Here is a 97,914-nt window from a genome sequence, read left to right on the forward strand (position 1 = left end):
AGCTTGCGTCCATCGCCGGTCTCCTTCCCGGCCAACAGAATCCCGCTTGGTTACCAGAGCGTTAACGATTCATGATTCCGCCCTGCTGTCTCTGACCCACGACGTCAAATAGGCGTGGCCCAGGTCATTTCAACGGAAAGCGACCCATCGATCGGTAGCAGGACCCTATTCCTCCGGTCCAGGCGCGGCGCTCGAGCCTTGACCCGCAAGCATCACGGCAATACGCTGCCAACGCTGCTGTAGGGCGCATCGGCTTCCGGCCGGAGGGGCATTGCCCGCCTACGCCACCTCAACCCGCAATGCGCCCATGCCAACCCTCGAACACCACAAGAAACAGGCCAAGCTCTATCTCAAATGGCACCGCGAACGGTACTATCCCGTCGCCGCTGTGATTGGATGGATCTTGCCGCGTTTCCGCAATCTGACCGATAATCAGATCCTCGATCACGGTTTCAAGCTTGCCGATGCCCAGGAACTGGTCGCCAGGAAATCAGGTTTCGATAGCTGGCAGGCGCTGAAGAAAGGCCTTCAAACCGTGACCGACCGCATAGCAACAGATGCCGAAAAGCCGTTCCTGGCCTTTGCCGAACCTCAGCTCTTTGTCTCCGATATTGAAGCGGCCTGTGGTTTCTACCGGCAAAAGCTCGGCTTCGAGACGCGCTTCACCTATGGCGAACCGCCCTTCTACGCCCAAATCATCCGCGATGGTGCGCGGCTCAACCTGCGCCATGTCGACAAGCCGCCTTTCACCACCAGTCACGGCGACGATCTCCTGGCGGCGACGATTGCGGTCGACAACATCAAGGCGCTGTTCCTGGAATATCAGGCGGCCATGGCCCCTTTCCACCAGACATTGCGAACCGAACCGTGGGGCGCCCGCACGTTCATCATCAAGGATCCCGACGGAAACCTTGTCTGCTTCGCGACCAGCGCGAATTGACCTCACAAAAAGAAACGGCGCCACGAAGGCGCCGTTTCTTTTGGTAATCGGTATGGAGAATTATTGCGCGCCGCGCGCCACGCGCTCGATCTCCTCGCGCACCAGCCTTTCGACCAGCGTCGGCAGATTGTTGTCGAGCCAATCCTGCAGCATCGGGCGCAGCATCTCTTCGGCCATCTCGTCGAATGTCTTTTTGCTTCGGCTGGCAAACGCGTCGGAAAGTTCGCCAAAGGCGGCGGCAACCTGACGGCCGGTGTGCTCGGAAACGATGGCCGGACGCGGCGCATCACTGGCCGTGACCGGCCGCACCACGTCTGGACGAGGCGGCTCGGAGGCTGCTTTCGCGTTCGCTTCGTCCCTTGAATTGTCCATTGGCGGCTGGACAACCGGCTTGCGTGCCTCGGCCCTGTCCGACACCATTTTGGCCTGCTCACCAACCGCGGCGATCTCGCGCCGCCAATCGGCAACGGGAGCGTCGGGGGCAGTGACGGGACGCGGTGCCGGCGCGTTGGCCGGCTCGGCGGCAACCCGGGCGCTGACCTCGGCAAGTGTCATCGATGACTTTGTAGGGGCTGGTTCGGGGCGCACCCGCGTTTCCGTACGCGCGATCACCGGCTCGACCGCCGGCAGCTGCGCCTGGACTTCCGCCAGCGTGACCGGCTTCCTGATCTCGGGATCGGCATGCAGGTCGGCACGGAATGCGTCGACGTCGGGGGCGGCATCGACGCTCGGCGCCGGCTCCAGATCCTGGCGAAACTCATCGGCGTCGCCCGGCTGCTTGCGGCCGCCGTCGCTGTCCTCGATGATTCGCCTGATGGAAGCCAGGATCTCTTCCATGGAAGGTTCGCGCTGTGCGCTGCTTGCCGTTGCCATCGTCACATCCGCCGCCTTTGTGACCTCTGTGGATTTCCGCTCCGGCAAGGCCGGATCGAATCATGGCAACAGCGTAGCCGACGGATCGCCGCACGAGAATCCCCAATCTGGGGACTTGTGGGATTTCAACAGATTAGCGTGATCTTAAACCCACGAGCAGCGGAGCAAGCAATCCTGCTCAAACGGCGAGACGGAAAAGTCCGGACCGGGCGCCCTCAGCGGCCGTCCGGCGTGCGCAGGCCGATCCACTTGTCCTTGACGGCGTTGTAGTGCTCTTCAGGCTTGTATTTCGTCACCTGCAGGCCAAGGCGGTCGACGGACAGGCGGCCGGTCGCCTGCAGGATGGCGTAGCTCGCCACCACCACATCATGCTCATAACTCGCCTGGTTGATCTCGGCAGTGATGACCGTAGCCTGTGCGTTGAGGACATCGAGCGTGGTGCGCTGGCCGACATTGCGTTCTTCGATGACGCCATTCAACGCCAGCTTTGCCGCCTCGATCACTTGCCTGTTGGCCGTCAGCTGCTGCTGCGCGGCGGTGTACTCGGTCCAGGCGGCGGTGACGGCCTGGCGCACCTGATCACGGCTCACGTCGACCTCGATGCGGGCCCGGCTGAGCGATTCCTTATCCTGGCGCACAATCGCCGAAGTGCGGCCACCGGAATAGATCGGGATGGTCAGCGTTGCCCCGACGCTGGCCGAGTTTGTAGTGCCGTCCTGCGTCGTGAGCCCGCCCGGCACAGTGTTGCGATAGGCGCTCGAAACGCCGGCGGAAGCAGACAACTGCGGCAGCAGCGCGCCTTCGGCCGACTTCACCGAAAACGAAGCAGCGTCGACCAGATGCTGGGTGGCAAGGATAGCCGGGTGCTCGTTCGAGGCCACTCCGATGGCGGCGGCCAGGCTTGACGGCAACAGCTTTGCCACCGGCGAAGCGCCTTTAAGCTTCCCTGGTTCGTCGCCGACGATCTGGCGATAGCTCGCGGCACTCGCCAGTGCCTGCGCCCGGGCGGCGCTCAGCGATGCCACGGCGGCGGCCCGCGAAGCATCGGCCTGCGCGACGTCGGTACGCGTGCCTTCACCAACTTCGAAACGCGAACGCGCCGCGCGCGCCGTTTCGGTGAGGAATTGCAGGTTCTGCTCGGTCAGCACTGCAATCTGGCGGTCGCGAATCACGTTCATATACGCCTGGGCGGCGCTGAACAGGGTGTTCTCTTCGGTGTTGCGCAGGCTTTCGACCGAAGCGCGAACCTGTGATTCGGCGGCAGCGACATTGTTCCTGGTCTGAAAGCCGTCGAACAGCGTCTGATTGATCTGGACACCAAAATTGCCGGTGGTCAGCCGTACACTACGATCCGCACCGGTGAGATGGCTGCTGGAATAGTCGATTGTCGCCGAGCCGTTGATGGTCGGACGCCAGCCCGACTTGGCGATGGCGACGCTCTCATCGGTAATACGAACGCCGGCGCGGGCGGAATTCAGCGAAGAATTGTACTGATAGGCCTTTGCAAGCGCGCCTGAGATGGTTTCCGCCGAAGCGGTCAGTGGGGACAGCATGGTCGCCGAAACGAGGACGGCGGTGAAAAGTGACTTTCGTACAGACGGCACGGTTAAACCCTCATTCGTTTTCCATGGGAACTGCGCCGCACCGGCTTCTCGTCGTGATCAGCCGCCGCCGCGTGTTCGATGTTCCCTGCTGCTCAGCCCCAAAGTGCCCCCAGTTTGCGGATCAGCAACAATTGTTCAAATGCAAGCGACCATGACAATGCCTCTGCTGCAAGGCAAAATCACTCAAAACTCGAAAGCATGAATACGTTCGAATCCCGGTAGTGGCTTAATTGCCGCATTAAACGCGCGTCTTCCGGTTACAACCCCTCCCGCCTTAAAAAAAAGTCGGGCCAGGCCGGAATTGCCTTGCCCTTCAACGGCGACGAGTCGGCCGCCTTCGGCAAGCTGGTCGAGCAGCGGCACTGGGACTTCCGTGACGCTGCCGCCGACGAAGATGACGTCATAAGGCGCCTGGGCGGCATGCCCTTGTGGCAACGCCCCCTGCACAACGGTCACATTGCTGCAGCCAAGCGACGATAGCGTCGATCTGGCGGTTTCCGCCAGCGCCGAATCGCTTTCGAGCGCCACCACGGACCTGGCCAGCCGCGACAGGATAGCCGAAGCATAACCCGTGCCGCAGCCGACATCGAGCGCCGAGTCGGTCGACTTGATCTCAGCCAGTTGGATGAGCTTGGCCAGCGGCGAGGGTTCCATCAGGTAGCGCGCGCCGTCCGCGCCGGTGGCAATGCGGATGTCCTCGTCGATGTAAGCGAGATCGCGCTGGGCGGCGCCGACAAAAGCCTCTCGTGGCACGACGAGCATGGCCTCGAGCAGCGGCGCGCTGGTCACATCGGTGGTGCGAACCTGGCCATCGACCATCTTGACGCGAAGCTCGGAGAAATCAGCGCTCATGTTCCAACCAATCCGCTTGCCGCGCCAGAACCGCGGTTCATTACGTCAGGAACTTCAGGCCCCCTACGCTTGCTGCGCGGGGGCCCGGGCATTGGAGGCCTCGCCCGGAATCGAACCGGGGTGCAAGGATTTGCAGTCCTCTGCGTAACCACTCCGCCACGAGGCCTCGTTGCTCCCGGCGTTCCACCCGGTTCCAATAGGTTGCGGCGAAAATGCCGTCAAGCGGCCACCGTGCATTCCGAACGGTTTCCCTGTGCGCCGATCCGGGCAGACCCTGTCAAATCGTCAGGCCCCAAGCCCACAGCTACATTAGATGCTTCTTAAGCATAGCCTGCCGCAGGAAAAACCCCTTCGGGGTTCACGCGTTGAGCACGGCAGGAGACAAAGCCATGCGCCAGGCAATGGAGATGATAGACAAGAATGCGCCGCCAGGCCTGTCCTGAGCGCGGTGCGGAGAGTTTTTGCACTACGCCACCGACCCGCCTGTCCATTGAAGGCGCGGGCAAAGGGCAAAGCTTGCCTCAGCCGCGGCGATTCTCATGCAGATCCGTGAAGCAAGGGCCCGCTGAGGTGTGCCCACGCCATGTCAATCCGGCCGACGCCGCCGTTCCCACCAGACGACAAAGCGTCGGCGGTGGCGCCGCACCATGGCGAACTCATAGGAAAGCACCAGCAATCCGAGCGGGACCATCCAGAAACCGAGGATCGGCAGGAACCCGAGGATGCCGCCGATGGTCAGCAGGACACCGATGGTGATTCTGAGCCCGCGCGAGCGCGGCATTTTGAACTCGCGCCCGAAAACTGAGATTTTGCGCGCCGGCATGTGGTTATCTTGTGCTGTCATCGTCTCGAAAGATTGACCCGTTTTGATCGTTCAGAAGCATCAGCGAACCCAAGCGCGGCCGCGCTTTCGGTTCGGTGTCCCTGCCAAGACTGCTAATATGAGGGCATCTCTCGACGATTGCGAGAAACGCCTGTGCGAAAAAGCCTCGGAAAAATGCGAATTGCTTCTTTGCAAAGCCGAAAAGGGCAGCTATACGCTGCGCAACTCGCATAAGAGCCTCCGTTCCCCGGTAGCTCAGTGGTAGAGCAACCGGCTGTTAACCGGTTGGTCGCTGGTTCGAATCCGGCCCGGGGAGCCAATCTTTTTAAGCACTTAACCAAATTTCTTAGGTCGGCAAATTTGCCGATGTTCTGTGCTGGGCTGCGTTTCGGGCTACATCTGCAGGGGGAGCAAATGAAAACGTCAACACTCGTGTTTTTGTTGGCAGTCGTTTGTGCTGGGATTTCGATGTGGACGGATCAGCCAATCATGGGGGTCTTCATTGTTGGACAGGTCCTCTACTGGCGGACTCACATCCTAGAAGTGAAAATCAACCGTCTGCTCGATGAGCGAGGGGCTTTTCGTAGCGGACTACGAGCTGAATAAAAAGGCCCGCCACCGTGAGGCAGCGGGGCTAGTTCGGGAGGAGTGTCGGGCATCCCCTTTGCCCGCGAAACAACGGTACGCCTCACTTAGCTGGATAATAAGCTCGCGCCGGTTGAAGCTCAGTATATTCCAGCTGCGTGACTTTTCTGCCACAAGATAAAGAAAGCCCGCCACCATCGGCAGCCATTCCTGCAAGTTTGCAGGTTTGACCAGTTCGCCTTCTGGCGGATCATCTCGGAAAAATAGGACCGGAACTCCGCGCCCAGCTCTGGCGACAAGCGAAACGAAAGTCCGCCGCTGGAGTCTTCGGTCCGATGGACCAGATCATATCGCCGTTCGCGGGATCGACCGTCGGGACGATGGACTCGAGGCGCTCGGCTCTCTCCATGTAGACGGCGATGTTTCCCTTCATAGCCGCATCAGTACGGTCTGATCAGTCGGATCGTCGCGCCACCTGATTTGTTCGCGGTCGTTGTCCGGCTCGGAGTCGCCGCCTTCCTCGTCGTCGCAGTCGTCTTGCTCGCGGTCGTCGCACTGCCCAAGGGCACCCGTCACAGACCGCCAGCTCCGCCACCAGCCCAAATGACTATCTGGGAAAGATCGGCGATGTCGCCATAGATCTTCGAACCTTTGACGAGAAAACACTTGTCCCCCAGGACTTCGGCGAGTGAGCTTGACGCGGTGCAAACCGGCAGGTTCACCTTATGGCCCTTGGCATCGGCATAGCTGATGCTGATCGCGAGGATAGCGAGTACGAGAGTCGTCTTGCTCATATTTAGCCCCTAGAGCCAGCAGGCCCATTGGGCGGCAAAACCGGGTTGCCGCCCTTTGCCTTGCCATTAGGTGGAGCGGGGGTTTAAGTCGCGCCATCCCTCGATTGGATGACGAGGGCTCATCTATATTAGCTATCACTTAACGAAGCCGCCGCCTGCTGGTAAGTAAATGCAACGTCGGCTCCGTTCTCCGCCAGTGCCAATGCGATCGCGGCCCCGATGCCCCGCGATCCTCCGGTAACCAATGCACGCTTCCCGTTCAGATCGATCATGTGGCCGCTTCGAATAGTGCCCGAATAAGTCAAGCTGTGTCGCAGCAAGTGGAACGTGCGGGCCATGTCGCCGAAGGAGTGCCACCTCGAACACAGGTCCTCGAGAGGCTTCGCAGCGTTCGTGTCCTAGCTGTCGAGACCCCAAAGTTCCGGGTTGCGTTTGAAATACTCAGTTAGCATTTCGGTGAGCACCCTGACTTTCCGCGTGGGATGCTGACCCGGCGGGCGGACGACATACGCGGCCGCCGGAGGTACCGGATAGCGTGTCATGATCGGGACCAGCGTGCCGGAGGCCACGTATTCATGTGTGATGCAATCGGCGAGCCAGGCGATGCCGAGACCTGCCGCCGCCGCGGCGGCAAGCGCCGTAGCGCTATCGGCCTTGAACCTGCCCTGCGGCTGAACCGTGACAACCTTGCCATTATCCATGAACTGCCAGGTTTCTGTTCCCTGCATGAGGGCCTGATGGGTGACGAGTTCGTCCAGGGTCTCAGGTGAACCGTGCGCTTCGATATAGTCCGGGCTGGCGACAAGCTTGCCATGGAACGGCCCGACGCGCTTCGCGATCAGGTTGGAGTCCTGAAGGTAGCCAACCCGGATCGCGCAATCGAAACCCTCGGCGATGAGATCGACGAAGCGATCGCTGTAGGAGGTATGAATGTGAAGCTGCGGGTGCTGGCGCGCCATCTCCGCGAGCACCGGGGCGAAGTGGGTTGGGCCGAAAGTAAGCGGCATGGCAACCCTCAGGCGGCCGCGCAGCTCACCGGTGGGGAGGATCGTTTCCCTTGCGGTGTCGATCTCGGCGCTGGCCCGGGCCGCATGGTCCCTGAACGTGATCCCCGCTTCCGTAAGCGCCGCGCCGCGGGTCGTTCGTGCAAGAAGCTGGACGCCAAGTTCCGCTTCAACCCGAAAGAGCCGCCGACTGACGATTGACTTGGAGACGCCGAGCCGGCGCGCGGCGGCCGACACGCCCCCTGCATCGGCCACTGCGACGAATGTCCGTAGATCTTCTATGTCCAATTCAGCGTTCCTCGTTTCGCGACACAGCTTGCCTGATTATGGCACTACCGCATCACCAAAAGGAACGGCAAATTGCGTCCAGGCAACGTCGCCCGCTGGCGCATGTCTCCCGTGAACCCATTGCCGTCCATGGCGGCAGAGAAAGGAAGTCTTGATGACCCCTCGTAACGGCCTTGATTCGCTTCTTCGTCCTGAAGACTCGGTCCTCGTTCTGATCGATCACCAGCCTTACCAGCTCGCAAACCTGAACAGCCACGATCCGCACATGGTGGTCAACAACACGACCGCGCTGGCGAAGCTAGCAAAAGCTTTCAATGTTCCGACCATTCTCACCAGCGTGATCGCGGCGCGCGGTGGACTTCTCTTCAAGCAGATCACCGATGTATTTCCGGACCAGGAGGTCATCGATCGCACCTGGGTGAACACCTGGCAGGACGAGAATGTGGTGAACGTCGTCAAGGCGACCGGCCGCAAGCAGCTGATCATCGCCGGTCTGTGGACCGAGGTCTGCGTCGCAATGCCTGTGATCCAGGCCGCCGGCGAAGGTTGGGATGTGACCGTTATCACCGATGCGTCGGGCGGGATTTCGAAGGAGTCTCACGAAGTTGCCATCCAGCGAATGATCGCGGCCGGCGCGAACGTGATGACCGTGATGGCGCTCGCTGGCGAATGGCAACGCGATTGGGCGCGCACCGAGCATGTCGAGGAGCTGACCGAGATTCTCATCCAGCACTTCGGCGGCAGCGGCATCGCGTATCTTTGGGAGCAGCAGCTTCTCAACACGCCAGTAGCCGGCTGATCCCGGCCGGCATGGCGAGCGAAGCAGACGGTTAACACACGGCCCCAGACGCGACAGGTCAAGCGGCCTTCGGTAGGACGGCACGATAGCGGCCGTAACCCGCCTTCACGAACAGTTCCACGTCGCACATCCTGGATAGATAGCATCGGGGGATCCCGGTGGCCGTGAGTTCAGCTGTGCACACCTCGCCCCGCTCTCGCGGCAGAGCGACGGGCCGCTCCCTGAGCGTCAATGTCGGCCCGCCGGCGAGGCGCATTCTGGCGCAGGGTGATAGCGAATTCGCATTTCTCAGCTTCATCGACTCCGGGGAGCCATTTCAATCAAAACTGCGAGCGCCGCCTGCTCGCAGTTGGACTTCAGCCCTCTCCTTCCAGTGCAAGCGTCTTCAGGAGTTTAATCTTGGCGACATTTTTCCCGTCAAGATAGTCGGCTCTGGAATTTCAATCGAAAAAAGAGCTATGATGACCTTGGCATTCGCCGGGACCAGCTTCGCGTCCTCCAGAATGCCGGGGAGGAACGGGACATGGCCGTAGCGCTTGTACTCGTTTTGATTGTAGTGGGCTCGGTGCTGTTTCACCTGCTGAGCCCATGGTGGTGGACGCCGATTGCCTCGAACTGGGGCTATATCGACAACACCATCATCATCACCTTCTGGATTACCGGCGTCGTCTTCGCCGCCGTGGTCCTATTCATGGCCTATTGCGTCTTCCGCTTCCGTCATCGGGAAGGGAACCGGGCCGCCTACGAGCCGGAGAATAAGCGGCTCGAATCCTGGTTGACGATCGTCACAGCGGTCGGGGTCACGGCGTTGCTGGTTCCCGGCCTGTTCGTCTGGAGCCGGTTCGTCAACGTCCCGAGCGACGCAACGGAGGTCGAAGTCGTCGGCCAGCAGTGGCAGTGGAGTTTCCGTCTGCCCGGCAAGGACGGCAAGCTTGGCACATCCGACACCCGCGACGTCACCACCGACAATCCGCTGGGCGTGATCGCCAGCGATCCCAATGGTCAGGACGATGTCCTGGTCGAAGCGGCTGATCTGCATTTGCCGGTCGGCAAACCGGTCAAGATGCTGCTCCGATCGATCGATGTGCTGCATGATTTCTATGTGCCGGAATTCCGCGCCAAGATGGACATGATCCCCGGCTCGGTCACCTATTTCTGGTTCACCCCGACCAAGACCGGAACCTTTCAGGTCCTGTGCGCCGAACTTTGCGGCCAGGGGCATCCCTTGATGCATGGTGTGGTCGTGGTCGACACGCAGCAGGACTACCTGGCCTGGTTTGGCCAGCAGCAGACTTTCGCGCAGTTGTCGGCACCCCAGCAAACGGGCGCGGCAGACAACGCTCCGGGGAAGACTATGGCGCCGGGCAAGACGATAGCGCCAGGTTTGAAAATTGCAGCAAAGCTCGAAACGGTCGGGTCTCGCTGAAAAGGACGCGGAGGTGTTCCTATGGTCGACATCACACCTGCAGATGGCATCCCCCCGGCCGAAGTCGCGGAAGTGGAGCTTTACCATCCGCACAGTTGGTGGACGAGATACGTCTTCGCGCAGGACGCCAAGGTCATAGCCATCCAGTATTCGGCGACGGCAACGGGAATCGGCCTGGTCGCCCTGGTGCTATCCTGGCTAATGCGGCTGCAACTCGGCTTCCCCGGCACGTTCGACTTCATCACCCCGGAAGCCTACTACCAGTTCATCACCATGCACGGCATGATCATGGTGATCTACCTGCTCACCGCCCTCTTCCTCGGCGGCTTCGGCAACTATCTGATCCCGCTGATGGTCGGCGCGCGCGACATGGTTTTCCCCTATGTCAACATGCTGAGCTACTGGATCTACCTGCTCGCCGTGCTGGTCCTGGTGTCGAGCTTCTTTGCACCGGGCGGACCGACAGGCGCCGGCTGGACGCTCTACCCGCCACAAGCCATCATGAGCGGCACGCCGGGCGGCCAGGACTGGGGCATCATCCTGATGCTCTCCTCACTGATCCTGTTCATCATCGGTTTCACGATGGGCGGCCTGAACTATGTGGTGACGGTGCTGCAGGGCCGCACGCGCGGCATGACGATGATGCGCCTGCCGCTGACCGTCTGGGGCATCTTCACAGCAACCGTCATGGCCCTGCTTGCCTTTCCGGCGCTGTTCGTCGCCTGCGTCATGATGCTGCTCGACCGCGTCCTCGGCACCAGCTTCTTCATGCCGGCGATCTCCGAGATGGGCGAGCAACTGCAGCACAATGGCGGCAGCCCGATCCTGTTCCAGCACCTGTTCTGGTTCTTCGGCCATCCCGAGGTCTACATCGTGGCGTTGCCGGCCTTCGGTATCGTCTCCGACCTGATCAGCACCCATGCACGCAAGAACATTTTCGGCTATCGGATGATGGTTTGGGCCATCGTCGGCATTGGCGCGCTGAGCTTCGTGGTCTGGGCGCACCACATGTATGTCAGCGGCATGCACCCCTATTTCGGCTTCTTCTTCGCCACCACGACGCTGATCATCGCCATTCCGACTGCCATCAAGGTCTACAACTGGGTGCTGACCTTATGGCGCGGCGACATCCATCTCACCATACCTATGCTCTTTGCCCTGGCCTTCATCGTCACCTTCGTCAATGGTGGGCTGACCGGGTTGTTTCTTGGCAATGTCGTCGTCGATGTTCCGCTGTCCGACACGATGTTCGTCGTCGCCCACTTCCATATGGTCATGGGTGTCGCCCCGATCCTCGTGGTTTTTGGCGCGATCTATCATTGGTACCCGAAGGTCACTGGCCGGATGCTCAACGAAATGCTGGGCCGGTTCCATTTCTGGGTCACCTTCCTCGGCGCCTACCTGATTTTCTTCCCCATGCACTACCTCGGCCTGATGGGCGTGCCGCGGCGCTATGCTGAACTGACCGACATGACTGTCATGACCGAGTCAGCCCACCACCTGAACTCGTTCATCAGCATCATGGCGTTCATCGTCGGCTTCGCTCAGATGGTGTTCCTGTTCAATCTCATCTGGAGCATCCGCCATGGCCGCGAGGCTGGCGGCAATCCGTGGCGGGCCACGACCCTCGAATGGCAGACGCCGCAAACACCGCCGGCCCACGGCAATTTCGGCAAGGAGCTACCGATCGTCTATCGCTGGGCCTATGATTACAGCGTGCCAGGCGCCAAGGAGGATTTCATTCCGCAGAACATGCCGGGCTCCTTTGGCCCCTCAAGGGAGCCGGCATGAGCGTTATCATAGTCTTCCTGTTCGTCATCGCCGGCTTTGCCGGATGGTGGCTTTCACATCAGGGGCTGATGTCGAAGCCATGGCTCGAGCAAGGTCTGGCCGGGGATTTTGTCGCCCTCGACCGGTCGGCGCTACCCACCGCCAAGATCGGCCTCGGTGTCTTCCTCGCCGTCGTCGGCTGCCTGTTCGCGCTCTTCACCAGCGCCTATTTCATGCGGATGGCGGTATCGGACTGGCAGCCGCTGCCGCTGCCGCGGCTGCTCTGGCTCAACACCGGGGTGCTGGTCCTGAGCAGCATTGCCCTGCAATGCGCCTCGGTCGCGGCGCGCAGGGGCCAGGTCGACATGGTCAGGCTCGGCCTCGCCACGGCCGGGCTCACGGCGCTTGCCTTCCTGATCGGACAGCTCATGGCATGGCGGCAGCTGACCGCCGACGGCTATTTTCTGACCTCCAATCCGGCCAACAGCTTTTTCTACCTGATCACCGGCATGCATGGCCTGCACATACTGGGCGGGCTGGTGGGCCTCGGCAGAACAACCGCCAGCGCCTGGAACGCAGCGCGGCCCGAACGGCTTCGCCTCAGTGTCGAGTTGTGCGCCATGTACTGGCATTTCCTGCTCTTCGTCTGGCTCGCCGTCTTTGCCCTACTGGCCGGCTGGGCCGCGACGTTCATCGACATTTGCCGACAGTTGCTGACCTAAGGGATCAAACGAATGGCAGAGACACTCACGCATACCCAGACGGAGCCACGGCCCTCAGGCTGGCAAGGCATTGCCGCCGACTGGTCCTCGGATCAGCGGGCGTTCAAGAACGTGTCCTGGGGCAAGGCCATGATGTGGATCTTCCTGCTCAGCGACACCTTCATCTTCGGCTGCTTCCTGCTCTCCTACATGACCGCTCGCATTTCGACACGCGTGCCGTGGCCCAATCCGAGCGAGGTCTTTGCGCTTCGTATCGGCGGCTCGGATATCCCGCTGATCCTTATTGCGATCATGACCTTCGTGCTGATCTCGAGCAGCGGAACAATGGCCATGGCGGTCAATTTCGGCTATCGCCGCGACCGCCGCAAGACAGCGATCCTGATGCTTCTGACCGCGGCACTCGGCGCGACCTTTGTCGGCATGCAAGCCTTCGAATGGACCAAGCTGATCACCGAAGGGGTACGGCCCTGGGGCAACCCCTGGGGCGCCGCACAATTCGGTTCGACTTTCTTCATGATCACCGGTTTCCACGGCACCCATGTGACGATCGGGGTGATCTTCCTGATCATCGTGGCGCGCAAGGTATGGCGCGGAGATTTCGACACCGGGCGACGCGGCTTCTTCACCAGCCGCACGGGGCGCTACGAGAATGTCGAGATCATGGGGCTGTACTGGCACTTCGTCGATCTGGTCTGGGTATTCATCTTCGCATTCTTTTATCTTTGGTGAGAGGCAGGCTTTGGTGAGAGGAAAAAATGGCTGAAGCAACCGCAAACGGCCTCGGGCAACACGCACTTCAGGCTGCGCATGAAGCGCCGGCCGCTGTCGCCCATGCCGACGCGCATCAGGAACATCCGATCAAGCTCTATCTGGTGGTCTGGGCATGGCTGTTCATCCTCAGCACGTGCTCCTACCTGGTCGATTATTTCGGCCTTCACGGCTATCTCAGATGGTCGCTGATCCTGATCTTTATGATCCTCAAGGCAGGGCTGATAGTCGCCGTCTTCATGCACATGGCTTGGGAACGGCTGGCGCTGGCCTATGCGATCATCCTGCCGCCGATACTGGTGCTGGTGTTCGTGACAATGATGGTCCTCGAATCGGATTATACACTTTCCACCCGGCTGACGTTTTTCGGGTCCGGGCCCTGAGGCCCAATCCGGAGTGCCATGGCATTCTGGTCAGGCCCCACGCATCCGGCGTGTGTCCAGTGCGGTGGCCGGCGCCTTGAAACAATCGGCAACTGGCCCATTTTGTTAGAGCATGATCCCGAAAAGTGGATCCGGTTTTTGCTCCACCGATCTTCGTTTCGAAAAAGATCTTGCTCGAACAACAAGAGAGCCGATCCCGACTTTCGGAACAGAACAGGCTCTGACATCGGAAACGACATAAGTGGGATGATTGCCGTCGTTTCCCGATGCGTCGCAAACTCCGGCAAGGGAGGCCAAGATGACGATCGCGAACAGACTGAAGGACTTCATCGACGGCAAGGGAATTCCCTACGACACCGTCGCTCATCATCGCACTTCGACAAGCAGGCAGGCGGCAATAGCCGCGCATGTGCCCGGCAGCATCATGGCGAAATCCGTGGTCGTTCACCACGAGCTTGGCTATGCAGTGGCCGTGGTTCCGAGCACCCACAGGATCGAGCTCGGCACATTGCAAGACGTCATGGACAAACGTCTCGGACTCGCCTCCGAAGACGAGATGGCTTCGCTCTTCGGCGATTGCGACACCGGCGCGATCCCGCCGATCGGCGCGGCCTACAATGTGCCAGTGATCGTCGACGAAAGCCTTGGCGACGCCACCGACGTCTACTTCGAAGGCGGCGACCATAAAACGCTAGTGCATGTCAGCGGCAAGGATTTCCGCAACCTGACGATGGGTGCCTACCAGGCCCGCTTCAGCCACGCGGCTTACTGACGGCTTCGATCATCCCGCACCGCACTCTCGCCGGCGCGGGATGGGGCAGAACGTTCTCAACTCGCCGATCTGGAGGGCGGCTCCACGACCTTGCGGTAGACATGCCAGGTGGCGTGACCGAGAATCGGCAACACGACGGCCAGCCCGGCGAACACCGGCAGCGAGCCGATGATCAGGGCGACGGCGACAATCAGCCCCCAGACAGCCATGGTGATTGGGTTCGCCAGCACCGCGCGCACCGAGGTGTGGATGGCCTCGTAAGCGCCGACGTCGCGGTCGAGCAACAATGGGAAGGCGATGACCGTTGTGCACAACACGACCGCAGCGAAGACGAAGCCGATGGCGTGACCCAGGATGATCAGCGTCCAGCCACGTCCGGTGGCGAATATTTCGTTGATGAAGCCGGATATCGATGCCGGCGGCGCCGGGCCGAAAAGATACTGGTAAAATAGCTGGGCGGTCAAAAGCCATGTGATGAAGATTGCCAACAGCATGATCCCGACCGCCGCGATGGCCGGGAGTGCCGGAGAATTCCTGACCTCGAAAGCGTGCCTCCAGGAGGTGTCGAGTCTGGCTTCCCGTCTGCGGCTGATTTCATAGAGACCTATCGCCGCAAAAGGGCCAATCAGCGCAAAACCGGAAACGAGCGGAAACAACAACGGCAACGCATTGGCGCCCGACGTCCAGACGGCGAGCACGACTCCCACCAGCGGATAGATCAGGCAGAGAAAGACGATGTGCGACGGCTTGACCATGAAATCGTCGACGCCACGCTTGAGCGCGTCGAAAAGGTCGGAAACACCGATTTTTCGAATTTTGGTATGCTCCAGCGTATCGCTGGCGCCTGCTATCACATGAAAACTTGCCATGACCGTTCCTCCAGAGCGGGTCCGGTGAGGTCGCGGTTTCACGGTGCTGCCGTTCTGCATGACTGGCCACGCAAAACCGCGACCTGCACCGCAACCAACATACTCTTTTGCCAGGGACTTGTCGCCCTTTGTCGGAAGAGCTCCGCCGGCTGGCTCTGAAGGTTCTTTTCCGATATTCTCACACAGCGCCGTGCGTCCTTTTTTTGGGCGCGCAAAGGACGCTGTACTGCGTTGGCTGGCGCATGATCCTTGCGGAAAATCGATTCCGATTTTCAAGGGTCATGCGACGAGTCAAAGGTGAATGCCATGGACGGAAGGACGCGTCTCATACTCGGCCTTGGCATAGTCGCCCTGCTGATCCTGGGATTCTGTGCAATACCATCGTGATCGCCGAGCCGGTCCTGGCAATTGCCGACCTCTCGTCAAGGATTCCAAGAACGGCAGTCAGGCCGTCAACCTGGCATGAATGCCCGCATTGCGATGGTGTCGGCAAGCAGCATGGCAAAGATCGCGAAAAGATAGAAAATCGAGAAGGCGAACAGCGCCTTTGCAGTCTTCATCTCCGCGTCTGGAGCGGCCAGGACCTTCCAGGCGTGCCAGATGAAACCCGCGCCCAATGCAGCCGAAACAAGTCCATAAAACACGCTCGCGAATCCAACCGCCCAGGGCAGCACGCCGATTGGCGCCAAGAGCAGCGAATAGGCGAGTATCTGTTTTCTGGTCGACGCCTGGCCGGCCACGTTTGGCATCATCGGGATGCCGGCAGCTGCGTAGTCGCCGACCTTGAACAGCGCGAGCGCCCAAAAATGCGGCGGCGTCCACAGAAAGATGATCAGGAACAGGATGACGCTTTCGATGCCGATCGCGCCAGTGGCGGCCGCCCAGCCAATGACAGGAGGAAGGGCACCCGCCGCGCCGCCGATGACGATGTTCTGCGGCGTCGAGCGCTTCAGCCACATCGTATAGATGACGACGTAGAAAAAGATGGTGAAGGCCAGCAGCGATGCGGCAAGCCAGCCAACCAGAACGCCGAGCGTCATGACCGAAAGCGCGGAAAGCACCAGGCCGAAGCCGAGCGCTTCACCCGGCGTGACGCGGCCCGACGGAACCGGCCGTTTTGATGTGCGCGACATCAGCGCGTCGATATCGGCGTCGTACCACATGTTGAGGGCCCCGGCCGCTCCTGCTCCGATCGCAATCGCACCGATTGCAATCACGGCGATGACCGGATTCATCGCGCCAGGCGCCGCCATCAGGCCAACGAAAGCAGTAAATACTGCAAGCGCCATGACCCGCGGCTTCATAAGCGTGAAGAAATCACCCGCCGTCGCTTCCGAAAGGCGGATGCCGGTATCCTTGAGGCGGCTTTCCCTGGTCGACATCTCAGACCGATGGAAGCAGGCAACCCAATGCAAGTCGCTCAAAAGTGGACGCGACGCGCATTAGGCCACGATCCCGAACTGAAGGCGCGCGCGTGCAAAAACTGGAACACGGTTTTTGCTCACGTTGCCCTCCGGTCCGGATAGACCACGACAGGACAAGCGGTTAGCCATATTGCGGAGGAGCCACGTCACTTGGAGAACGTTTTCAGATAGGCAATGACGTTGGCCACGTCTGCATCGTTCTTGAGGCCGGGAAACGCCATCTTGGTTCCTTTGACCATGGCTTTGGGATCGTGAAGATAGGTGGTCAGTGTTGGCTCGTCCCATTTAACGCCTGATTTGCCGGCCGCAATCATGGCATCAGAATATTTGAAATCCGGATGCGTACCGGCGGTCCGGCCGATGACGCCGTGCAGCGATGGTCCGATCTTGTTCTTATCCTCGTCTGCGATGTGGCAGACCTTGCATTTGGTGAAGACCTTCTCGCCAGCCGCAGCGTCCTGAGCCTGCGACGGATTGGCGGCGAAGGTTGCAACGAACACGACGGCGAAAAATGCGACCAAGCGCATGACTTTTCCTCCCTATCGTCAAATGTGCCTGAGACGATCCGCGCATGCCGGTACCAACAGAAATGCGCCTTTCACGGCAGAACAGATTGTCCGCTTCTCCCATATGGATTGCGACACCTATATAACACGGAATCTGGCCGGCAGGTAGAAGAGGCTTACCGTCCAAAGGTTTAGGCGGTCTGCAGCATGGCGAGCGAAACCGCGCGTTCCTCGATTTCGGTTTCGGAGTGCGCTCGTCGATGATGTCGCGACGCCGGGCCTCCGCGCTTTCGCCAGAGCAGGCATATGCCCTGTCTTGGCTTCTGCGATCTCGTCAGGATTTCTTCTCGCCGTTTGGATTGGGCACCGGTGCCTCTCGCACGTCTCGCGGTGGCGGTTCGACATGTTCAAGTTCTGACGGTGCTTTTTTGTCGCGATGGACAGGTAGCTCCTTCGGTTCGGGGCTCGGTGGCGGTTCCTTGATCGTGTTGGACATGATCCAGTTAACCGGATCGCCGGTCTCTTGTTCCCGTCAGGAGCTTAAAAACTGGAAGCCGGAGGAACCGGGGGCGTTGAAGAGCGTTCTGTCGCATGCTCAAGAAAATCGCCCTCGCCGCCGTGTTGGTCCAGGTTGCCGCCTTTTCGGCTCTCATAACCCAAACGATCCTTTTTGCGTCCGCGGCCACCCAAGCTGCCAGTACGCAGCCCAGCGATCCTGTTGCTGTCACCGGGGAAGGATGCGCCAAGGCGACGCCCCAAGATTCCCGATCTGAAATATTTCCAATCCCAAACACGCCCGATCATTGCCTTAAGCGAATTGAGCCGAGGAAGCTTATCACGACGACCTTGATTATCGCCGGGCGACAATAGCCCCAGACTTGGATCGATCTTCCAAGGCTCAGGCAGCCCACCACCAGCCCTTCACCCGTCCGCGCTGGCCATCTCCCCTCATCGCCAATCCACCCAATTTAAGTCAGGGCGCTATGCTTGAAAGCGCAACGATCTCTGCTACTTGCGGCGCGGGGCTTGTGCATTTGAGTTCGACAAAATTGGCAATGACTTCAGTGAATATGGAATGCCCGCGCTGTCACAGCAGCGCCAGGATATTCGACTGTTCCAAATGGTATGCGTCAAACGGCCATTGCTGCCCGCAAGGCACCCATCGGATCGGTTGCCCCGGAAAGACGATCGCATGCTCGGGATGTGCCGGCCTGGGGACGCTGGCAGAATCTGTGCTGAGTGCCGTCGCGTAGCCCTCGATCGGATCGCATGACGAGCGCGGCTCCGACGCGTCCGGACTATCTTACTCCGGTGGTGGTTCTTCAGGTGGTGGCGTCAAAACTGTGATGTCCATTCTGGCGATCTTGGATGCTGCGCGACCTTGCGCACCAGAATCCACGTCGCCGCTTGCGGCAACCATGATTTTGGCGAGATGTCCGACGGCGTCTGCGCTGCGGCCTGGCGAAAATTCTTCGCTCGTTTCCGGCTTTCCCACCCCCGTCTGTTTTTCGGGTACTTGCCGAGGTTGATTTGCAATTGCGGCAATCATTCGAACCTCCTGTTGCAACACCCGAATCTTATATTAGCGTTGGCTGTTGTGAGGCTGACCTGGCAAGTCCGCCGGCAGCCGCAGTCAGGAGGCGTGAAAAACCTGGGAAATGGGGAGTCTTGCGACCGAGCCGCAAGGCGGCTCGGCGACGGGCAATTCCCGTCCGGTTCAGTTGGGGACGGCTAACAACCTTCGGTGGTCTTTTTCACATGGCCTGGAGCAGCCGTCTTGGCATCGGTGTCCTGCTGACCAGGAGCGGACTGTTTCGCACTGCCGGTTTGTTGGCCCGGCGCACAATCCTTGGCAGAGTTCGGATTGATGCCGCTCGTGGTCGTCTTGTCGGTGCCCTGGTCGGTGGTGCTTGGCATAGTTGTCGTCGTCGTCGACGACCCGCTGGTTGATGTGCCGGACTGAGCAAATGCAAATCCGGCGGACATGACAAGGAAGGCCGAGGTCAGAAGAATGTTTTTCATGATCAACTCCTGATTTAGAGAGCGATAAAGCGCCTCGACACCAACCGAGAGCTGAACGAACGGTTCCCTGAAAACGGCGATTGTTCCAAAAACGTGCAGAGGCGACCCGGCAGGCAACCCGGAGCCTGTCTGTGTCACCGACCTACTCTTGGCCGCTAGCCCAACTCTGCCGCACGAGGCCCACTAGACCCGGCGCCCAGCGCAACCTTGCATGCCAGTGGCCGCCGCGCGATGCTGTCGCCAGGGTTGGAACGAATCATGCGAAAAATTCTGGTGTCGGGGCTGCTGCTCGCGGCGGTTTTTTCCGTAAATCCGGCTCGGGCGCTGGACAGCAGCGGAGCGCCCGTCGTGGTGACGCCACTGGCATCGCGCACGACGACCGCGTCCGGTCAGCCGATCATGCTGCCGCAGAAGAACGTGCAGGTGCTGGTGTCGACCTATGACATCGCGCCAGGCGCGACTTTACCGGTTCACAGACATCCCTTCCCGCGCTACGCCTATGTCCAGGCCGGAACGCTGAAGGTCACCAATGTCGAGACCGGCAACAGCAACACCTACAAATCAGGCGATTTCATTATCGAAATGATCGGTCAGTGGCATCAGGCCACCAATATCGGCGATGGCCCGGTCAAGCTACTGGTCATCGATCAGGTCGAGGAAGGCGCCAAGAATACGGAACTGCGCCAGTAGCGGCCAAGGCGATATCCGCGCCCAGATGTCAGGAGGTGTGCCGCGCGTCACAGTGCACCGCCCCACCCCCGTGCAAGGCTAGCCCCAACTACCGACCATCTGCCTCGTGGTGGCGTTCAGCCGGTTGAAGGCGTTGATGAGCGCAATCTGGATGACCAACGCGGCCAGCGCCTTTTCATCATAATGCCGGGCGGCCTCGTCCCAGACATCGTCCGGTACCGCGTCCGACCGGTCGGCGAGCCGTGTGCCGGCCTCGGTAAGCGCCAGCGCCGCGCGCTCCGCCTCGGTGAAGTAGGGTGTCTCCCGCCATGCCGCGAGTGCAAAGATGCGCTCGTCCTTTTCACCGGCCTTCTTCAGTTCGCGGGCATGCATGTCGACGCAGACGGCGCAGTTGTTGATCTGGCTGGCGCGCAGATGGATGAGCTTGCGGGTGACATAGGGCAATTCGGCTGACTCGGTCGACTTGTCCAGCGCCAGCAGCGCCTGCACGGAACCGGGAATGAGCATCACCGGGTTCTTGATTCTTGCTTGCATGGTCTTTCTCCTTTGAGGTGTTCGTCGGGACGCGTTTTGCCGACCCGGATGCAAGGCATCCGAGGTTGTGAATTTGAAAGGATTGTCGGCCGCAACGCCGCGCTGCCACAGGAAACCAATAACCACATGGCTATGGGTTTACCCATAACTCAACAGTTATGAGAGTCAAGCAGGAAATGTCCGCTGGCCCAAATGGCGGCGCTGTTCGCGCTTTCACACCAACCGGCCCAATGCTAGGGCTGGCGGCGACATCATGGATTGGATAGCCCTTGACCAGAGAAACTCGCCTGCCGCTGATCGAAATCTGTGTCGAAGGTATCGACGGCCTTCTGGCAGCACAGGCTGCCGGCGCCGACCGGGTCGAACTGTGCGCCAGCCTCATTGAAGGCGGCATCACGCCGAGCCTCGGCACCGTGCGCGCCGCCCTCGACCAGGCGACCGTGCCATTCCACGTCATGGTGCGGCCGCGCGGCGGGGATTTTCTCTACAGTGAGAACGAGTACGCATCGATGCTCGCCGATGTCTCGGCGCTGCGCGACCTCGGCGTACCCGGCGTGGTGTTCGGCTGCCTGAACGGCGACGGCACCATTGACGAGGCGCGCATGAGCGAACTGACGCAGGCTGCCGGGGCCTTGAACGTCACGTGCCACCGCGCTTTCGACATGACGCGTGACCCGGCCGAGGCGCTCGAAGCGCTGATCCGCAGCAAGGTCGGCCGCGTGCTGACCAGCGGCCAGCGTGACACCGCCATCGAAGGCTTGCCGCTGTTGGCGGATCTGGTGCGGCAGGCCGGCGATCGCATCGTCATCCTCGGCTGCGGCGGGCTCGATCTCGGCAACATTGCCGAAGTGCGCAGAAAAACCGGTCTGTCCGAAATGCATTTCGCCGCCCTCAGGGAGGTGCCGAGCGCCATGGATTATCGCAACCCCCAGGTCGGCATGGGCGGCTCCGACCTCGACCGCGAGTATCGCAACACACTGACCGACACCGACCTGGTGGCAGCCACCATCAAGGCAGCCAAGGCATGATCACAATCCCTGCCCCGATGACCCGCGTATCCGCCGAAGACGAAGCGCAGATCCTGGCGCTCAACAACGAGCATGCCGCAGAACTGTCTTGGCTCGAGCCCGAACGGCTCTCCTTCCTGCTTGGGGAAGCATTTTACGCGCGCCGCATCGGCGATCTCGAAGCGTTCATCATGACTTTTGATCAGGACGCCCGTTACGACAGTCCGAATTTCTTATGGTTCCGCGAACGCTACGAGCGCTTCATCTATGTCGACCGCGTCGTCGTCGCGGCGCAAGCGCGTGGCCGCGGTCATGCCCGCCGGCTCTATCAGGACCTGTTCGGCCATGTTGAGCGCGCCGGCCACACGCTGGTCACCTGCGAAGTCAACATCGACCCGCCGAACCCCGCCTCGGATGCCTTTCACGCCGCCCTCGGCTTTGCCGAAGCCGGCGACGCCGTGATCTATGGCGGCAAGAAAGCGGTGCGCTATTACGTCAGGTCGCTGCAGGCATAGACAGGCCGAGCGCACCGCAAAACGCCTGAACGGCTCGATTGCCTCACCAATTGCGGTTGAGCCATTCACGAGCGGGGCGCTCGATGACGTAGTAGCTGCAGAGCGCGCAGGCAAAGACGCCGGCGAGCATCAGGACCGGCGCACTGCCTTGCTCGTAGACGAATTTGTAGAACGGCTGCTGCCACAGATACAGCGAGTACGACCACAGGCCCAGCGTCGCCATCGGCCAGGAGGACAGCAATCCGGAAAAATAGCGCGGGCTGAAATCGAGCACATTGACGGCCAGAGCCAGCAGCGGGACGGCGAGGAGATAATGGATCGGCGTCGGCACCGGATCGAGGAACAGCAGAACGGCACAGATCGATGCAGCGAGCGCCACATGCTTGCCTGTCATGATCGACGGCAGCCTGCCATCGGCCTTGAGCAGGCAGATCGAAGCCGACAGCAGGATCGACGCGATGTGCACGTCGGTGCGCCAATAAGTGGTTTCGTAATCCATCCCGAGGACCCAGTACGAAACCGCGCCGTTGGCCATGGCAAGCGAGGCCAGCGCCAGGAGCAGTACGACGACGCGGGAGCGCGTTGAGACGATCACGCTGATCAGCGCCAGGATGACATAGGCATGCTCCTCGATGCAAAGCGACCAGATATGGTCGAGCGCCCCTGCCCGCGTCACCAGAATGCCGGCATAATTATACGTGAATGTCAGTGCCGTCAGCGCCGCCTTCCACTTGAAGGAGATGAACGTGCTGACGAGCGCAATCATCGCGACGATCACAAAAACCAGGAGAGCCGGGTAGATGCGGGAGAACCGGCGCTTGAAGAATTTCTTCAGCGGATAACGTTCGATGAACAGGATCTCGCCCATCAGCCGGCCGCTGAGCACGAAGAAGAATTCGACGCCCAGTACGCCGAGATTGATTCCGGGGACAGGGAAAAAATGGCCGATCAGGACCAGCCCGATTGAAAGACCACGCCAGCCGTCGAGATAGGCCAGTCTTGTTCGGGCCGGTCTGTCGGCGGCGGATCGAGACGGAACGACATGCGTCGAGGAGATGTCGGTCATGCCGATCCTTTCGCATTTAGGCATGCGAAAGGGCACGGCGGTGAACCGCGCCGACCCGGCTCGCATTCCCGCCCCAGTCCATATTGCAGTGCAAGATAAACTTGTGCAAGTGCGAGATTGCTGCGGATCAGTACCGGCCGAAGGGTCGACCGCAATTGTCTCAAGCAAAGGGTTGGTGCGCGAACTGGACAACGACAGTTGCAACTCACAAAAGGGGCCAACGAGGCCCCTTTCGTTGTTCGCAGCTGATCGTATCAGGCGTTGGCGGCAGCCACCGCGCGCTTGGCCATCACCGCGATCAGATTGGCGCGATAGTCGGCCGAGGCATGGATGTCGGTCATCAAATTCTTCGCCGAAACCTTCACGCCATCGAGCGCCGCGACCGCGAAATTCTTGGCGAGTGCGGCCTCGATCTCCTTCGAGCGGAAGACGCCGTCGTCACCAGCACCGGTAACGGCAACGCTGACGCCATCCTTGCCCTTGGCCACGAACACGCCAACGATGGCGTAGCGCGATGCCGGATTGCGGAATTTTTCATAGGCCGCCTTGGCCGGCGCGGTGAAGGTGACGGCGGTAATGATTTCGCCATCCTTCAACGACGTCTCGAACAGGCCCTTGAAGAACTTGTCGGCCGCGATCTGGCGCTTGTTGGTGACGATGGTGGCGCCCAACGCCAACAGCGCCGCCGGATAATCGGCCGCCGGATCGTTGTTGGCGACCGAGCCGCCGATCGTCCCCTTGTGGCGCACCGCCGGATCGCCGATCAGTGATGCCATATGGGCAAGCGCCGGACAGGCCTTCTTCAGCTTCTCGTCGTTGGCGACAGCGTGATGCGTGGTGGCAGCACCGATGGTGACCGTCTTGCCCGACACTGTAACACCCTGCAGCTCCTTGATCCGCGACAGGTCGACAAGGTCGGACGGTGCGGCGAGCCGGGTCTTCATTGCCGGGATCAATGTCATGCCGCCCGAAAGCAGCTTGGCGTCGCCCGTCTTGACCAGCTTGGCGGCATCGGCGACCGAGGCGGCACGGTGATAATTGACTGAGTACATTTGTATTTCTCCCTGGGTGAAAGAGCGAATAGGGAGGAACGATTAGCGAATAGGATTTGTCCCGTCGCACCGCCTTCTCTTCCCGATTCGCTGCTCCCTATTCGCTATTCGCATTCAATGTTTCGTCGCGCGGATCGCTGCCCACACGGCGGACGGCGTTGCCGGCATGGCGAGATCGTTGCTGCCGATGGCGTCGGTGATGGCATTGATCACCGCCGGCGGCGAGCCGATGGCGCCGGCTTCGCCGCAGCCTTTGATGCCGAGAGGATTGCCCGGGCATGGCGTGTTCGAGGTCGAGACCTTGAACGACGGCAGGTCGCCGGCGCGCGGCATGGTGTAGTCCATGTAGCTCGCGGTCAAAAGCTGACCGCTATTGTCATAGTGGGCGCCTTCGAGTAGCGCCTGGCCGATGCCTTGCGCCAGTCCGCCATGCACCTGGCCCTCGACGATCATCGGGTTGATGATGTTGCCGAAATCGTCGGCGGCGACGAACTGGATGATCTCGGTCATGCCGGTTTCCGGGTCGACCTCGACCTCGCAGATGTAGCAGCCGGCCGGGAAGGTGAAATTCGACGGATCATAGAACGCCGTCTCCTTCAGCCCTGGCTCCATGCCGCCCGGCAGGTTGTGGGCGGTGTAGGCGGCGAGCGCCATCTGGAACCACGGAACGTTCTTGTCGGTGCCGGCGACCTTCAGCGCGCCGTTCTCGATGATGATGTCGCCTTCGTCGGCCTCGAGCAGGTGGGCGGCAATCTTCTTGGCCTTGGCCTCGACCTTGTCGAGCGCCTTCGCGACGGCCGACATGCCGACCGCACCCGAGCGCGAGCCATAGGTACCCATGCCCATCTGCACCTTGTCGGTGTCGCCATGGACGATCGAGACGGAATCGAGCGGCACGCCGAAGCGCTCGTTGACCAATTGCGCGAAGGTCGTCTCATGCCCCTGGCCATGGCTTTGCGAGCCGGTCAGTACTTCGATCGTGCCGACGGCATTGACGCGCACCTCGGCACTTTCCCAAAGGCCGACACCGGCGCCCAGCGAACCGACCGCCGCCGACGGCGCGAGGCCGCATGCCTCGATGTAGCAGCTCATGCCGATGCCGCGCAGCTTGCCTTTCCTTGCAGCCGCCGCTTTGCGCTTGGCAAAGCCGGCATAGTCGGAAGCCTTCATCGCCGCGTCCAGCGAAGCGGCGTAGTCGCCGGCGTCATAGTTCATGATAACCGGAGTCTGATGCGGGAACGATGTGATGAAGTTCGTTCGGCGAAGATCCGCCGGAGACACGCCCAACTCACGAGCGGCGGTCTCGATGGCGCGTTCGAGCAGATAGGTAGCTTCCGGTCGACCTGCCCCGCGATAGGCATCGACCGGCGCGGTATTGGTGTAGACGGTGCGCACATTGGCATGGATCGCGGGAATATTGTACTGGCCCGACAACAGGGTCGCGTAGAGATAGGTCGGTACACAGGACGAGAACAGTGACATGTAGGCGCCAAGATTGGCCACGGTGTCGACTTTCAGGCCGGTAATCCTGTTGTTCTTGTCGAAAGCCATCTCCACCGTGGAGATATGGTCACGGCCGTGGGCGTCGGTAAGAAAACTTTCGGTGCGGTCGGCCACCCATTTGACCGGCACGCCGGTTTTCTTCGAGGCCCACAGGCAGACGATCTCTTCCGGGTAGATATAGATTTTCGAGCCGAAGGCGCCGCCGACATCCGGCGCGATGACGCGCAGCTTGTTTTCCGGCGCGACATTGTAGAAGGCGCTCATCACCAGCCGCGCCAGATGCGGGTTCTGCGAGGTCGTCCAGCAGGTGTAGTGGTCCTCGGCCTTGTCGTAGTAGCCAAGCGCGGCACGCGGCTCTATGGCGTTGGGCACCAGCCGATTGTTGACGATCTTCATGCGGGTGACGTGGGCAGCGGCCTTGATCGCCGCGTCGGTCGCCTTGCCATCGCCAAGCTCCCAATCGAAGATCAGATTGTTGTCAGCTTCCGGGTGGATCTGCGGTGCGCCCTTCTCGAGCGCCTTAGACGCATCGACGACGGCCTTCAATTCCTTGTAGGTGATCTCGACCGCTTCGGCGGCATCGCGTGCCTGCCCCTTGGTCTCAGCGACGACGATGACGACGGCATCGCCGACGTAACGGACCCGGTCGAAAGCGAGTGGCGACCACGCCCCCATCTTCATCGGCGAGCCATCCTTGGAATGGATCATCCAGCCGCAGATGAGGTTGCCGATGCCGTCGGCCTTGAGTTCCTTGCCGGTCAGCACGCCGATGACGCCGGGCATGCCTTGAGCCTTCTTGACGTCGATCTTCTTGATCTGCGCATGCGCGTGCGGGCTGCGCACGAAGGCTGCATGCTTCATGCCTGGAACCACCATGTCGTCGACGTAGCGGCCGGCGCCGGTGATGAACCGTTTGTCTTCCTTGCGCGCGACCCGAGCGCCAACACCTTCAATGCCCATCAGAAATTCCTCCCGGTGAATAGTGGATGGTGAATTGGTGAATGGTCGAAATGGAGGAGGAGCCCGCGGCCGCTCTACTCACTATTCACCATTCACTATTCACCCTAGGCAGCCTGTTTCGCCTTGCCCTTGGACGCCTTGGACATCGTCTTCGATGCAGCGAGGATCGCCTTGACGATGTTGTGGTAGCCGGTGCAGCGGCAGATGTTGCCTTCGAGCTCGGCGCGCACAGTCGCCTCGTCGAGGCCTTCGGGATGGCGATTGATCATATCGGTCGCCGTCATGATCATGCCCGGCGTGCAGAAGCCGCATTGCAGCCCATGATGTTCCTTGAAGGCGGCCTGCACCGGATGCAGGTCGGCGCCGTTGGCCAGGCCTTCGATCGTCACGACGGTCGAGCCGGAGGCCTGCACGGCAAGCATCGTACAGGATTTGACTGCCTTGCCGTCGACATGAACGACGCAGGCGCCGCATTGCGAGGTGTCGCAACCGACATGCGTTCCGGTAAGGCCGAGATTTTCCCGCAGGAAGTGAACCAGAAGTGTTCGGTCTTCGGCAGCACCGCTGACCCGTTTTCCGTTCACCATCAACGAAACGTCCGACATGGTCCCTCCCTGGGTATCAACCTTGGTCTTCACGCTGCCGACGCGGTGTTTGCGCGTCAACCCCATGCATTATTCGTACACCGCACAACGGACAAAAAACAGCACGTCGCAAACGCGGCACATTATACTTTCGGTCATGGCCACGCCCCACCCTGCAATCCCGGCCTGCCCATTGCCAAAACACAGATTGAAGGCAACAATGTTTGTCGACGCGGGCGCCAAAGCACACAAAAAACAGGGCGCGCACAAAAACGCGTCGGAGGAAACGCGGAGAACATCGCTGGCCAATTCACGGACGCGCTATGCATGCGGCCTGTCGGCGCTCACCACGGACGAGCCCGACATGGAGGCGTTCGCCAGGGCGATCGCGCTGGAGGCAGCCGTGATCGACGCCGGCTTTGCACTGCTGTTCTTTTCCCAGAGCCTGGTCGAGGCTAGCGCGCTTTCCCAGGCGCTCATGACCCACGCACCGGCCCTCCATCACGCTGGCTGCTCGACCGCCGGCGAGATCACGCCGCAAGGCCTCGAGGATGGCCACGTGCTCGCCATGCTGCTTCCGTCCGCCGTGTTCACCGCCGTCAGCGTGATGGTCGACAATTTGTCGTCGTCGGGCATGGACAGGATCACCAGTGAGGTCGAGGCCTTGCGGCGGTCGCTGCGCGCGCGCCTGGGTTGCGATCGCACCCAGGGAACGTTCGCGCTCTGCTTCATCGACGGACTTTCCTATGCCGAGGAAGCGGTGAGTTCGGCCATCCATTGGGGCCTAGACGACATACCGCTGCTTGGCGGCTCGGCCGGCGACGATCTGAAATTCGAGACGACGCGCCTGATCTCGAACGGCAAGGTCACCTCCGACAGCGCCATCATCGTACTGGTAGCAACCGAAATTCCTTTCCATGTCTTCAAGACCGACAATTTCGTTCCAACAGACGAAAAGCTGGTGGTGACGTCGTCAGATCCCGATCACCGCATCGTGCGCGAGTTCAACGCCACCAATGCCGCAGAGGAATATGCCGCTTCCGTCGGCATCGTCGCGCAGATGCTGACGCCGCTGAGCTTTGCTTCGCATCCGGTGGTGGTGAAGGTCGGCGGTGAATATTACTGCCGTTCGATCCAGAAGATGCATCCCGACGGCTCGCTGTCGTTCTTCTGCGCCATCGACGATGGCGTCGTGCTGTCGATCGCCCAGCCCAAGGACATGATCGAAGCGACGCGCGCGGCACTGCGCGATGTCGAGGAGAGGCTTGGCGGCATCGACATGATCCTGGGCTTCGACTGCGTGCTGCGCCGGCTGGATGCGCGCAACCGGCAAGTGTTTCGCGACATCTCGGAACTCTACCGGGTCAACAATGTCATCGGCTTCGGCACCTATGGCGAACAGTACCGGTCGATGCATCTGAACCAGACTTTTACCGGCATCGCCTTCGGCGAGCGCCAGGCGGCGGAATAAGGCGGCGGAATACGATGCCGCTGAGGGACATAAACGATCTTGAAAAGCTGAAGAAGATCAACGCGGCACTGGTCAGCCGCGTCGAACGGTCGATGGACCAGCAAGGCAACGCCTTCTCGCTGTTCCAGACAGCGATTTCGCTGGAAAACCGGGTGCGCACGCGAACCGAGGAACTGCACTCGACCTTGCGCCGGCTGGAGCAATCGAACATCGACCTCAGCGCCGCCAAGGAAAACGCCGAACTGGCGAACTTGTCCAAGACAAGGTTTCTCGCCGCCGCCAGCCACGACGTGCTGCAGCCGTTGAACGCGGCACACCTCTCGGTTTCGGCGCTCGCCGAAGTGCAGACCAGCGACGAGGGCAAGAAGCTGGTGCGGCAGGTCGAGCGCTCGCTGGAGACGATGGAGGACCTGCTGCGCACGCTGCTCGACATCTCCAAGCTCGATGCCGGCGTGGTGCAGCCCGACATAAGCGACGTCAGCCTGGAGGCGCTGTTCTCGTCGCTGCGCTCGGATTTCCAACCGGTGGCGGAACTGAAGGGCCTGTCGCTGAAGTTCCGGCCGGTCAATGCCGTGGTCCGCTCCGACCGCACGCTGCTGCGCCGCATCCTGCAGAACATCCTTTCCAACGCGCTGGGCTATACTGGCTCAGGCGGCGTGCTGGTCGGCACCAGGCATCGCGGCGACATCATCCGCATCGATGTCGCCGACACCGGCTGCGGCATCCCCGACGACCAACGCGAGGCGGTGTTCGAGGAATTCCATCGCGGCACCTCGTCCGCCAATGCCGAACTGGACGGTGGCGGTCTCGGCCTCGGACTTGCCATCGTGCGCCGCATGGCCAGCGCGCTCGGCCATCCCGTGACATTTTCATCGAAGGTCGGGCGCGGCACCATCTTCCACATCGATGTTCCCGTCGGGATCGGCGCCCCGGCCGACGCCATCGCCAGCCTTGCCGACATGGAACGGCCGCGCGGCTATGGCCTGTTCGGCACCAAGGTGCTGCTGGTTGAGAACGATGTCGAAGTGCTGCAGGCCATGATCTTCCTGCTCGAGCGCTGGCAATGCCTGGTGCGGGCCGCGACCTCGACCGACGATGCCCTCGACATGCTCGGCGACACCGACTGGGTGCCCGACATCGTCATTGCCGACCAGCATCTCGACGGCGGCGATCTCGGCACCGCCACCATCGCCGAAGTCCGTGACTATCTCGGCCGCGCCGTGCCGGCGCTGATCGTCACCGCCGACAGTTCCGAAGCGGTCGCCAAGGCCGCCCGCGCCGGCGGCATCGAACTGATGCGCAAGCCGCTGAAGCCGGCACAGTTAAGGGCGCTGCTGGCGCATTTGCTGGCTTAGGGCGGAACTACGGTGACAAGTGCGCATTTGCCTGGCAACCGAAACCCGATGGCGACTGTCGGCGTTTGTGGGCAATGAGCTTTAGAGTCGAACCGCTTGCTCGACAGAATTGGCCGGCGTTCGTGGATCTGTTTTCGGTGAGCGGACCGGTCGGTCGTTGCTGGTGCATGTACGGAAAGATTGGCCCGGCTTACCGCCAGCGGCTACCCGATGAAAATCGGCGTGCATTTCAGCAATCGGCGTTATCTGGCGATGTGCCCCAGGGCCTTTTGGCCTTCGACGGAGAAATGACCGTGGGATGGTGCCAAATCACGCCCGTCGAAGCAGTGCCTTACCTCAAGACAAGGTGGACCGGCGCCGAAGACCGTCGGGAAAAGACATGGTTCATCTCCTGCTTCTACGTCCGCAAGGGCCATCGTCGACGCGGGATAACTCGAGTACTGATCAAGGCGAGCATCGCTCACGCAAGACGACATGGCGCCGAGGCGATCGAGGCGATGCCACTCGATGGCAGCAAGTCGCCGAGCGCAACGGGTAGCGGGTACGTGTCGACCTTCGAGAGCGCAGGGTTCCAAGCCATAGCACACCGCGATGCGGCCCACCCGCTGATGAGACTTTCATTGTCATAAGCCACGACGCGCACGCCCGCCGTTGGCCCTCAAAACCCAGCCTGGTCCCGAAACAGCTCCGCATTGTCGAGCTTCGACACCTCGATCACCGCCTGCGTGCGGCTGTAGACATTGAGCTTGCGCAGGATTTCCGACACATGCGCCTTCACCGTGGTTTCGCCGACCTGCAGCTCATAGGCGATCTGCTTGTTGAGCAGGCCCTGGCGTAGCATCTGCAGCACCCGCAGCTGTTGCGGCGTCAGCGTCGACAGGCGCTGCACCATGTCGGCGCGGTCGACGCTTTCGGCGTCGGTCGTGCGGCCTTCATAGGTTTCCGGCACATAGATCGCGCCTTCCATCACCGAACGTATGGCGGCGGCCAGATCGCTCTTGCGCGCCGATTTCGGAATGAAACCGGCGGCGCCATAGGACAGCGCCTCGGAAATGATCTTCGGCTCCTCATGGCCCGAGACGACCACCACCGGCAGGCGCGGATACCGGGTTCGGAGCTGCAGCAGGCCATCGAAGCCGTGCACGTCAGGCATGCTGAGATCGAGAAGCGCAAGGTCGAACGACTTGGCGCCGGCCAGAAGGTCGAGCGCCTCGGTGATCGAGCGCGCTTCCACCGTGTCGACTTCGGGATAGGCCATCTGCACTGCGCTGTGCAGCGCCTCGCGAAACAGCGGATGGTCGTCGATGATGAGGAACCGGGCGCGATCGTGGATTGCGGTCATGGGGGTTCGTTTCAGTTCAAGGGCGATTAGGATAACCCCGACACCATGGCCAGATTATTGCCAAATAGTATATCGCCATCTCCGGCGGAAAGTGCCGTCGGCATGGTCTCGACCAAATTGCCTTGCCCGGGCGCCCAAATCGGTCGAATGTTACCCGCCAAGCAGAGACCCGCATGACAGAATTCGTCCTTCCCTCGCCCGCAATCCCATCGGTGGCCGTTGCAGGCTCACTCGAGCGCTTTGCGGTGCGCCGCATCTTCTGCGTCGGCCGCAACTACGCCGCGCATGCCCGCGAATTCGGCAATGACGAGCGCGATCCGCCTTTCTTCTTCACCAAGCCAGCCGACGCGGTGGTCGATTCCGGCGCTGATATCCCCTACCCGCCGCTGACGGCCAATCTGCACCACGAGATCGAGCTGGTTGCCGCGATCGGCAAAGCCGGCTTCCGCATTCCCCGTGACAAGGCGCTGGATCATATCTGGGGCTATGGCGTCGGTATCGACCTTACCCGGCGCGATCTCCAGGACGAGGCCAAGAAGGCCGCCCGTCCGTGGGACTGGGCGAAGGCGTTCGACCGCTCCGCGCCTTGCGGTCCACTGGTCCCCGCGGCGAGATCCGGACACCCGCAAAAGGGCCGCATCTGGCTCGCCGTCAACGGCCAGGTCAGGCAGGATGCCGACCTCGCCGAGCTGATCTGGCCGATATCGGATATCGTGTCGATCTGCAGCGAGGCGATGGAGTTGCAGCCCGGCGACCTGATCTTCACCGGCACGCCGGCCGGCGTCGGCGCGGTTCGTGCCGGTGACACGATGACTGGTGGCGTCGAGGGCGTCGGCACGATCGAAGCGACCATCGGCCAACCGAAGTGAGCGCATGAGCGACCTCGTCCTGCACAACTACTATCGCTCCTCCACCTCCTACCGGGTGCGGATCGCGCTGGAGATGAAAGGGCTGAGTTATGCCTACGTGCCGCATCATCTGCGCCATGGCGAGCATCTGGAACCGGCCTATCTCGCAGTCAATCCGCAAGGGCTGGTGCCGGCGCTGGTCCTCGGCGACGGCACACTGCTGACGCAATCGCTGGCGATCATCGAATTCCTCGACGAGACCAGCCCGGAACCACCGCTGCTGCCAAGCGATCGGGCCGGTCGGGCACGCGTGAGAATGCTGGCGCAGATGATCGCCTGCGACATCCACCCGGTGAACAATCTGCGCGTGCTGACCTCGTTGCGCACCCTGTTCGGCGCCGGCGATCAGGACATCACCAACTGGTTCCGCCATTGGGTGAACGAAGGCTTTCAACCGCTTGAGAAGATCCTGGCTTCGTCGCCCGAGACCGGCACATTCTGCCATGGCGAGACGCCGGGGCTGGCTGACATCTGCCTGGCCGCGCAAGTCACCAGCAACGCCCGCTTCGGCGTCGACCTGAGCCCCTATCCGACGATCGCTCGCATCAACGCCGCGTGCATGGCGCTGCCGGCTTTCCAGAAGGCGGCGCCCCAGAACCAGATCGATGCTGAATAGGGCTTCATCGGCCGACGCGTAACGTCGGCGCCCGGTTCTGGCGGAATCGATTTCCGCTTGACCCAACTGGGAATCGGCTATCGTTTTCCTGCAACGTAGCAGGGTGGGAGTGTGACCTATGAGAGCCGTCGTCTTCGAGAAATTCGGCGAAGCGCCGACGATCCAGACTGTTCCCGATCCGAAGCCGGCTGCCGATGGCGTCGTCATCAAGGTCGAGGCGACAGGGCTTTGCCGCAGCGACTGGCATGGTTGGATGGGGCATGACGACGGCATTACGCTGCCGCATGTGCCGGGGCACGAACTGGCCGGCATCGTGGTCGCGGCCGGCAAGCAGGTCACCCGCTGGAAAGCAGGCGAACGGGTCACCGTGCCGTTCGCCGTCGGCTGCGGCCGCTGCTTCGAGTGCAATTCGGGCAATCACCAAGTCTGCGAACACCAGACGCAGCCTGGCTTCACCGGCTGGGGCTCGTTTGCCGAATATGTCGCCATCGAGCACGCTGACACCAATCTGGTACGCTTGCCCGACGAGATGGAATTCGCCACCGCCGCCAGCCTTGGCTGCCGCTTCGTCACCTCGTTTCGCGCCATTGTCGACCAAGGTCGGGTGACGCCGGGCGAATGGGTGGCGGTGCATGGCTGCGGCGGCGTCGGCCTGTCGGCGATCATGATCGCCAGCGCCATGGGCGCCAATGTCATCGCCATCGACCTCACCGACGAGAAGCTGGATTTCGCCAAAAAGATCGGCGCCGTCGCAACCATCAATGCGGCAAAGACGCCGAATGTCGTCAAGGCGGTCAAGCAGATCACCAATGGCGGCGCGCATATGTCGATGGACGCGCTCGGCCACCCCACCACCTCGTTCAATTCGATCGCCAATCTGCGCCGGCGCGGCCGCCATGTGCAGGTCGGCCTGATGCTGGGCGAGCATGCGCGGCCGCAGGTGCCGATGGACAAGGTGATCGCCTTCGAACTCGAAATCCTCGGCAGCCACGGCATGCAGGCCTACCGCTACCAGGCGATGATGGACATGATCCGCAACGGCAAGCTCAGGCCCGAACTGCTCGTCGGCAAGAAGATCAGCCTCGACGAAGCACCCGCGGCCCTGATGGCGATGGGCGGCTTCGAGGGCATCGGCATCGGCGTGGTGGCGAAGTTTTAGCCGGCCCGGTCGCCCGAGTCGGCCCTACCTTGCAAACTTCTTCGCGCCGAACACGCACAACACCACGCCGAGCGTGACGACGACCATCAGCGGGCTGACCTGCTCGTGCAGCAGCGTCGCCGCCAGGGCGAGGCCGAAGAAGGGCTGCAGCAACTGCAACTGCCCAACGGCGGCGATGCCGCCTTGCGCCAGGCCGCGATACCAGAAGACGAAGCCGATCAGCATGCTGAACAGCGAGACGTAGCCCAGTCCGATCCAGGCGTTGGATCCGACGCCGGCAAAGGACGGCGGCAGCGTCGCGAAAGTCAGCACCAACATGATCGGCAGCGACAGCACCAGCGCCCAACAGATCACTTGCCAACCGCCGAGCTTGCGCGACAGCGCTGCCCCCTCGGCATAGCCCAGGCCGCAGGCGACGATGGCGGCGAGCATCAGGCCATCACCGATCGGCGAAGCCGTCACGCCTTGCGTCAGGGCAAAGCCTGCGACCAGCGCACTTCCAACGCACGAAAACAGCCAAAACGCCGGGCGCGGACGGTCACCACCGCGCAGTACGCCGAAGATCGCGGTCGCCAGCGGCAGCAGGCCGACGAAGATGATGGAATGGGCCGTGGTGACGTGCTTCAGCGCCAGGGCGGTCAGCAAGGGAAAACCGACGACCACGCCAAGTGCAACGATCGCCAGCGACAGCAGATCGCCACGCTCCGGGCGTTTCTGCCGGAACAGGAGCAGCAGCGCCAGGCCGAGCATTCCGGCAATCGCCGCCCGGGCCGACGTCAGGAATGTCGGATCGAAATCTTTCACCGCCACGCGCGTTGCCGGGAGCGAGCCGCTGAAGATCAACACGCCAATGAACCCGTTCACCCAGCCGCTCGCGATCTTGTCCATCATATGCTCCGTTTTGTCGGCTCTGTATCGAGCGGAGCCCGTGGCATTGCCAGAGACAATGCGGTACAGTTATACAAAACTGTCATGGGCAATTGAGCAGTACGGATGGACAGACAGACCACAGGCGAAAGCAGCGGAACGCTGGTCGAAGGCGTCATGACGACGATCCGTCAGCGGATCGCGGCGCGCAGCCTGACGCCGGGAGCGAGATTGCCGTCGATCCGCGCCTTCGCCAAATCCATGCAAGTGTCCAAATCCACCGTGGTCGAAGCCTATGAGCGGCTCGCCGCCGAAGGCGCGATCCGGTCCCGGCCGGGCTCGGGCTTCTATGCCGCCGGCTCGCTGGCGCCACTGTCGCTGGCCGAGATCGGTCCCCGCCTCGACCGCGCCGTCGATCCGCTCTGGATCTCGCGCCAGTCGCTGGAAGCCGGCGACGACATGCTGAAGCCCGGCTGCGGCTGGCTGCCGGCCTCCTGGATGCCGCAGGCCGGATTGCGCCGGGCATTGCGCACGGTGGCGCGTGCGGCCGATATTTCGCTGGCCGACTACGGCACGCCACTCGGTCTGCCGCCGCTGCGGCAATTGCTGGCGCGGCGCATGGCCGGGTATGGAATCGAAGCCTCGCCCGACCAGATCATACTGACGGAATCGGGCACGCAGGCCATCGATCTCCTGTGCCGGTTCCTGATCGAACCCGGCGACACCGTGCTGATGGACGACCCCTGCTATTTCAACTTCCACGCCCTGCTGCGCGCTCACCGGGCCAAGGTCGTCAGCGTCCCCTATACGCCGTCGGGACCGGATATCGACCTGTTCGCGCAGGCGCTGGCCGAGCACCACCCGCGCCTCTACATCACCAACTCCGCCATCCACAACCCGACCGGTGCGGTCCTGTCGCCGGTCACCGCGCACCGCCTTCTCAAGCTCGCCGACCAATCGGATCTGACCATCGTCGAGGACGACATCTTCGCCGATTTCGAACATGCCCCTGCCCCCAGGCTGGCAGCGTTCGATGGCCTGAACCGCGTCGTCCACATCGGCAGCTTCTCCAAGACACTTTCAGCGTCGGTTCGCTGCGGCTTCATCGCGGCACCCCGCGACTGGATCGAGGGCCTGACCGACCTCAAGATCGCTACGACCTTCGGCGGCGGGCGGCTTGCGGCCGAACTCGTGCTGACCTTGCTGAAGGACGGCAGCTACCGCAAGCACATGGATTTGCTGCGCGCGAAGCTTGCGCGCGCCATGGGCGAGACGAACGCCCGCCTGAAGGCGATCGGCGTCACGCCCTGGATCGACCAGCCGGCCGGCCTGTTCTTGTGGTGCAGGTTGCCGGATGGGGTGGATGCGGCCGAAGTGGCCCGCCGCGCCTTGGCCGACAACATCGTGCTGGCGCCCGGAAACGCATTCAGTCTGTCCGGAACGGCCAGCCGTTTCCTGCGCTTCAACGTTGCCCAATGCGCGGACGAGCGGATTTTCAAAGTGCTCGAGGCAGCAATGGAGCGTTGACGCGCACGGTTGTCGGTCAGCGCGACGCCGCACAGACCTCTCGCACGCAATCACGCAACCAACGTTGCGCCGGATCGGCATCGAGGCGCGGGTGCCACAGCATGGAGATGGTGACCCCAGCGGTGGCAACCGGCAGGGGGAAACTGTGCATGCCGGCGCGTGCGCCCTCGGTATGCCGCTCCGGAACGCTGGCGATCAGGTCTGACGTGCGCGCCATGGCAAGTGCTGCCGAGAAACCGGAAACCATGCACACGACCGTCCGCTGCAGCCCGAGCAGGCTCAAAGCCTCGTCGATCGGCCCTTTCTCGCGGCCACGCCGTGAAACGCTGATGTGCCGGCCCGCCGCATAGCGCTCGGGCGTCACCGCGCCCTCACTCAAGGGATGACCCGTTCGCACGGCGCCGATGAAGCGGTCGCGAAGCAATGCCTGAATGCGCACCTCCGGTCCGGTCTCGCCAGCGACGCCTATGTCCAGATCGATCGCCGCGTCGCGCAACGACATGACGTCCTTGTCGGATTTCGGTGCAAAGCGCAGCCGCACGCCGGGCGCATCGTTCTGGATACGCGCGACGAGACGAGGCGCGAACTCTTCGACGAAACTCTCATTGGTGCGCAACGTGAAGACCCTGTCGAGGCGCCGGAGATCAAGCAGTATGGCAGGACGCAGCAGTGCCTCCGCATCCTGGACGACACGGCCGACCTGCTGTCGCAGTTCTTCGGCACGCGGCGTCGCCACTAGGCCGCGACCGGCCCGAACCAGCAGCGGATCGCCCGTCGCCTCCCGCAGCCGCGCCAGCGTGCGGCTCATCGCCGAAGGGCTGAGACGCAGACGGCTGGCGGCGCGCGCCACGCTGCCTTCGGACAGCAGGACGTCGAGAGCAAACAGCAAATTGAGATCGGGCGATGCCATTGGCGAATCATAGCATATGATATGGCGTTTGACGCATGAATACGATGCAAATGCTGCGCCTTCCGCCATATCAATCAAGAGACTAAATCTCCGCTGGCTCCGGCACTGGAGCTGATGGAAAGGAGATCGCCGTGGCAATCGCTGAGCAAAATCGGGACGGGCGCGCATCGGCGCTGCCACAGATGCAATCCGCCCGCTGGGCGCTGGCAAGCCTGTCGCTCGCCACGCTGCTGTCGTCGATGGGAACCAGCATTGCCAGCGTCGGGCTGCCATCGCTGATGCAGAATTTCGGCTCATCGTTCCAGTCCGTGCAATGGGTTGTTCTGGCCTATCTCCTCGCCATCACCACACTGATCGTCAGCGCCGGACGGCTGGCCGACATGTTCGGGCGCCGGCCGTTGCTGCTTGGCGGCATCGCGCTGTTCACATCGGCATCGGTGCTCTGCGGCCTGGCGCCGACACTCGGGCTGCTGATCGCCGCGCGCGCCGTGCAAGGGTTTGGCGCGGCGCTGATGATGGCGCTGACGCTGGCTTTTGTCGCGGAAACGGTGAGCAAGGAGCGGACCGGCAGCGCCATGGGCCTGCTCGGCGCCATGTCCGCGATCGGCACGACGCTTGGCCCTTCGCTCGGCGGCCTCTTGATCGCCGGCTTCAGCTGGCGAGCAATCTTCCTCGTCAATGTCCCGTTGGGTGTGCTGACCTTCGCCCTCGCCTGGCGTGCCTTGCCGGCGCGCAGTAAAACCGTGCAGGCCGATCGCGGCACGTTCGACGTCATGGGCACGGTCCTGCTGGCGCTGACATTGGCCGCCTATGGGATGGCCATGACGCTTGGCAGAGGCAATTTCGGCGCGCTCAACATCAGCCTGCTGATAGCTGCCGGCATCGGCGGTTTTCTTTTCGCCGCCGTGCAAGCGAGAGTGAAAAACCCCTTGATCCAGCTTGCCGGCTTCCGTGATCTCCAGCTGAGCGCCAGTCTCGCCATGAGCCTCGTTGTCGCCACGGTGATGATGGCGACCCTGGTGGTGGCTCCGTTCTACCTGTCGCGCGGGCTTGGGCTGGATGCCGCAATGGTTGGCCTCGCACTGTCGGCCGGACCGCTTGTCTCGACCCTGTCGGCATTGGCGGCCGGACGCCTGACCGACCGCTTCGGCGCTCACAGGATGATGGTCGCCGGCCTGCTCAGCCTTGCAACGGGCACGTTCCTGCTGTCGCTCGCCATGACCAAACTCGGCATTGCCGGCTATGTCGTTCCGATCACCGTCACCTGCGTCGGCTACGCGCTGTTCCAGACATCCAACAATGCAGCGGTCATGACCGGTGTCGGTGCCGGCGAGCGCGGCGTCGTTTCCGGCCTGCTCAATCTTTCACGCAATCTCGGGCTCATCACCGGCGCATCGTTGATGGGCGCCATATTCGCCGTCGCATCGGCTAGAGGACACGAAGGTATTGGTCCTCTGAGTTCCGATGCCGCCGCACGGGGAATGCAGGTCACCTTTCAGACAGCAACGGTGCTGGCGCTGGTCGCGCTGGTCCTCGCGCTGCTCTCGGCCCGCATCGAGTTCAGGCGGCAGAGACTGGTGGAAGTGTCGCAAAACCTCTGATCTGCGCGAACCGGCGCTCAGGCCCCTGCCCGCTTGCGGCGCTCATAGAGCATGACCAGCGTTTCAGCCGTCAGAGCGGGCTTTTCCTCGCCTTCGATCTCGACCGTATTGGCCGCCTTCATCAGATACTGGCCGGGGCCTTTGTCCTCCATGGACAGCAGCGTGATGCGCAGCCTGATGCGTGCGCCGACCTTGACCGGCGCCAGGAAACGCACCCTGTCGAAGCCATAGTTGAAGGCGGCCTGGGTATTCTCCGGAACGATGCCCATGCCGAGCGCCAGCGCGCCGATGATCGACAATGTCAGGTAGCCATGCGCGATCGTCGTGCGGAACGGGCTTTGCCGCCGCGCCCGCTCGGGATCGACATGGATCCATTGATGGTCGCCGGTGCATTCGGCGAACTGGTCGATCCGGTTCTGGTCGACCGTCGTCCATTCCGACACGCCAAGCTCCTGCCCGGCCATCGTCCTCAACTGCTCGTAGGTCGGCGGCGTTTTAGGCCGTATTTCGGTCATTCCTGGTTTCCCGATCGCTTGCCAAGCCTCCGGACCACGAACTGACGGCCTCTGTCAATTCGCCCTGCGCGAATCCGTTCCGCCGAACCAGGCCACAATCGCGCCATGGCTCCCAGCGCAAGGGGCAGGTCAATCGGTATTTCCCCGCCTTCAGAGCGGCCGGCAGCAATGAGCCCGCCTGGGCCACAGCTGCTACTTCTTCTCGTAGCCGGAGCGAATTTCCTCCATCGCCTCCTTGATGCGCGTGCGCAGAATATCGACCGATTCGATACCGGATTTCTTTACCAGTTCAGCGACTTCGCCGGCATTCTTCAACGCCGCCTCGAAGGACTTTCTGGCAAATTCCGTTTGTTTGGCCATCAATTCCTGCGGATTGCCAGGCGCCCTGTAGCTCTGCGCCATATCGGTGACTTCGCGCAGCGTGTCCTGCAACATCTCGCGCTGCCTGGACAACAGCGAGGACGCGCCGGCGGCACCGGCTCGTGCCGATTTCTCCAGCGCTTCGAGGTTCTTGCGATGATGGGCGAGGATCGCCTCGACATCGACATTGGGCAGCTTCAGGTCGCGGCCGAATCTGCCGAACATGTCCATGAAGGAATCGGATTCCGGTTGTTTTGCCATGCTCGTTTTCTCCCCTTTGCCGCGGATGCGGGCGCCCTCAGCGGGAGAATAGCACTCGCATGCCGTGTGTCCATTTCGAACGCGATTGAAATCAACGCCAACTGGGCGTGCATCAATGCACGAGGAACAGCCGCTCTGCCAGATATAGCACGACACCCGCAAGCCCGCCGATGATCATGCCGTTGAAGCGGATATATTGCAGGTCCCTGCCGATGTTCATCTCGATCAATCGCGTCAGCTGCGCAAGATCCCACCGCTTGACCTGGTCGGCGATAAATGTCGACACGCCGCTTTTCTGGCTCTCCACGAACGACGCAAGCGCCACCACGAATCCCGTGTTCATGTCGGCCCTGATCTGCGCATCGCTTGCAAGATGCCGCCCGACCTCGACGAACATGTTGGCAAGATGCGCGCGGATAACCGAATTCGGCGCCTTGGCGTCCTGCTCAATGAACTGGCCGAGGCTTGCCCACATGTCGCCGGCCAATGCCTTGACCTCCGGCCGGGCCAGGAAATCGCGCTTCAGCTTCTCTGCGCGTTTGGCATATTGCTTCGATGTCCTCAGCCTTTCGACGAAGCCTAGAGCGAAATGGTCGAATTCGGCGCGCATCGGGTGATCCGGATCGGCCCTCACCTCGTCGAGCAGCGAGCCGGCCGAGGCGACGATCTTCTTCAGGAGATAGGCGTCGGCGCGAAACAGGTTGAACAGCGACGGCAATTCCTCGCGGATTTTCTCGCGCATCGTCGCCAGCGCCTGTTCGTCGTTGAGAAAACGGCCGATCACCTTGGTGAATTCATCGAACAGTTTCTGGTGGCGGCGATCGTCGGTGAGCGCCGACAACAGCTCGGCCGCCAGCGGCGCCAGTGGCACCTTCTCGATCTGCTCGAGCATGCGGCTGGTGACGAAGCCGCGCAGGCCGGACTGCTCCATCGCCACAAGCGTTTGCGGCACCAGTCGCACGACGAAGCGCGACAGGCCCGCAGCGCGTTCGGCATCGGCCAGCCAATCGGCGACGAGCGCCGAAAAATCGACCTCGGCAAGCTTTTCGCGCACCGGTTCGGGCGCCAGGAAATTGACCTCGATGAAGCGGCCGAGATTGTCGGCTATGCGGCTCTGGTTCTCGGGGATGATGGCAGTGTGCGGGATCGGCAGCCCCAACGGCCGCCTGAACAGCGCCACCACCGCGTACCAGTCGGCCAGGCCGCCGATGGTCGCGGCCTCGGCAAAGGCGGCGACGAGCCCGAGCCACGGATAGCTATGCTCGAACGACTTGGCCATGGCGAAGACGAGAACGCACAGCGCCAGTGCGGCTGTTGCCGCGAATTTCGTGCGCCGCAGCGCCGAAAGCTTGGCGTCCGCGTCGCTACCGATTCGCAAAGGGGTCATGGCCTGGGCCGATTGTGCCATGGTCGAGCTACTCCTCGTCGGTTGCGAGCTAATCTAGTGTCTCGCTTGTCCGAATGCCCGCCCTATCCTTCGCGGTCACGGTTTTCCCCGGCCTTGCACATAAGTTGACGCGAATATTCACCTATTATGCCACGCTAGTCTGGAATTATTCCAAGGTATGGGCCATATTCAATTCAACCTATTGCTTTGCGAGGACAAAATGCGGTTAACGCGCCAGACCAATTATGCCATGCGCATCCTGATGTATTGCGCGGCAAACGATGACCGGCTGAGCCGCATCCCCGAGATCGCCGCCGCTTATTCGGTGTCGGAACTGTTCCTGTTCAAGATCCTGCAGCCGCTGGTCGAACACGGCCTTGTCCAGACCGTGCGGGGCAGGAATGGCGGCGTCAAGCTTGGCCGTGGCGCCGAAGCGATCAGCCTGTTCGATGTGGTGCGCGTGACGGAAGAGAGCTTCGCCATGGCCGAATGCTTCGAGAACGATGCCGCCGAATGCCCGCTGGTCGATAGCTGTGCGCTGAATTCGGCGCTACGCGAGGCGCTGAACGCGTTCTTCGCGGTGCTGGAGCGCTACACTATCGCCGATCTGGTGGCGGCGCGCCCGAATGTGCGCAACCTGCTCGGCATCGACATGCTGTTGGAGCGCCGCGCCCCGGCTGCCTGAACTTGGCGACGTCATGGTCTGGCTCGACCAGCTGCAATAAATTAGGCCGCTGACTGGGGCAGCACGAACGGCATGTTTCCGGCCGGCAGCACGCCGACCCTCAGCCGGCAGTCGAACACTTTTTCGATCAGGTCATCGCTCAGCACGTCCTGCGGCGACCCTGTGGCGGCCAGCCTGCCATAATGCATGACGGAAATCCGGTCGACATACATGGCCGTCAGATTGAGGTCATGCAGGATGGCAACCACGCCGCCGCCTCTTCTGGCAAAGTCGCGCGCAATGTTCATGATGATCAGCTGGTGCTTGATGTCGAGGCTGGAAACTGGTTCATCAAGGAAGAGATAGCGCGGCTTGCCGTCGAGCACTGGCGCCCAGACCTGGCACAGCACGCGCGCAAGCTGGACACGCTGCTGCTCGCCGCCCGAAAGTTCCTGGTAGAAACGTCCGGCAAAACCGTCAAGATCGACGCGCGCCAGCGCCCGTTCCGGCAGCCGCGCATCCTCGCCCGGCAGGACGCCCGAGCGGCCGCCGACAAGGCCAAGCTTGACCACTTCTCGCACCGTGAACGGGAACGACAGCGTCGTCGCCTGCGGCAGCACCGCGCGCTGGACGGCGGTCTCAACCGGCTTCATCGCGCAGAGATCGCGGCCGTTGAGGGCGACGCGCCCGGTATAGGCGAGGTCGCCGGAGAGCGCCTTGAGGAAGGTCGTCTTGCCCGAACCATTGGGGCCCACGATGGCGGCGATCTCGCCGGGCCGCGCGTCGAAATCGACACCGCTGACGATACGCTTGCCGGCGATATCAACCGAAACGTCCCTTGCCTCGATCATCCCAACCCTCGCAAATAAACGACTCTCACAGGTCGACTACGCCGCGCTTGCGCAGCAGGATCCAAAGGAAGAACGGCGCGCCCGCGATCGCGGTGACGATGCCTATCGGCAGTTCGGCCGGTGCCACGACGGTGCGAGCGACCGCATCGGCCAACACCAGCAGCGAGGCGCCGAGCAGCGCCGACGCCGGCAGCAGATAGCGATTGTCCGGGCCGATAGCCAAGCGCAGCAGATGCGGCACCACGATGCCGACGAAGCCGATGCCGCCGCTGACGGCGACGGACGCGCCGACAGCGGCCGAGACCCCGATGATGGCCGTGTATTTTAGCCGCTGCACCGGAATGCCGAGATGGCCGGCGGTCGCCTCGCCCAGCGCCAGCGCATTAAGGCCCCGTGCCAGGAACGGCATCGCCGCCAGCGCCAAGACGATGATCGGCCCGACCGAAGCAATCTTCGCCCAGGTCGCGCCGCCGAGCGATCCGAGCTGCCAGAAGGTCAGGTCGCGCAACTGGCGATCGTCGGCCATGAAGATGAGGATGCCGGTCAGCGCCATGGCGAGTGCTGCCAGCGCGATGCCGGCGAGCAGCATGGTGGCGACCGAGGTCTGCCCTCGCCGAGTCGCGACCTGATAGAGCACCAGCGTCGCGGCGAGCCCGCCACAGAAGGCCGCCAACGGCAGTGCAAGCGTGCCGAGCAAGGCCGTCACCGGAGCCAATATCGTAGCGCCGAGCACGATGACGGCAACCGCGCCCAGGCTGGAGCCGGCCGAAACGCCGATCAGGCCGGGGTCGGCCAGCGGATTGCGGAACAGCCCCTGCATGACCGCGCCGGAGACCGCGAGCGCCGCTCCAACCAGCATGCCGAGGATAATACGCGGCAGGCGGATGTCGTAGACGATCAGGCTGTCGCGGGCGCTCAGCGCGGCGTCGCCGGGCACGGCGCCGAACAGCCAGTCGCCGATGACGTTGACGGCCGATGCGTCCGACGCCCCCGATGTCAGCGACAGAAAACCGACAGCCACGAGCCCCAAGCACAGCAGAAGAATGACGATGCGGGCGCGGCCCGACCGGTCGCCTTCAGATGCGCTCGCCATCATCTCCACCGGACCGGCGATCGATTGATCGACCATGATCTGCCTGCTCAGTCCGTGACGTGCCCGCCATAAAGCGAGACAGCGAGGTCGTGGATGGCGTCGGCCGTGCGCGGCCCAAAGCCGAGTAGGTAGCCGCCATCGATGCGGATCAGCTTGCGCGCGGTTCCGGCAGGCGTCGAGGCGATCGACGGGTTGCCGAACAGTTCGTCGTCCGACACCGGAGGCCCGGCATTGCTCATCATCAGGATCACGTCCGGCCTGGCGGTGATAACAGCCTCGTCGGACATTTGCTTGTAGCCGGAAAAGCCTTCGACCGCGTTGACGCCGCCAGCCAGCCTGACCATTCCGTCGGCGGCGGTCTCGCTGCCGGCCGCCAGGATCTTGCCGCCCTGTATCGACAGAACGAACAGGATGCGCTTGCGCTGCATGATCGAGGCCGTCTGCTTTTCGGCGGCCGTGAGCCTGGCATCAAGCTCCTTGGCGAGCGCCTCGGCCTTGGCGTCGACGCCGAGTGCCTTGCCGACGATGCGGACCTTCTCGAGGATACCCTCGTGGCTATAATGCTCGGGCACTTCGATGAACGGGACGCTCGTCTTCCTCAAGACATCGACGGCTTCCTTGGGACCGCTGCCGTGCAGCGCCAGGATGCCGGTCGGGTTGACCGACAGGACGCCTTCCGGCGACAGCGCGCGCATGTAGCCGACATCAGGCAGCTCAAGCGCCGCTTTAGGATACCGACTGGTGGAATCGCGCGCCACCAGATGCTTCTCCTCGCCGAGCGCAAAGACAATCTCGGTGATCGAGCCGCCAATGGCCGCAATCCTCGAGGGATCGGCAAATACGGCCGTGCCTTCCGTGGCGTTGACAGGTTGCAGCGCGACGAAAGCAAGGGACAGACCGATCGCCGGTCCGGCGATGATCTTGGAAATGCAACCCATTGTCGTTCTCCTCAGGCTGCCGTCGGGCTTGGGATGCGCGGCAGGTTCTCCGCCAGGAAGCGCCAGTCGTCACGCTCGCTTTCGCCTTCATGGCGCTTGCCAAAGAACTGGATGATCATCTTGCCGTCGGCGTCATAGACCTCGAGCGAGGTGACATGGCCGTCCTTGGTCGGCTTGCGCACGGCCCAGACCTCGTGGATGTGGTCGGTTCGCAGGTGCAGGTGGAAGGTTTCATCCAGCACGTTGATCCATGGTCCCATCGGCTTGATGGATTTGATAAGTCCGGAATGGATCTGGATGCAGCCGCGGTTTCCGACAAAGCACATGATCGGTATCTCGCCCTCCGCGGCATGATGGAACATGGCACGGACAGCGTCATTGTCGAGCAGCCAGGCATAGTCCTGGCCGACCATGCGCACCGCCTGCCGGCGGCTGAGCTTCAGCGTCTTCAGCATGCCGAAGAACTGGTGCACGTCGGTCAGCCGGCTCCAGCGGTCGCGCAGATCATCGAGATTGGCGGTCGCTTCGTCGCCATGGCTCTCGTCGTCGGGGAGAGGCCCGGAAATGTCGACCGTCGGCTCCTGGTTGGACGATTCGAGCGCGGCGACCAATTTTTGATACGCATAGAGGCTGGAGACCGGCCGCAGATGCACCTTGTGCACGGCCTCGCCGGCCGCGTCGAAGAACTGCAGGCTGCGGCGGATCTCGTCGCCATCGCGCTTCTCCACGGCAAAGCCATGCACCCACGCTTTCGGGAAGATGCGCAGATCGATGTTTTCGCCAAGCACCATGGCGTTGTGGTTGCCGGTGACGACCTTGTCATAGACGCCGATCTTTTCGTGCACCGCACTTTCATTGCGGGTCAGCGCCATGACTTCGCCGACGGCTTCGAGGCCAGTCAGCAAATCGTTGACGTGCGGCTGGATGCGAACGACGCCGTCGCCGCAATGCGCGGCTGCCAGCTCGGCCTCCGAAATGCCGAGTCGGGCAGCCAGATCACGCTCGCGCGCCTTCGGATTGTCTGTCCGTGCCCGCCGGATTTCATGCGGGGCGGGTTTTACGCGCTGGTCCATGTCTCGGTCCCTATTGCCTTGCCTTACTTGTTGAGAATGAGCTTGCCCTGCCGGGTAATCTTCAGCCGGTAGAGCGCGCCATGATGCTCGATGCCGATCTCGTGCTCGCCCTGGAACAGGGTGTTGCTGGACAGGGTTCGCACCGCCAGCGGAACCCGGTCGAAACGTGCGGAGGCATCATCGGAACGGCGGACGCGGTAGCGAAAATCGTTGGGATTGTGGGTGTTCATCTGGATCGATCCCTTTCCTGTGCCGGGCGTCTGGCTAGGCGTTGCGTAATCCGATTCATATCTTGACTCGAATAATCATGTTTACTAGTCAGTGCAATACCGGATTAAATGAGTCAAGATTTAAGACGCCGGATACGATCAAAAATGCCAGCCAGCCCCGGGCCAGCCAGCATGAAACCTGGACTTTGGAGTTGGGGCATGGGGTTGGTGACTTGGGAATGGCGCGGGCGATTGGCGGCGAACGGAGCTGCGGCTTTGCTGGCAAGCGTGGCGGCGATCGCCTTGTCGGCGCAACTGGCCAACGCCCAGCAGGCGGCGGACCAAAAGACAGATCAGACGAAGAAGGCTGACGAGGAACAGGCGGCACCGGCGGGAGCAACGCTGCTCGACCAGATCCTCGTCATCAGCCGCACCGGCGAGACGGCAATCGAATCGCTGGCGTCGGCCAGCCATATCGATCAGGAACAGCTCGACCGCCGCATGGCAACGACGCCCAACGAGATGCTGCTCGGCGTGCCCGGTATCGCCGCACAGGCCGACGCCAGGCGCGTCAGCACCAGCATCAACATCCGCGGCTTGCAGGATTTCGGCCGCGTCGCGGTCATCGTCGATGGCGCGCGGCAGATTTTCCAACGCTCCGACCACGGCACGCAGTCGACCTTCTACATCGATCCTGAACTCGTCAAATCCGTCGATGTGATCCGTGGTCCTGTCGCCAACACCTACGGTTCGGGCGCCATCGGCGGCGTCGTCTTCTTCGACACCAAGGACGCGGCGGACTTTCTCAAGCCGGACGAGACATGGGCCGGCTCCGTCACGGGACGATACGAGAGCAACGGCAAGGGCTGGACCACCAGCGCATCCGGCGCCTACCGCCTCAACGAAAACTGGGACGCGCTCGGCAACATCGTCTACCGCAACTACGACGACTACAAGGACGGCGGCGGCGACACCGTCAAGGGCACCGGCTTCGATGTGCTCAGCGGCCTGCTCAAGACCACTGTCCGGCCGACCGACAACAGTGAACTGAAGCTCGGCTGGGTCGGTTCAAGCGATGGCTGGAGCGAGATCAGCGGCGGCGTGCCGGTCAATGACGTCGACCTGAAGTCGAACACCTTCACGGCTCGCTACAACATCACTGATGAGGACAAGAGCTGGCTCGATCTCCACATCAACACCTCCTACAACAAGACCAACCTCGATCTGATCAGCCTTGTCCCGCAAAACCGCTTTGATCCGGTGACCGGCCTTCCCGTTGTCTTGCCGGCAGGATCGCAGTCGACATTCGACGTTGGCACGACAGGCATCGACATCTGGAACACATCCCGGTTCGAAACGGGCGGCATCGCGCATGAACTGACCTATGGCGGCGACTGGGTCGGCGACAACGTCAAGACGGGCGGTACAGCTGGCGGCGACAGCTTCTACACGCCTTCGGGCAAGCGCAACGTCTCCGGCGCCTATGTCCAGGACAAGCTCACCTGGGATTGGCTCGAAGTCATCGCCGGTCTTCGCTACGACAGCTACAGCCTCAGGGATGACACCCACGATATATCTGGCGACAGGGTATCGCCCCGGATCACCGTCGGTGTCTCACCATTCGAAACGGCAGGCCTAGCAGGCCTTCAGTTTTACAGCACCTACGCCGAGGGCTATCGCTCGCCGTCGATCACCGAGACGCTGATCAGCGGCAATCACCCGGCAGGCGTGAGCTTCCCGTTCCTGCCCAATCCAAATTTGCGGCCCGAAACTGGCAAGACGACCGAGTTCGGCATCAACTACAAGCAGAACGACATTATCGAGGCTGGCGACGCGTTCCGTCTCAAGGCCGCCTACTTCAACAACGATGTCGACGATTATATCGATGGCGTGACACTGTCGCCGTTCGATCCGACCAGCGGCTGCCCGTTCGGTCCCGGCATCCCGATCTGCTTCCAGTATCAGAACTTCGCCAAAGCCAAGATCAATGGCTTCGAGATGGAAGGCGTTTACGACGCTGCATGGGGCTATGCCGGACTTTCGGCCTCCATCATCAACGGTCACACGATCTCGTATGAAGGCGACCGGGCAGATCTCGCCACCATCCCCTCCTCCCAGGTCACCGCGCAACTCGGCTTGCGCTTCCTCGAGGACAAGCTGACTGTCGGTGGCGAAGTGCAGTACAATGGCAAGCCGAAGGGCAATGCAGTGGCCAAGAACTATACGCTGGTCAATGCCTTCGCCAGCTATCAGGCGACGAACAATCTGAAGGTCGATTTCCGCGCCGACAATTTGTTCGATGTCAAATACGCCAACCCGCTCAACGGAAGCACGACCGTCGCGGTCTATGAGCCGGGCATCACGCTGAAGCTGGCGGCAACGATACGATTTGGAGGCTGATGACGATGACGAGCTTGACGACATCCCTTTGTCTGCTGACCTCGATGCTGGCGATGTCGCTTGCGATGGTTCCGGCGTGGGCACAAGAGTCCGCGCCGGTCCCTGCGCTCACTCTCGAGCTCAACGCTGCACAACCTTCCGACAAGGGGTGCCGCCTGACGTTCGTGGTCAACAACAATCTCGGCGCCGACCTGTCCAAGGCGGCGTTCGAGATCGCCTTGTTCAACGAGGCCGGCGTCGTCGACCGGCTGACCGTGCTCGACTTCAAGGAATTGCCGGCAGGCAAGACCAAGGTGACACGTTTCGATCTGGCCGGCACCGAGTGTTCGAGAATCAGCCGCGTGCTGATCAACAGCGCGACCGAATGCACCGGTACCGGCGTCGAACCGAACGCCTGCATACGAAAGCTGAAGACGGGCACCAAGACCGGGATCGCTTTCGGAATCTGAGGTGGGACTGCATCCCGCATTCACGCGAACCACAGTGGCATGGCCTCTGGCCGGCTTCCGCTCGCTGTCCTCTGAACCAAGCGATCTTGATTTGACAATTCTGCTCGGGTCGCTGCAGGTCTCGACGCGAGACATGCAGGATATCAGCCCCCTCACAGACGCCAGCGCCGAGCTAGCGATAAAACCGACCGGGCCGCTGCTGCGACCATCGGCTTGGACCCGCAAATGGACGGCAGCGATCGTCGTCTCCTGCCTGCTCCATGCCGCTGTGGCAGCGGCTCTTCTGATCTCCCCTTCAGGGATATCCAGTTTCCAGGACGCAATTCAGTCAGAAGGCAGTGATCAATCGGGCGCCAACGTGGTCGGCAGCGCGCAGGACAAGGACCCGGCGGCGATAAATGTTGCGCTGGTGCCGAACCCGCAACCGACTAAGCCACAGCCAGCAAGGTCGCCCAAGCCGTCGGCGCCAATGGAGCCTTCTCGACCAGCCCAGGAAGCGGCGAAGCCGCCGCTCGCGCCTTTGCCGCAACCTGTCAAACAGCCAGCGGTGACACCGAACATATTGGTGGCCGGCGCCCCACGGTCCGATGACCAGAGTGTGGCTCCCAAGACCGAAACGCCGGCGCAGCCGACCGTTCAGGCCGAGAGCATCGAAATGCCTGACGCCGTTCCAGAACAGGCGCCGATTCCAAGCGCCAGGCCAACTCCGGCAGTTGTCCCAGCAACTGCTAGCGAACCATACGAGAAGCGCGGCACAGCGGACGGCCGCGAAATAAAAGCGGCCATTGCCAGCAAAGGCAAAAAACAAACCGATGCCGGCAACGCGGCAACGTCTCTCTATAGCGGCGAGGTGGCCAACAAATTGGCTCGCGCCAATCGCCGCGTTTCGAAAGCAGCGCAATCGACCGCCCGCAACAATGCTATGGTGGCATTTGTGGTGCTGGCCAATGGAAACATCAGCGACTTGCAACTTGCCAAAAGCTCAGGCTCTCCGGAACTCGATCAATTCGCGTTGGAGCTGGTGCGAAAACAGGCACCCTTCCCTCCCATTCCGCCGGAGACCGGAAAGTTAAGCTGGCGGTTCAAAGCACCAATCGGCCCATTCTGAGTCTCCGTGGCCCGTTACGCCAGCCATCGATCGTCAAGCATGAAAGGAATCACGATGTACATCGCCATGAACCGCTTCAAGGTGCAGGCCGGCTCGGAGGCCGATTTCGAGGCCGTATGGAAGAACCGCGACTCCAGCCTCGCGGAGATGAAGGGGTTTAGGGAATTCCACCTGCTGCGTGGCCCGGTCAACGAGGCCGAAGGCTACACGCTGTTTGCGTCGCATACGGTGTGGGCGAGCCATGATGATTTTATCGCCTGGACCAAATCGGAGAATTTCCGTGCCGCCCACCGCAATGTCGGCGCGACAAAAGTGCACTATCTCGGCCACCCCCAGTTCGAGGGCTTTTCGGTCGTCGAAGGCGCGTAACGACAGGCCGGGGTCAAGCTCCGGCCAGCAGGCTCGCATTGCCCCCGGCAGCCGTCGTATCGACGCAGACAGCCCGTTCATGTGCATAGGCCGCCGGGTTCAACACCTCGCTGACCAGCGGCACGATCGGACCGGAGCGGTCGGCAATGACCTTGCGCACGACACGCGCGGCCTCGGGCGTGCCCGAGAAAGCGACGACATCGACGCGCAGCGATCGCGCTTCGACCGGATCCGGCCGGCCGTCCAAGGCGGCCAGCGGCAGGCCCTTGCCGGTCAGCGCCGAGAGCGCCGCCGGTGCGCCGGGCGCGACCGCCAGCACCGCATTGCCGGCAGCGAGCGCCTGGATCGTCTGCGCGAGCAGCGTATCGCCATCGGGACCAAGGCATAGCACCCGTCCGCGTGGCGACAGCGAGAGCGTGTTGGCTTCGCCGGTCGGTCCCGGCAGATCGACCTGGCCGAAGTCGATGCCGGCGGCAGCGCCAATGGCTGCGGCACCCTTGCCGCGCAGATGCTTCCTCAGAATGGCGATCCGGTCCGGGCGCGTCGACCAGCCGCCAAGTGTGGGATCGGGCAGATTGTCGGCAAGTTCGGTCGCCGTGACCTTATGGCCATCCTGCAAATGGGTGCCGGCCTCCGGCCCCTTGCGAAAGCGGCGGAGATAGTGCGGACCGCCAGCCTTCGGACCGGTGCCTGAAAGCCCCTCGCCGCCAAACGGCTGCGAACCGACGACGGCACCGATCTGGTTGCGGTTGACGTAGATGTTACCGGCATGGATGCGGTCGACGAAATGCTGAACGCGGCCCTCGATGCGGGTGTGCAGGCCGAAGGTGAGGCCATAGCCCTTGCGATTGATGGCGGCGATGACCGCGTCGATCTCGTCGGCGTCGAACGTGGCGACGTGCAGCACCGGCCCGAACACCTCGCGCTCCATGTCCTCGATGCCCTTGACCCGGAAGATATGCGGCGCGACGAAGCGGCCCACTTTGGGCGCCTCGAGCTTGGCGATCAGCCGGCCCTGCAGGCCCATCTTCGTGCAGTACTCGCGGATCGAACTCTGCGCCTCGTCGTCGATGACAGGGCCGACATCGGTCGAAATCCGCCAGGGATCGCCAACGCTGAGCGCCTCCATGGCGCCCTTCAGCATCTCCAGCATCTTCTTCTCGACGTCCTTCTGCACATAGAGCACGCGCAGCGCCGAGCAGCGCTGGCCGGCACTCTGGAAGGCCGAGGCCAGGATGTCGCGTACGGCTTGCTCGGGCAGCGTGGTGGAATCGACGATCATCGCGTTGAGACCGCCGGTCTCGGCGATCAGCATTGCGTCGGGCGCGGCCGTCTCTGCCAGCTGTTTCTCGATCAGCTTCGCGACCTCGGTCGAGCCGGTGAAGCAGACGCCGGCAATGCGCGGATCGGCGGTGAGCGGCCCGCCGACCGATGGGCCGTCGCCGGGCAGAAGCTGGATGACATCTTCCGGCACGCCGGCCTCGCGCAGCAATTCGACGGCGCGGAAAGCGATCAGCGGCGTCTGCTCGGCCGGCTTGGCGATAACCGAATTGCCGGTGACGAGTGCGGCGGCGATCTGGCCGGTAAAGATGGCGAGCGGAAAGTTCCACGGCGAAATGCAGGCGATGGCGCCGCGCGCTTGCGTGCCCGCCTCCGCATTGGCCGCCTCAGTGGCGTAGTAGCGTAGGAAGTCGACGGCCTCGCGCACCTCGGCGACGCCGTCGGCCAGCGATTTGCCGGCCTCCCGAGTGGCGAGTGCAAAGAACTCGACGGCATTCGCCTCGTAGAGATCGGCAGCGCGGTTCAGGATGGCCGCGCGCTCGCCCACGGGACGCTTCGCCCAGGCCGGTTGCGCTTCCACTGCAAAGCGAACGGCGGTCGCCACCTGCTTGGCAGCGGCTTCACTGACCGTGCCGACCACCTCGGAAGGCTTTGCCGGGTTTACAATTGGACGCTGCTTGCCGTAGCCGGCCGCCCGGGTGATCGGCTTGGCATGCCAGCGATCCGGCCCGACGAAGGCCGCCCTGGCCTTGTCGATCGCCGCCAGCGTCATTGTGTCGGTGATATCGAAACCCTTCGAGTTGCGGCGACCGGCCCCAAAAATCTGCGAAGGCCGGGCAATCGCCGGATTGGCGGCCGGACCCTGGCTCTCCACGGTTTCGAGTGGATCGCGGGCAATGTCCTCCGGCTCGACGTCCTCGTCGGTGAGCTGGTGCACGAATGAGGAGTTGGCGCCGTTCTCCAGCAGCCGGCGGACCAGATAGGCAAGCAGATCGGAATGCGCACCGACTGGTGCATAGATGCGGCAGCGCGTGCCCTCGGCCCGGCGCACCGTTTCGTGCAGGGCCTCACCCATGCCATGCAGGCGCTGGAACTCGAAGGTATCGCGATTGTCAGCCATCGACAGTATGGCGGCGACGGTGTGGGCATTGTGGGTGGCGAATTGCGGATAGATGCGGTCGGTCATGCCAAGCAGTTTTTTCGCGCAAGCGATGTAGGAGACATCAGTGTTGACCTTGCGGGTGAAGACGGGATAACCGGCGAGCCCGAGCGTCTGCGCCCGCTTGATCTCGGTGTCCCAATAGGCGCCCTTGACCAGCCGCACCATGATGTTGCGGCCGTACTTCTTGGCCAGTGCATAGAGCCAGTCGATGGCGAAGGCCGCGCGTGGTCCATACGCTTGCACCACCACACCAAAACCGTTCCAGCCGGCGAGCTCCGGCTCAGCCAGCACCCGCTCGATGACATCGAGAGACAGATCGAGGCGGTCGGCCTCCTCGGCATCGATGTTGAGACCCATGCGCGAATGGCGCGCGGCCAGCGCCAACGACAGCAGTCGCTCGGCCATGACCGGCAGCATCCCGTCCTTCTGCGCCACCTCATAGCGCGGATGCAGCGCCGACAGCTTGACCGAGATTCCGTGGTTCTGGCGGATATCAGGGCCATTGGAACCGGCGTCGAGCGAGGAAATCGCGTCGGCATAGGCCTTGTGGTAACGCAAGGCATCGGCCTCGGTGCGGGCTGCCTCGCCCAGCATATCGAAGGAATAGAGATAGCCCTTCTGCGTCATTGGCCGGCCGCGCTTGACGGCTTCAGTGATGGTGCGGCCGAGCACGAACTGCTCGCCCATTTCGCGCATGGCGGCGGCCACTGCCTTGCGGATGACCGGCTCGCCCAACCGCCGCACCATCGAGCGCAGCGTGCCTTCGATGCCGCCCTCGCCTTCATCGAGGACACGGCCGGTCAGCATCAGCGCCCAGGTCGAGGCGTTGACGAAAATGGAACTCGAGCCGCCCGAATGCGCCGACCAGTCGTGCGGCGCGATCTTGTCGGCGATGAGGTCGTCCATCGTCTCGGTGTCGGGCACGCGCAACAACGCCTCGGCCAGGCACATCAGCGCCACGCCTTCCTTGGTGGAAAGACCGTAGGCGGAGAGGAAGACTTCCATCAGCCTTGGATCGGACGATCCACGCACCGCCCGCACCAGATCCGCGGCGCGGGCAGAGATTGCCTTGCGGTCTTTCGCTGAAAGCCCCGTCGCCTCGGCCAGTCGCTTCACGGCCTCGTCTTCGTCGGGCAGATAGTTGGCGCGGATCTGCTGGCGGATGGCATCAAGCGCTGGCATGGCGGTCCCATGGATCGAGCAAAGGGGATCGGGCCGGCGGTCACCGAACCGAATGGCGCAAGCTAGCACAAATGCGAAATTTCGGCCGGTCCAAAGAAATCGACACTGCAGCTCATTTGCCCTATCTTGGGCGTCCAGAAATTGACATATGGCCTGAAACTTCGATGACAGAAGACCAATTGGACCGCATCGACAGGAATATCCTGGCGGCGCTGGCAAGCGATGGCCGGCTGTCCATGTCAGAACTGGCGGCAAAGGTCGGCCTGTCGAAGACGCCCGTCCAGGCGCGGGTGAAGCGGCTGGAAAAGGAAGGCTACATCAGGGGCTACCAGGCGATCATCGACCGCGAGCGCATGGACGAAGGCCATGTTGCCTTCGTCCAGGTGAAGTTGTCCGACACCCGATCCGCCGCGCTCGACGCCTTCAACCGATCCGTGCAGGCCGTGCCGGAGATCGAACAATGCCACATGATGGCGTCGAGCTTCGACTATCTGCTGAAGGTTCGCACCCGGGATATCGCCGCCTACCGCCGCGTCTTGGGCGAGCGTATTTCAGCCCTGCCCCACGTCGCCCAGACCTCGACCTTCGTGGCAATGGAGACGGTGAAGGATCGGTAACTCACTCCGAAAGCGTCTTCAGGAACGCCACCAGCGCCGCACGTTCATGATCCGACAGCTCCAGCGGATGAATTTCGGACGTACCCTCCACGCTAGGGGCCGCCTTGGCGTAGTGCGCCACCACTTCGTCGAGCGACGAAAACTGCCCGGCATGCATGTAGGGCGGCCGCGTTGCGGCTCCGCGCAGCGACGGTGTCTTGTAGGCGCGGATGAGTTGCGGCGCATCCTTGACCATGAAGCGCAGTTCGCCACAGGCGGTGGCGTCGCCATCGCGATAGGCGCCGAAGCAGTTGAACGGGTCGGCTTCGACTTGGCGCACGGCATCGATGCGGCCGCGATCTGGCGGCAGGCCCGCAACGGGCGGCACGCCGGTGTTGTGAAAACCGTTGTCGGTGAAGCGCGGGCCGTTGTGGCAGGTCACGCAATTGGCCTTGCCGATGAACAGTTTTAGCCCAAGGATCTCCTCCTTCGAAAAAACAGCGTCGCCTTTCGGCTCGGCGCCGGTGACGAGGTCCATCGCAAAGCGGTCGAAGCGCGTCGGCGCTGGCTCGATCGATCGTTCGAAAGCGGCGATCGCCTTGCCGATATTGGCAAAGACGCCGTTGATGGCGTCACGCTGCACGCCGCTCATCGCGTCCCAAGCAGCCTTCTCAGCATCGTTTCCAAGCGGGCTGGCATTCGACGGCATGTCGGAAAAATCGGGCAGCGGCCCGAAGATGCGCTCGTAGCGTTCGCCGAAGCGCGCCTTGATGTAATGGGCGTAGGCAGCGCGGTTTCCTGCCTGCTCCAGTGGATTTTCGAGCGGTGTTAGCGCTTGCGCCCACAGGCTATCGCGGCGGCCGTCCCAGAAGAACCAGGGATCGCGCGCCACTCCGGCCAGCGGCATGGTGCGCCGGTTGGTGTGGCCGACGCCGACGGCTTGTGGCAGGTCGTCCTGGAATTGCCGGTCGATCTTATGGCAGGTCGAACAGGATACCGTGCCATCACGGCTCATGCCCTGATCGAAAAACAGCGTCGAACCGAGTGCGGCGGCGGCCGGCACGTCGGCAAAGCGGTTGGTGGTGTCGGGCTTGGGCGGCGGCAGTGAGGACAGCGCCAGCGAGGCGATGGTCTTCTTCTCGGCGTCGGAAAAGTCAGGCTCGCCGCAACCGGCAAGCATAACGGCAACCATCATTGCCAGAAAACGTGAAAGCCACCTCATTTCTTGCTCACAGCACCACATTGAAGAGCACGGTGTCGGAGCCGGCATTGGCCGAAATGGCGAAATGCAGCTGCCACCAGCCGCTCATGGTGAACTTCACCCCCTCTATGCGATAGCGTCCGTCGCCGAGATAGTCGGTCGCCTGCGGGCTGGTTGGCAGGCCATGGCTGTGCAGCGGCATGCCGCCAGAGATCGTGATCGCGGCCCCCTCGACCGGAGCTCCGGCCCTTGTCTTCAGCGTCAGCAGCCAGGATTGCAACTGGCCTTGCCGCACAACGCCCCGCTCCGGCAAGAAACTAGCCACGAATAGCCCGTTGTCGGTGTTCTTCGTGCGCGAAACATCCGGGCCGGCAGGCAGCGACGACCGCGGCGCCGTCAGATAGACCACCGCGAGAACCCCGACCAGCAAGGCAGCCAGACCAAAACCTGCGAGAAGATAGCGCCATATCGATGCCAAACCGTTTCCTCTTCTGCAGACAACGCTCTGCCGGACGGATCGCATCCCGCCAGCTGTGGGAAAACGCCATGGCGGAAAAAACCCTGCTTGCCAAGCATGGCGCTGCCGGTGGCAAAAAGCTACAGCAGCGAGATCACTGGAGGATTGCAGATGGCGGGAAACGGCGTCGCCTCGATCGGCGAATGCATGCTCGAACTGTCGGGTCAGACGGGACCAAACTGGCGCATGGGCTTTGCCGGTGATACGTTCAACACGCTTTGGGCACTGCACGCGTTGAGCACTGGGCGGCCCGCAACCTATGTCTCGGCCTTCGGCGACGATCCGTTTTCCCAAGGCCAGATCGGCTTCTTCGCGGAAAACGGCATCGGCATCGGCTCCAGCCCCATCATAGCGGGGGCGCGACCGGGTCTCTATGCCATCACGCTCACCGGCGCCGAGCGTTCCTTCACGTACTGGCGTTCCGACGCCGCTGCCCGGCAGCTTGCCTCGGATCCTGCAGCACTATCGAAAAACCTGGAAAATCAGGCCTTTGTCTATTTCAGCGGCATCACTTTGGCAATTCTGAGCGAGGCCGCGCGCACCACATTGCTGGCGGCTGTCGCCAAGGCGCGGGCAGCCGGCTCGACTGTCGCGTTCGATCCCAATTACCGGCCGCGGCTTTGGCGCAATCGCGAGGAGGCGCAGGCCGCGATCGCCGAAGCCCTTGTCGTCACCGACATCGCACTGCCGACCTTCCCCGACGAGCAGATGCTGTTTGGTGATAAAACACCGCGGGCGACGGCCGAGCGGCTCGGGCAACTCGTCGGTGAGGTCGTCGTCAAGAATGGCGAAGCGCCGGCACTGATTGCCCAAGGAGAAACGCTGTGCGAGGTCCCGGCGATCCATGTCGCCGACCCCGTCGATACGACCGGCGCAGGCGACTCGTTCAACGGCGGTTATCTTGCAGCTCGTCTTGCCGGCCATGAGGCGCTGGAAGCCGCACGCCGTGCCCATCGCGTCGCCGCCGCCGTGGTGCAGGTGCGCGGCGCGCTGGCGCCGTTCGAGACGCTGCGAAACGCTTTCGAAGGCTAAGGTCCGGTGAAGATTCAGGTCAGGCCGAGCCGAAAACAGCAGGTTCCGAGAACCGGAGCGGAGCGTACTTTTGGGTATGTGAGCACCGGAAGCGCAGGAAACTGCTGTCTGCAGGCCGGTCTCACCTGAATATCGGCGGACCTTAAGGCAGGCGGAAGCGATACTCCGTCACATGATGGTAGATCGCGCCCGGCCACAAGGTTGCCTGCGGGAAATAGGGCCGGTTCGGCGCATCCGGCCATACCTGCGGCTCCAGGCAGAAACCGCAAAAGGCCTTGTAGTTGCGGCCTTCGAGTCCGGTACGCGGCGTCACGTACTGGCCGGTATAGAGCTGAACGCCGGGCTCGGTGGTCCAGACTTCCATCTCGACACCGGAACTGGCGCCTTGCGTCCATGCCGCCTGCTTGAGTGGTCCACGTGACGCGGCAAGGCAAAAATTCTGGTCGTAGGACAGTTGCTCGCCCTCGGTCTCCATGCGCAACGGCCGCGCTTGGCGGAAATCGAACGGCGTGCCGTCAACCGGCTTGACCACCCCGGTCGGGATCATGTCGCCATCGACTGGCAGATAGGCACCGGCATTCAGCATCATCCTGTGGTCGAGAATGTCGCCGGCACCGCCATCATCCAGGTTGAAATAGGAATGCTGGGTGAGATTGCACAGCGTCGGCTCCTCGCAGGTGGCGGTCAGCTCGACACTGAGCGTGCCCGGGATCTTCAGCCGATAGGTGCAGGTGACGTCGAGCGCGCCGGGAAAGCCCATCGAGCCATCGGGATCATGCAGCGTCAGGGTGACGAAATCCCTGCCATGCAGTGAAACCGTCCACGGCCTGTGGGAATAGCCCTGCGAGCCGCCATGCAACGTATGTTTCCCGAGGAAATTTTGCTCGGTCTGATAGCGACTGCCGGCGATGGTGAAACGGCCATCGCGGATGCGGTTGGCATAGCGGCCGACGACGGCGCCGAAGAAGGCCGTATCGGTCTCATAGGATCCCAGATTGTCATAGCCGAGCACCAACGGCGCATCGTGCCCGGTTAGGCGCAGATCCTGGATGATCGCTCCCAGGCCAAGGATGTTGGCAGTGATGCCGCCGCCCCTGATCGTGAAGCGACGCACCGCCTCGCCTGCCTGCGTCGTACCGAAAACCTCGCCGTCCTTCATCGCCATGCCCGCAAATGCCAGTTGATCCAGTCGGCTGGTTTCCCGCACAAAACGGGCAGGCCATCGGCCTCCCCATCTCAGGAATAGATTATCAGAGGCCGAGGCCGCCAATGCAGACATATTTGGTATCGAGATAATCCTCGATGCCCTGATGTCCGCCTTCCTTGCCGAGGCCGGATTCCTTGACGCCGCCGAACGGAGCTTCCGGTGTGGTGATAAGGCCTTCATTGACGCCGACCATGCCGTATTTCAGTCCTTCCATGACGCGGAAGGCGCGGCCGAGATCGCCGGTGTAGAAATAGCAGGCAAGGCCGAATTCTGTGTCGTTGGCGAGAGCGATAGCTTCCTCTTCGGTCTCGAACTTGAACACCGGTGCGACCGGGCCAAAGATCTCTTCCTTCATGAAGCGCATCTTGGGTGTCGCGTTGGCGATGACCGTCGGCTGGAAGAAGGAACCGCCGAGCGCATGCCGTTTGCCGCCGGCGACGACCTTGCCGCCCTTGGAAGTCGCGTCGGCGATCAGTTCCTCGACCTTCTCGACCGCCTTCTCGTCGATCAGCGGTCCCTGCTGCACGCCGTCCTCGAGGCCGGAACCGACCTTCAGCCCGTTGCTGGCGGCGGCGAGCTTCTCGACGAACTTGTCATAGACACCAGCCTGAACCAGGAAACGGTTGGTGCAAACGCAGGTCTGACCGGAATTGCGATACTTGGCGGTGATCGCACCGGCGACGGCACGCTCGAGGTCGGCGTCGTCGAAGACGATGAACGGCGCGTTGCCGCCCAGCTCCATCGACACCTTCTTGACGGTGACCGACGACTTCTGAATGAGAAGCTTTCCGACCTCGGTCGAGCCGGTGAAGGTGATCTTCGACACCAGCGGATTTGCGCAGATCTCGTCGCCGATCTCGCTGGCCGAGCCGGTCAGGATGTTGATGACGCCCTTCGGGAAACCGACTTCCTCGGCGAGCGCGCCCCAGGCAAGACCCGAGTAAGGCGTCTGCGAGGCGGGCTTTACCACCGCGGTGCAGCCGGCGGCGAGCGCCGGGCCGAGCTTGCGGGCCAGCATAGAGGACGGAAAATTCCACGGCGTGATAGCGGCGATGACGCCGACCGGCTCCTTGGTCACCAGGATGCGGCGGTCCGCCCACGGCGATGGTACCACGTCGCCGTAGGTGCGGCGACCTTCCTCGGCGAACCACAGGACATAGGACGCGGCCGAGCCGATCTCGCCCTTCGATTCGAACAGCGACTTTCCCTGCTCGATGGTCAGCAGCTCGGCCAGCACGTCCTGGTTGTCCATCATCGCATCGTGCAACTTGCGCAGCAGCTTCGAGCGCTCGAGCGCAGTCGTCTTCCGCCAGCTCTTGAAAGCTTCTGCGGCGGCTTCGATGGCGCGGCGGGTCTCGGCCTTGCCCGACTTCGGTACAGTGCCGATCTTGAGGCCGGTGGCCGGATTGTTGACGTCGACCGTCTGGCCGCTGTCGGCCTGCACCCATTCGCCGTTGATGAGATTGGCCTGCCGCATGAAATGGCTGGTTTTCTGAAGCATGGTCTATCCTCCGTTCGGCACTGACGGCCGGTCTGTGAAGTCTTCGGTGAGCGCGCGCCATGGACTGAAGCCCGCACGCCGGAGCCATTGCTCTTTACCTAGGGCAAGGCCCGCAAGCAATCGCTACATGGCATATAGGGGTTGGGCCAGTCGGGGGCGAGAGCAGGCTCGCTTATGAGATGCCGATCGCAAGCGGGCATCGCCCGAAAATCGGCACACATCGTATCAGAACACGTGGAGCACCACCGTCAGCCAGAAAGCGGTGGTGATGGCGGCGCAGGCGGTCGCGATGGTCATCTGGTTCGACGCCAATGCCTGGCCCGTGTTGAACTGCACCGCGATCAGATAGGAATTGACGCCGGATGGCATCGCGGCAACCATCACCGCCACCTTGGCCGTCAAGGGCGGCAGGCCGAGCAGCCAGACGAAGGCGAGGACCAGCGCCGGCATCAGGAACAGCTTCAACGCCGAAAGCACCAGCGCCGGCCTGATATTGCCCGAAATGCCGAAGCGGCGCAGGCTGAGCCCCATGGCGAACAACGCCACCGGCGCCGCCGTACCGGCCAATGCATCGACCAGGCGCATGGCGACATCAGGCAGCGGCGCACCTGTGATGCGCCATGCAAGTCCTGCCAGAATGCCGATGATCAACGGATTCATGAAAAGCCGCTTGAGGAAGCTATGGATAACCCGCAACGGATGCACCGGTTCGCCGCTGGCGCGGCCGAAGGCTTCGAACAAGACGATCGAGGCCATCAGCATGATCGGCAGATGCACTGACACCAGCAACGACAATACCTCGAAACCATCCGCTCCGAATATGCCGAGGATAAAGGGAGCGCCGAGCAGCACGATATTGGAAAAGGCCGATGAAACTCCGCCGACGACCCCGGCGCGTGCATCTCGCCCGAATATCCGCGTGGTGACGAGATGGCCGGCGGCCCAGGTGATTGCCACGGCCGCGAAATAGGCGCCCCACAGCGACCAAGGTGCCACTCCGTGGAAATCCGCGTTCACCATGGTCTGGAACAACAGCAGCGGCATCGCTACGCTCACCGCGAAATCGGCTATGCCCTCGCCGCTCGCCGGCTTCAAATAGCCGGTAAACCCGGCGAGATAGCCGAGCGCGACAAGACTGAAGACGAAAAGGACGGTTTCGGTGAGCGGAGACATTTTTCAGGGATAGGCGAGCCACGGCGGCGGCGCAATCGCGCCCGAATTTGATCATCGTCGGCTGGCAGGCTTATAGAGGGTTTGAAGCATCGGGCGGATGAAACGACAAATGGCCTTTGTCGGCACTTGGAACGGCAATCTTGTCCGACGGTTGGCAGCTCTCGTCGCCGTGCTGCTTTGCCTCGGCGTTGGTATGGCCCGCGCCGCCGAAACCAAAAACCTCAAGGGCGTGGCGCTGATCATCGGCCAGTCGAAATACGAGCACATCGCCCCCCTCCCCAACCCGGCCAATGACGCCCGCGACATGGCCAAGATGCTGACTGATCTCGGCTTCGACGCCCGCAGCGTCACCGATCGCGACGCCGCCAAGCTGAAGCGCGACCTGGAGCGTTTCACGGAAGATGCCGAAGGTGCAGATGTCGCCTTCATCTATTATTCCGGTCACGGCATCGAGGCCGGCGGCGAGAACTATCTGGTTCCGGTCGATGCCGACGTGTCGTCACTCAGAGATGCCGACCAGGCACTGGTGCCGATATCCGCCGTCATGGACGCGCTGAAAACGACCGTACCGGTGACGATCATGCTGCTCGATGCATGCCGCACTAACCCCTTTCCCGCGGGCGCCGTGGTGCGGCGCGCGCCGACCGCCTCCGCCTCGCCCATCGGCGCCGGCGGGCTGGATCCGGTGCGCGGCGCCAAGGCGCTCGGCAATGCGCCGGCGACGGACGCAAGCCTGGGCACGGTGGTCGGCTTTGCCGCCGAGCCGGGCCGCCCGGCGCTCGATGGCGCCGCCGGCGAAAACAGTCCCTACGCGGCCGCCCTGCTGCGCCACCTCGCGGCGATGAAGGGCACCGAGTTCGGCTCGGTGATGCGCATGGTGACCGAGGAGGTCTATCTCGACACCAAGGCAAAGCAGCGCCCCTGGGTCAATGAAAGCCTGCGCCGGCTACTCTATTTCGGCGTCGCACCAGCGGAACCGACCGGCGACGACGGGCTGATCACCGGCGAACGGCGCCAGCTGCTGTTGACGATTTCCGAGCTGCCCGACCCGAAACGGGCACAGGTGGAACTGGCCTCGCTGCAGGAAGGCGTGCCGCTCGACGCGCTCTATGGCGTCCTGAAGGCGCTAGGCACGGAAAAAATCCCCGAAGATCCGACCGACCTGCAAAAGGTGCTCGACGCCCAGGCCGAGCGCCTGAAGAAGATGATGTCCGAGCGCGCCGCGCTGCGCACCGACGATCCGGAGATCAAACGGCTGGTCGCCTCCGCCGACAAGGCGATCGGCCAGGGCGCCATCGTGACGGCGCGGAAATTCCTCGACGACGCCGTCGGCCGGGTCGAGCAGACCAACGATGCGGTTGATGAAGCCGAGGATCTCGTCAAGCAGAAGCGTCTTGCCGATGCCGCGATCTACGCCAGGCGCGCCGGCGCCTCGGCACTTGTCTTCGACTACAAATCCGCCGCCGGCGACTATGCCAAGGCGTTTTCGCTGGCGGAAAAATGGGACGACAAGCTGCGCTGGAACTACAAGAACCAGGAGGCCGAGGCGCTCAGCGCTTACGGCTACGCCACCGGTGACCTCGATGCGCTGCAGCACTCCATCGAGTCCTATCGCGTCATCCTGAACTTCATCCCCAATGGCGAACAGAATCGCGACTGGGCGATCACCCGCAACAACATGGCGGTGGTGCTGCAGAACATCGGCGAGCGCGAGACGGAGACCGCGCGCCTTGAAGAGGCAGCACGGATCTTTCGCGATTCCCTTGTCGTGTTCGAGCGCGAGAAGGACGACCTCAACTGGGCCGCCGCGCAGAACAATCTGGCCAATGTGCTGTTGAAGATCGGCGAACGCGAGAGCGACCCGAAGCGCCTGAATGAAGCGGTGGTGGCGATGCGCGCCACACTCGAGAAGCGCCCGCGCGACAAGGTGCCGCTCGACTGGGCGGCTTCGCAAAACAATCTCGGTCTGGCGCTCTATGCGCTTTCCGAACGCGAACCCACTAGCGAGCATCTGATGCAAGCCGAAGCCGCCTACCGGCTGGCGCTCGAGGAATACACCCGCAAAAAAGCGCCGGTGGAATGGGCGATGGTCGAGAACAATCTCGGCAACACGCTGGTGTCGCTCGGCATTCAGCTCAACGCCAAGGAGAAGATCAACAAGGCGGCCGATGCATTCCGTGCCGCGCTCGAGGTGCGAACCCGCGAAACCTTCCCGGTCTCGTGGGCAACCAGCCGGCTGAATCTCGGCAACGCACTGAGCGGTGTCGCCCGCTTCGATATGGGAACCGGCGCGCTCGAAGAGGCAGCGGCGGCCTATGACGATGCTCTGACGGTGTTTACTCGGCAGCGTTTCCCGATGGACTGGGCGTCGGCGCAGAACAATCTCGGCTCGATCTACCAGACGCTTGGCCAGCGCACCCGCGACGCGGCCAAGCTCGAGCAATCGGTGAGCGCCTTCCGGGCCGCGCGGCACGTCTATGTCAGGCGAAAATTCCCCCTCGACTGGGCGATGAGCCACTACAATCTCGGCAACACGCTGCAGCTTCTCGGCGGCGTCACGGACAAGCCCGAACATTACGGCGAGGCCATCGCCGCCTATCGCGATGCGTTGCGCGAGTACAAGCGCGAGACAAACCCGCGGCAATGGGCGCTGAGTGAGGCCGGTCTCGGGTCGGCGCTGCACTGGCTGAGCATGAGCGATGCCAATCCCAAAACCCTGCAGGATTCCATCGCGGCCCGGCGGGCAGCGCTTGAGGTGCTGACTATCGAAGCCGCCCCCATCGATTGGGCCAACGCCCAGAACGGCATAGGCATGAGTCTGCTCAACCTCGGCAATCTCGAACGCACGGACAAATACCTCAATGACGCGGAGGCAGCCTTCACGGCGACGCTGAAGGTATTCACCCGCGAGAGTCAGCCCTTGCAGTGGGCGTTCGAACAGAACAACCTCGGCGACGTCCATTGGAACCACGCCAGTTACGGCGCGGGTAAGCTGGAATATCTGAAAGCCATCGAATTCTTCGAGAACGCCAAGCGGGGGTTTACCGAAGCCGGCTACACGATGCCCATTTCGTTGACCGACCAGAAAATCAATCTGGCGAAGAAGCAGATGGCCAAGAAGTAGGGCTTCGCCCGACCGCGCCTTGTCTTTCGGCTGGCTTTACGTCCCTATATGTCCGGTCACCGGAACCCATTGCCGGGAACCGGAGAAGGATAGCCTATGATTCGATTTGTGCTGGCTTTGCTTCTGCTGGCCATCCCGGCCGCAGCCCACGCCACGGACGCCGGCTGGGCACTATTACGCGATGGCGGCCATGTCGTACTACTGCGTCATGCCATGGTCACCGGCACCACCGATCCGGTCAATTTCGACATCGACAGCTGTGCCACCCAGGTCAACCTGTCCGCACGCGGCAAGCAGCAGGCGAGCAAGATCGGCGCCTTGTTCGCCGCTCGTGCAGCTCCTATCGAGCGCGTGCTGTCCAGCCGCTACTGCCGCTGCGTGGACACCGCCCGCATTGCTTTCGAGGCCGAACCGAAGCTGTTTGCACCGCTCGATCTCCTGAAGGGCGACGCGGCGCAAAAAGCCTCTCAGATCGCAGCGATCCTGAAGGAGATCCGCGCCTATTCCGGCTCCGACAATCTGGTCATGGTCACCCATCTGGAAAATATCCAGGCACTGACCGGCGTTTCGCCCCGAGAAGGCGAGGCCGTGGTCGTCGAACCGCAGGACGATGGCCTGCGCGTACTCGGCCGGGTCACCTTTTAGGCACTGCACTCCATCACGGATGGTTTGAAGCAGTGTTGCCGAAATGCCACCATTGAAAGACGCCGCAAATCAGCCGCGACAATCCCGCTTGCGACAACCCGTCGCAGGGGCTATAGGCGCGCTCCCGGTCACGAGAACTGGAGTGAGCACAACGGTTGGAGCTTTCGTCTCCGCCCGTGCAGGCGGCTTTGCCGCCCTGTATACGGCGCCGCTTTGGGGATTGGGATCGCGGATGTAGCTCAGCGGGAGAGCGCCGGATTTGGGTCCGGAGGTCGGGGGTTCAATTCCCTTCATCTGCACCACGGATAGCTCAGTTGGGTAGAGCATCAGATCGAGAATCTGACTGTCGAAGGTTCGATTCCTTCTCCATTGGCTTCCAAGCCATTCGAAAACGGTCCGGGGACTGGAATGCGAAAGACTGGACGGATGGCCCAGGCCCTCGGGCACGGATTATCCCGAGAGTCTTCCGCCATCGGCTCGCGGCCAGGCCCGCGGTGACGATCAAGGCGCAGTGTCGCCGGCAAGGGAGGCCAAGGCCTCCGGCGCTCGCTTCGCTGCCTCGCGATCCGCTCCCGCAGGCCCGCCGAGGATTGATGCCACCAGTCCCCGGATCATTCGTGCCCGGACGATGACGCAAGACGATGTGAAACGAGAAACGAAGGGAAGATCGACGCATGACTTGACGCCTCGCATGGGGCCATGCCCGACAGGAGTAAGACAATGACTGTTCTCGACAAGGTTCTTGGACGCGAGCGCGTCCTCGTAAGGGAAAACGAACGTGCCCTCACCCTGCACAAGGGTGAGATCAAGGCTGTCCTGTTGCCGGGCGAGCATTGGCTCGCCAACCGGCGCGGCAGCCTCGAAGTGTCCCGGCACGATCTGAAGAACCCGGAATTCGTTTCGGCATACGAGAAGGCGTTGTTCGACAAGCTCCCGGATGTGGCCGCGCGTCATTTCACCGTCGTTCGCACCGGGCGCACGGACGTCGCAATCATCGAGCGTGACGGCAATTTGCACGCTGTGCTGGCGCCGGACCGCAAGCTGGTGCTGTGGACGGATGCCGGTCCGTGGAAGGTGACGCTGATCGACACATCGGCCGATCTCGCCATCGATGCGGCGGTCATGCGCCGGCTCGGCCAGGCCCGGAAGGCGGAATTGATGTCCGTCCATCCGGTCGTCGACGGTCAGGCCGGACTGCTATTCATCGACGGTGTCCTGGTCAGGACGTTGACGGCGGGCGTGCATGGCTTCTGGAACGTCGGACGCATGGCGCAGATCAAGGTCGTCGACCTCAAGCGCCAGTCGCTCGATGTTGCCGGGCAGGAAGTGCTGACCAAGGATCGCGTGACGATCCGCGTCAACATCGCTGCCGAGTACCGGGTCGTCGATCCGGTCAAGGCGGTGAGCGCTGTGAAGGACTTCTCCGAAGCCCTCTACCGCGCCCTGCAGTACGCCTTCCGCAAGACGCTTGGCGCGCTGACGCTCGACCAGATCCTTGAAAAGAAGGTGACGATCGACGAGGAGGCGGCGGCCAAGGTTCGCGCCGATATGGCCGAGATCGGAGTGGAGGTCAGCGATATCGCCCTCAAGGATGTTATTCTGCCGGGCGAGATGCGCGAGATCCTCAACCAGGTGGTGTCGGCCGAAAAGCAGGCCGAGGCCAACATCATCCGTCGCCGCGAGGAGACGAACGCCACGCGTTCGCTGCTCAACACGGCCAGGGTGATGGCGGAAAATCCGGTAATGCTGCGGCTGAAGGAGCTCGAGGCTCTGGAAACCATCGCCGGCAAGGTCGAGCGGCTGACCGTCCACAACGGCACGGGCGGACTGCTCAACGACCTGGTCAAGCTCCGCGACAGCTGATGCATGCCGCCCAAGACTGGTTCCAGCTTGGGAAAGCGACCTGCATCGAAACAAAGACTGACGTTACGTCAGGGGAAGGGCTGCCGGTCAGCCGGCGGCCCTTCTTGCCTTTGCAAAGCGGGTTCCCATCTGCGCCCGGCGTGTGAGGCCTTTTCCTGCCGGGAAAAACCGATTAGACAGCGCCGAAACTAGATGCGGACAGATTCCGCCCGCAACCGAAGGAAAAGCCCTTGTCCAGCACGTTCGACAAAGTCGCCAAGATCATTGCCGACACCAGCGAGATCGATCTCGACACCATCACCCCGGAGAGCCACACGATCGACGATCTCGGCATCGACAGCCTCGATTTCCTCGATATCGTCTTCGCCATCGACAAGGAATTCGGCATCAAGGTGCCGCTTGAAAAGTGGACCCAGGAGGTCAATGACGGCAAGGCTTCGACCGACGATTACTTCGTCATGAAGAACTTGTGCGCCAAGATCGACGCACTGGTCGCCGCCAAAACCGCCTGACGTCAGTTGAGCGCGCGACCTTGACGCGCTCTGCCGCCTGACCCACAAAGCCGCCCATGAGCAGCCCCCGCGACGTCATCATCACTGGTATCGGCCTGGTCTCCTCCTTGGGGGAAGGTCCGGACGCCCATTGGCAGAAGCTCGCGCAGCCGGGCCTGGAACCGGTGCTCGAAACCGCGCGCTTTTCGCCCTACACTATCCATCCTTTGCCGGAGATTGACTGGAACCTGCAGATCGCCAAGCGTGGCGACCAGCGCCAGATGGAAACCTGGCAGAGGCTTGGCACCTATGCCGCGGGACTTGCACTGGACGACGCCGGCATCAAGGGCAATGACGAACTCTGCACAACCATGGACATGGTCGTCGCCGCCGGTGGCGGCGAGCGCGACGAGGCGGTCGATGCTGCCATTCTCGCCGCTTCGGAAAGCCGCAACGACCGCGACGTGCTGCTCAACGAGAAGCTGACCACCGAATTGCGGCCTACTTTGTTCCTGGCCCAACTCTCCAACCTGCTCGCCGGCAACATCTCCATCGTCCACAAGGTGACGGGATCGTCCAGAACTTTCATGGGTGAGGAAGGTGCCGGCGTCGCCGCCGTCGAGACCGCCGCCGCACGCATCCGTTCCGGCCAGTCGACGCACATCCTGGTCGGCGGCGCCTTCCAGACCGAACATTCCGACATGCTGCTGGGCTATGAGCTTGCCGGCTATTTGCATCGCGGCCCGTGGAAACCCGTCTGGCAAAGACAGGGTGGCGAGGGCGGCGGCGTCGTGACCGGGTCTGGCGGCGCTTTCCTGGTGCTGGAGCAGCGCGAACACGCGATAAGCCGTGGGCGCAAAATCTATGCCGAGCTCGGGCCGGTGGTCTCCGGCCGCGCCAGGCGGCAGCGAGGAGAACTCGATATGGCGATCGCCGCGCTGCTCAAGCAGGCTGTATTGCCGAACGGCAAATTGCTGGCCCTGTCGGGCGCATCGGGCGCCCATGCCGCGACATCAGCCGAGAAAGCAGCACTCGATGCCAATCCGGCGATATCAGCGCGCGGTTTCTCGACGCTGACCGGACACATGAAGGAAGCACAGTTTCCCTTCGCCGTAGCGCTGGCGGCTCTCGCTGTCCACCGCAGGGCCGCCTATCCTGTTTTTGATGCCGCAGCCGAGAAGCCGTTCGAAGGCGTTCCCGCAACTGTCCTTGCAACGGCGGTCGGCTATCACCAATTCGAGGGCATGGCGCTGGTCAACACCGCCTGAGACGGCGCTCCGCAATCCATGCTGCAACGATAAGAAGTCGAGAACTCCCGGATGGCCAATCTGAACGATCACATGGGCAGGCCGATTGTCGCCGTCACCGGCATCGGCGTGGTGACCTCGCTTGGTGTCGGCAAGACAGACAATTGGGCGGCGTTGACCTCGGGAAAGTCAGGCATCCACCCGATCACGCGCTTTCCGATCGATCAACTGAACACCCGCATCTCCGGCATGGTCGATTTCCTGCCGTCGAGTTCGCAGGGCGCCAGCCCCCTCACATACGAGTTGGCCGAGCTTGCGGGCCTTGAAGCGGTGGCCGAAGCCGGTCTTGATTCCAGCGATTTCGGCGGACCGCTCTTCCTCGCCTCGCCACCGGTCGAACTCGATTGGGCCGAGCGCTTCTCGCTCTACAATTCCGGCAAGGACAAAGATGACACCGCCGCCGAAAAACTGCTTCGGGTGGCGCGCAGCTTGAAAGAGCTGGATATCTTCGAGACGACTCAGTTCGGTTCGATTGCCGACCGCCTTGCCGAACGCCTCGGCACACGCGGCCTGCCGATCACCCTGTCGACGGCTTGCGCTTCGGGTGCCACCGCGATTCAGCTCGGTGTCGAGGCGATTAGACGCGGCGAATGCGACCGCGCGCTGTCGATCGGCGCCGACGGTTCGGCCACCGCCGAGGCGCTGATCCGTTTCTCATTGCTGTCGGCGCTCTCCACCCACAACGACATTCCCGAAAAGGCGTCGAAGCCTTTCTCCAAGGATCGCGACGGCTTCGTACTGGCCGAGGGATCCGGGGCGCTGGTGTTGGAATCGCTCGAAGCGGCATTGTCTCGCGGCGCGACCATTCTCGGTATCCTGGGCGGTTGCGGCGAGAAGGCTGACGACTTCCACCGCACCCGTTCGAAGCCCGACGCTTCGCCGGCCATCGCCGCGGTTCGCACTGCCCTCGCCGATGCCGGCCTGAGGGAAGCCGAGATCGACTATGTCAACGCCCATGGCACGTCGACACCAGAAAACGACAAGATGGAACACCTGGCGCTGTCGACGGTGTTCGGCGAGCGGATCGGCTCGATGCCGGTCTCGTCGAACAAGTCGATGATCGGCCACACATTGTCGGCAGCGGGCGCCGTCGAGGCGGCGTTCTCGCTGATGACGATGCGCGAAAGCGTCATTCCGCCAACCATCAACTACGACAATCCCGATCCCGCGATCGTGCTCGACGTGGTGCCGAACAAGAAGCGCAATGCCGAGGTACGCACGGTTCTGTCGAACTCCTTCGGCTTCGGCGGCCAGAACACTTGCCTTGTCATGGCGCGGGAACCGGTCTAAGCGACCTTTTTCAGCCAGACTGAACCGACAGGCCCCATGCGCGCATTGCAACTTATCGAGGACCGCCGTCTTGAAACGGTGGACCTGCCGCCTCCCCCACCGCCGGCACTCGGCGAAGTCACGCTGCGCATCAAGGCGGTGGCGCTGAACCACATCGACGTCTGGGGCTGGCGCGGCATGGCCTTCGCCAAGCGCAAGCTTCCCCTGGTCGTCGGCGCGGAAGCTTCGGGCGAGGTCGAAGCGGTCGGCCCCGGTGTTTCCAGCCTGCTGCCCGGACAATTGGTGTCGATCTATGGTGCCCGCACCTGCGGGCTTTGCCGAGCCTGCCGCGAAGGCCTAGACAATCTTTGCGAGCATGTTTCGGGTGTTCACGGTTTCCATCTCGACGGCTTCGCGCAGGAGAAAATCAACCTGCCGGCTCGCCTGCTGGTTCCTGCGCCACCCGGCGTGACCGACGTCGGTGCCGCGGTGGCGCCCGTCACCTTCGGTACCGTCGAGCACATGCTGTTCGACAATGCCAGGCTGCAACCCGGCGAGACCATTCTCATCCATGCCGGCGGATCCGGCATCGGCTCGGCGGCTATCCAGCTGGCAAAGCGGATGGGCTGCACCGTTATCACCACGGTCGGTTCGAACGACAAGATCGACAAGGCCAAGGCGCTCGGCGCCGACCATGTCATCAACTACCGTGACGACCGTTTCGAGGGCGTCGTGCGTAAGCTGACCAAAAAGAAAGGCGTCGATGTCGTCTTCGAACATGTCGGCGCCGATACTTTTGCCGCTTCGATGCTGTGCCTGAAGCGTGGCGGCCGCCTTGTGACCTGCGGTTCGACCTCCGGCGTATCGACGCAAATCAATCTGATGCAACTTTTCCAGCAGCAACTGAAACTGCTCGGTTCCTTCGGCTGCCGCATGGAGAACATGGCCAACGCCATGCAGAAAATGGCGGCGGGACAGGTCGCACCGGTAATCGACACCGAGGTCGACTTCGACGGTATCGATGCCGCCCTGAAGCGCATGGAAGGCCGCGACGTGTTCGGTAAGATCATCCTGCGCGTCGGCTAGAGCCTTGACCTCTGTGTTCAAGAAGTTTCGCCGAGATCTCAAATTTCGCTATGGCAGGCAGTTGCGCCAGTTCAACTACTGGCTGGTTGCGCGCGCGGCGATGTTGATCATCTCGATCCTGCGTCTGCTGCCGGCCGATAGTGCGCTGAATTTCGCCGACCGCGTCGCACGCCGCGTCGGCCCCTGGGTGGGACGCCATCAGGTCGCCGTCGACAATCTGCGCAAGGCCTATCCGGAAAAGGGCGAAGCCGAAATCCAGGCGATCGCCTCCGACATGTGGGGCAACATGGCTCGTCTTGCCGCCGAATACATCTTTCTCGACGCCCTGTTCGATTACGATCCTGCGGCCAGCAAGCCCGGCCGCGTCGAGGTCAAGGGAACAGAGCATTTCGTCGAGATCGCAGGTGAACGGAAGCCGCATATCGTCTTCACCGGCCATCTCGGCAATTTCGAGTTGCTGCCGGTGGCGGCGGCGACCTTCGGCATGAACATCACGGCGCTGTTTCGGCCGCCCAACAATCCCTATCTCGCCGACTACATCCTCTCAACGCGCCGCTCGACCATGGGCTCATTGCTGCCGTCGATGGCCGGCGCCTCGTTCGCACTGGCAGGGGTCCTGGAGAATGGCGGCAACATCGGCATCCTTGTCGATCAGAAATTCTCCAACGGCCTGGATACGACATTCTTCGGCCGCCCCTGCCAAAGCAATCGGGTGCTAGCCACTCTTGCCCGTCACTACGACTGCGACGTCTATCCGGCGCGCTGCGTCAGGCTGCCAGGCAACCGCTTCCGGCTCGAGATCGAGGACAAGTTGACATTGCCGCGCACCGCTGACGGAAGCGTCGATGTCCGCTCCACCACCCAGTATCTCAACGACGTGGTCGAACGCTGGGTACGCGAAGATCCCGGCCAATGGATGTGGTTCCACAAAAGGTGGGAGATCGGCGGCGGTCGGCGAAAGCGCCGGCCGAAGCCTGATCCGGCCGCAAACGCTTAAGCCGAGCCGCTGGCGAGGAGGTTAGTCCTACACAGCAGATTATGCCCACCTCAGCGAACCTGAATCGCTTCAGTTGGTGACGACAATCCGCGTGTTGCCGAAACCCACTTCCCGCACCATCGAATAAAAGGTTGCGGCATTGGCCGTGTGCAGCCGCACGCAGCCGTGCGACGCCGGCCGACCGAGTTGCCTGACGGCACCGGTCCCGTGGATGGCATAGCCGCCATGGAAGAAGACGGAGTATGGCATCGGCGACATATGGTATTTGCGCGAATACCACATCCGTGCCGTACGCTGCGGCTTATAGCTGCCGCGCGGCGTGAAATAACCGGGACGCGCGGTGGACACGCTCCACCGGTAAACCGACAGGCCATATCTGACCGTCATCGTCTGCGACGACACGTCTATGTTTGCAACGAGGCTGGCTGCCCAGCCCTGCCCCGAAGCACCGAACAGCATCGCGACAAAAATGGCCGCCATGAGAACTGTCTTTTTCATGCGATCAAACCCCTTTGATTGCCCCTTACTTGCCTGCCATCACGTTGTTTTCACCTTTTTAATGGCAGGTGAACCGGGTAACACACACTCCTTGACCAATTCGCCAATCCAAAGCAGCCAATTTGAACGATTTCCCGCAATAGTTGCCGCAACGACACGCCGCTCGGGCTTGGTCACCGGTGGGCTTGCAAAATCAAGACGATCGTTGCTCAACTCTGCGCATGAACGAGCGACTCCTCCAGGCAATCGATATCAGGCGCGACGATGTCGTCGCGCTGACCGCCGATCTGATCCGTTTTCCGACCATCAACCCGCCCGGCGATGCCTACCGGCCATGCGCCGAATATCTCGGCGCGCGGCTGAAGAAGAGCGGTTTCGAGACCGAATTCATTCGCGCCGAAGGCACGCCCGGCGACACCGACCGCTACCCGCGCGTCAATGTCGTTGCCCGTTTCGACGGAAGGTCGCCCGGTGCCTGCGTCCACTTCAACTCGCACATCGATGTGGTCGAAGCCGGCGACGGCTGGACGGTCGATCCCTTTGCCGGTGTCGTCAGGGACGGCAAGGTCTATGGTCGCGGCGCCTGCGATATGAAGGGCGGCCTGGCCGCTTCGATCATCGCCGCCGAGGCCTTCCTGGAAGTCTTCCCCGACTTTCCCGGCGCTATCGAAATCTCCGGCACGGTCGACGAGGAGTCCGGTGGCTTCGGCGGCGTGGCCCATCTGGCCAGCCTCGGCTATTTCTCGAAACCCAGGGTCGACCACGTCATCATTCCCGAGCCGCTGAACAAGGACCGCATCTGTCTGGGTCATCGTGGCGTCTGGTGGGCGGAGATCGAGACCAAGGGCGAGATCGCGCACGGCTCCATGCCGTTCCTCGGCGACAATGCGGTGCGCCACATGGGTGCCGTGCTAAGGGCATTCGAGGACGAATTGTTCCCCGCACTCGACCGCAAGATGACGCGCATGCCGGTCGTGCCCGAAGGCGCAAAACGCTCGACCATGAACATCAATTCGATCCACGGCGGCCAGACCGAGGATTTCCGGCCAGGCCTGCCCTCGCCCAACGTGCCCGATTCCTGCCGGCTGACCATCGATCGTCGCTTCCTGCTCGAGGAAGATCTCGATACCGTCAAAGGTGAAGTGACCGGCATTCTCGAGCGCCTGAAGCGCGAGCGGAAAAAATTCGACTATGAAATCCGCGACCTGATGGAAGTGCTGCCGCTGATGACGGAGCGCGACGCGCCGGTGGTCAAGGCGGTGGCGCAAGGCATAATGGCGGTGTTCGACCGCGAACCCGACTACGTCATCTCGCCAGGCACCTACGACCAGAAGCACATTGCCCGTATCGGCCACATCTACGATTGCATCGCCTATGGTCCAGGCATTCTCGACCTTGCCCACCGGCCGGACGAATGGGTCGGGATATCGGACATGGTGGAAGCGGCCAAGGTGATGGCGATCGGGCTCAACGTGCTGTTGCGTGGCACAGCCACGGGATAAGGCGCGCACGCGACAAGCTTCGACCTGCCGATGAGGCCGCCAGGACAAAAACATTCCCGACGATGCCAACGGGCAGAACGAAACGCAATTTACTCCGCGGCGAAATCACGCTTCTATCGCCCGGGTTTGAGCACCTGTCTGAAACGCATGGGGAGTTGCACGATGAAATTGTGGAAAACCATCCTGGCCGCCGCAGTGCTGTCACTGGCCGCCAGCACCTCCGCGTTTGCCGCGCGAACCGACCTGGTCATCGGCATCGCGCTCGAACCACCGCATCTCGATCCGACCGCCGGGGCCGCCGCGGCGATCGACGAGGTGCTTTACGCCAACGTGTTCGAGGGCCTGACGCGCATCGGGCCGAATGGCGAGGTGCTGCCGGATCTGGCCGAAAGCTGGACCATTTCCGATGACGGCAAGGTCTACACCTTCAAGCTGCACACCGGCGTGAAATTCCACGACGGCACCGACTTCGATGCCAGTGACGTGAAATTCTCGCTCGACCGCGCCCGCGCCGACAATTCGGTCAATGCGCAAAAGGGCCTGTTCGCGGCCATCGACACGGTCGAAATCGTCGACCCCACAACGGTCAAGGTAACGCTCAAGAACCCGCAAGGCTCCTTCCTCTACAATATGGGCTGGGGCGACGCGGTGATCGTGGCGCCTGAGACAGCCGACACCAACAAGGAGAAGCCGATTGGCACCGGCCCGTTCAAATTCCAGAGCTGGGCCAAGGGATCCTCGATCACCCTGGTCAAATCGGACAATTACTGGGGCACGCCGGCGTCTCTCGACAAGGCTGAGTTCCGCATCGTTCCGGATGCCGCGGCCGCCGTGCCGGCGCTGCTCTCCGGCGATATCCAGGCCTTTCCCTTCTTTGATCCCGACAGCGTCGCGCAGGTCAAGGACGACCCGCGCTTCAAGGTGGTGATCGGCGCGACCGAAGGCGAAACCATCCTGTCGATCAACAACAAGAAGTCTCCCTTCGACAAATTGCAGGTGAGACAGGCGATCTCCTATGCGCTCGACCGCAAGGCGATCATCGACGGCGCCTCGGCCGGCCTCGGCGTGCCGATCGGCTCGCACATGTCGCCTGCCAACAAGGACTATGTCGACCTCACCGGCCGCTATCCGCATGATATCGCCAAGGCAAAGGAATTGCTGAAGGAAGCGGGGCTGGAGAACGGCTTCAAGGCGACGCTGAAATTGCCGCCGCCCGCCTATGCCAGGCTCGGCGGCGAGATCATCGCCTCCCAGCTTCGCGACGTCGGCATCGATCTGGAGATCATCCCGGTCGAATGGGCACAGTGGCTGGATCAGGTGTTCACCAAGAAGGACTACGACCTGACCATCGTCTCCCACACCGAACCCAACGACATCGATATCTATTCGCGCAAGGATTATTATTTCAACTACGACAATCCGGCCTTCGACAAGGTGATCGCCGATCTCGGCGTTACCTCCGACGAGGCCAAGCGCAAGGAATTGCTCGGGCAGGCACAGAAGATCCTGTCCGACGATGCCGTGGTCGGCTTCCTCTTCGAACTGCCCAAGGTCGGCGTCTGGGACGCCAAGCTGCAAGGCCTGTGGGAAAACGCACCCATCCAGGCCAATGATTTGACCAAGGTGAAGTGGAGCGAGTGAGGTTGCTGGCCAAAAGGCGACCCTTGCGTTCCTTCGCGCCCCCCTCTGCCCTGCCGGGCATCTCCCCCTCTAGGGGGGAGATTGCGCTCTCGCTGCTGCTTTCGCCAATCATCAACGCTGTATTTGTGCCACCGGCGCTGAAACTTCCAATCTCCCCCCTTGAGGGGGAGATGTCCGGCAGGACAGAGGGGGGCGCCGTAGAACGATACGGTAGCCCGATCTTTGAGGTAGACAACGCTGCGGTTCTTTCACCCCGATGACCGCCTATCTCCTAAAACGCCTTGCCATCGCCATCGCCACACTGATCCTGGCTTCCATGGTGGTATTCGCCGTGCTGGAGGTCCTGCCCGGCGATCCGGCACGGCTGATGCTGGGCTTGAACGCCAGCGCCGACCAGGTCGAACTGCTGCGCAACCAGATGGGCCTCAACGCACCAGTGGCCCTGCGCTATCTTCACTGGGCCGGCGGCCTGCTCAGTCTCGATTTCGGCCGCTCCTATACCTATTCGGTGCCGGTCATCGACCTGGTGCGCGAGCGGCTTGCCGTCTCGCTGCCGCTGGCGCTGATTGCGCTTGCGCTCTCCACCATGATCGCCATTCCCGTTGGCCTGTTTTCGGCCAGCCGGCATGGGCGCGTCGGTGACACGATTTCCATGGGCGCCGCACAGCTTGGCGTCGCCGTGCCCAATTTCTGGTTCGCCCTGATGCTGATCTATGTGTTCGCCGTCTGGCTGCGGCTGGTTCCGGCCGGCGGCTTTCCCGGCTGGAGTGCCGGCATCTGGCTGGCGCTGAAATCACTACTGCTGCCGGCGGTTGCACTTGCCTTGCCGCAAGCCGCGATCCTGGCGCGCGTCACCCGCTCGGCGCTGATCGAGGTGTTGAACGAGGATTATATCCGCACCGCCCGCGCCAAGGGCTTGCCCTATCGCGCCGTCCTGTGGCGGCACGCGCTGCGCAACGCGATGATCCCGGTGCTGACCATCCTGGGCCTGCAATTCGCCTTCCTGCTCGCCGGTACCATCATCATCGAGAATGTCTTTTACCTGCCCGGCCTCGGCCGGCTGGTGTTCCAGGCAATCACCCAGCGCGACCTGATCGTCGTCGAAAGCGTCGTCATGCTGCTGGTCGCCGCGGTCATCGCCGTCAACCTTCTCGTCGACCTTTCCTATGCGGTCGTCGATCCTCGCCTGAGAACCCGGCAATGACGCTGCACATTGACATTCCCGAAGAGACCTTCGGCACCATCCTGGCCAAGGCATTCAGGAATACCGCCTTCGTTGCCGGTTTCGTCATCACCGTGCTGATCCTGGCGATGGCCATCGTCTCCTATGCCTGGACGCCCTACGACGTCACGAAACTGTTGATCTCGGACAAGACGCAAGCACCCTCGCTGGCGCACTGGTTCGGCACCGACCATTTCGGTCGCGACATACTGTCGATGGTCATGGTCGGCGCCCGCAATTCGATTGCCGTGGCGCTGGTCGCTGTCGGCATCGGCATGGGGGTCGGCGTACCCCTCGGCGCCTTTGCCGCAGCACGCGGCGGCCTCGTCGACGAGGCGCTGATGCGGCTGAACGACCTCGTCTTCGCCTTCCCTGCGCTGCTGTCGGCGATCATGATCACCGCTATCTTCGGGCCCGGCGCCGTCAACGCCATCATCGCCATCGGCATCTTCAACATACCGGTCTTTGCCCGTGTCGCCCGGGCCGGCGCGCTGGCGATCTGGCCACGCGAGTTCATTCTTGCCGCGCGCGCCGCCGGCAAGAGCAGCACGCAGATATCCATCGAACATGTGCTGCCCAACATTGCCACGCTGCTCCTGGTGCAAGGCACCATCCAGTTCGCGCTGGGTATCCTGGCGGAGGCCGGGCTTTCCTATCTGGGCCTGGGCGCCCAGCCGCCAATGCCGAGCTGGGGCCGCATGCTGTTCGACGCGCAGACCCGGATGGTGGTGGCGCCATGGATGGCGATCTTTCCGGGCATGGCGATCGTCGTCACCGTGCTGGGGCTGAACCTCCTGGGCGACGGTATCGCCGACATTCTCGATCCAAAATCGCGGCGGCAGCGATGAGCCTGCTCGACATCAAGAACCTTTCGCTGACCATCGGCGACACGCCGATCCTCAAGGGTATGGAACTTTCCGTCGCGCCCGGCGAAGTGATGGGCCTGGTCGGCGAATCCGGCTCGGGCAAGTCGATGACCGCGCTGACGGTGATGCAGCTTCTGCCCCATACCGCGCGCGCTACCGGACGCGTCACATTCGACGGCATCGACCTCCTCGCAGCAACAGAGGACCAGATGTGCGCGCTGCGCGGCGATGACATCGGCATGGTGTTCCAGGAGCCGATGACGGCGCTCAATCCGGTCAAGACCATCGGCGAACAGGTCGCCGAAGGCATTCGCTGGCATACCAAGGCAAGCCGCGCCGAAGCCGAAGACCGGGCGCGAAAAATGCTCGACCGGGTCGGCTTGCCCTCGGCGAAATTCCCAATGTCGCGCTATCCGCACGAACTGTCGGGCGGCCAGCGCCAGCGCGTCGTCATCGCCATCGCTTGTGCGCTGAAGCCGAAGCTCCTGATCGCCGACGAGCCGACCACGGCTCTCGACGTGGTGCTGCAGGCCCAGATCCTCGACCTCCTGCGCGACCTCGTCGCCGAGAGCCGCATGGGGCTGCTGCTGATCTCGCACGACCTTGCCGTGGTGACCGAGATGGCGGACCGCATCACCATCCTGCGCCGCGGCGAGGTAATGGAAACCGGTGACACGGCGCGCACGCTGTCCGAACAACTCCATCCCTACACGCGACAGCTGGCGCAGGCCTCGATCCATGTGCCGGCGCGCTCGAAGCCGCATGGTCTCGAGACGGGCCGACCTTTGCTCCAGGTCGAGGGCGTGACCCGCGACTATGCCGGTCGGCGCACCTCGCTATTCAGGCGAGCGCCTGATATCCGCGCCGTCGACCAGGTGTCCTTGTCGATGGCGCCGGGTCAGTCGGTGGCGCTGGTCGGCCGCTCCGGCTGCGGCAAGTCAACGCTCGCCCGCATGATCCTGGCGCTGGACCGGCCAAGCTCGGGCACCATCCGGTTTCGCGGCGAAACCATCACCGGCAAGAGCGAAGCCGAGCTGAAGCCGGCGCGTCGTGACATGCAAGTCGTTTTTCAAGACCCCTACGGATCCTTCGACCCGCGCCAGAAAGTCGAGAAACTGGTCGCCGAACCCCTGCATGTGCTGGACAAGAAGCCGACGCGCGCCGAGCGCCGCGAGATGGTGGCGCATGCGCTGCATGAAGTCGGCCTCGACCAGCGCGACATGGACAAATACCCGCACGAGTTTTCGGGCGGCCAGCGCCAGCGTCTTTCGATCGCCCGGGCCATCATCACGCGGCCGAAACTGGTCGTCGCCGACGAGCCGGTCTCGGCGCTCGACGTTTCGATCCGCGCCCAGATCCTCGATCTGTTCGCCGAGCTCAACCAGAAGCTCGGCATCGCCTATCTGTTCATAACCCACGATCTGACCGTCGCCCGCGCCATCACGGACGAGGTGCTGGTCATGCATGACGGCAAGATAGTCGAGCGCGGCAAGACCAGCGAGGTGCTCGACCAGCCGCAGTCCGAGGCGGCCAAGGCGCTTGTCAGTGCCGCTCCTGATTTGCACCGGGCGATTGCAAAACGGATGCGCGAGCAGGGTTAATGCATGTCGCCCAAAGTGGCCCCGGTTTTGGGAGAACGACATGCACAAAGCAAAACCTCTTAGACCATCTGGAATTTTCCGGTGGCCTTGAATCGGAGGTAGGCGTCGATGCTGCGCGCCATGTTGGGTAGCATTTCAGGCAAGCCGTCGGGCGCGAACCAGCCGACAGCGGTGCTCTCGTCATCGGCGACCGCCGGCTCGCCTTCAAACGAGCGCGTATAGAACATCAGCGCGAAGAACTGAGCGCGGTCGCCATTCGGAAACTGGAAGGTTTCATAGTGCGGGTCGCAGCCGAACCCGAATGGTTCGACATCACTGACGATCAACCCGGTTTCCTCGAGTACCTCTCGGATCACCACCGCTTCCAGGCCCTCGCCTTCCTCGGCATTGCCGCCAGGCAGGCCCCACAGGCCAAAATCGGTCCGTTTCTGCAACAGGATGCGGCTGTCGGCGCGTTCGATGACGATGCGCGCACCCGGCATCAACACCAGACGGCTTCCGATCAACGCCCGCAATTGTCCCAGATAGCTGTCGGCAAAGGCCATTTGAATACTCCCTTTGACGTCAGCGAACCGTTGCCCAGGCAATGCCTAGCCTTCCGGCTTCACCAAATCGACCGGGTTGATATCGAGCAGGTCGAGCGTGCGCCGCAGCAGGCGCACCTCGCTCTCGGCCAGTTGGGAATCCGCCTTGGCGATGTCAGCCATATGACGGGCCAATTGCTTGCGTCGTTCGATGTCGAGATCGCGAAACAGTGCAATCGCTTGCGAGCCATTGGTCTCGTAGCCGAACTCGTTGAGATATTGGATAACGCTGTCGACGCTGGTTTCCGCAATTCCGAAGGCGTCCTTGCAGATGCGCCGGAAGGCAACCATCTCGCTCTCACTGACCGACCCGTCGGCCAGGATCATGCGAAACAGCATCAATAGTTCCGCCGACAGAACCGGATCGTCCGCCACCTTGCGCACGCCCGGGTCGCCGTCGAAGATCTGACGTATCTGGTCCAGCAATGCGAACGCCATCATGGTCCCTTTCCGATTCCTCTTCATAGAGGTAGCGCGGAATCGGTCTTGCGCAAACAGGGCGGTCGTGGTCGAACGCCGGACATCTCAGCCGACCGAGCCCTCCATACATCAGATGATCGACCTTAGCATCCAGACCGTCGCCATGCTCGCCTTCGCCGCCTTCGCCGCGGGCTTTGTCGATTCGATCGCGGGCGGCGGCGGGTTGATCACGGTGCCGGCGCTGCTGCTTGCCGGCTTCACACCGGTCCAGGCGCTCGCCACCAATAAATTGCAAGGTATGTTCGGATCGGGCTCGGCGACTATCCACTACGCGTCGAAGGGTCATGTCGACCTGCGCCGGCAATTGCCGTCGGCGCTTTTGGCCCTTGTCGGAAGCGCCATCGGTGCCTTGCTGGCAACGATCGTACCCGGTGACATGCTGCGGGCGGCCTTGCCCATCGTGCTGATCGCCATCGCGGTCTACTTCGCATTCAAACCCAACATGAACGATGTCGACCGCGCCGAGCGCCTGTCGCCGTTCCTGTTCGGACTGACACTGGTGCCCGCCATCGGCTTCTACGATGGCCTGTTCGGGCCTGGCGCCGGCTCCTTCTACATGCTGGGTTTCGTGGCACTTGCCGGCTACGGCGTGCTCAAGTCGACGGCGCACACCAAGCTGCTCAACTTCGCTTCCAACATCGGCGGCTTCATCGTCTTCGCCGCGGTCGGCGTCGTCTACTGGAAGATCGGTCTGATGATGGGCATTGCCCAGTTCCTCGGCGCGCGCGTCGGCGCCAGCCTGGCCATGCGCATCGGCGCAAAACTGATCAAGCCGCTGCTGGTGATCGTGTGTCTGGCGCTTGCGCTGAAACTGCTGGCCGACCCGGCGAACCCGCTGCGGGCCCTGATTGGTGTGTGATCGCGCGCCCTGATAGAATGAATTGAGGTGTCGTCGTCCAAAGAGTTCAATCTGCCGGGCCGAAAACGCGCGAAATCACCAACGCCACCCAATGTGGGCTTTGCGCGCGCTCGTGCTGCCATTCCCTCATGGGGCCCAAGGATAATCATCAGCAAGCGAAATTCGCGCTCGGCGAAAAAGGTGTTGGGCTTGCAAAATCGAAGGCGACCAACTTCGACCGCATGGTTCAGCTGTCGCTCTATCAAGTAGTCAATGGCACCTCAGAATAAAACTTCAGGTTTTGGTAGCCCCGGTGAGCGTCAGTATGACCTTGGTCATGCAGAAGGGATGACACTAGGCCCACTGGAGCCGAGCAGTATAAATGAGCAGATTAAGGCACTCATCCCGAACACGATGATGGATCCATAAATCAAGATATTTGCCATTCCAATTTGTGGATCGACGTATCGGCGAAGATAACGACCGACTGCATATAACTTGTGATGCTTGGTATTTCCTATCAGCACCCCGCGCACTCGACCGGTCACGTCTCCAACTCTTTGGAAAAGCAGGGCGTGGCCGGCTGCTATCATCAAAAGGGAGACGACTGAGGTAAACACCGTCAATTTTGCTACGAGTACGGCCGCCGACCAGGGATGATCAATCTGGCCGGAGAGGACGGTAAGCGCAGCTATGATCGCAGCGCCGTTGACCAGAACCATGGACCTGAGTGCCTCAATGCTGATCTCCCTGATATAGTCATAATTCCTGTTCGACCACTCAAGCCATAGGACCTTTAGGTCGTCTATGTGCTTCTTATGGTTCCTGACAAGATCAACATTGTAGGAGTGAACATTTTTTGCCTGCAGCCAGTCAAGCTCCCAGTCAAATAGCCTCGGGTCTAGCGGCTGTTTTTCCTCAAATATTTTTACTCTGTTGAACTCGATCGTATTTTCGAGCGCATCAAGAGTGGTATCGGCCGCCCATCCTCTCTTCCAACTCGAAAGGATGCCTTTCCATTGGTCTTCTACGTGCTTGCGAAAGCTTATTTCGTCGGGTGGGAGCGAAAGCCCAGCTGCAGCCGGCGATACTTTTTGCTGCGCCTTTGCCATTTTCCCCTCCAACACCTTGTTTCTGTATGGAGCGGGAGTAACGGCGTAGTCAATGCCAGCGCCTCAGAGACCCTCCTAAATCCGATTGTCTTCACCAAGCCTTTTTAGCCACTGCCGCTAGGACTGGCTCCCCAGTTCCGTTGCGTTCGAAGAGGTATGGATACATGCTACCCTCACGACTCGATTGCTACCGTTGGCCAAGATAGTCGCTGTGCCCCAAGCGTTTCGTGAGTTTTAGCCCACCTCATAAACCATGTTGGAGGAGCCAAACATGAATCTTAGCGCACCCACCCAGATCGTTTTTATCATTTCCGTTGTTATCGCCATCATCGGCGTTCTCGCCGCGCTTGGCATTCTTGCGTTCATCCCACTCGCATCGGTGTGGATTGTTCTTATTGCTTTCATCGTGCTTGCCGGCGGCTGCTTGATGCGCGGCGCCTGACCAATTCCCTTGAAGTGGGGACGAAGAGCGTCCGGCCAAAAGCCGGGCGCTTTTGATTCCGGCCCCGGGTCTGCTAGATTTGACTTGGCGCAAGGATGGCCGATGCCAGTCGAGATGCAACCCGAGCAAGAGCAGGACCAATCCGTCGCCGGGCAGTTCGAGATGCGCCGGCGCCTGCCCGATCCTCGACTTCAGGGCATTGTGTCAGACATTTGCGGCTATCGTGAAATGGCGCCCGGCCATATGCGCAACGTCGAATACGCGTCCCTCACCGTACCGCTGGTCATCAGCTTCGCCGAACCCTTCGCCATCGGCCTCGGCAAGGCGCCCGGCGACAATGACCGCTTCGCCAGTTTCGCCGCCGGTCTCTATGCCGGACCGGTGGTCATCGAATCCTTCGGCGGCGCCTGCTGCGTCCAGGTCAACTTCACGCCGCTTGGCGCGCGCCGTTTCTTCCGCCTGCCGATGAGCGAGTTAGCCAACAGTATGGTCGTTCTCGACGACGTGCTTGGCGCGCAGGGCATGGCGCTGCGTGAACGGCTCGGCAACGCGCCGGACTGGACGGCACGTTTCGACATGGCCGAAGCCTTCGTCATCGCCCGTCTCGAGAATGCCGCGGAAACGCCGCTCGAAATCGCCTGGGCCTATGACCGTATCATCACGTCCGAAGGCCGGACCCGCATTTCATCGATTGCAGAAAGACTAGGCTGGAGCCGCAAGCATCTAGCCAGCGGTTTTTCCAACGCCATCGGCATCGGCCCCAAGACGCTGTCGCGCATCGTGCGCTTCAACCGCGCGCTCGGTCTGTCGAGGCAGCAGACCGCCGACTGGGCGGATATCGCCGCCGATTGCGGTTATGCCGACCAGGCGCATCTGGTGCGCGAATTCCGTGACCTTGCCGGCGAGACGCCGACCTCGCTTTCAGTCAGGTAACATTTCTTCAAGACGCTGGAACGGCCTTCGCCCAGAGTGGGGGATCGACCAACCCCATTGAAGGAGATCGACATGACCACCAGCAACGAAGCGCCCCGCCTCTACCCCGCTTTGCGCTACAAGAACGCGGCAAAGATGATCGACTGGCTGAGCGAGGCTTTCGGCTTCAGCGTCCAGGCCCGTTATGGCGAAGGCGATGTCGTGCACCATGCCGAACTGGTCTTCGGCTCCTCGATGATCATGCTGGGCACGGTGCGCGACGACGACTACGGCAAGATGGTCGGCGAACCCGGCTCAGGCGGCGGCAAGTCGATCTACATTGCCGTCGACGACGCCGATGCCGCCTATGCGAAGGCCAGGAAGGCCGGCGCCACGATCATCCAGGAATTGATCACCCGCGACTATGGCAGCCGCGAATTCATCTGCCGCGACCCGGAAGGCAACGTCTGGTCGTTCGGCACTTACTGGCCGAAGGCAGGCGAGAAGGCCTGAGTCAATCTGAGGCGTGCTGCGAACTACCGCGCTAGCGCAAAGATTGCGTCGCAGTCGAGATGCGTCTCCAGCTCGGCTGCGACGTCGTCCAAGGCCCGCTCGACCTCGGCCCGATAGTCGATGCCACCGCCCTTGATGCCGAGGCTTTCGAGGAATTTCCCGCGAAAGCCGTCGGCACCAAACAGCCCATGCATATAGGTGCCGATCACCTTGCCATCGGCCGAGACTGCCCCGTCATCGACGCCATTGATGACTGCTGACGGCCGCAGCGTATCCGGTCCGGTGGTGTGGCCGAGATGGATCTCGTAGCCTTCGAGCGGCAGGTCGAACAGGACCGAACGGGCGCTGACGTTGCGCACCGTCTTCTCTGGTTCCATCACCGTTTCGATGTCGAGCAGGCCGAGCCCTTCGGCCTCGGTGACGCTGCCTTCGATGCCGTCGGGATCGCGCACGATACGGCCGAGCATCTGGAAGCCGCCGCAGATGCCGATGACATGGCCGCCGCGCTTGGCGTGCGCGAGAAGGTCGCGATCCCAGCCGTTTTCGCGGAACTTCAGGAGATCGCCGATCGTCGACTTCGAGCCTGGAATGACCACCAGCCCGGCATCGGCAGGCAGCGGTCTTCCCGGCGGCACGAACACCACCTCGACCTGCGGCTCGGCCTTGAGCGGGTCGAGATCGTCGAAATTGGCGATGCGGCCAAGCATCGGCACGGCGACTTTCAGCGCACGCGCTTCGCCGGACACCAGCCGTTCCAGCACCACCGAATCCTCCGAAGGCAGGCGTGCCGCTGCCTTCAGCCACGGCACGATGCCGAAACAGCGCCATCCCGTGAATTTTTCGATCGACCTGATGCCGTCATCGAACAGCGAAACATCGCCGCGGAACTTGTTGATGAGATAGCCGACGATCATGCGCCGGTCCTCTTCCGGCAGGATCAGATGCGTACCGGCAACCGAAGCGATGACGCCGCCGCGATCGATGTCGCCGACCAGCACCACCGGCACGTCGGCGCGCGTGGCAAAACCCATATTGGCGATGTCGTGGCTGCGAAGGTTGATCTCGGCCGGCGAGCCGGCACCCTCGACGATGACGAGATCGGCGCCCTCGCCAACCTTGTCCCAGGAGTCCAGAACGGCATCCATCAGTTGGCCCTTCATCACCTGGTAGTCGCGCGCCCGCGCTTCGCCGAACACCTTTCCCTGCACGATGACCTGCGCGCCGACATCGGTCTGCGGCTTGAGCAGTACCGGGTTCATGTGGACCGATGGGGCGACGCCGCAAGCCATCGCCTGCAGCCATTGGGCACGGCCGATCTCGCCGCCGCCATGGTTGTTGTCACCCGGAATGTCGGCGACGGCAGCATTGTTCGACATGTTCTGCGGCTTGAATGGCCGCACCTTCAGCCCACGCTTTTTTGCCGCGCGGCAGAGGCCGGCGACCAGAACCGTCTTGCCGACATCCGAACCCGTGCCTTGCAGCATGATCGCTCTGGCCATCAGCCCCTGCCCTGCGTCACGGTTCCGGTGATGTTCGATTTCTGCGCCAGCGGCCCGCCGCGCCAGATGTAGAGCGCCAGCAACGGCTCTTTGCCGGTGCGCATGGCGTGATTGACGTTGGATGCGTGGTGGACGACCTCGCCGGCCATACGCGGGCAAAAAGCGCTCTCGCCCATGCGCCATTCGGTGCCACCGGTCAGCGGAATGTAGATTTCCTCGGCAACATGATGGTGGTCGGGATAGACGATGTCGGGCCCAAGGATCAGCAGGCCGGCGGCGACCTCGTCATTGGCGAAATGGCCTCGCGTGCCGAACACTTCGAGCCAGCCGTAATTGTCGATGAACTCTTTTCCGAAATCCGCCTCGCTGTAGGTCTGCCCGCAGCGGAAATCGCTTCGATGCTCGGCAAGCAGCCGCACCAGCGGCTTGGCATCCGGCGGCGCCAGTTCCACGACGCGATCGAGATGGCGCAGGCAGGCAAGCGGATGCGGCTCCAGCGTGCGGGCGGGCATGTCCCAGCCGATCTGCGCCACGGCATCGCGCACCAGGGTTTGATCGACGGACGCAAGGTACGCGTGGAACTGCCCCAGCAAATCATCGAATATTGTCGTCACATAACGCTCCGGACAGGCATTGCTGCACAGCCGCTCCCCAAATGGGCACTTGATGGTTCGGGTTGCGCGGCGGCATCATTGGTCTAGATTGGTTCGCGCGCAAAGCCAAAAACGAAAGGCCAGCGGGCTAGCTGGGCAGCACATAGGGAGCACGCCATGGACGCCTCGGTCGATGCGAGCACCAGCCAGTTCGAACTCAATGAGGAACAGCGCGCCATCCAGGAGATGACGCAGGCCTTCGCCGCCGACCGCGTCGCGCCGAATGCACTCGACTGGGATCGACGGAAACACTTTCCCGCCGATGTGATCCGCGAGACCGGGCCGCTTGGCCTCGGCGGCATCTATATCAGGGACGATGTCGGCGGTTCGGCGCTGGGCCGGCTCGATGCCGTGCTGATCTTCGAGGCGCTATCGCACGCCGATCCAGCCTTTTCGTCGTTCGTCTCGATCCACAACATGGTGGCCTCGATGATCGATCGTTTCGGCAATGAGGAACAGCGCCAGCGCTTCCTGCCGAAACTTACCTCGATGGAATGGCTGGCGAGCTACTGCCTGACCGAGCCGGGCTCGGGCTCCGATGCCGCGGCGCTCAAGGCGCGCGCGGTCAAGAGTGGCGGCGACTATGTCCTCAATGGCACCAAGCAGTTCATTTCGGGCGCCGGCGACAGCGATGTCTACGCCGTCATGGTGCGGACCGGCACTGAGGGGCCGAAAGGCATCTCCACCATCGTCGTGCCGAAAGATGCACCGGGCCTCTCCTTCGGCGCCAACGAGCACAAGATGGGGTGGCACATGCAGTCGACCCGCCAGGTCATCTTCGAGGATTGCAAGGTGCCGGCAGAGAACCTTTTGTCGGGCGAAGGCGCTGGCTTCGGCATTGCCATGGCGGGCCTCGATGGCGGCCGGCTGAACATCGCCGCCTGTTCGCTTGGCGGCGCACAGTCGGCGCTCGACAAGGCGCTTGCCTACACCGCCGAGCGCAAGGCCTTCGGCTCGAAGATCAATCAGTTCCAGGCCTTGCAATTCAAGCTGGCCGACATGGAGACCGAGCTACAGGCGGCGCGCATCTTCCTTTATGCCGCCGCTTCGAAGCTCGACCGCAAGGCGCCGGATGCCGGCAAATGGTCAGCGATGGCCAAGCGTTTCGTCACCGACACCGGCTTCAATGTCGCCAACGACGCGCTGCAACTGCTCGGCGGTTATGGCTACCTGCACGACTACGGCATCGAGAAGCTGGTGCGGGACCTGCGCGTGCACCAGATCCTCGAAGGCACCAACGAGATCATGCGCGTCATCATCGCGCGTGCATTAATTGGAAGGCAGTAGGCAGTAGGCAGTAGGTAGTAGGCAGTAGGCAGTAGGCAGTAGGCAGTGAGATGACCGGCAAGATCAATTCATACAAGGATCTTATCGTGTGGCAGCAGGCGATGGACCTGGCTGTCGCCACCTATTCCTTGACCAAGGTATGGCCCAAGGAAGAATTGTACGGGTTGATCAGCCAAATCCGCCGTTCAGCGACCTCGATCCCTGCAAACATCGCCGAAGGTTACGGTCGAGATAACAGAGGCTCTTATCAGCAATTCCTCAGAATAGCCCAAGGCTCGCTGAAGGAGTTCGAGACATACCTCCAGATCGCCGAACGCATTGGCCTTGCCACGCATGATCAAGCTGATCATTTGCTGACATCCACCGAGGGCATCGGCAAAATGCTTCGCCAACTCATTGTCAGACTTAAGCCGGAATAGACAACCCTACTGCCTACTGCCTACTGCCTACTGCCTACTGCCTACTGCCTAGCACAAATCACGGAGCACCACGATGACCACCATCGCCTTCATCGGCCTCGGAAACATGGGCAATCCGATGGCCGCCAACCTGGTCAAGGCGGGGTATGCCGTGCACGGCTTCGACCTGGTGCCGGAGAACCTTACCGTCGCGCGCGAGCATGGCGTGGTCGTCATGGCCAACGCACCGGCCGCGGTGAAGGGCGCCGAGGTGGTGATCACCATGCTGCCAGCCGGCAAGCACGTGCTATCGGTCTATGAGGACATCGCGCCCAAGGCGAAAAAAGGCACGTTGTTCATCGATTCCTCGACCATCGACGTTGAATCGGCGCGCAAGGCGCACGCCATTGCCGCCAAACACGGCCTGCTGTCCATCGATGCACCCGTCTCGGGCGGCACGGGCGGTGCCGCGGCCGGGACGCTCACCTTCATGGCCGGAGGCTCCGGCGATGCCTTCGCCGCAGCCGAGCCGGTCCTGAAGCCGATGGCCGGCCGCATCGTCCATTGCGGCGGCGACGGCGCCGGACAGGCGGCAAAGATATGCAACAACATGATCCTCGGCATCTCGATGATCGGTGTCGCCGAAGCCTTCGTTCTGGCGGAAAAGCTCGGCCTCTCGCACCAAGCACTGTTCGATGTTGCCTCGACCTCGTCGGGGCAATGCTGGTCCTTGACCGCCTATTGCCCGGTGCCCGGCCCTGTGCCGACTTCACCCGCCAACAGGGACTACAAGCCAGGGTTTGCAGCGGCACTGATGCTGAAAGATCTGAAATTGTCCCAGGAAGCAGCACAAAGCGCGGGTGCGGTGACGCCGCTTGGCGCCGAAGCAGCCCAGCTCTATGCCTTGTTCAACGCCCAGGGACATGGCGGCGCCGATTTCTCCGGCATAATTAATTTTCTGCGCGGCAATCCAGCGTAACCAACGGACTTGGCGGGCTTTTTCCGATTTCCTTCGGCAGAAAAAATGCAAATTTAGATTTGCTTAAGCTCTCGATAACTCTGCGGTAACGATGTTCCTATAAAACGGATTGCGAGGCGGACATATCGCATCCGCCCGGCGCTCCGGATCAGGTCTCGCGTACCGGAGCCTGTAAGTTTCGACAGATGCCGTAGGTTTCGCAAAGTATTTGAGTAGCGAAGCGCCATGCGTATCTGGCAAAGCCGCGTTCCCGATGGAGCGCGGTTTTTGCGTTTCCGCCAGTTTATCCGCACCGTCTGGTTTTATATTCCGATTGCCGCATTCGGGATCGGGACATGATCTTCGTTGATCAGCACGATCGGTGCATCGGCCCCCTCGAGCCTGACGACCAGCAGGCGCAGGCTCCACGTGCCGGCAGCGCGGACTGCGGTTGAGTAGGCAGTGCCCTTGCCCTTGGCGCCGTGGACCGGAATGCTGAATTGGGCGTCGCCAGAACCATTCGTATTGATATTGAGATGGCCACCGACCCAGAAACTGTCGGCCGCCACATCATCACCGAGTGCGGCCTTCACGCGATCGTCGGCGCGAAGTCTGTCCATGGTCATGCGGTAGGCATCGCTGCCTTTCAGGACGTAGGGATGCTGCCGACCATCGTCGCACAACCGCCGATCCCGACCACCCACACGACAAGGCCGGCGATTGCCCAGTTGCGTTGCGTCTTGCGAAACTGTTCCGCGTCGCGCCAGGCGCGGTTCCGCCACGCCCAGCGACTGCCTCGTGCGCCCAGCACGATGATCATGACGATATTGACGAACGGGATCAGCGCCAGCAGCGCGATGAAGGTGCTGTTGCCGATGCCCCAGATCCAGTTGAGAAAGAAGGCGCCCCAATTCCAACGGTCGAGTTCGGCTGGAATTTCAGCCGGCTGGTTGAGCGGTTGTCCGGCCATCGTATCCCCCATCGGTAACTGTACCGACTGGTTCTAGCGCATGCACTCCTCGATGCGCAAAATCAAAGGTCTGCAACTCGGTCAGGTCTTGTTGGACAGTCGGCGAAAATTCGCCTTCACGGCACGGCTTGCCGGCTTCAGCGCAGCGCTGATCGAGCGTTCCGCCGCAACACCGTTGAACAGCGACGGCGTGCGGCCGGAAAAGACCTCGGGCCAGAACCGCGATGCCGACTGCAGGAAAGACATTTGCGCCGCAAACGCGCCTTCGGCCATGGCGGCGGTCTTCTCGTTTACCGCACGCGCCGTCTCCGTGCCCCATGGCTGGCTGCTCCCGCCATCCATGGCCATCAGCGGCAGCCGCATCATCGCCACTAGCGGCGCCAGCATCAGATCACCGCCGATGCTGGCCGCTTCTTGCGTCCGTCGGCTCTTGCCGATCTTTCTCATCCAGACAAACCCCTTGTCGCGGCCGAATCAGCCGCTGCCCCACACACTACGCGATGGGGATGGAATTCTTCACTCGCCGCTCGATCATGTTGTCGAGACCGGGCGCTCCTGCCGAGGAACGCCCGGTCGGGGCTCGAGCCCTACCGCTTGCGCAGATCGGCTTGCGCCAAATCCAGCGCCTTCGAGATGCGCTCGCAAGCCATATCGATCGTATCACGGGTCCAGATCAGCGGCGGCGACAGGATCATCGTGTCGCCGGTGGCGCGCAGCATCATGCCGTGCGCGATGGCGTGGTCGCGCACGGTCACCGCCGCGCTTCCCGCCGGCAGGAACCGCTCCTTGGTCGCCTTGTCCTTGACGATCTCGATCGCGCCCATCAGCCCGATCGAACGCACCTCGCCGACCAGATCATGCCCGGCAATGCGCTCCTGCAACGCCTTGGCGAAATAGGGGCCGGTATCGTTCCGGACGCGGTCGACCAGCTCTTCTCGCTCGATGATCTCGAGGTTCTTCAACGCCACGGCGCAGGCCACCGGGTGGCCGGAATAGGTGTAGCCGTGATTGAACTCGCCGCCCTTCTCGACCAGCGTAGAGGCTATGCGGTCGCCGACCAACAATGCCGACAGCGGCTGATAGCCGGAGGTCAGGGCCTTGGCCGTGGTGATCGTGTCCGGCTCGATGCCGAGCGTCTGCGCGGCGAACCACTCGCCGGTGCGGCCATAGCCGGTGATGACCTCGTCCAGCATCAGCAGGACATCATATTTGCGGCAGATGCGCTGCACCTCCGGCCAGTAGCTGACCGGCGGAATTTTCACACCGCCTGCTCCCATGACCGGCTCGCCGATGAAGGCAGCAACCTTGTTGGCGCCGGCTTCGAGGATCGCAACCTCGACAGCCCCGGCCGCGCGCAAGCCGAAATCATGATCGCTCTCGCCCGGCAGCGCCAGCTCATAGGCATAGGGCATCATCACATGGACGATGTTGGGCACCGCGCCGCCGAGCTGCTTGTGCATGGCATCCATCCCGCCGAGCGAGGTGCCGGCAACGGTCGAGCCGTGATAGGCCATCTTGCGCGAGATGATGCGGTTCTTCTCCGGCTTGCCTTCCAACACCCAGTAATGGCGCACAAGGCGCAGCGCCGTGTCGTTGGCTTCCGAACCGGACGAACCGTAGAACACCTGGCTGACGTTCTTCGGTGCGATTTCCGCCAGTTTTTGTGACAACAGCACCGGCGTCGGCGTCGAACATTTGAAGAAGGAGTTGTAGTAAGGCAGCTCCTTCATCTGGGCATAGGCCGCCTCGGCCAGTTCGTCGCGCCCATAGCCGACGTTCACGCACCACAGCCCGGCCATGCCGTCGAGGATTTCAGCCCCCTCGGAATCATAGATGAACGGCCCATTGGCGCGGGTGATGATACGCGAGCCGACTTCGCGCAGTTCCCTATGATCGGTGAACGGATGCAGATGATGCGCGGCATCGATCTGCTGAAGCTGCTTCAGCGAATAATTCTGATAAGTCATGGATCTGATCTTTCCTCTGGATTCTATCCGGCCCAAGCCGGGGCGAATGCGTCAGAGGAAAACAGGTGGCGAATAACCGATGCGAGCGCACAGCCGCAAAAGTTCGGCGCGCAGCGTGCGCGGTGACGGTGTCACCGCGACCCGCAATGCGCGAAGCCCAAATGCGCCAGCCAATGTCCCTTCGAGAGCCATGGATGGCACCTTAGAGCAATTTCAGGAAAAGTGTGAAACGGTTTTCCCCGAGGAAAGTGCGTAGCGCTCTTCCTCGTGGACTGCGTCAAAATCTGCCGTCTATGCCGTTCCACCCAGCGCCCTTTGCAGGAAGACATATTTCATCGCCGTCTGCGCCGCCTGCGGCCGGCGGTCGCCGCGGCCGCCATGCCCGCCCTCGGTCTCCTCGAAGAATAGAGTCCTGGCATGGCCGGCTTGCTGCAGGCGGGCGGCCATCTTCCGCGCATGGCCGGGATGGACACGGTCGTCGGCGGTCGAGGTGGTCAGCAGCACCGGCGGATAGGCAGCTCCGGCATCGACATGCTGGTAGGGCGAATAGGCGGCAAGCCACGTCGAGTCTTCGGGTTTCGACGGGTCGCCATATTCGGCCATCCAGGAAGCACCCGGCGGCAATTCAGTGTAGCGCAGCATGTCGAGCAGCGGCACTTCGATAATGACGGCGCCGAACAGCTCGGGGCGCTGCGTCAGGGAAACGCCCGTCAGCAGGCCGCCATTCGAACCGCCTTGGATGCCGAGCGAAGCAGCCGTGGCGATACCGCGCTTGACGACGTCCTGTGCTACTGCCGCAAAATCGTCGAAGCCGTTCTGGCGATTGCCCTTGAGCGCCGCCTGATGCCAGGCCGGGCCAAATTCGCCGCCGCCGCGAATGCAGGCCTGCACATAGGCGTTGCCCTTCTCCAGCCACAGCCTGCCGCGCACGCCGGCATAGCCGGGCAGCAACGGCACTTCGAAGCCCCCATAGCCATAGAGCAGCGTCGGCACCGGGCCCTTCTGGTCGCGCCGCCTGACGACGAAATAAGGTATCATCGTGCCGTCCTTCGAGCGCGCCTCGAACTGTTCCGAGATCAGCGGCGAGGCATCGAAACGCGCCGGCTGCGACTTCACGGTGGCCAGTGTCTCGCCATTGTCGTCCGACCAGATGATCGAGCTCGGCGTCAGGAAATCGGTGAAGGAGAACGACACACTCGACCCGAACTGCTCGGCATGGCTGATGCCTACATTGCCGTATTCGGGCAACCCGACCGGTTTCAGCGACCAACCGCCCTCCTTGCGCTCGCAGACGACGACCTTGCCGCGCACATTGTCCATCAGGTTGATGAACAGCCGGTCCTGCGTGCGGGCAATGCCGGCGATGGACACCCGATATGCCGGCTCCAACACCGTTTCCACCGGACCGAGCGTACCGGTCTCGACCCAGAGCGCCAGATCCAGCGAATAGAGGCCATCAGGCTTGCACAATGTGCCATCGGGCGCCGTCCACGGGCTGCGCAGGCCGAAGACGAGCTGATCCCTGAAGATCGCGGTGTCGGTCATGTCGTCCGGCAGTGGCAACTGTTTGTTTTCGCCGGACGGCAGCCGCAGGAAGATGTGCGAAGCGAAGAAATTCAGCGTCCGGGCCAAGATCAAATAGCGCCTGTCGCCGTCGAACTCGACAGCTGCGCCAACGGCGAGATCCTCTTTCTGCGCCTCGAAGATCGGTGTCGCGTCTTCGAGCTTCGTGCCCCGCTTCCAGAGCTTGATCACGCGCGGATAACCGGACTCAGTCTTGTCGGCCTCCTCAAACGCCGCCGAAACGATGACCGTCTCCTTGTCCAGCCAGCTGAAACCCGACTTGGATGCGGGCGCGCGAAACCCACCTTCCACGAAGGATTTCGTTTCGATGTCGAATTCACGCATCTCGCTGGCGTCGCCGCCATCCGGCGACATACTCACCAGACAGCGATTGAAGTCCGGATAGAGTCGGCTTGCGCCTCCGAACACCCATTTGATCCCCTCTTTCGCCGCAAGCTGGTCGAAGTCGATGATCGTTTCCCAGTCGGGTTTTTCGGTTTTGTAGGAAGCAACCGTCGTGCGGCGCCAGAGGCCGAGCACATTAGTCTTGTCCTGCCAGAAATTATAGACATGGCCTTTGAGTGCTGCGCCGACTGCAATGTTGTCTTCGGCAGTCATCAGATCGAGCGCGGTCTGGAACGACGCCTGATAGGAAGGATCACCCTGCAGCTCGCCAACCGTGACCTCGTTCTGGCGATGCACCCAGTCAAGCGACTGCGCGGCTGTCCTGTCTTCCAGCCAGAGAAACGGATCGTTGGTCTCGGTGGCGGATCCTGGTTTTTGGATGGGCTTGGTCATGAGGTCTCCGATAAACGCGTCGCTTTGGGGATTGCCAACATCGATATGCCATGTCCGATATTCAATATGTTCGGCGCACAATTGAGGCTTTCCGCCGGCCAGCCAGGCTCGCGATGGCCAGCGCCAGGCACATCAGGCCGAGCGTGATCGGCAGCCCGCCGGCGCCCAGAATATCCATGGCGCCGCCCGCCAGCGGCGGCACGGCGATGCCGCCGACGCCCCACATCAAGGAGAATGCTGCGTTGCCGGCGACCAGTGTCGAGCCTGTGAAGCGCTCGCCGAGCTCGATGATCGACATCGTGTAGATGCCGTAGGAAACAGCACCCCAGACGAAGAGCATTGGCCAGATCAGCGGCGTCGCGATCAGCAGCGGCAGAAGCACGCAGCCGAGCACCGTCAAGGAAACACAGGCAAGCCGCACCAGGCGCGCGGAAAGCCTTTCCGCCAGCAGTCCGAGCGGCACCTGCATGGCGATGTTGCCGGCGATCATCACCGACAGCAGCGCAGACATGCGGGTCTCGGCGATGCCGTGATGGGTGCCGTAGACCGGCAGCAAGGCCAGCGCGCCCTGTTCGAAGCCGGCAGCCACGATGACGGCAAACAAAAGCAGCCAGGCCAGCGGCACGAAGCCAAGCACCGAAACCTGATGTCCGGCCTCGTCGACCTTGGGCAAGCGCGGCAGCACCGAGGCCAGGCAGATGCCGCACAGCACGAAGGCGAAAATGCCGACGAGGAAGGGCGGCCAGCCTTCCGTGCCGACAGCCAGCAGGCACAGTGGTCCGGTCGCAAACCCGGCGGAGATGATCGTCGAGTAAACGCCCATGACGCGACCGCGTCGCGCCGGCGGCGCCAGCGCGATCACCCAGATCTCGCTCAGCACGTAAAGCGGATTGGTGACGACGCCGATCAGGAAGCGCAACGGAAACCATACATAGACATTCTGCGTCCAACCGATCAGCGCCAGCACGATTGCCGAAAGTGCCGCACAGGTAAGGGCCGTGCGCCCTGCCCCGAACCGCCGCGCCAGCGCCGGGATCAGCGGCGACGACACGATGAAGCCGATCGGCGTCATCGCCGCCGACAGGCCGATCATCGCCGGAGAAATGCCCTGGCGTTGCAGGATGAAGCTCAGCAGCGGATAGGACAGGCCCTGCGCAATGGCGAACACAGATACGGTCGCGATCACGCCGGTGATACCAGCCCACTGCATCGTCTCGTCGTCGTTCGATTCCGCCAGGTTCATTGTCCGCACCGCTATCGGGGTTGCAGGATTATCGATTAGTTACGTGGTGGTAAGTCCCCGGAGGGCGAAAACCGCTTTGCTCCGTACGATGTCTGTCAGGCGGCGCGGCGCACGCGTGCACCGACCAGCCGCACCGCCACCCCTTGCGCCGCGCCGAACATGGCAAGTGCCGCGGTGAGGCCGGCAAGCGCTGGCCATTGCGTTGTCGCTTCGCTTTCGCTCGAGCCGGTCGCGACCATGCTGCTGTCCAAATGAATTGCGCTGGCCATCCGGCCAGCAAGCGCAACTAGCTACTGGTTCGATCCGGAGAACGGAAGGGCCGGAAAGCGAAATACGCTTGCGCCAACGGGGCAACGCATTTGGGCCGCGCAACTGCCGTTCCGGTATGTCGCTTCCCTAGCCCTAGTGGTCGCCGCCTCCGCAATGGCTGGACAGCCGCCGGTCCATTATGCCGCCCGCTACCGCATCCTATGAGGACCGCCATGACCGCCGCCTTACAACCAGCAGAACCGGCATTGGCCACCGACCGCGCCCGCCGCGGCGGCCGCGCCGGAAAGCGCGCCGGCGGCTCGGCCGCGTTCGAGCAGCCGGCTTTCCGCCAACTGAAAAACCCGCTGGCGCCGACCAGGCTGGTCTCCGACGACGAGCTGGAGTCGATCCACCTCGCTTCGTTGCGCGTGCTGCGGGAAATCGGCGTCGACGTTCTGCATGACGAAGCCCGCCGCATCATGAAGGCGCACGGCGCCGACGTGCGCGACGGCAGCGAGCGCGTGCGCTTCGACAGCGACATGATCCTGGATCTGGTGTCGCACTGCCCGTCGGAATTCACCATCCATGCCCGTAATCCGGCGCACAATGTGCGCTTCGGCGGCAACAATGTGATCATCTCGATGATGGCGTCGGCGCCCAATTGCTCCGACCTCGATCATGGCCGCCGGCCCGGCAATCAGCAGGACTACCGCAACTTCCTCAAGCTTGCGCAGATGCACAACATCCTGAACTGCACGGGTGGCTATCCGGTCGAGCCGACCGATATCCATCCGTCCGTGCGCCACCTCGAATGCATCCGCGATCTCAGCGTGCTCACTGACAAGGTGTTCCACATCTATTCGCTCGGCAAGGAGCGCAATGTGGACGGCATCGAGATCGCCAGGATCGCGCGCGGCATCAGCCACGAGCAGTTGCTCGAAGAGCCGTCCGTCTTCACCATCATCAACACCAATTCGCCGCTCAAGCTCGATGTGCCGATGATGGAAGGCATCATCCAGATGTCGAGCAAGGGCCAGGTCGTCGTCGTGACGCCGTTTACCCTGTCGGGTGCCATGGCGCCGGTCACCATCGCCGGCGCGCTGGTGCAGCAGAACGCCGAGGCACTGTCCGGCATCGCCTTCGCCCAGATGGTGCGCAAGGGCGCGCCGGTCGGCTATGGCGGCTTCACCTCCAATGTCGACATGAAGTCCGGTTCACCGGCCTTCGGCACGCCGGAATACATGAAGGCGCAGCTCGTCGGCGGCCAGCTCGCCCGCCGCTACAACATCCCCTACCGGACCTCCAACACCTGCGCCGCCAACACGGTTGACGCGCAGGCCGCTTATGAAAGCGTGTTCTCGCTATGGGGCGCCATCCAGGGCGGCGGCAATCTGATGATGCATGCCGCCGGCTGGCTCGAGGGCGGCCTGCGCTGCTCCTACGAGAAGACCATTCTGGACATCGACCTGCTGCAGATGGTGGCGGAATTCCTGACCCCGCTCGACCTTTCCGACGAGGCGCTCGGCTTCGACGCCATCCAGTCCGTCGGCCCTGGCGGCCATTTCTTCGGCACCCAGCACACGCAGGACCGCTACAAGACCGCCTTCTACTCGCCGATCCTGTCCGACTGGCGCAATTACGAGACCTGGGCGGAGGCCGGCTCGCCGACAGCGCTCGAAAAGGCCAACAAGGTCTGGAAGGAACGGCTCACGTCCTACGAAGAGCCCTACATGGACCCGGCCATCCGCGAGGAACTCAATGCCTTCGTCGCCAAGCGCCGGTCCGAGGGCGGCGCCCCGACCGATTTTTGATCGTCTGTGTTGTTGATGAACAGTCGAGCCCCCCCCCCAAACACCGGGCCGCCCCCCACACCACCCCCCGAGGCGGGGCGGGGCGCTGGGGGTTATAAAACAAAC

The 97,914-nt window shown here is 62.2% G+C and carries 95 protein-coding genes, 4 tRNA genes and 1 pseudogene; 52 read left to right on the forward strand and 48 right to left on the reverse strand.

The window, feature by feature from the left end:
- Positions 1-307 precede the first annotated feature (307 nt).
- A complete protein-coding gene (locus NKJ89_RS19700; protein WP_352604845.1) occupies positions 308-940 on the forward strand; it encodes a bleomycin resistance protein in 633 nt (210 codons plus the stop codon).
- 60 nt (positions 941-1,000) lie between these two features.
- Here the strand turns inward: NKJ89_RS19700 and NKJ89_RS19705 are convergent, their stop codons facing one another.
- The gene (locus tag NKJ89_RS19705; protein ID WP_352604847.1) at positions 1,001-1,813 is read right to left on the reverse strand and encodes a PopZ family protein; all 813 of its coding nucleotides are present in this window, start codon (positions 1,811-1,813) and stop codon (positions 1,001-1,003) included.
- Between NKJ89_RS19705 and NKJ89_RS19710 the strand changes: the two genes are divergently transcribed.
- Entirely contained in the window at positions 1,776-1,955 is a 180-nt protein-coding gene (locus tag NKJ89_RS19710; protein ID WP_210164161.1) for a hypothetical protein, read from the forward strand. The two genes, NKJ89_RS19705 and NKJ89_RS19710, sit on opposite strands and share 38 nt — an antisense overlap.
- A gap of 73 nt (positions 1,956-2,028) precedes the next feature.
- On the opposite strand, the gene NKJ89_RS19715 is transcribed toward NKJ89_RS19710, so the two are convergent.
- From NKJ89_RS19715 to NKJ89_RS19730, 4 genes are all read right to left on the reverse strand, one after another.
- Complete coding sequence (locus NKJ89_RS19715; protein ID WP_352604849.1) at positions 2,029-3,417, reverse strand: TolC family outer membrane protein; 1,389 nt, start codon at positions 3,415-3,417, stop codon at positions 2,029-2,031.
- 183 nt (positions 3,418-3,600) lie between these two features.
- Complete coding sequence (locus NKJ89_RS19720) at positions 3,601-4,269, reverse strand: protein-L-isoaspartate O-methyltransferase family protein (protein ID WP_352604851.1); 669 nt, start codon at positions 4,267-4,269, stop codon at positions 3,601-3,603.
- A gap of 92 nt (positions 4,270-4,361) precedes the next feature.
- A tRNA-Cys gene (locus NKJ89_RS19725) sits at positions 4,362-4,435 on the reverse strand.
- Between the two features lie 420 nt (positions 4,436-4,855).
- The gene (locus tag NKJ89_RS19730; protein ID WP_023757639.1) at positions 4,856-5,113 is read right to left on the reverse strand and encodes a hypothetical protein; all 258 of its coding nucleotides are present in this window, start codon (positions 5,111-5,113) and stop codon (positions 4,856-4,858) included.
- 223 nt (positions 5,114-5,336) lie between these two features.
- On the opposite strand from NKJ89_RS19730, the gene NKJ89_RS19735 reads away from it, so the two are divergent.
- Positions 5,337-5,411, forward strand: a tRNA-Asn gene (locus NKJ89_RS19735).
- Between the two features lie 838 nt (positions 5,412-6,249).
- Here the strand turns inward: NKJ89_RS19735 and NKJ89_RS19740 are convergent.
- The 3 genes and pseudogenes from NKJ89_RS19740 to NKJ89_RS19750 all read right to left on the reverse strand — a co-directional run bounded on the left by NKJ89_RS19740 (position 6,250) and on the right by NKJ89_RS19750 (position 7,763).
- Positions 6,250-6,471, reverse strand: a complete 222-nt coding sequence (locus NKJ89_RS19740) for a hypothetical protein (RefSeq protein WP_023757642.1) — start codon at positions 6,469-6,471, stop codon at positions 6,250-6,252.
- A 149-nt stretch (positions 6,472-6,620) separates the two neighbouring features.
- Positions 6,621-6,743: pseudogene (locus NKJ89_RS19745) on the reverse strand (SDR family NAD(P)-dependent oxidoreductase); the annotation flags it as partial.
- A 126-nt stretch (positions 6,744-6,869) separates the two neighbouring features.
- Positions 6,870-7,763: a LysR family transcriptional regulator gene (locus NKJ89_RS19750; protein WP_352604853.1), complete on the reverse strand. Its 894-nt coding sequence runs from the start codon at positions 7,761-7,763 to the stop codon at positions 6,870-6,872.
- A 154-nt stretch (positions 7,764-7,917) separates the two neighbouring features.
- Between NKJ89_RS19750 and NKJ89_RS19755 the strand changes: the two genes are divergently transcribed.
- From NKJ89_RS19755 to NKJ89_RS19785, 7 genes are all read left to right on the forward strand, one after another.
- A complete protein-coding gene (locus tag NKJ89_RS19755) occupies positions 7,918-8,562 on the forward strand; it encodes a hydrolase (protein WP_023757644.1) in 645 nt (214 codons plus the stop codon).
- Positions 8,563-9,085: 523 nt separating this feature from the next.
- Complete coding sequence (locus tag NKJ89_RS19760; RefSeq protein ID WP_352604856.1) at positions 9,086-9,988, forward strand: cytochrome c oxidase subunit II; 903 nt, start codon at positions 9,086-9,088, stop codon at positions 9,986-9,988.
- Positions 9,989-10,009: 21 nt separating this feature from the next.
- Positions 10,010-11,779 (forward strand): cytochrome c oxidase subunit I, encoded by a 1,770-nt coding sequence (gene ctaD, locus NKJ89_RS19765; RefSeq protein WP_352604858.1) that lies wholly within the window; start codon positions 10,010-10,012, stop codon positions 11,777-11,779.
- Complete coding sequence (locus tag NKJ89_RS19770; protein WP_352604860.1) at positions 11,776-12,480, forward strand: cytochrome c oxidase subunit 3; 705 nt, start codon at positions 11,776-11,778, stop codon at positions 12,478-12,480. The genes ctaD and NKJ89_RS19770 overlap by 4 nt, the downstream gene beginning before the upstream one ends.
- A 12-nt stretch (positions 12,481-12,492) precedes the next feature.
- A complete protein-coding gene (locus NKJ89_RS19775; RefSeq protein ID WP_023757650.1) occupies positions 12,493-13,209 on the forward strand; it encodes a heme-copper oxidase subunit III family protein in 717 nt (238 codons plus the stop codon).
- A 26-nt stretch (positions 13,210-13,235) separates the two neighbouring features.
- The gene (locus NKJ89_RS19780; protein WP_352604862.1) at positions 13,236-13,631 is read left to right on the forward strand and encodes a cytochrome C oxidase subunit IV family protein; all 396 of its coding nucleotides are present in this window, start codon (positions 13,236-13,238) and stop codon (positions 13,629-13,631) included.
- Between the two features lie 298 nt (positions 13,632-13,929).
- Positions 13,930-14,403 (forward strand): aminoacyl-tRNA deacylase, encoded by a 474-nt coding sequence (locus NKJ89_RS19785; protein ID WP_023757652.1) that lies wholly within the window; start codon positions 13,930-13,932, stop codon positions 14,401-14,403.
- A 56-nt stretch (positions 14,404-14,459) separates the two neighbouring features.
- Here NKJ89_RS19785 and NKJ89_RS19790 read toward each other — a convergent pair whose 3' ends face one another.
- The 3 genes from NKJ89_RS19790 to NKJ89_RS19800 form a co-directional block, all read right to left on the reverse strand.
- Positions 14,460-15,272 carry a DUF2189 domain-containing protein gene (locus NKJ89_RS19790; RefSeq protein ID WP_352604864.1) on the reverse strand — a complete coding sequence of 271 codons (813 nt, stop codon included), beginning with the start codon at positions 15,270-15,272 and terminating at the stop codon, positions 14,460-14,462.
- A gap of 452 nt (positions 15,273-15,724) precedes the next feature.
- Entirely contained in the window at positions 15,725-16,654 is a 930-nt protein-coding gene (locus NKJ89_RS19795; RefSeq protein ID WP_023757654.1) for a heme o synthase, read from the reverse strand.
- Between the two features lie 188 nt (positions 16,655-16,842).
- A complete protein-coding gene (locus tag NKJ89_RS19800; protein WP_352604866.1) occupies positions 16,843-17,223 on the reverse strand; it encodes a c-type cytochrome in 381 nt (126 codons plus the stop codon).
- Positions 17,224-17,793: 570 nt separating this feature from the next.
- On the opposite strand from NKJ89_RS19800, the gene NKJ89_RS19805 reads away from it, so the two are divergent.
- Complete coding sequence (locus NKJ89_RS19805) at positions 17,794-18,072, forward strand: hypothetical protein (protein ID WP_023757656.1); 279 nt, start codon at positions 17,794-17,796, stop codon at positions 18,070-18,072.
- 433 nt (positions 18,073-18,505) lie between these two features.
- Here NKJ89_RS19805 and NKJ89_RS19810 read toward each other — a convergent pair whose 3' ends face one another.
- Positions 18,506-18,751, reverse strand: a complete 246-nt coding sequence (locus tag NKJ89_RS19810; protein WP_352604868.1) for a hypothetical protein — start codon at positions 18,749-18,751, stop codon at positions 18,506-18,508.
- Between the two features lie 182 nt (positions 18,752-18,933).
- Positions 18,934-19,224 (reverse strand): hypothetical protein, encoded by a 291-nt coding sequence (locus NKJ89_RS19815; protein ID WP_023757657.1) that lies wholly within the window; start codon positions 19,222-19,224, stop codon positions 18,934-18,936.
- A gap of 258 nt (positions 19,225-19,482) precedes the next feature.
- Between NKJ89_RS19815 and NKJ89_RS19820 the strand changes: the two genes are divergently transcribed.
- A complete protein-coding gene (locus NKJ89_RS19820; RefSeq protein WP_023757658.1) occupies positions 19,483-19,914 on the forward strand; it encodes a cupin domain-containing protein in 432 nt (143 codons plus the stop codon).
- 78 nt (positions 19,915-19,992) lie between these two features.
- Here NKJ89_RS19820 and NKJ89_RS19825 read toward each other — a convergent pair whose 3' ends face one another.
- On the reverse strand, positions 19,993-20,448 hold the full coding sequence (locus NKJ89_RS19825; RefSeq protein ID WP_023757659.1) for a carboxymuconolactone decarboxylase family protein: 456 nt from the start codon (positions 20,446-20,448) through the stop codon (positions 19,993-19,995).
- Between the two features lie 269 nt (positions 20,449-20,717).
- Between NKJ89_RS19825 and NKJ89_RS19830 the strand changes: the two genes are divergently transcribed.
- Both NKJ89_RS19830 and NKJ89_RS19835 read left to right on the forward strand, forming a co-directional pair.
- Positions 20,718-21,476, forward strand: a complete 759-nt coding sequence (locus NKJ89_RS19830) for a copper homeostasis protein CutC (RefSeq protein WP_023757660.1) — start codon at positions 20,718-20,720, stop codon at positions 21,474-21,476.
- Entirely contained in the window at positions 21,473-21,970 is a 498-nt protein-coding gene (locus tag NKJ89_RS19835) for a GNAT family N-acetyltransferase (protein WP_031259644.1), read from the forward strand. Before NKJ89_RS19830 ends, NKJ89_RS19835 begins: the two co-directional genes overlap by 4 nt.
- A 43-nt stretch (positions 21,971-22,013) precedes the next feature.
- Here the strand turns inward: NKJ89_RS19835 and NKJ89_RS19840 are convergent, their stop codons facing one another.
- The 4 genes from NKJ89_RS19840 to NKJ89_RS19855 form a co-directional block, all read right to left on the reverse strand.
- Positions 22,014-23,036, reverse strand: coding sequence for an acyltransferase family protein (locus tag NKJ89_RS19840; protein WP_023757662.1), 1,023 nt, complete (start codon positions 23,034-23,036; stop codon positions 22,014-22,016).
- 254 nt (positions 23,037-23,290) lie between these two features.
- Positions 23,291-24,088 (reverse strand): FAD binding domain-containing protein, encoded by a 798-nt coding sequence (locus NKJ89_RS19845; RefSeq protein ID WP_023757663.1) that lies wholly within the window; start codon positions 24,086-24,088, stop codon positions 23,291-23,293.
- A gap of 114 nt (positions 24,089-24,202) precedes the next feature.
- On the reverse strand, positions 24,203-26,551 hold the full coding sequence (locus tag NKJ89_RS19850; RefSeq protein WP_352604870.1) for a xanthine dehydrogenase family protein molybdopterin-binding subunit: 2,349 nt from the start codon (positions 26,549-26,551) through the stop codon (positions 24,203-24,205).
- A gap of 104 nt (positions 26,552-26,655) precedes the next feature.
- Positions 26,656-27,156, reverse strand: coding sequence for a (2Fe-2S)-binding protein (locus tag NKJ89_RS19855; RefSeq protein WP_352604872.1), 501 nt, complete (start codon positions 27,154-27,156; stop codon positions 26,656-26,658).
- Between the two features lie 199 nt (positions 27,157-27,355).
- On the opposite strand from NKJ89_RS19855, the gene NKJ89_RS19860 reads away from it, so the two are divergent.
- The 3 genes from NKJ89_RS19860 (at position 27,356) to NKJ89_RS19870 (ending at position 30,590) form a co-directional block, all read left to right on the forward strand.
- Entirely contained in the window at positions 27,356-28,606 is a 1,251-nt protein-coding gene (locus tag NKJ89_RS19860; protein ID WP_352604874.1) for an FIST N-terminal domain-containing protein, read from the forward strand.
- A 14-nt stretch (positions 28,607-28,620) separates the two neighbouring features.
- On the forward strand, positions 28,621-29,961 hold the full coding sequence (locus NKJ89_RS19865) for a hybrid sensor histidine kinase/response regulator (protein WP_352604876.1): 1,341 nt from the start codon (positions 28,621-28,623) through the stop codon (positions 29,959-29,961).
- A gap of 122 nt (positions 29,962-30,083) precedes the next feature.
- A complete protein-coding gene (locus NKJ89_RS19870; protein WP_352604879.1) occupies positions 30,084-30,590 on the forward strand; it encodes a GNAT family N-acetyltransferase in 507 nt (168 codons plus the stop codon).
- 29 nt (positions 30,591-30,619) lie between these two features.
- Here the strand turns inward: NKJ89_RS19870 and NKJ89_RS19875 are convergent, their stop codons facing one another.
- Positions 30,620-31,303, reverse strand: coding sequence for a response regulator (locus tag NKJ89_RS19875; protein ID WP_352604881.1), 684 nt, complete (start codon positions 31,301-31,303; stop codon positions 30,620-30,622).
- Positions 31,304-31,476: 173 nt separating this feature from the next.
- Between NKJ89_RS19875 and NKJ89_RS19880 the strand changes: the two genes are divergently transcribed.
- The 3 genes from NKJ89_RS19880 (at position 31,477) to NKJ89_RS19890 (ending at position 33,986) form a co-directional block, all read left to right on the forward strand.
- Positions 31,477-32,172: a fumarylacetoacetate hydrolase family protein gene (locus tag NKJ89_RS19880; protein WP_352604883.1), complete on the forward strand. Its 696-nt coding sequence runs from the start codon at positions 31,477-31,479 to the stop codon at positions 32,170-32,172.
- Positions 32,173-32,176: 4 nt separating this feature from the next.
- The gene (maiA, locus tag NKJ89_RS19885; RefSeq protein WP_352604885.1) at positions 32,177-32,827 is read left to right on the forward strand and encodes a maleylacetoacetate isomerase; all 651 of its coding nucleotides are present in this window, start codon (positions 32,177-32,179) and stop codon (positions 32,825-32,827) included.
- Positions 32,828-32,945: 118 nt separating this feature from the next.
- On the forward strand, positions 32,946-33,986 hold the full coding sequence (locus NKJ89_RS19890) for a zinc-dependent alcohol dehydrogenase family protein (RefSeq protein ID WP_352604887.1): 1,041 nt from the start codon (positions 32,946-32,948) through the stop codon (positions 33,984-33,986).
- A gap of 24 nt (positions 33,987-34,010) precedes the next feature.
- On the opposite strand, the gene NKJ89_RS19895 is transcribed toward NKJ89_RS19890, so the two are convergent.
- A complete protein-coding gene (locus tag NKJ89_RS19895) occupies positions 34,011-34,874 on the reverse strand; it encodes a DMT family transporter (protein ID WP_352604889.1) in 864 nt (287 codons plus the stop codon).
- Between the two features lie 105 nt (positions 34,875-34,979).
- On the opposite strand from NKJ89_RS19895, the gene NKJ89_RS19900 reads away from it, so the two are divergent.
- Positions 34,980-36,380, forward strand: coding sequence for an aminotransferase-like domain-containing protein (locus tag NKJ89_RS19900; RefSeq protein WP_352604891.1), 1,401 nt, complete (start codon positions 34,980-34,982; stop codon positions 36,378-36,380).
- A 16-nt stretch (positions 36,381-36,396) separates the two neighbouring features.
- Here the strand turns inward: NKJ89_RS19900 and NKJ89_RS19905 are convergent, their stop codons facing one another.
- The gene (locus NKJ89_RS19905; RefSeq protein WP_352604893.1) at positions 36,397-37,290 is read right to left on the reverse strand and encodes a LysR family transcriptional regulator; all 894 of its coding nucleotides are present in this window, start codon (positions 37,288-37,290) and stop codon (positions 36,397-36,399) included.
- 131 nt (positions 37,291-37,421) lie between these two features.
- On the opposite strand from NKJ89_RS19905, the gene NKJ89_RS19910 reads away from it, so the two are divergent.
- Entirely contained in the window at positions 37,422-38,891 is a 1,470-nt protein-coding gene (locus NKJ89_RS19910) for an MFS transporter (RefSeq protein ID WP_352604895.1), read from the forward strand.
- 17 nt (positions 38,892-38,908) lie between these two features.
- On the opposite strand, the gene NKJ89_RS19915 is transcribed toward NKJ89_RS19910, so the two are convergent.
- The 3 genes from NKJ89_RS19915 to NKJ89_RS19925 all read right to left on the reverse strand — a co-directional run bounded on the left by NKJ89_RS19915 (position 38,909) and on the right by NKJ89_RS19925 (position 41,435).
- A complete protein-coding gene (locus NKJ89_RS19915) occupies positions 38,909-39,406 on the reverse strand; it encodes a MaoC family dehydratase (RefSeq protein ID WP_352604897.1) in 498 nt (165 codons plus the stop codon).
- 192 nt (positions 39,407-39,598) lie between these two features.
- Positions 39,599-40,027 (reverse strand): phasin family protein, encoded by a 429-nt coding sequence (locus NKJ89_RS19920; protein WP_352604898.1) that lies wholly within the window; start codon positions 40,025-40,027, stop codon positions 39,599-39,601.
- Between the two features lie 112 nt (positions 40,028-40,139).
- Complete coding sequence (locus NKJ89_RS19925) at positions 40,140-41,435, reverse strand: DUF445 domain-containing protein (RefSeq protein ID WP_352604900.1); 1,296 nt, start codon at positions 41,433-41,435, stop codon at positions 40,140-40,142.
- Positions 41,436-41,634: 199 nt separating this feature from the next.
- Here NKJ89_RS19925 and rirA point away from each other — a divergent pair, with 199 nt between their 5' ends.
- Positions 41,635-42,099, forward strand: coding sequence for an iron-responsive transcriptional regulator RirA (rirA, locus tag NKJ89_RS19930; protein WP_023757678.1), 465 nt, complete (start codon positions 41,635-41,637; stop codon positions 42,097-42,099).
- A 41-nt stretch (positions 42,100-42,140) separates the two neighbouring features.
- Here rirA and NKJ89_RS19935 read toward each other — a convergent pair whose 3' ends face one another.
- From NKJ89_RS19935 to hemP, 5 genes are read right to left on the reverse strand one after another with little or no spacing between them, the layout of a single operon-like run.
- Complete coding sequence (locus NKJ89_RS19935) at positions 42,141-42,929, reverse strand: heme ABC transporter ATP-binding protein (protein ID WP_352604902.1); 789 nt, start codon at positions 42,927-42,929, stop codon at positions 42,141-42,143.
- A 25-nt stretch (positions 42,930-42,954) separates the two neighbouring features.
- Complete coding sequence (locus tag NKJ89_RS19940) at positions 42,955-44,058, reverse strand: FecCD family ABC transporter permease (RefSeq protein ID WP_352604904.1); 1,104 nt, start codon at positions 44,056-44,058, stop codon at positions 42,955-42,957.
- Between the two features lie 11 nt (positions 44,059-44,069).
- On the reverse strand, positions 44,070-44,960 hold the full coding sequence (locus NKJ89_RS19945) for a heme/hemin ABC transporter substrate-binding protein (RefSeq protein WP_352604906.1): 891 nt from the start codon (positions 44,958-44,960) through the stop codon (positions 44,070-44,072).
- A gap of 11 nt (positions 44,961-44,971) precedes the next feature.
- On the reverse strand, positions 44,972-46,033 hold the full coding sequence (locus NKJ89_RS19950; RefSeq protein WP_352604908.1) for a hemin-degrading factor: 1,062 nt from the start codon (positions 46,031-46,033) through the stop codon (positions 44,972-44,974).
- A 23-nt stretch (positions 46,034-46,056) separates the two neighbouring features.
- A complete protein-coding gene (gene hemP, locus NKJ89_RS19955) occupies positions 46,057-46,263 on the reverse strand; it encodes a hemin uptake protein HemP (RefSeq protein WP_023757683.1) in 207 nt (68 codons plus the stop codon).
- A gap of 198 nt (positions 46,264-46,461) precedes the next feature.
- Between hemP and NKJ89_RS19960 the strand changes: the two genes are divergently transcribed.
- From NKJ89_RS19960 to hmuQ, 4 genes are read left to right on the forward strand one after another with little or no spacing between them, the layout of a single operon-like run.
- Positions 46,462-48,642, forward strand: coding sequence for a TonB-dependent hemoglobin/transferrin/lactoferrin family receptor (locus NKJ89_RS19960; RefSeq protein ID WP_352604910.1), 2,181 nt, complete (start codon positions 46,462-46,464; stop codon positions 48,640-48,642).
- Positions 48,643-48,647: 5 nt separating this feature from the next.
- Positions 48,648-49,091, forward strand: a complete 444-nt coding sequence (locus NKJ89_RS19965; protein WP_352604912.1) for a hypothetical protein — start codon at positions 48,648-48,650, stop codon at positions 49,089-49,091.
- A gap of 1 nt (position 49,092) precedes the next feature.
- Entirely contained in the window at positions 49,093-50,199 is a 1,107-nt protein-coding gene (locus NKJ89_RS19970; protein WP_352604914.1) for an energy transducer TonB family protein, read from the forward strand.
- A gap of 54 nt (positions 50,200-50,253) precedes the next feature.
- The gene (hmuQ, locus tag NKJ89_RS19975) at positions 50,254-50,568 is read left to right on the forward strand and encodes a heme-degrading protein HmuQ (protein ID WP_352604986.1); all 315 of its coding nucleotides are present in this window, start codon (positions 50,254-50,256) and stop codon (positions 50,566-50,568) included.
- 13 nt (positions 50,569-50,581) lie between these two features.
- On the opposite strand, the gene putA is transcribed toward hmuQ, so the two are convergent.
- The gene (gene putA / locus NKJ89_RS19980) at positions 50,582-54,193 is read right to left on the reverse strand and encodes a bifunctional proline dehydrogenase/L-glutamate gamma-semialdehyde dehydrogenase PutA (RefSeq protein WP_352604916.1); all 3,612 of its coding nucleotides are present in this window, start codon (positions 54,191-54,193) and stop codon (positions 50,582-50,584) included.
- A gap of 164 nt (positions 54,194-54,357) precedes the next feature.
- On the opposite strand from putA, the gene NKJ89_RS19985 reads away from it, so the two are divergent.
- On the forward strand, positions 54,358-54,810 hold the full coding sequence (locus NKJ89_RS19985) for an Lrp/AsnC family transcriptional regulator (protein WP_023757689.1): 453 nt from the start codon (positions 54,358-54,360) through the stop codon (positions 54,808-54,810).
- A gap of 1 nt (position 54,811) precedes the next feature.
- Here NKJ89_RS19985 and NKJ89_RS19990 read toward each other — a convergent pair whose 3' ends face one another.
- Together NKJ89_RS19990 and NKJ89_RS19995 are read right to left on the reverse strand one after the other, a co-directional pair.
- Complete coding sequence (locus NKJ89_RS19990) at positions 54,812-56,011, reverse strand: cytochrome c peroxidase (protein WP_352604918.1); 1,200 nt, start codon at positions 56,009-56,011, stop codon at positions 54,812-54,814.
- Positions 56,012-56,018: 7 nt separating this feature from the next.
- The gene (locus NKJ89_RS19995; protein WP_352604920.1) at positions 56,019-56,468 is read right to left on the reverse strand and encodes a FixH family protein; all 450 of its coding nucleotides are present in this window, start codon (positions 56,466-56,468) and stop codon (positions 56,019-56,021) included.
- 150 nt (positions 56,469-56,618) lie between these two features.
- On the opposite strand from NKJ89_RS19995, the gene NKJ89_RS20000 reads away from it, so the two are divergent.
- A complete protein-coding gene (locus NKJ89_RS20000; protein ID WP_352604922.1) occupies positions 56,619-57,539 on the forward strand; it encodes a sugar kinase in 921 nt (306 codons plus the stop codon).
- 142 nt (positions 57,540-57,681) lie between these two features.
- On the opposite strand, the gene NKJ89_RS20005 is transcribed toward NKJ89_RS20000, so the two are convergent.
- The 3 genes from NKJ89_RS20005 to NKJ89_RS20015 form a co-directional block, all read right to left on the reverse strand.
- The gene (locus NKJ89_RS20005) at positions 57,682-58,704 is read right to left on the reverse strand and encodes an aldose epimerase family protein (RefSeq protein WP_352604924.1); all 1,023 of its coding nucleotides are present in this window, start codon (positions 58,702-58,704) and stop codon (positions 57,682-57,684) included.
- An 85-nt stretch (positions 58,705-58,789) separates the two neighbouring features.
- Positions 58,790-60,247, reverse strand: coding sequence for an NAD-dependent succinate-semialdehyde dehydrogenase (locus tag NKJ89_RS20010; RefSeq protein WP_352604926.1), 1,458 nt, complete (start codon positions 60,245-60,247; stop codon positions 58,790-58,792).
- Between the two features lie 225 nt (positions 60,248-60,472).
- The gene (locus NKJ89_RS20015; RefSeq protein ID WP_352604928.1) at positions 60,473-61,420 is read right to left on the reverse strand and encodes an AEC family transporter; all 948 of its coding nucleotides are present in this window, start codon (positions 61,418-61,420) and stop codon (positions 60,473-60,475) included.
- Between the two features lie 97 nt (positions 61,421-61,517).
- Here NKJ89_RS20015 and NKJ89_RS20020 point away from each other — a divergent pair, with 97 nt between their 5' ends.
- The 10 genes from NKJ89_RS20020 to NKJ89_RS20065 all read left to right on the forward strand — a co-directional run bounded on the left by NKJ89_RS20020 (position 61,518) and on the right by NKJ89_RS20065 (position 72,202).
- A complete protein-coding gene (locus tag NKJ89_RS20020) occupies positions 61,518-64,544 on the forward strand; it encodes a caspase family protein (RefSeq protein ID WP_352604930.1) in 3,027 nt (1,008 codons plus the stop codon).
- Positions 64,545-64,640: 96 nt separating this feature from the next.
- Positions 64,641-65,189, forward strand: a complete 549-nt coding sequence (locus tag NKJ89_RS20025; RefSeq protein WP_352604932.1) for a histidine phosphatase family protein — start codon at positions 64,641-64,643, stop codon at positions 65,187-65,189.
- 228 nt (positions 65,190-65,417) lie between these two features.
- A tRNA-OTHER gene (locus NKJ89_RS20030) sits at positions 65,418-65,491 on the forward strand.
- A 2-nt stretch (positions 65,492-65,493) separates the two neighbouring features.
- Positions 65,494-65,568 (forward strand) — tRNA-Leu (locus NKJ89_RS20035).
- A 341-nt stretch (positions 65,569-65,909) separates the two neighbouring features.
- Positions 65,910-67,052, forward strand: coding sequence for a slipin family protein (locus tag NKJ89_RS20040; RefSeq protein WP_352604934.1), 1,143 nt, complete (start codon positions 65,910-65,912; stop codon positions 67,050-67,052).
- Between the two features lie 230 nt (positions 67,053-67,282).
- Positions 67,283-67,564: an acyl carrier protein gene (locus NKJ89_RS20045; protein WP_023757698.1), complete on the forward strand. Its 282-nt coding sequence runs from the start codon at positions 67,283-67,285 to the stop codon at positions 67,562-67,564.
- A 56-nt stretch (positions 67,565-67,620) separates the two neighbouring features.
- Positions 67,621-68,811: a beta-ketoacyl-ACP synthase gene (locus tag NKJ89_RS20050; RefSeq protein ID WP_352604936.1), complete on the forward strand. Its 1,191-nt coding sequence runs from the start codon at positions 67,621-67,623 to the stop codon at positions 68,809-68,811.
- 51 nt (positions 68,812-68,862) lie between these two features.
- The gene (locus NKJ89_RS20055) at positions 68,863-70,140 is read left to right on the forward strand and encodes a beta-ketoacyl-ACP synthase (protein WP_352604938.1); all 1,278 of its coding nucleotides are present in this window, start codon (positions 68,863-68,865) and stop codon (positions 70,138-70,140) included.
- 36 nt (positions 70,141-70,176) lie between these two features.
- A complete protein-coding gene (locus NKJ89_RS20060) occupies positions 70,177-71,205 on the forward strand; it encodes a zinc-binding dehydrogenase (RefSeq protein ID WP_352604940.1) in 1,029 nt (342 codons plus the stop codon).
- Between the two features lie 13 nt (positions 71,206-71,218).
- A complete protein-coding gene (locus NKJ89_RS20065) occupies positions 71,219-72,202 on the forward strand; it encodes a lipid A biosynthesis lauroyl acyltransferase (RefSeq protein WP_352604988.1) in 984 nt (327 codons plus the stop codon).
- Positions 72,203-72,271: 69 nt separating this feature from the next.
- Here the strand turns inward: NKJ89_RS20065 and NKJ89_RS20070 are convergent, their stop codons facing one another.
- Positions 72,272-72,700: a L,D-transpeptidase gene (locus NKJ89_RS20070; protein ID WP_352604942.1), complete on the reverse strand. Its 429-nt coding sequence runs from the start codon at positions 72,698-72,700 to the stop codon at positions 72,272-72,274.
- 221 nt (positions 72,701-72,921) lie between these two features.
- Between NKJ89_RS20070 and NKJ89_RS20075 the strand changes: the two genes are divergently transcribed.
- From NKJ89_RS20075 to NKJ89_RS20095, 5 genes are all read left to right on the forward strand, one after another.
- The gene (locus tag NKJ89_RS20075; protein WP_352604944.1) at positions 72,922-74,202 is read left to right on the forward strand and encodes an acetylornithine deacetylase/succinyl-diaminopimelate desuccinylase family protein; all 1,281 of its coding nucleotides are present in this window, start codon (positions 72,922-72,924) and stop codon (positions 74,200-74,202) included.
- A gap of 162 nt (positions 74,203-74,364) precedes the next feature.
- Positions 74,365-75,843, forward strand: coding sequence for an ABC transporter substrate-binding protein (locus NKJ89_RS20080; RefSeq protein ID WP_352604946.1), 1,479 nt, complete (start codon positions 74,365-74,367; stop codon positions 75,841-75,843).
- A gap of 256 nt (positions 75,844-76,099) precedes the next feature.
- On the forward strand, positions 76,100-77,047 hold the full coding sequence (locus NKJ89_RS20085; protein ID WP_352604948.1) for an ABC transporter permease: 948 nt from the start codon (positions 76,100-76,102) through the stop codon (positions 77,045-77,047).
- Positions 77,044-77,913, forward strand: a complete 870-nt coding sequence (locus NKJ89_RS20090; protein WP_352604950.1) for an ABC transporter permease — start codon at positions 77,044-77,046, stop codon at positions 77,911-77,913. The genes NKJ89_RS20085 and NKJ89_RS20090 overlap by 4 nt, the downstream gene beginning before the upstream one ends.
- Entirely contained in the window at positions 77,910-79,532 is a 1,623-nt protein-coding gene (locus NKJ89_RS20095) for an ABC transporter ATP-binding protein (RefSeq protein ID WP_352604952.1), read from the forward strand. Before NKJ89_RS20090 ends, NKJ89_RS20095 begins: the two co-directional genes overlap by 4 nt.
- A gap of 59 nt (positions 79,533-79,591) precedes the next feature.
- Here the strand turns inward: NKJ89_RS20095 and NKJ89_RS20100 are convergent, their stop codons facing one another.
- Together NKJ89_RS20100 and NKJ89_RS20105 are read right to left on the reverse strand one after the other, a co-directional pair.
- Positions 79,592-80,077 (reverse strand): NUDIX domain-containing protein, encoded by a 486-nt coding sequence (locus NKJ89_RS20100; RefSeq protein ID WP_352604954.1) that lies wholly within the window; start codon positions 80,075-80,077, stop codon positions 79,592-79,594.
- A gap of 45 nt (positions 80,078-80,122) precedes the next feature.
- Complete coding sequence (locus NKJ89_RS20105; RefSeq protein WP_352604990.1) at positions 80,123-80,554, reverse strand: TerB family tellurite resistance protein; 432 nt, start codon at positions 80,552-80,554, stop codon at positions 80,123-80,125.
- A 115-nt stretch (positions 80,555-80,669) separates the two neighbouring features.
- On the opposite strand from NKJ89_RS20105, the gene NKJ89_RS20110 reads away from it, so the two are divergent.
- Positions 80,670-81,455: a TSUP family transporter gene (locus NKJ89_RS20110; protein WP_352604956.1), complete on the forward strand. Its 786-nt coding sequence runs from the start codon at positions 80,670-80,672 to the stop codon at positions 81,453-81,455.
- 314 nt (positions 81,456-81,769) lie between these two features.
- Here NKJ89_RS20110 and NKJ89_RS20115 read toward each other — a convergent pair whose 3' ends face one another.
- Positions 81,770-82,546: a hypothetical protein gene (locus tag NKJ89_RS20115; RefSeq protein ID WP_352604958.1), complete on the reverse strand. Its 777-nt coding sequence runs from the start codon at positions 82,544-82,546 to the stop codon at positions 81,770-81,772.
- A 271-nt stretch (positions 82,547-82,817) separates the two neighbouring features.
- On the opposite strand from NKJ89_RS20115, the gene NKJ89_RS20120 reads away from it, so the two are divergent.
- The 3 genes from NKJ89_RS20120 (at position 82,818) to NKJ89_RS20130 (ending at position 84,413) form a co-directional block, all read left to right on the forward strand.
- Positions 82,818-82,988, forward strand: coding sequence for a hypothetical protein (locus NKJ89_RS20120; RefSeq protein WP_023757712.1), 171 nt, complete (start codon positions 82,818-82,820; stop codon positions 82,986-82,988).
- A gap of 102 nt (positions 82,989-83,090) precedes the next feature.
- The gene (locus tag NKJ89_RS20125; protein WP_352604960.1) at positions 83,091-83,921 is read left to right on the forward strand and encodes a helix-turn-helix domain-containing protein; all 831 of its coding nucleotides are present in this window, start codon (positions 83,091-83,093) and stop codon (positions 83,919-83,921) included.
- Between the two features lie 72 nt (positions 83,922-83,993).
- Positions 83,994-84,413 carry a VOC family protein gene (locus NKJ89_RS20130; protein ID WP_352604962.1) on the forward strand — a complete coding sequence of 140 codons (420 nt, stop codon included), beginning with the start codon at positions 83,994-83,996 and terminating at the stop codon, positions 84,411-84,413.
- Between the two features lie 23 nt (positions 84,414-84,436).
- On the opposite strand, the gene NKJ89_RS20135 is transcribed toward NKJ89_RS20130, so the two are convergent.
- Positions 84,437-85,912 (reverse strand): cobyric acid synthase, encoded by a 1,476-nt coding sequence (locus NKJ89_RS20135; RefSeq protein WP_352604964.1) that lies wholly within the window; start codon positions 85,910-85,912, stop codon positions 84,437-84,439.
- A complete protein-coding gene (locus NKJ89_RS20140; protein WP_352604966.1) occupies positions 85,912-86,526 on the reverse strand; it encodes a dimethylsulfonioproprionate lyase family protein in 615 nt (204 codons plus the stop codon). Before NKJ89_RS20140 ends, NKJ89_RS20135 begins: the two co-directional genes overlap by 1 nt.
- Positions 86,527-86,682: 156 nt before the next feature.
- Between NKJ89_RS20140 and NKJ89_RS20145 the strand changes: the two genes are divergently transcribed.
- From NKJ89_RS20145 to mmsB, 3 genes are all read left to right on the forward strand, one after another.
- Positions 86,683-87,852 carry an isobutyryl-CoA dehydrogenase gene (locus NKJ89_RS20145; RefSeq protein ID WP_352604968.1) on the forward strand — a complete coding sequence of 390 codons (1,170 nt, stop codon included), beginning with the start codon at positions 86,683-86,685 and terminating at the stop codon, positions 87,850-87,852.
- A 50-nt stretch (positions 87,853-87,902) separates the two neighbouring features.
- Positions 87,903-88,271: a four helix bundle protein gene (locus NKJ89_RS20150; RefSeq protein ID WP_352604970.1), complete on the forward strand. Its 369-nt coding sequence runs from the start codon at positions 87,903-87,905 to the stop codon at positions 88,269-88,271.
- Between the two features lie 73 nt (positions 88,272-88,344).
- The gene (gene mmsB, locus NKJ89_RS20155; protein WP_352604972.1) at positions 88,345-89,229 is read left to right on the forward strand and encodes a 3-hydroxyisobutyrate dehydrogenase; all 885 of its coding nucleotides are present in this window, start codon (positions 88,345-88,347) and stop codon (positions 89,227-89,229) included.
- 302 nt (positions 89,230-89,531) lie between these two features.
- Here the strand turns inward: mmsB and NKJ89_RS20160 are convergent, their stop codons facing one another.
- From NKJ89_RS20160 to NKJ89_RS20190, 7 genes are all read right to left on the reverse strand, one after another.
- A complete protein-coding gene (locus tag NKJ89_RS20160) occupies positions 89,532-89,891 on the reverse strand; it encodes a cytochrome c oxidase assembly factor Coa1 family protein (protein WP_352604974.1) in 360 nt (119 codons plus the stop codon).
- Positions 89,855-90,178 carry a hypothetical protein gene (locus tag NKJ89_RS20165; protein ID WP_352604976.1) on the reverse strand — a complete coding sequence of 108 codons (324 nt, stop codon included), beginning with the start codon at positions 90,176-90,178 and terminating at the stop codon, positions 89,855-89,857. The genes NKJ89_RS20160 and NKJ89_RS20165 overlap by 37 nt, the downstream gene beginning before the upstream one ends.
- An 81-nt stretch (positions 90,179-90,259) precedes the next feature.
- The gene (locus NKJ89_RS20170; protein WP_352604978.1) at positions 90,260-90,625 is read right to left on the reverse strand and encodes a hypothetical protein; all 366 of its coding nucleotides are present in this window, start codon (positions 90,623-90,625) and stop codon (positions 90,260-90,262) included.
- A gap of 140 nt (positions 90,626-90,765) precedes the next feature.
- Positions 90,766-92,145 carry an aspartate aminotransferase family protein gene (locus tag NKJ89_RS20175; RefSeq protein ID WP_023757721.1) on the reverse strand — a complete coding sequence of 460 codons (1,380 nt, stop codon included), beginning with the start codon at positions 92,143-92,145 and terminating at the stop codon, positions 90,766-90,768.
- A gap of 291 nt (positions 92,146-92,436) precedes the next feature.
- Positions 92,437-94,506: a prolyl oligopeptidase family serine peptidase gene (locus NKJ89_RS20180; protein WP_352604980.1), complete on the reverse strand. Its 2,070-nt coding sequence runs from the start codon at positions 94,504-94,506 to the stop codon at positions 92,437-92,439.
- Positions 94,507-94,567: 61 nt separating this feature from the next.
- Positions 94,568-95,749 (reverse strand): MFS transporter, encoded by a 1,182-nt coding sequence (locus NKJ89_RS20185; protein ID WP_352604982.1) that lies wholly within the window; start codon positions 95,747-95,749, stop codon positions 94,568-94,570.
- Between the two features lie 95 nt (positions 95,750-95,844).
- On the reverse strand, positions 95,845-95,988 hold the full coding sequence (locus tag NKJ89_RS20190) for a hypothetical protein (RefSeq protein ID WP_352604984.1): 144 nt from the start codon (positions 95,986-95,988) through the stop codon (positions 95,845-95,847).
- Positions 95,989-96,231: 243 nt separating this feature from the next.
- Between NKJ89_RS20190 and NKJ89_RS20195 the strand changes: the two genes are divergently transcribed.
- Positions 96,232-97,809 carry a trimethylamine methyltransferase family protein gene (locus NKJ89_RS20195; protein WP_023757724.1) on the forward strand — a complete coding sequence of 526 codons (1,578 nt, stop codon included), beginning with the start codon at positions 96,232-96,234 and terminating at the stop codon, positions 97,807-97,809.
- Positions 97,810-97,914 lie beyond the last annotated feature (105 nt).

The organism is Mesorhizobium sp. M0047, from assembly GCF_040323315.1.
Classification (GTDB): Bacteria; Pseudomonadota; Alphaproteobacteria; order Rhizobiales; family Rhizobiaceae; genus Mesorhizobium.

Bases quoted from the DNA above. Each gene is read 5' to 3' on its own strand.
- NKJ89_RS19985 (WP_023757689.1), top strand. From the start codon at position 54,358: ATGACAGAAGACCAATTGGACCGCATCGACAGGAATATCCTGGCGGCG.
- NKJ89_RS19915 (WP_352604897.1), bottom strand. From the start codon at position 39,406: ATGACCGAAATACGGCCTAAAACGCCGCCGACCTACGAGCAGTTGAGG.
- NKJ89_RS20040 (WP_352604934.1), top strand. From the start codon at position 65,910: ATGACTGTTCTCGACAAGGTTCTTGGACGCGAGCGCGTCCTCGTAAGG.
- NKJ89_RS20080 (WP_352604946.1), top strand. From the start codon at position 74,365: ATGAAATTGTGGAAAACCATCCTGGCCGCCGCAGTGCTGTCACTGGCC.
- NKJ89_RS19865 (WP_352604876.1), top strand. From the start codon at position 28,621: ATGCCGCTGAGGGACATAAACGATCTTGAAAAGCTGAAGAAGATCAAC.
- NKJ89_RS20010 (WP_352604926.1), bottom strand. From the start codon at position 60,247: ATGCTTCAGAAAACCAGCCATTTCATGCGGCAGGCCAATCTCATCAAC.
- NKJ89_RS19875 (WP_352604881.1), bottom strand. From the start codon at position 31,303: ATGACCGCAATCCACGATCGCGCCCGGTTCCTCATCATCGACGACCAT.
- NKJ89_RS19710 (WP_210164161.1), top strand. From the start codon at position 1,776: ATGGAAGGTTCGCGCTGTGCGCTGCTTGCCGTTGCCATCGTCACATCC.
- NKJ89_RS19855 (WP_352604872.1), bottom strand. From the start codon at position 27,156: ATGTCGGACGTTTCGTTGATGGTGAACGGAAAACGGGTCAGCGGTGCT.
- NKJ89_RS19850 (WP_352604870.1), bottom strand. From the start codon at position 26,551: ATGGGCATTGAAGGTGTTGGCGCTCGGGTCGCGCGCAAGGAAGACAAA.
- NKJ89_RS19740 (WP_023757642.1), bottom strand. From the start codon at position 6,471: ATGAGCAAGACGACTCTCGTACTCGCTATCCTCGCGATCAGCATCAGC.
- NKJ89_RS19815 (WP_023757657.1), bottom strand. From the start codon at position 19,224: ATGAAAAACATTCTTCTGACCTCGGCCTTCCTTGTCATGTCCGCCGGA.
- NKJ89_RS20060 (WP_352604940.1), top strand. From the start codon at position 70,177: ATGCGCGCATTGCAACTTATCGAGGACCGCCGTCTTGAAACGGTGGAC.
- NKJ89_RS19780 (WP_352604862.1), top strand. From the start codon at position 13,236: ATGGCTGAAGCAACCGCAAACGGCCTCGGGCAACACGCACTTCAGGCT.
- NKJ89_RS19760 (WP_352604856.1), top strand. From the start codon at position 9,086: ATGGCCGTAGCGCTTGTACTCGTTTTGATTGTAGTGGGCTCGGTGCTG.
- NKJ89_RS20150 (WP_352604970.1), top strand. From the start codon at position 87,903: ATGACCGGCAAGATCAATTCATACAAGGATCTTATCGTGTGGCAGCAG.
- NKJ89_RS20100 (WP_352604954.1), bottom strand. From the start codon at position 80,077: ATGGCCTTTGCCGACAGCTATCTGGGACAATTGCGGGCGTTGATCGGA.
- NKJ89_RS19825 (WP_023757659.1), bottom strand. From the start codon at position 20,448: ATGCAAGCAAGAATCAAGAACCCGGTGATGCTCATTCCCGGTTCCGTG.
- NKJ89_RS19935 (WP_352604902.1), bottom strand. From the start codon at position 42,929: ATGATCGAGGCAAGGGACGTTTCGGTTGATATCGCCGGCAAGCGTATC.
- NKJ89_RS20075 (WP_352604944.1), top strand. From the start codon at position 72,922: ATGAACGAGCGACTCCTCCAGGCAATCGATATCAGGCGCGACGATGTC.
- NKJ89_RS19730 (WP_023757639.1), bottom strand. From the start codon at position 5,113: ATGACAGCACAAGATAACCACATGCCGGCGCGCAAAATCTCAGTTTTC.
- NKJ89_RS19905 (WP_352604893.1), bottom strand. From the start codon at position 37,290: ATGGCATCGCCCGATCTCAATTTGCTGTTTGCTCTCGACGTCCTGCTG.
- hemP (WP_023757683.1), bottom strand. From the start codon at position 46,263: ATGAACACCCACAATCCCAACGATTTTCGCTACCGCGTCCGCCGTTCC.
- NKJ89_RS20090 (WP_352604950.1), top strand. From the start codon at position 77,044: ATGACGCTGCACATTGACATTCCCGAAGAGACCTTCGGCACCATCCTG.
- NKJ89_RS20130 (WP_352604962.1), top strand. From the start codon at position 83,994: ATGACCACCAGCAACGAAGCGCCCCGCCTCTACCCCGCTTTGCGCTAC.
- NKJ89_RS20125 (WP_352604960.1), top strand. From the start codon at position 83,091: ATGCCAGTCGAGATGCAACCCGAGCAAGAGCAGGACCAATCCGTCGCC.
- NKJ89_RS20145 (WP_352604968.1), top strand. From the start codon at position 86,683: ATGGACGCCTCGGTCGATGCGAGCACCAGCCAGTTCGAACTCAATGAG.
- NKJ89_RS19700 (WP_352604845.1), top strand. From the start codon at position 308: ATGCCAACCCTCGAACACCACAAGAAACAGGCCAAGCTCTATCTCAAA.
- NKJ89_RS20135 (WP_352604964.1), bottom strand. From the start codon at position 85,912: ATGGCCAGAGCGATCATGCTGCAAGGCACGGGTTCGGATGTCGGCAAG.
- maiA (WP_352604885.1), top strand. From the start codon at position 32,177: ATGAGCGACCTCGTCCTGCACAACTACTATCGCTCCTCCACCTCCTAC.
- NKJ89_RS19965 (WP_352604912.1), top strand. From the start codon at position 48,648: ATGACGAGCTTGACGACATCCCTTTGTCTGCTGACCTCGATGCTGGCG.
- NKJ89_RS19945 (WP_352604906.1), bottom strand. From the start codon at position 44,960: ATGGGTTGCATTTCCAAGATCATCGCCGGACCGGCGATCGGTCTGTCC.
- NKJ89_RS20070 (WP_352604942.1), bottom strand. From the start codon at position 72,700: ATGAAAAAGACAGTTCTCATGGCGGCCATTTTTGTCGCGATGCTGTTC.
- NKJ89_RS19880 (WP_352604883.1), top strand. From the start codon at position 31,477: ATGACAGAATTCGTCCTTCCCTCGCCCGCAATCCCATCGGTGGCCGTT.
- NKJ89_RS20180 (WP_352604980.1), bottom strand. From the start codon at position 94,506: ATGACCAAGCCCATCCAAAAACCAGGATCCGCCACCGAGACCAACGAT.
- NKJ89_RS19860 (WP_352604874.1), top strand. From the start codon at position 27,356: ATGTTTGTCGACGCGGGCGCCAAAGCACACAAAAAACAGGGCGCGCAC.
- NKJ89_RS20115 (WP_352604958.1), bottom strand. From the start codon at position 82,546: ATGGCAAAGGCGCAGCAAAAAGTATCGCCGGCTGCAGCTGGGCTTTCG.
- NKJ89_RS19835 (WP_031259644.1), top strand. From the start codon at position 21,473: ATGATCACAATCCCTGCCCCGATGACCCGCGTATCCGCCGAAGACGAA.
- NKJ89_RS19990 (WP_352604918.1), bottom strand. From the start codon at position 56,011: ATGAGGTGGCTTTCACGTTTTCTGGCAATGATGGTTGCCGTTATGCTT.
- NKJ89_RS19895 (WP_352604889.1), bottom strand. From the start codon at position 34,874: ATGGACAAGATCGCGAGCGGCTGGGTGAACGGGTTCATTGGCGTGTTG.
- NKJ89_RS19960 (WP_352604910.1), top strand. From the start codon at position 46,462: ATGGGGTTGGTGACTTGGGAATGGCGCGGGCGATTGGCGGCGAACGGA.
- NKJ89_RS20120 (WP_023757712.1), top strand. From the start codon at position 82,818: ATGAATCTTAGCGCACCCACCCAGATCGTTTTTATCATTTCCGTTGTT.
- NKJ89_RS20005 (WP_352604924.1), bottom strand. From the start codon at position 58,704: ATGGCGATGAAGGACGGCGAGGTTTTCGGTACGACGCAGGCAGGCGAG.
- NKJ89_RS19950 (WP_352604908.1), bottom strand. From the start codon at position 46,033: ATGGACCAGCGCGTAAAACCCGCCCCGCATGAAATCCGGCGGGCACGG.
- NKJ89_RS19940 (WP_352604904.1), bottom strand. From the start codon at position 44,058: ATGGTCGATCAATCGATCGCCGGTCCGGTGGAGATGATGGCGAGCGCA.
- NKJ89_RS20185 (WP_352604982.1), bottom strand. From the start codon at position 95,749: ATGAACCTGGCGGAATCGAACGACGACGAGACGATGCAGTGGGCTGGT.
- NKJ89_RS20015 (WP_352604928.1), bottom strand. From the start codon at position 61,420: ATGTCTCCGCTCACCGAAACCGTCCTTTTCGTCTTCAGTCTTGTCGCG.
- NKJ89_RS20000 (WP_352604922.1), top strand. From the start codon at position 56,619: ATGGCGGGAAACGGCGTCGCCTCGATCGGCGAATGCATGCTCGAACTG.
- NKJ89_RS20165 (WP_352604976.1), bottom strand. From the start codon at position 90,178: ATGGCCGGACAACCGCTCAACCAGCCGGCTGAAATTCCAGCCGAACTC.
- NKJ89_RS19720 (WP_352604851.1), bottom strand. From the start codon at position 4,269: ATGAGCGCTGATTTCTCCGAGCTTCGCGTCAAGATGGTCGATGGCCAG.
- NKJ89_RS20025 (WP_352604932.1), top strand. From the start codon at position 64,641: ATGATTCGATTTGTGCTGGCTTTGCTTCTGCTGGCCATCCCGGCCGCA.
- NKJ89_RS19785 (WP_023757652.1), top strand. From the start codon at position 13,930: ATGACGATCGCGAACAGACTGAAGGACTTCATCGACGGCAAGGGAATT.
- NKJ89_RS19805 (WP_023757656.1), top strand. From the start codon at position 17,794: ATGCTCAAGAAAATCGCCCTCGCCGCCGTGTTGGTCCAGGTTGCCGCC.
- NKJ89_RS20190 (WP_352604984.1), bottom strand. From the start codon at position 95,988: ATGGTCGCGACCGGCTCGAGCGAAAGCGAAGCGACAACGCAATGGCCA.
- NKJ89_RS20085 (WP_352604948.1), top strand. From the start codon at position 76,100: ATGACCGCCTATCTCCTAAAACGCCTTGCCATCGCCATCGCCACACTG.
- NKJ89_RS19795 (WP_023757654.1), bottom strand. From the start codon at position 16,654: ATGTCGACCAGGGAAAGCCGCCTCAAGGATACCGGCATCCGCCTTTCG.
- NKJ89_RS19770 (WP_352604860.1), top strand. From the start codon at position 11,776: ATGAGCGTTATCATAGTCTTCCTGTTCGTCATCGCCGGCTTTGCCGGA.
- NKJ89_RS20175 (WP_023757721.1), bottom strand. From the start codon at position 92,145: ATGACTTATCAGAATTATTCGCTGAAGCAGCTTCAGCAGATCGATGCC.
- NKJ89_RS20095 (WP_352604952.1), top strand. From the start codon at position 77,910: ATGAGCCTGCTCGACATCAAGAACCTTTCGCTGACCATCGGCGACACG.
- NKJ89_RS19845 (WP_023757663.1), bottom strand. From the start codon at position 24,088: ATGTACTCAGTCAATTATCACCGTGCCGCCTCGGTCGCCGATGCCGCC.
- NKJ89_RS19790 (WP_352604864.1), bottom strand. From the start codon at position 15,272: ATGGCAAGTTTTCATGTGATAGCAGGCGCCAGCGATACGCTGGAGCAT.
- hmuQ (WP_352604986.1), top strand. From the start codon at position 50,254: ATGTACATCGCCATGAACCGCTTCAAGGTGCAGGCCGGCTCGGAGGCC.
- NKJ89_RS19890 (WP_352604887.1), top strand. From the start codon at position 32,946: ATGAGAGCCGTCGTCTTCGAGAAATTCGGCGAAGCGCCGACGATCCAG.
- NKJ89_RS20020 (WP_352604930.1), top strand. From the start codon at position 61,518: ATGAAACGACAAATGGCCTTTGTCGGCACTTGGAACGGCAATCTTGTC.
- NKJ89_RS20055 (WP_352604938.1), top strand. From the start codon at position 68,863: ATGGCCAATCTGAACGATCACATGGGCAGGCCGATTGTCGCCGTCACC.
- NKJ89_RS19775 (WP_023757650.1), top strand. From the start codon at position 12,493: ATGGCAGAGACACTCACGCATACCCAGACGGAGCCACGGCCCTCAGGC.
- NKJ89_RS19900 (WP_352604891.1), top strand. From the start codon at position 34,980: ATGGACAGACAGACCACAGGCGAAAGCAGCGGAACGCTGGTCGAAGGC.
- NKJ89_RS19820 (WP_023757658.1), top strand. From the start codon at position 19,483: ATGCGAAAAATTCTGGTGTCGGGGCTGCTGCTCGCGGCGGTTTTTTCC.
- NKJ89_RS19755 (WP_023757644.1), top strand. From the start codon at position 7,918: ATGACCCCTCGTAACGGCCTTGATTCGCTTCTTCGTCCTGAAGACTCG.
- NKJ89_RS19840 (WP_023757662.1), bottom strand. From the start codon at position 23,036: ATGACCGACATCTCCTCGACGCATGTCGTTCCGTCTCGATCCGCCGCC.
- rirA (WP_023757678.1), top strand. From the start codon at position 41,635: ATGCGGTTAACGCGCCAGACCAATTATGCCATGCGCATCCTGATGTAT.
- NKJ89_RS20195 (WP_023757724.1), top strand. From the start codon at position 96,232: ATGACCGCCGCCTTACAACCAGCAGAACCGGCATTGGCCACCGACCGC.
- ctaD (WP_352604858.1), top strand. From the start codon at position 10,010: ATGGTCGACATCACACCTGCAGATGGCATCCCCCCGGCCGAAGTCGCG.
- mmsB (WP_352604972.1), top strand. From the start codon at position 88,345: ATGACCACCATCGCCTTCATCGGCCTCGGAAACATGGGCAATCCGATG.
- NKJ89_RS20110 (WP_352604956.1), top strand. From the start codon at position 80,670: ATGATCGACCTTAGCATCCAGACCGTCGCCATGCTCGCCTTCGCCGCC.
- putA (WP_352604916.1), bottom strand. From the start codon at position 54,193: ATGCCAGCGCTTGATGCCATCCGCCAGCAGATCCGCGCCAACTATCTG.
- NKJ89_RS19920 (WP_352604898.1), bottom strand. From the start codon at position 40,027: ATGGCAAAACAACCGGAATCCGATTCCTTCATGGACATGTTCGGCAGA.
- NKJ89_RS20170 (WP_352604978.1), bottom strand. From the start codon at position 90,625: ATGAGAAAGATCGGCAAGAGCCGACGGACGCAAGAAGCGGCCAGCATC.
- NKJ89_RS19925 (WP_352604900.1), bottom strand. From the start codon at position 41,435: ATGGCACAATCGGCCCAGGCCATGACCCCTTTGCGAATCGGTAGCGAC.
- NKJ89_RS20050 (WP_352604936.1), top strand. From the start codon at position 67,621: ATGAGCAGCCCCCGCGACGTCATCATCACTGGTATCGGCCTGGTCTCC.
- NKJ89_RS19705 (WP_352604847.1), bottom strand. From the start codon at position 1,813: ATGGCAACGGCAAGCAGCGCACAGCGCGAACCTTCCATGGAAGAGATC.
- NKJ89_RS19800 (WP_352604866.1), bottom strand. From the start codon at position 17,223: ATGCGCTTGGTCGCATTTTTCGCCGTCGTGTTCGTTGCAACCTTCGCC.
- NKJ89_RS19810 (WP_352604868.1), bottom strand. From the start codon at position 18,751: ATGATTGCCGCAATTGCAAATCAACCTCGGCAAGTACCCGAAAAACAG.
- NKJ89_RS20105 (WP_352604990.1), bottom strand. From the start codon at position 80,554: ATGGCGTTCGCATTGCTGGACCAGATACGTCAGATCTTCGACGGCGAC.